The 115,343-nt window shown below is 44.7% G+C and carries 111 protein-coding genes, 2 tRNA genes and 1 pseudogene (2 of these 114 running past the window's edge); 53 read left to right on the top strand and 61 right to left on the bottom strand.

The window, feature by feature from the left end; translation table 11 throughout:
• Together HDC91_RS17290 and HDC91_RS17285 are read right to left on the bottom strand one after the other, a co-directional pair.
• On the bottom strand, positions 1-384 hold the start of the coding sequence (locus HDC91_RS17290; RefSeq protein ID WP_183554279.1) for a fumarate reductase/succinate dehydrogenase flavoprotein subunit. The gene continues 1,551 nt to the left of window position 1, outside the view; 384 of the gene's 1,935 nt are visible here — the first part of the coding sequence; it begins with the start codon at positions 382-384; its stop codon lies beyond the left edge, outside the window.
• Positions 385-460: 76 nt separating this feature from the next.
• Positions 461-1,243: a succinate dehydrogenase cytochrome b subunit gene (locus tag HDC91_RS17285; protein ID WP_183554277.1), complete on the bottom strand. Its 783-nt coding sequence runs from the start codon at positions 1,241-1,243 to the stop codon at positions 461-463.
• A gap of 206 nt (positions 1,244-1,449) precedes the next feature.
• On the opposite strand from HDC91_RS17285, the gene HDC91_RS17280 reads away from it, so the two are divergent.
• Positions 1,450-2,592: a peroxiredoxin gene (locus HDC91_RS17280; protein WP_183554275.1), complete on the top strand. Its 1,143-nt coding sequence runs from the start codon at positions 1,450-1,452 to the stop codon at positions 2,590-2,592.
• A gap of 17 nt (positions 2,593-2,609) precedes the next feature.
• Here the strand turns inward: HDC91_RS17280 and HDC91_RS17275 are convergent, their stop codons facing one another.
• On the bottom strand, positions 2,610-3,260 hold the full coding sequence (locus HDC91_RS17275; RefSeq protein ID WP_183554273.1) for a hypothetical protein: 651 nt from the start codon (positions 3,258-3,260) through the stop codon (positions 2,610-2,612).
• A 71-nt stretch (positions 3,261-3,331) separates the two neighbouring features.
• On the opposite strand from HDC91_RS17275, the gene HDC91_RS17270 reads away from it, so the two are divergent.
• Positions 3,332-5,908: a ligase-associated DNA damage response DEXH box helicase gene (locus tag HDC91_RS17270; RefSeq protein ID WP_183554271.1), complete on the top strand. Its 2,577-nt coding sequence runs from the start codon at positions 3,332-3,334 to the stop codon at positions 5,906-5,908.
• A 164-nt stretch (positions 5,909-6,072) separates the two neighbouring features.
• Here HDC91_RS17270 and HDC91_RS17265 read toward each other — a convergent pair whose 3' ends face one another.
• The 5 genes from HDC91_RS17265 to HDC91_RS17245 form a co-directional block, all read right to left on the bottom strand.
• Positions 6,073-6,594, bottom strand: coding sequence for a transposase (locus tag HDC91_RS17265; protein WP_183554269.1), 522 nt, complete (start codon positions 6,592-6,594; stop codon positions 6,073-6,075).
• 244 nt (positions 6,595-6,838) lie between these two features.
• Positions 6,839-9,793 carry a translation initiation factor IF-2 gene (infB, locus tag HDC91_RS17260; RefSeq protein ID WP_183554267.1) on the bottom strand — a complete coding sequence of 985 codons (2,955 nt, stop codon included), beginning with the start codon at positions 9,791-9,793 and terminating at the stop codon, positions 6,839-6,841.
• 59 nt (positions 9,794-9,852) lie between these two features.
• Positions 9,853-11,088, bottom strand: a complete 1,236-nt coding sequence (gene nusA / locus HDC91_RS17255; RefSeq protein ID WP_162430146.1) for a transcription termination factor NusA — start codon at positions 11,086-11,088, stop codon at positions 9,853-9,855.
• Between the two features lie 3 nt (positions 11,089-11,091).
• Complete coding sequence (rimP, locus tag HDC91_RS17250; protein WP_183554265.1) at positions 11,092-11,556, bottom strand: ribosome assembly cofactor RimP; 465 nt, start codon at positions 11,554-11,556, stop codon at positions 11,092-11,094.
• Positions 11,557-11,693: 137 nt separating this feature from the next.
• Positions 11,694-12,140 carry a hypothetical protein gene (locus tag HDC91_RS17245; RefSeq protein ID WP_183554263.1) on the bottom strand — a complete coding sequence of 149 codons (447 nt, stop codon included), beginning with the start codon at positions 12,138-12,140 and terminating at the stop codon, positions 11,694-11,696.
• A gap of 477 nt (positions 12,141-12,617) precedes the next feature.
• On the opposite strand from HDC91_RS17245, the gene HDC91_RS17240 reads away from it, so the two are divergent.
• A complete protein-coding gene (locus HDC91_RS17240) occupies positions 12,618-13,013 on the top strand; it encodes a hypothetical protein (RefSeq protein WP_183554261.1) in 396 nt (131 codons plus the stop codon).
• A gap of 138 nt (positions 13,014-13,151) precedes the next feature.
• On the opposite strand, the gene HDC91_RS17235 is transcribed toward HDC91_RS17240, so the two are convergent.
• Complete coding sequence (locus HDC91_RS17235; RefSeq protein WP_183554259.1) at positions 13,152-15,524, bottom strand: prolyl oligopeptidase family serine peptidase; 2,373 nt, start codon at positions 15,522-15,524, stop codon at positions 13,152-13,154.
• Between the two features lie 20 nt (positions 15,525-15,544).
• Between HDC91_RS17235 and HDC91_RS17230 the strand changes: the two genes are divergently transcribed.
• A complete protein-coding gene (locus HDC91_RS17230) occupies positions 15,545-15,694 on the top strand; it encodes a hypothetical protein (RefSeq protein WP_183554258.1) in 150 nt (49 codons plus the stop codon).
• A gap of 56 nt (positions 15,695-15,750) precedes the next feature.
• Here HDC91_RS17230 and HDC91_RS17225 read toward each other — a convergent pair whose 3' ends face one another.
• Positions 15,751-17,148 carry a Gfo/Idh/MocA family protein gene (locus HDC91_RS17225; RefSeq protein ID WP_183554256.1) on the bottom strand — a complete coding sequence of 466 codons (1,398 nt, stop codon included), beginning with the start codon at positions 17,146-17,148 and terminating at the stop codon, positions 15,751-15,753.
• A 224-nt stretch (positions 17,149-17,372) separates the two neighbouring features.
• On the opposite strand from HDC91_RS17225, the gene HDC91_RS17220 reads away from it, so the two are divergent.
• Positions 17,373-19,277 carry a beta-N-acetylhexosaminidase gene (locus HDC91_RS17220; protein WP_183554255.1) on the top strand — a complete coding sequence of 635 codons (1,905 nt, stop codon included), beginning with the start codon at positions 17,373-17,375 and terminating at the stop codon, positions 19,275-19,277.
• 205 nt (positions 19,278-19,482) lie between these two features.
• On the opposite strand, the gene HDC91_RS17215 is transcribed toward HDC91_RS17220, so the two are convergent.
• From HDC91_RS17215 to HDC91_RS17190, 6 genes are all read right to left on the bottom strand, one after another.
• The gene (locus HDC91_RS17215; protein WP_183554254.1) at positions 19,483-19,917 is read right to left on the bottom strand and encodes a hypothetical protein; all 435 of its coding nucleotides are present in this window, start codon (positions 19,915-19,917) and stop codon (positions 19,483-19,485) included.
• A 75-nt stretch (positions 19,918-19,992) separates the two neighbouring features.
• A complete protein-coding gene (locus HDC91_RS17210) occupies positions 19,993-20,376 on the bottom strand; it encodes a DoxX family protein (protein WP_183554253.1) in 384 nt (127 codons plus the stop codon).
• 27 nt (positions 20,377-20,403) lie between these two features.
• Positions 20,404-20,949 carry an SRPBCC family protein gene (locus tag HDC91_RS17205; protein ID WP_183554252.1) on the bottom strand — a complete coding sequence of 182 codons (546 nt, stop codon included), beginning with the start codon at positions 20,947-20,949 and terminating at the stop codon, positions 20,404-20,406.
• Complete coding sequence (locus HDC91_RS17200) at positions 20,946-21,332, bottom strand: DoxX family protein (RefSeq protein WP_183554251.1); 387 nt, start codon at positions 21,330-21,332, stop codon at positions 20,946-20,948. Before HDC91_RS17200 ends, HDC91_RS17205 begins: the two co-directional genes overlap by 4 nt.
• Before the next feature lie 14 nt (positions 21,333-21,346).
• On the bottom strand, positions 21,347-21,757 hold the full coding sequence (locus HDC91_RS17195) for a VOC family protein (protein ID WP_183554249.1): 411 nt from the start codon (positions 21,755-21,757) through the stop codon (positions 21,347-21,349).
• A gap of 33 nt (positions 21,758-21,790) precedes the next feature.
• Complete coding sequence (locus HDC91_RS17190; protein ID WP_255476773.1) at positions 21,791-22,003, bottom strand: hypothetical protein; 213 nt, start codon at positions 22,001-22,003, stop codon at positions 21,791-21,793.
• A 113-nt stretch (positions 22,004-22,116) separates the two neighbouring features.
• Here HDC91_RS17190 and HDC91_RS17185 point away from each other — a divergent pair, with 113 nt between their 5' ends.
• Complete coding sequence (locus HDC91_RS17185) at positions 22,117-23,097, top strand: GlxA family transcriptional regulator (RefSeq protein ID WP_183554248.1); 981 nt, start codon at positions 22,117-22,119, stop codon at positions 23,095-23,097.
• Positions 23,098-23,170: 73 nt separating this feature from the next.
• Entirely contained in the window at positions 23,171-24,007 is an 837-nt protein-coding gene (locus HDC91_RS17180; protein ID WP_183554247.1) for an alpha/beta fold hydrolase, read from the top strand.
• 28 nt (positions 24,008-24,035) lie between these two features.
• Here HDC91_RS17180 and HDC91_RS17175 read toward each other — a convergent pair whose 3' ends face one another.
• On the bottom strand, positions 24,036-24,194 hold the full coding sequence (locus HDC91_RS17175) for a hypothetical protein (protein WP_183554245.1): 159 nt from the start codon (positions 24,192-24,194) through the stop codon (positions 24,036-24,038).
• Between the two features lie 317 nt (positions 24,195-24,511).
• On the opposite strand from HDC91_RS17175, the gene HDC91_RS17170 reads away from it, so the two are divergent.
• Together HDC91_RS17170 and HDC91_RS17165 are read left to right on the top strand one after the other, a co-directional pair.
• Positions 24,512-25,189, top strand: coding sequence for an FISUMP domain-containing protein (locus HDC91_RS17170; protein ID WP_183554244.1), 678 nt, complete (start codon positions 24,512-24,514; stop codon positions 25,187-25,189).
• 67 nt (positions 25,190-25,256) lie between these two features.
• The gene (locus tag HDC91_RS17165) at positions 25,257-25,766 is read left to right on the top strand and encodes a DinB family protein (RefSeq protein WP_183554243.1); all 510 of its coding nucleotides are present in this window, start codon (positions 25,257-25,259) and stop codon (positions 25,764-25,766) included.
• 134 nt (positions 25,767-25,900) lie between these two features.
• Here HDC91_RS17165 and rlmF read toward each other — a convergent pair whose 3' ends face one another.
• On the bottom strand, positions 25,901-26,812 hold the full coding sequence (rlmF, locus tag HDC91_RS17160) for a 23S rRNA (adenine(1618)-N(6))-methyltransferase RlmF (RefSeq protein ID WP_183554242.1): 912 nt from the start codon (positions 26,810-26,812) through the stop codon (positions 25,901-25,903).
• A gap of 48 nt (positions 26,813-26,860) precedes the next feature.
• Between rlmF and HDC91_RS17155 the strand changes: the two genes are divergently transcribed.
• The gene (locus HDC91_RS17155) at positions 26,861-27,346 is read left to right on the top strand and encodes a GyrI-like domain-containing protein (protein WP_255476772.1); all 486 of its coding nucleotides are present in this window, start codon (positions 26,861-26,863) and stop codon (positions 27,344-27,346) included.
• 36 nt (positions 27,347-27,382) lie between these two features.
• On the opposite strand, the gene HDC91_RS17150 is transcribed toward HDC91_RS17155, so the two are convergent.
• Positions 27,383-27,454, bottom strand: a tRNA-Arg gene (locus HDC91_RS17150).
• Positions 27,455-27,533: 79 nt separating this feature from the next.
• Positions 27,534-29,600, bottom strand: a complete 2,067-nt coding sequence (metG, locus tag HDC91_RS17145) for a methionine--tRNA ligase (protein WP_183554241.1) — start codon at positions 29,598-29,600, stop codon at positions 27,534-27,536.
• Positions 29,601-29,731: 131 nt separating this feature from the next.
• Between metG and HDC91_RS17140 the strand changes: the two genes are divergently transcribed.
• The gene (locus HDC91_RS17140; protein WP_183554235.1) at positions 29,732-30,649 is read left to right on the top strand and encodes an LD-carboxypeptidase; all 918 of its coding nucleotides are present in this window, start codon (positions 29,732-29,734) and stop codon (positions 30,647-30,649) included.
• 17 nt (positions 30,650-30,666) lie between these two features.
• Positions 30,667-31,074, top strand: coding sequence for a DoxX family protein (locus HDC91_RS17135; protein WP_183554233.1), 408 nt, complete (start codon positions 30,667-30,669; stop codon positions 31,072-31,074).
• A 347-nt stretch (positions 31,075-31,421) separates the two neighbouring features.
• Here HDC91_RS17135 and HDC91_RS17130 read toward each other — a convergent pair whose 3' ends face one another.
• The 3 genes from HDC91_RS17130 to HDC91_RS17120 are packed head-to-tail and all read right to left on the bottom strand — an operon-like array spanning position 31,422 to position 37,167.
• On the bottom strand, positions 31,422-32,387 hold the full coding sequence (locus HDC91_RS17130; protein WP_183554231.1) for a DUF1735 domain-containing protein: 966 nt from the start codon (positions 32,385-32,387) through the stop codon (positions 31,422-31,424).
• Between the two features lie 18 nt (positions 32,388-32,405).
• Positions 32,406-34,040 (bottom strand): SusD/RagB family nutrient-binding outer membrane lipoprotein, encoded by a 1,635-nt coding sequence (locus tag HDC91_RS17125; RefSeq protein WP_183554229.1) that lies wholly within the window; start codon positions 34,038-34,040, stop codon positions 32,406-32,408.
• Positions 34,041-34,053: 13 nt separating this feature from the next.
• Positions 34,054-37,167 (bottom strand): SusC/RagA family TonB-linked outer membrane protein, encoded by a 3,114-nt coding sequence (locus tag HDC91_RS17120; protein ID WP_183554227.1) that lies wholly within the window; start codon positions 37,165-37,167, stop codon positions 34,054-34,056.
• Positions 37,168-37,353: 186 nt separating this feature from the next.
• Between HDC91_RS17120 and HDC91_RS17115 the strand changes: the two genes are divergently transcribed.
• From HDC91_RS17115 to HDC91_RS17105, 3 genes are all read left to right on the top strand, one after another.
• Positions 37,354-37,698: a PadR family transcriptional regulator gene (locus HDC91_RS17115; protein ID WP_162430119.1), complete on the top strand. Its 345-nt coding sequence runs from the start codon at positions 37,354-37,356 to the stop codon at positions 37,696-37,698.
• A gap of 11 nt (positions 37,699-37,709) precedes the next feature.
• A complete protein-coding gene (locus HDC91_RS17110; RefSeq protein WP_183554225.1) occupies positions 37,710-39,377 on the top strand; it encodes a PspC domain-containing protein in 1,668 nt (555 codons plus the stop codon).
• Between the two features lie 437 nt (positions 39,378-39,814).
• Positions 39,815-42,265: an outer membrane beta-barrel family protein gene (locus tag HDC91_RS17105; RefSeq protein ID WP_183554223.1), complete on the top strand. Its 2,451-nt coding sequence runs from the start codon at positions 39,815-39,817 to the stop codon at positions 42,263-42,265.
• Positions 42,266-42,381: 116 nt separating this feature from the next.
• Here the strand turns inward: HDC91_RS17105 and HDC91_RS17100 are convergent, their stop codons facing one another.
• The gene (locus HDC91_RS17100) at positions 42,382-44,883 is read right to left on the bottom strand and encodes a M14 family metallopeptidase (protein WP_183554221.1); all 2,502 of its coding nucleotides are present in this window, start codon (positions 44,881-44,883) and stop codon (positions 42,382-42,384) included.
• Positions 44,884-44,969: 86 nt separating this feature from the next.
• Between HDC91_RS17100 and recQ the strand changes: the two genes are divergently transcribed.
• Together recQ and murF are read left to right on the top strand one after the other, a co-directional pair.
• Positions 44,970-47,138 carry a DNA helicase RecQ gene (gene recQ, locus HDC91_RS17095; protein ID WP_255476771.1) on the top strand — a complete coding sequence of 723 codons (2,169 nt, stop codon included), beginning with the start codon at positions 44,970-44,972 and terminating at the stop codon, positions 47,136-47,138.
• A 26-nt stretch (positions 47,139-47,164) separates the two neighbouring features.
• A complete protein-coding gene (murF, locus tag HDC91_RS17090; protein ID WP_221262216.1) occupies positions 47,165-48,499 on the top strand; it encodes a UDP-N-acetylmuramoyl-tripeptide--D-alanyl-D-alanine ligase in 1,335 nt (444 codons plus the stop codon).
• Positions 48,500-48,512: 13 nt separating this feature from the next.
• Here the strand turns inward: murF and HDC91_RS17085 are convergent, their stop codons facing one another.
• Positions 48,513-49,652 carry an FAD-binding oxidoreductase gene (locus tag HDC91_RS17085; protein ID WP_255476770.1) on the bottom strand — a complete coding sequence of 380 codons (1,140 nt, stop codon included), beginning with the start codon at positions 49,650-49,652 and terminating at the stop codon, positions 48,513-48,515.
• A 106-nt stretch (positions 49,653-49,758) separates the two neighbouring features.
• On the opposite strand from HDC91_RS17085, the gene HDC91_RS17080 reads away from it, so the two are divergent.
• The 3 genes from HDC91_RS17080 (at position 49,759) to HDC91_RS17070 (ending at position 52,199) form a co-directional block, all read left to right on the top strand.
• Positions 49,759-50,475: a zinc metallopeptidase gene (locus HDC91_RS17080; RefSeq protein WP_183554215.1), complete on the top strand. Its 717-nt coding sequence runs from the start codon at positions 49,759-49,761 to the stop codon at positions 50,473-50,475.
• A gap of 122 nt (positions 50,476-50,597) precedes the next feature.
• Complete coding sequence (locus tag HDC91_RS17075) at positions 50,598-51,257, top strand: hypothetical protein (protein ID WP_183554213.1); 660 nt, start codon at positions 50,598-50,600, stop codon at positions 51,255-51,257.
• Positions 51,258-51,374: 117 nt separating this feature from the next.
• A complete protein-coding gene (locus HDC91_RS17070) occupies positions 51,375-52,199 on the top strand; it encodes an ion transporter (RefSeq protein WP_183554211.1) in 825 nt (274 codons plus the stop codon).
• A 264-nt stretch (positions 52,200-52,463) separates the two neighbouring features.
• Here the strand turns inward: HDC91_RS17070 and apaG are convergent, their stop codons facing one another.
• Both apaG and dusB read right to left on the bottom strand, forming a co-directional pair.
• Positions 52,464-52,850 (bottom strand): Co2+/Mg2+ efflux protein ApaG, encoded by a 387-nt coding sequence (gene apaG, locus HDC91_RS17065; RefSeq protein ID WP_162430110.1) that lies wholly within the window; start codon positions 52,848-52,850, stop codon positions 52,464-52,466.
• 44 nt (positions 52,851-52,894) lie between these two features.
• On the bottom strand, positions 52,895-53,887 hold the full coding sequence (gene dusB / locus HDC91_RS17060; RefSeq protein ID WP_183554209.1) for a tRNA dihydrouridine synthase DusB: 993 nt from the start codon (positions 53,885-53,887) through the stop codon (positions 52,895-52,897).
• Positions 53,888-53,938: 51 nt separating this feature from the next.
• Between dusB and HDC91_RS20210 the strand changes: the two genes are divergently transcribed.
• The 5 genes and pseudogenes from HDC91_RS20210 (at position 53,939) to HDC91_RS17035 (ending at position 57,012) form a co-directional block, all read left to right on the top strand.
• Complete coding sequence (locus HDC91_RS20210; RefSeq protein WP_221262212.1) at positions 53,939-54,868, top strand: type II CAAX endopeptidase family protein; 930 nt, start codon at positions 53,939-53,941, stop codon at positions 54,866-54,868.
• A complete protein-coding gene (locus HDC91_RS17050; protein WP_162430107.1) occupies positions 54,849-55,061 on the top strand; it encodes a DUF2007 domain-containing protein in 213 nt (70 codons plus the stop codon). Before HDC91_RS20210 ends, HDC91_RS17050 begins: the two co-directional genes overlap by 20 nt.
• Complete coding sequence (locus tag HDC91_RS17045; protein ID WP_183554205.1) at positions 55,058-55,897, top strand: phosphatidate cytidylyltransferase; 840 nt, start codon at positions 55,058-55,060, stop codon at positions 55,895-55,897. The genes HDC91_RS17050 and HDC91_RS17045 overlap by 4 nt, the downstream gene beginning before the upstream one ends.
• A 27-nt stretch (positions 55,898-55,924) precedes the next feature.
• Positions 55,925-56,578 (top strand): annotated as a pseudogene (locus tag HDC91_RS17040) (phosphatidylserine decarboxylase family protein); the annotation flags it as partial.
• 239 nt (positions 56,579-56,817) lie between these two features.
• Positions 56,818-57,012, top strand: a complete 195-nt coding sequence (locus HDC91_RS17035) for a hypothetical protein (RefSeq protein ID WP_183554201.1) — start codon at positions 56,818-56,820, stop codon at positions 57,010-57,012.
• Positions 57,013-57,184: 172 nt separating this feature from the next.
• On the opposite strand, the gene rplS is transcribed toward HDC91_RS17035, so the two are convergent.
• The 8 genes from rplS to HDC91_RS16995 all read right to left on the bottom strand — a co-directional run bounded on the left by rplS (position 57,185) and on the right by HDC91_RS16995 (position 61,756).
• Positions 57,185-57,532, bottom strand: coding sequence for a 50S ribosomal protein L19 (gene rplS / locus HDC91_RS17030; RefSeq protein ID WP_067056587.1), 348 nt, complete (start codon positions 57,530-57,532; stop codon positions 57,185-57,187).
• A gap of 209 nt (positions 57,533-57,741) precedes the next feature.
• Entirely contained in the window at positions 57,742-58,416 is a 675-nt protein-coding gene (gene trmD / locus HDC91_RS17025; protein WP_183554199.1) for a tRNA (guanosine(37)-N1)-methyltransferase TrmD, read from the bottom strand.
• Between the two features lie 86 nt (positions 58,417-58,502).
• Complete coding sequence (locus HDC91_RS17020) at positions 58,503-58,889, bottom strand: VOC family protein (RefSeq protein WP_183554197.1); 387 nt, start codon at positions 58,887-58,889, stop codon at positions 58,503-58,505.
• 21 nt (positions 58,890-58,910) lie between these two features.
• The gene (locus HDC91_RS17015) at positions 58,911-59,111 is read right to left on the bottom strand and encodes a helix-turn-helix transcriptional regulator (RefSeq protein WP_162430103.1); all 201 of its coding nucleotides are present in this window, start codon (positions 59,109-59,111) and stop codon (positions 58,911-58,913) included.
• Between the two features lie 12 nt (positions 59,112-59,123).
• Positions 59,124-60,035 (bottom strand): hypothetical protein, encoded by a 912-nt coding sequence (locus tag HDC91_RS17010; RefSeq protein ID WP_183554195.1) that lies wholly within the window; start codon positions 60,033-60,035, stop codon positions 59,124-59,126.
• A gap of 16 nt (positions 60,036-60,051) precedes the next feature.
• Positions 60,052-60,495, bottom strand: coding sequence for a hypothetical protein (locus tag HDC91_RS17005; protein WP_183554193.1), 444 nt, complete (start codon positions 60,493-60,495; stop codon positions 60,052-60,054).
• Between the two features lie 72 nt (positions 60,496-60,567).
• The gene (gene rimM / locus HDC91_RS17000) at positions 60,568-61,116 is read right to left on the bottom strand and encodes a ribosome maturation factor RimM (RefSeq protein WP_183554191.1); all 549 of its coding nucleotides are present in this window, start codon (positions 61,114-61,116) and stop codon (positions 60,568-60,570) included.
• Between the two features lie 76 nt (positions 61,117-61,192).
• A complete protein-coding gene (locus tag HDC91_RS16995) occupies positions 61,193-61,756 on the bottom strand; it encodes a 30S ribosomal protein S16 (RefSeq protein WP_162430099.1) in 564 nt (187 codons plus the stop codon).
• A 376-nt stretch (positions 61,757-62,132) separates the two neighbouring features.
• Between HDC91_RS16995 and HDC91_RS16990 the strand changes: the two genes are divergently transcribed.
• Entirely contained in the window at positions 62,133-64,016 is a 1,884-nt protein-coding gene (locus HDC91_RS16990) for an SPFH domain-containing protein (RefSeq protein WP_183554189.1), read from the top strand.
• A 75-nt stretch (positions 64,017-64,091) separates the two neighbouring features.
• On the opposite strand, the gene pfkA is transcribed toward HDC91_RS16990, so the two are convergent.
• The 4 genes from pfkA to HDC91_RS16970 all read right to left on the bottom strand — a co-directional run bounded on the left by pfkA (position 64,092) and on the right by HDC91_RS16970 (position 68,086).
• The gene (gene pfkA, locus HDC91_RS16985; RefSeq protein ID WP_183554187.1) at positions 64,092-65,069 is read right to left on the bottom strand and encodes a 6-phosphofructokinase; all 978 of its coding nucleotides are present in this window, start codon (positions 65,067-65,069) and stop codon (positions 64,092-64,094) included.
• A gap of 119 nt (positions 65,070-65,188) precedes the next feature.
• Positions 65,189-66,904, bottom strand: coding sequence for a protein-disulfide reductase DsbD (locus HDC91_RS16980; protein ID WP_183554185.1), 1,716 nt, complete (start codon positions 66,902-66,904; stop codon positions 65,189-65,191).
• A gap of 2 nt (positions 66,905-66,906) precedes the next feature.
• Entirely contained in the window at positions 66,907-67,359 is a 453-nt protein-coding gene (locus HDC91_RS16975; RefSeq protein WP_183554183.1) for a protein-disulfide reductase DsbD N-terminal domain-containing protein, read from the bottom strand.
• A 1-nt stretch (position 67,360) separates the two neighbouring features.
• On the bottom strand, positions 67,361-68,086 hold the full coding sequence (locus HDC91_RS16970; protein ID WP_370576851.1) for a biotin--[acetyl-CoA-carboxylase] ligase: 726 nt from the start codon (positions 68,084-68,086) through the stop codon (positions 67,361-67,363).
• Between the two features lie 92 nt (positions 68,087-68,178).
• Between HDC91_RS16970 and rsfS the strand changes: the two genes are divergently transcribed.
• The 4 genes from rsfS to HDC91_RS16950 all read left to right on the top strand — a co-directional run bounded on the left by rsfS (position 68,179) and on the right by HDC91_RS16950 (position 71,873).
• On the top strand, positions 68,179-68,553 hold the full coding sequence (gene rsfS, locus HDC91_RS16965; protein ID WP_162430093.1) for a ribosome silencing factor: 375 nt from the start codon (positions 68,179-68,181) through the stop codon (positions 68,551-68,553).
• Between the two features lie 75 nt (positions 68,554-68,628).
• Entirely contained in the window at positions 68,629-70,737 is a 2,109-nt protein-coding gene (ftsH, locus tag HDC91_RS16960) for an ATP-dependent zinc metalloprotease FtsH (RefSeq protein ID WP_370463826.1), read from the top strand.
• An 81-nt stretch (positions 70,738-70,818) separates the two neighbouring features.
• Entirely contained in the window at positions 70,819-71,457 is a 639-nt protein-coding gene (locus HDC91_RS16955; protein ID WP_183554179.1) for a lactate utilization protein, read from the top strand.
• A gap of 107 nt (positions 71,458-71,564) precedes the next feature.
• Entirely contained in the window at positions 71,565-71,873 is a 309-nt protein-coding gene (locus HDC91_RS16950) for a GIY-YIG nuclease family protein (RefSeq protein WP_255476769.1), read from the top strand.
• A gap of 446 nt (positions 71,874-72,319) precedes the next feature.
• Here the strand turns inward: HDC91_RS16950 and HDC91_RS16945 are convergent, their stop codons facing one another.
• Genes HDC91_RS16945 through HDC91_RS16935 form a run of 3 tightly spaced genes read right to left on the bottom strand, consistent with a single transcriptional unit; the run spans position 72,320 to position 74,615 of the window.
• Positions 72,320-73,411: a metallophosphoesterase gene (locus HDC91_RS16945; RefSeq protein WP_183554347.1), complete on the bottom strand. Its 1,092-nt coding sequence runs from the start codon at positions 73,409-73,411 to the stop codon at positions 72,320-72,322.
• A 47-nt stretch (positions 73,412-73,458) separates the two neighbouring features.
• Positions 73,459-73,929: a hypothetical protein gene (locus HDC91_RS16940; protein WP_183554177.1), complete on the bottom strand. Its 471-nt coding sequence runs from the start codon at positions 73,927-73,929 to the stop codon at positions 73,459-73,461.
• Between the two features lie 32 nt (positions 73,930-73,961).
• Positions 73,962-74,615: a hypothetical protein gene (locus HDC91_RS16935; protein WP_183554175.1), complete on the bottom strand. Its 654-nt coding sequence runs from the start codon at positions 74,613-74,615 to the stop codon at positions 73,962-73,964.
• Between the two features lie 233 nt (positions 74,616-74,848).
• Between HDC91_RS16935 and HDC91_RS16930 the strand changes: the two genes are divergently transcribed.
• The 6 genes from HDC91_RS16930 to HDC91_RS16905 all read left to right on the top strand — a co-directional run bounded on the left by HDC91_RS16930 (position 74,849) and on the right by HDC91_RS16905 (position 80,377).
• Positions 74,849-75,235 carry a lipocalin family protein gene (locus HDC91_RS16930; RefSeq protein WP_162430088.1) on the top strand — a complete coding sequence of 129 codons (387 nt, stop codon included), beginning with the start codon at positions 74,849-74,851 and terminating at the stop codon, positions 75,233-75,235.
• Between the two features lie 62 nt (positions 75,236-75,297).
• Complete coding sequence (locus HDC91_RS16925) at positions 75,298-76,275, top strand: hypothetical protein (RefSeq protein WP_183554173.1); 978 nt, start codon at positions 75,298-75,300, stop codon at positions 76,273-76,275.
• A 45-nt stretch (positions 76,276-76,320) separates the two neighbouring features.
• A complete protein-coding gene (locus HDC91_RS16920; RefSeq protein WP_183554171.1) occupies positions 76,321-77,196 on the top strand; it encodes a hypothetical protein in 876 nt (291 codons plus the stop codon).
• A gap of 654 nt (positions 77,197-77,850) precedes the next feature.
• On the top strand, positions 77,851-78,669 hold the full coding sequence (locus HDC91_RS16915) for a sensor histidine kinase (RefSeq protein WP_183554169.1): 819 nt from the start codon (positions 77,851-77,853) through the stop codon (positions 78,667-78,669).
• Positions 78,638-79,276, top strand: coding sequence for a response regulator transcription factor (locus HDC91_RS16910; RefSeq protein ID WP_183554168.1), 639 nt, complete (start codon positions 78,638-78,640; stop codon positions 79,274-79,276). The genes HDC91_RS16915 and HDC91_RS16910 overlap by 32 nt, the downstream gene beginning before the upstream one ends.
• A 30-nt stretch (positions 79,277-79,306) precedes the next feature.
• Positions 79,307-80,377, top strand: a complete 1,071-nt coding sequence (locus tag HDC91_RS16905; protein ID WP_162430083.1) for a PA0069 family radical SAM protein — start codon at positions 79,307-79,309, stop codon at positions 80,375-80,377.
• A gap of 209 nt (positions 80,378-80,586) precedes the next feature.
• On the opposite strand, the gene HDC91_RS16900 is transcribed toward HDC91_RS16905, so the two are convergent.
• The 6 genes from HDC91_RS16900 to HDC91_RS16875 all read right to left on the bottom strand — a co-directional run bounded on the left by HDC91_RS16900 (position 80,587) and on the right by HDC91_RS16875 (position 85,495).
• Positions 80,587-80,898 carry a GIY-YIG nuclease family protein gene (locus HDC91_RS16900; RefSeq protein ID WP_255476768.1) on the bottom strand — a complete coding sequence of 104 codons (312 nt, stop codon included), beginning with the start codon at positions 80,896-80,898 and terminating at the stop codon, positions 80,587-80,589.
• Between the two features lie 401 nt (positions 80,899-81,299).
• The gene (locus tag HDC91_RS16895; protein WP_183554166.1) at positions 81,300-81,530 is read right to left on the bottom strand and encodes a hypothetical protein; all 231 of its coding nucleotides are present in this window, start codon (positions 81,528-81,530) and stop codon (positions 81,300-81,302) included.
• Positions 81,531-81,613: 83 nt separating this feature from the next.
• On the bottom strand, positions 81,614-81,979 hold the full coding sequence (locus HDC91_RS16890) for a PleD family two-component system response regulator (RefSeq protein ID WP_183554164.1): 366 nt from the start codon (positions 81,977-81,979) through the stop codon (positions 81,614-81,616).
• 143 nt (positions 81,980-82,122) lie between these two features.
• On the bottom strand, positions 82,123-82,752 hold the full coding sequence (locus HDC91_RS16885) for an NAD(P)H-dependent oxidoreductase (RefSeq protein ID WP_183554162.1): 630 nt from the start codon (positions 82,750-82,752) through the stop codon (positions 82,123-82,125).
• Positions 82,753-82,851: 99 nt separating this feature from the next.
• Positions 82,852-83,241, bottom strand: coding sequence for a hypothetical protein (locus HDC91_RS16880; RefSeq protein WP_183554160.1), 390 nt, complete (start codon positions 83,239-83,241; stop codon positions 82,852-82,854).
• A 1-nt stretch (position 83,242) separates the two neighbouring features.
• The gene (locus tag HDC91_RS16875; RefSeq protein ID WP_183554158.1) at positions 83,243-85,495 is read right to left on the bottom strand and encodes a biosynthetic peptidoglycan transglycosylase; all 2,253 of its coding nucleotides are present in this window, start codon (positions 85,493-85,495) and stop codon (positions 83,243-83,245) included.
• A 121-nt stretch (positions 85,496-85,616) separates the two neighbouring features.
• Here HDC91_RS16875 and HDC91_RS16870 point away from each other — a divergent pair, with 121 nt between their 5' ends.
• The 3 genes from HDC91_RS16870 (at position 85,617) to HDC91_RS16860 (ending at position 87,737) form a co-directional block, all read left to right on the top strand.
• Entirely contained in the window at positions 85,617-86,705 is a 1,089-nt protein-coding gene (locus HDC91_RS16870) for an Mrp/NBP35 family ATP-binding protein (RefSeq protein WP_183554156.1), read from the top strand.
• A 25-nt stretch (positions 86,706-86,730) separates the two neighbouring features.
• The gene (locus HDC91_RS16865) at positions 86,731-87,009 is read left to right on the top strand and encodes a NifU family protein (RefSeq protein WP_162430078.1); all 279 of its coding nucleotides are present in this window, start codon (positions 86,731-86,733) and stop codon (positions 87,007-87,009) included.
• A 107-nt stretch (positions 87,010-87,116) separates the two neighbouring features.
• A complete protein-coding gene (locus HDC91_RS16860) occupies positions 87,117-87,737 on the top strand; it encodes a hypothetical protein (protein ID WP_183554154.1) in 621 nt (206 codons plus the stop codon).
• A gap of 135 nt (positions 87,738-87,872) precedes the next feature.
• Here HDC91_RS16860 and def read toward each other — a convergent pair whose 3' ends face one another.
• Together def and HDC91_RS16850 are read right to left on the bottom strand one after the other, a co-directional pair.
• Positions 87,873-88,445, bottom strand: a complete 573-nt coding sequence (gene def / locus HDC91_RS16855; protein WP_183554152.1) for a peptide deformylase — start codon at positions 88,443-88,445, stop codon at positions 87,873-87,875.
• 21 nt (positions 88,446-88,466) lie between these two features.
• Entirely contained in the window at positions 88,467-89,729 is a 1,263-nt protein-coding gene (locus tag HDC91_RS16850) for a pitrilysin family protein (RefSeq protein ID WP_255476767.1), read from the bottom strand.
• 27 nt (positions 89,730-89,756) lie between these two features.
• Here HDC91_RS16850 and hpt point away from each other — a divergent pair, with 27 nt between their 5' ends.
• From hpt to HDC91_RS16835, 3 genes are read left to right on the top strand one after another with little or no spacing between them, the layout of a single operon-like run.
• Positions 89,757-90,296 carry a hypoxanthine phosphoribosyltransferase gene (hpt, locus tag HDC91_RS16845; protein ID WP_183554148.1) on the top strand — a complete coding sequence of 180 codons (540 nt, stop codon included), beginning with the start codon at positions 89,757-89,759 and terminating at the stop codon, positions 90,294-90,296.
• Positions 90,297-90,355: 59 nt separating this feature from the next.
• The gene (locus tag HDC91_RS16840) at positions 90,356-90,568 is read left to right on the top strand and encodes a DUF2281 domain-containing protein (RefSeq protein ID WP_183554146.1); all 213 of its coding nucleotides are present in this window, start codon (positions 90,356-90,358) and stop codon (positions 90,566-90,568) included.
• The gene (locus HDC91_RS16835; RefSeq protein ID WP_183554144.1) at positions 90,568-90,975 is read left to right on the top strand and encodes a type II toxin-antitoxin system VapC family toxin; all 408 of its coding nucleotides are present in this window, start codon (positions 90,568-90,570) and stop codon (positions 90,973-90,975) included. Before HDC91_RS16840 ends, HDC91_RS16835 begins: the two co-directional genes overlap by 1 nt.
• 89 nt (positions 90,976-91,064) lie before the next feature.
• Here HDC91_RS16835 and mfd read toward each other — a convergent pair whose 3' ends face one another.
• Positions 91,065-94,415 (bottom strand): transcription-repair coupling factor, encoded by a 3,351-nt coding sequence (mfd, locus tag HDC91_RS16830; RefSeq protein WP_183554142.1) that lies wholly within the window; start codon positions 94,413-94,415, stop codon positions 91,065-91,067.
• Between the two features lie 139 nt (positions 94,416-94,554).
• On the opposite strand from mfd, the gene HDC91_RS16825 reads away from it, so the two are divergent.
• From HDC91_RS16825 to HDC91_RS16805, 6 genes are all read left to right on the top strand, one after another.
• Positions 94,555-94,971: a DUF4199 domain-containing protein gene (locus HDC91_RS16825; RefSeq protein ID WP_183554140.1), complete on the top strand. Its 417-nt coding sequence runs from the start codon at positions 94,555-94,557 to the stop codon at positions 94,969-94,971.
• Positions 94,961-95,266, top strand: a complete 306-nt coding sequence (locus HDC91_RS16820; RefSeq protein WP_370576850.1) for a DUF2752 domain-containing protein — start codon at positions 94,961-94,963, stop codon at positions 95,264-95,266. The genes HDC91_RS16825 and HDC91_RS16820 overlap by 11 nt, the downstream gene beginning before the upstream one ends.
• Before the next feature lie 136 nt (positions 95,267-95,402).
• Positions 95,403-95,762, top strand: coding sequence for a TM2 domain-containing protein (locus HDC91_RS16815; protein ID WP_183554138.1), 360 nt, complete (start codon positions 95,403-95,405; stop codon positions 95,760-95,762).
• Positions 95,763-95,792: 30 nt separating this feature from the next.
• Positions 95,793-95,918: a hypothetical protein gene (locus HDC91_RS20055; protein WP_255456705.1), complete on the top strand. Its 126-nt coding sequence runs from the start codon at positions 95,793-95,795 to the stop codon at positions 95,916-95,918.
• Positions 95,919-96,247: 329 nt separating this feature from the next.
• On the top strand, positions 96,248-97,345 hold the full coding sequence (locus HDC91_RS16810; protein ID WP_183554136.1) for a Nif3-like dinuclear metal center hexameric protein: 1,098 nt from the start codon (positions 96,248-96,250) through the stop codon (positions 97,343-97,345).
• Complete coding sequence (locus HDC91_RS16805; protein WP_162430068.1) at positions 97,345-98,088, top strand: zinc ribbon domain-containing protein; 744 nt, start codon at positions 97,345-97,347, stop codon at positions 98,086-98,088. The genes HDC91_RS16810 and HDC91_RS16805 overlap by 1 nt, the downstream gene beginning before the upstream one ends.
• 131 nt (positions 98,089-98,219) lie before the next feature.
• Here HDC91_RS16805 and HDC91_RS16800 read toward each other — a convergent pair whose 3' ends face one another.
• The 6 genes from HDC91_RS16800 to HDC91_RS16775 all read right to left on the bottom strand — a co-directional run bounded on the left by HDC91_RS16800 (position 98,220) and on the right by HDC91_RS16775 (position 105,795).
• Complete coding sequence (locus HDC91_RS16800; protein WP_183554129.1) at positions 98,220-100,337, bottom strand: M56 family metallopeptidase; 2,118 nt, start codon at positions 100,335-100,337, stop codon at positions 98,220-98,222.
• Positions 100,334-100,696: a BlaI/MecI/CopY family transcriptional regulator gene (locus tag HDC91_RS16795; protein ID WP_162430066.1), complete on the bottom strand. Its 363-nt coding sequence runs from the start codon at positions 100,694-100,696 to the stop codon at positions 100,334-100,336. Before HDC91_RS16795 ends, HDC91_RS16800 begins: the two co-directional genes overlap by 4 nt.
• Positions 100,697-101,063: 367 nt before the next feature.
• A complete protein-coding gene (gene ligD / locus HDC91_RS16790; protein WP_183554127.1) occupies positions 101,064-103,799 on the bottom strand; it encodes a DNA ligase D in 2,736 nt (911 codons plus the stop codon).
• Positions 103,800-103,810: 11 nt separating this feature from the next.
• Entirely contained in the window at positions 103,811-103,984 is a 174-nt protein-coding gene (locus HDC91_RS16785; RefSeq protein WP_183554125.1) for a DUF3606 domain-containing protein, read from the bottom strand.
• A gap of 84 nt (positions 103,985-104,068) precedes the next feature.
• Entirely contained in the window at positions 104,069-104,464 is a 396-nt protein-coding gene (locus tag HDC91_RS16780; RefSeq protein ID WP_183554123.1) for a VOC family protein, read from the bottom strand.
• Positions 104,465-104,601: 137 nt separating this feature from the next.
• Positions 104,602-105,795: a threonine synthase gene (locus tag HDC91_RS16775; protein ID WP_183554121.1), complete on the bottom strand. Its 1,194-nt coding sequence runs from the start codon at positions 105,793-105,795 to the stop codon at positions 104,602-104,604.
• A gap of 250 nt (positions 105,796-106,045) precedes the next feature.
• Between HDC91_RS16775 and HDC91_RS16770 the strand changes: the two genes are divergently transcribed.
• Positions 106,046-107,530, top strand: a complete 1,485-nt coding sequence (locus HDC91_RS16770) for a sialate O-acetylesterase (RefSeq protein WP_183554120.1) — start codon at positions 106,046-106,048, stop codon at positions 107,528-107,530.
• Here the strand turns inward: HDC91_RS16770 and HDC91_RS16765 are convergent.
• Complete coding sequence (locus HDC91_RS16765; RefSeq protein ID WP_183554118.1) at positions 107,527-108,003, bottom strand: hypothetical protein; 477 nt, start codon at positions 108,001-108,003, stop codon at positions 107,527-107,529. The genes HDC91_RS16770 and HDC91_RS16765 overlap by 4 nt on opposite strands.
• A 144-nt stretch (positions 108,004-108,147) precedes the next feature.
• Between HDC91_RS16765 and HDC91_RS16760 the strand changes: the two genes are divergently transcribed.
• From HDC91_RS16760 to HDC91_RS16750, 3 genes are all read left to right on the top strand, one after another.
• Complete coding sequence (locus tag HDC91_RS16760) at positions 108,148-109,017, top strand: flagellar motor protein MotB (RefSeq protein ID WP_183554116.1); 870 nt, start codon at positions 108,148-108,150, stop codon at positions 109,015-109,017.
• A 194-nt stretch (positions 109,018-109,211) separates the two neighbouring features.
• Positions 109,212-109,499, top strand: coding sequence for a hypothetical protein (locus HDC91_RS16755; RefSeq protein WP_162430059.1), 288 nt, complete (start codon positions 109,212-109,214; stop codon positions 109,497-109,499).
• Positions 109,500-109,542: 43 nt separating this feature from the next.
• A complete protein-coding gene (locus HDC91_RS16750; RefSeq protein ID WP_183554114.1) occupies positions 109,543-110,259 on the top strand; it encodes a DsbA family protein in 717 nt (238 codons plus the stop codon).
• 88 nt (positions 110,260-110,347) lie between these two features.
• Here HDC91_RS16750 and HDC91_RS16745 read toward each other — a convergent pair.
• From HDC91_RS16745 to HDC91_RS16735, 3 genes are all read right to left on the bottom strand, one after another.
• A tRNA-Pro gene (locus HDC91_RS16745) sits at positions 110,348-110,421 on the bottom strand.
• A 78-nt stretch (positions 110,422-110,499) separates the two neighbouring features.
• The gene (locus HDC91_RS20115; protein ID WP_304609462.1) at positions 110,500-111,180 is read right to left on the bottom strand and encodes a response regulator transcription factor; all 681 of its coding nucleotides are present in this window, start codon (positions 111,178-111,180) and stop codon (positions 110,500-110,502) included.
• Between the two features lie 60 nt (positions 111,181-111,240).
• Complete coding sequence (locus tag HDC91_RS16735; RefSeq protein WP_183554112.1) at positions 111,241-112,500, bottom strand: MFS transporter; 1,260 nt, start codon at positions 112,498-112,500, stop codon at positions 111,241-111,243.
• Between the two features lie 193 nt (positions 112,501-112,693).
• Here HDC91_RS16735 and HDC91_RS16730 point away from each other — a divergent pair, with 193 nt between their 5' ends.
• On the top strand, positions 112,694-115,343 hold the 5' portion of the coding sequence (locus HDC91_RS16730) for a DUF4175 family protein (protein ID WP_183554110.1). 665 nt of this gene lie beyond the right edge of the window; 2,650 of the gene's 3,315 nt are visible here — the first part of the coding sequence; it begins with the start codon at positions 112,694-112,696; its stop codon lies off the right edge, out of view.

Genomic DNA, 115,343 nt, shown 5'->3' with positions numbered 1-115,343 from the left:
AACGCACTGGTCAATAATATTTACCGATACTTCCGCAAGCCGGTAAACATTACCCTCGCGCGAGCGGTAATCACCCCCTTTAATGGTATCGTAAAACAGGCGGTAAACGCTATCGCCATCATTTTGATAATTTTTTGCAGCATTAATACCACCCTGCGCAGCAATGGAGTGCGCACGGCGCGGGCTATCCTGAAAGCAGAACGATTTAACGTTGTATCCAAGTTCGGCAAGCGACGCCGCTGCCGAAGCACCCGCTAAACCTGTCCCCACAACAATAATATCGTACTTACGCTTATTGGCAGGGTTTACCAGCTTTAAATTAAATTTATGCTTGCTCCATTTTTCGGCTAATGGGCCTTGCGGAATTTTAGCATCTAAACTCATTTGTTTCTATTTACGATTTTAGAATTACAATCTTAGATTTACGAATACCCGTTCAATCCAAATTGCAATTCGTAAATTATTTTAAACTCTGTATGTAATAAACTACCGGCATCAGCGCAAAACCCAGAGGTATGATCACCGCGAACAGCCAGGTGCCAAAGAAATAAACTATTGGCTTGTATTTTCGATGCACCCAACCCAGCGTATGAAATGCGCTTTGGAACCCATGCAGCAAGTGGAACGATACCGCGCCCATTGCTATTACGTAAAATATCACATAAAATATGTTGCTGAAACTGCTTTGTATACGCGCGTGCAGGTCTTTTACACGAACGATCTCTACGTTGTTCTCTGTAGATATCGACCGTTCAAAGTCAGGCGTTGCAGGGGTATAGTCAGATACCGTGGTTTCGTTAGTTGCCAGGTTGGTGCGGTATTCCTTAAAACCTAATACGTTGTTATACTTATACGTGAACCAGAAATCGCCCATGTGTATAACGATAAACAAAAACAGGATAGAACCCAGCAAGCCCATGTTTTTTGATGACCACGATGCCGGCGATTTGGTATGAACGGCATAGCCAACAGGGCGTGCCCGGCGGTTTTTAATAGTTAATACAAGTGCGTAAATACTGTGCACTATAATAGCCAGGTACAACAGCCAGGCGATAACTTCGATGGGTGGAAAATGCGTTAAGAAATTTGCGTAGCTGTTAAATGCAAAGCCCTGGTCGTGCTTAAAAAGTAAGAGGTTACCGCCCAGGTGCACAATTAAAAAAGTACACAAAAACAAGCCTGTTAAAGCCATTATCAGCTTTTTTCCCAGTGATGAGTTAAAGGTTTGTTTAAATTCGCTCATTATTGATCAGATTTATTTAGGCAAAAGTACCAAAAGATAGAAATGGTTTCGGTTTAATGGAACGATAATAACTATTTAGAAACAGTCTAAGCAGAATATTTCTTTGTAAGCCTTTAGGTTTCAATATTTTTACCTGATACGGTCGCGTTTTTACCCGTAAAGCCAGGATATTTCATATTTTAGGGCACCTTGTTACATTTAAAACTATGAAGTATAACCTATACCTTATTACCCTTTGTTTTCTGATAGTCGCCTGTAATAATACCCCGAAATTTGAAATTGCTATTAAGGCCCATGTTACAAACGGAAGCATTATATTATCAAAGGGTAAAGAGCAATTGCTTACCCAGCCCCTTACAAATGGCAGCGCTACTATCACTACGCCTGTCGAAAGCCCGGGATATTATACTTTATCGATAATTGATGGCGACAAGCCCCTGAGCGCTAAAAACAACTTCGAGATTTACCTCGAAAACGGCAGCTATACTATCGATGCTAATGCTAATACCAAAGGAGTATATCCGGATATAACATCTACATCCAAAACGCAGCAGCAGCTTTCTGATTATTATAAAACCGAAAACGAGTTGGCGGGTAACTTAAACCACAGCATCGATTCGCTGCTTACTTTTTTAGATTCGCGTGGTGGCAGAGGGAAGTCAAAAAAAGAGTTCTCCTCCCTGATCAAAAAAACCCGCGACCTTCAAACTCAAAGAAGAAAACTGGAGCCAAAAATTTTGGATGCTTATATATCCCGGCACCCGGATAACGTTGTTGCCGCCCACATCATGTCGTTACAGTATATGGACGAGTACCCTGTTGAATACAACAAGCTTTTATCAAAGCTTACTGATGAGGCCAAAAAAACGCCCGACGGGCAATCGGTAGCCGATAAGCTAAGCGTACTGGTAAAACTTTTACCAGGCTCAGAAGCCCCGGATATTGTTGGCGTAATGCCCGATGGCAAAGAATTTACCAGGCTACCATTAAAAGGAAAATTAACCCTGGTGGAATTTTGGATATCGGGCAATTGGCTTTGCCAGACTAACCATGCTAAAATTGCTAACGGCCTTATTATTACTGATAGCGATAAAAAGCATTTTGCCGTTGTAAGTGTTTCAATAGACGCTTACCCCCAGGTGTGGAAACGCGCAGTTAAGCAAAACAATCTGACCTGGCCGCAGGTGGCTGATTTTAAAGGCAACAATTCGCCAAATGTAGCCAACTGGAAGATCACCACCGTGCCCACTTACTTTTTAGTCGACGGCAACTGGCGCATCATCAAACCTAATATTGATATCCTTGATGTTGACCAGGAAGTACACGATTACCTGGCGGCGCACAAATAAGATCCCCTTTATCGGTTTTATTTAACTGGTTTTAGATCGGCGAAGAAGGGCAGGTAAGTAGTGGTTACATCTTTACCCGGTTCATGTACTGTAATACCTGTTATGATATCTTTACTATCCGCTTCAAAACCGATGCCTGCTTTGGCGTCGTCATAAAGGCTGCGGCTATTTCCTTTATCGGTAAATGTCGCTACTTTTTTTAGGTGATATAAGGCCATTGCATCTTTTAAAGGCGCGCCGGTATGCAGCTTATTGGTTACTTTAAATGCTGGTGAGGTAACCCTTACCTGTTTAACGCGGCTGGTTTCGTCGTTCCCCATATCGCGCGAAAAATACATTTGGGTAACATAGCCGGTGGTATCGTGGTTAGCATACCAGGTAGCTATGCTTTTACCCATAGCCGCATCTCCGGCATCGGGTTTGCCTAAACGTTTATAGATATTTTCGCTGCTTTCGTTTATGGTTGTTTGGCCAAGGCTTATTCCCGGTACAACTAACTGGGCAAGTGGTATGGGCTTATCGCCGGGAAGGTCAACAACGGCAGTATCAACCTTATTTACGGTAGTATCTTCGGCCTGGCTATTATCGGCCGTTGAACCTGGCTTTTGCTTGCATGATATTACAATAATGGCAAGTAAGGGTATAAATAAGTATCGCGACGATATCATGGTTGTAACAATTTAATTAATTTACAGTTGATAGCTATAACCAATATTAGCGTATTTTGTTATCATAAACAATGCTTACAAAAGGACAAACCGTAATACAGCAATGGTACAGGCAAAAGCAGTGGAAGCAGTTCCCGTTTCAAAAAGAGATGGAGGCCGCGTATCTTTCAGGTTATTCGGGCTTACTGAACGCGCCTACCGGCAGCGGTAAAACCTTTGCATTGTTCCTGCCCTTTTTGGCAGACTTTATAAACAACCATCCTGATACTTATACCACCCAAAAGAACAACGGCCTGCTGATGTTATGGATAACGCCGCTGCGCGCATTAACCAACGATATACGCAAAGCCATGCAGGAAGTATGCGACGATATCGGCTTGCCCTGGCGCATCATGACCCGCACGGGCGATACGTCCGCCGCCGAAAAAGCCGCCCTGAAAAAGAAACTACCCGAGGTATTGCTCACCACCCCCGAAAGCCTGCACCTGATGCTGGCCCAAAAGGAGTATGATAAGGTTTTTAAAGGCCTCCGGGTAATGGTTTGCGATGAGTGGCACGAGTTGCTCGGCACCAAGCGCGGTGTACAGGTGGAGTTGGGCTTGAGCAGATTGAAAGCCTTAAGCCTGAAGTCTGATGTTGAGAGTAAGGATGACCTAAGACTTAAGGCTTCCGACTCTCGACTTAAAATTTGGGGTATCAGCGCAACCATCGGCAACCTTGAACAGGCGGCCGAGGTTTTGCTTGGGAACGACTTCCCCCCGGAGCAGATAAAAATGGTGCGCGCCAATATTGATAAAAGGCTGGTGATAGAATCTGTCATCCCCGAAAATATTGAAAACTACAGCTGGGCAGGGCATATTGGTGTAAAGCTGTTGCCGCAGGTGATGGAGATAGTGGCTAAAAGTAAAACCACACTGATATTTACCAATACCCGGTCGCAAAGCGAGATATGGTACCACGCCATAATCGATAACTATCCCGAATATGCGGGCATTATGGCCATGCACCATGGCTCGCTTGACAATGAATTGCGTAACTGGGTAGAGCAAGCCCTGCATGCAGAAGCATTAAAGGTTGTGGTTTGCACATCAAGCCTTGATCTTGGGGTAGATTTCCGCCCTGTGGATACGGTCGTGCAGGTAGGCAGCCCCAAAGGGGTAGCCCGTTTTATGCAACGCGCGGGGCGCAGCGGCCATCATCCCGGGGCTATATCAAAGGCATATTTTGTACCTACCCATTCGCTTGAACTATTGGAAGGCGCTGCGCTTAAAGGGGCCATTAAAAAAGGTGTATTTGAAAGCCGCGACCCAATGCTGCTTACCTTTGATGTGCTGATACAGTTTATGGTGACGCTTGCCGTATCTGACGGCTTTAGGGCTGATCAGCTGTTCCGGGAGATAAAGACCACTTTTGCCTTTGCGGACCTGCGGCGGGATGAATTTAACCAGCTACTTGATTTTATTACCAACGGTGGCAAAACCCTTGCACAGTACGATGAGTTTTTAAAAGTTGAGGTAGATAACGGTCTTTTCAAGGTCAATAGCCGGCGGGTCGCCCTCCGCCACCGCCTTAGCATCGGTACCATTACCAGTGAACTCAGTATCCGTGTTAAATGGCTAAGCGGCGGCAGCCTGGGTACCTTAGAAGAAGGTTTTATAGCCAAGCTAAGACCCGGCGATACTTTTTGGTTTGCAGGCCGGAGCCTTGAGTTTGTTAAGGTAAAGGAAATGACTGCCTACGTTAAAAAATCCACCAAGACAAAAGGCCTGATACCAAGCTGGGCGGGCGGCAGGATGCCTTTGTCTTCACAACTATCGGCTGTATTCAGGGATAAACTGGATGAGGTAGCCAACGGCATTGAAACGGATATAGAAGTACGCGCCCTTAAACCTTTATTTGATCTGCAAGCCCAGTTATCCCATCTGCCACAACGGCACGAGTTTTTGATCGAGTCGTTCAGATCACGCGAGGGGCACCATTTGTTATTTTATCCTTTTGAGGGAAGACTGGTGCACGAAGGGATGGCAAGTTTGCTGGCCTATCGCATCTCCAAGATAAAGCCTGCCAGCTTTTCGATAGCCATGAATGATTATGGTTTTGAACTGCTCACAGATGAAGACATTCCAATAGAGGAAGCTTTGGAAGATGCCGATTTCTTTAGTATCAATAATCTTATCAGCGATATACAAAACAGCCTTAACTCTAATGAAATGGCGCGCCGCAAATTCAGGGACATAGCGCATATCGGCGGACTGGTATTTACCGGATATCCTGGTCAGCAGGTAAAGAACAAGCATTTGCAGGCATCCACATCATTGTTGTTTGAAGTGTTTAACGAATATGAGCCGGACAACCTTTTGGTGCGCCAGGCTTACAACGAGGCACTGGCGTTTCAACTGGAAGAGTTTAGGCTGCGGGCAGCTTTGCAGCGCATCCAAACGCAAAATATCATCCTTAAAAATATTGAACGCCCAACACCTTTTGCCTTCCCTATATTAGTTGACAGCCTGGGCCGTGAACGCCTGACCACCGAAACAATGGAGGAGCGGATAGCTAAAATGGCCCGACGTTACGGCGCGGATGAAGTGGCTGACAGGCCTTCGGGCAAAAGCAGGAAGCCAGGGGTGACAAGAAAGAAAGGATTTTAAGAAACAAACCTGTTATTGCTGGGAGTGAAAGAGACGTAGTAACCGGCTACACACAAGGCTCATAAGCCGCCACGTATTCCCGGTCCTTAAACCCTTATAAACACCCTGCGCCCGGTAAAGCGTCCACGCTTTACCGAATTCTGGCAGGAGCGTCCACGCTCCCGTTACCTGTCTACAATAAGTGGGCTTTCAGGATTTGCACTGCTATACCAATATTCGTGTGCTGAGCCAACAAAACCGGCCCGAACCGGATTATCATGTATATATTTCGTTTTCTGTTCTATCACCGCCGCAGAATATAGTAATACTGGATAATTTCCATTCTGCCAAAATTGATGATAAACATTAAGATGATTTGCCTTACCCGCCTTTTCAAAGGCGGTCAGCATCCAGTCGCGGCGGCTTTCCTGTAAATTTCCGGCAATTAACTTTATAAGTGCCTTTGATGTAAATGTTTTGAAATCACGCAGCACATCTCCTAATGACCCGTCTTCTACGCGGGCTATCATATGCAGGTGGTTAGTCATCAGCACATATTCACAAATGTGCAGTTTTTTATGCTTTTGGCAATAGGTAAGGTTATCAATGATCAGGTCATTATAAATGCGACGCGTGAAAACATCTATCCAGTCAACAACGGTTAACGTAACAAAGTAAAGTTCATTGGTTGGCGCGGTGCGAGGCATGTTATAACAAAGTATTTAAATGTACATTAAACTTATCAATTCGTGAGCGTGGACGCTCACAATGTGAAAACGGTAAAGCGTGGACGCTTTACCGGGCACTAGACCTGTTGCGAGAAGTGAAGCGACGTGGTAACCCGTCGACACACAAGGCTCCTAAGCCGCCACGTATTCCCGGTCCTTAAAACCTTATAAACAAAAAAGGGGCGGCTATTGGCCGTCCCTTTGAGTATAGTTAAAATTACTTTTACAATTTACGTTTTACTTCTACGTTTTCGTATGCTTCTACAATATCGCCAACCTCTATGTTGTTGTAATTGGCAATATTTAAACCGCATTCGTAACCGGTAGCCACCTCTTTCACATCATCTTTAAAACGTTTAAGTGAGGCCAGTTCGCCTGTATGTATTACCACACCATCCCTGATGATACGGATCTTGCTGTTACGGTTTATCTTACCATCAAGCACCATACAACCTGCAATAGTACCCACTTTGCTGATCTTAAAGGTTTCGCGTATCTCTACGTTAGCTACAATCTTCTCTTCAAAAGTTGGTGCAAGCATACCTTCCATCGCGGCCTTTATCTCGTTGATAGCGTCATAGATGATCGAGTAAAGCCTGATATCTATTTGCTCGGCCTCAGCCAGCTTCCGCGCACTTCCTGATGGACGTACCTGGAAACCGATGATGATAGCATCTGATGCTGAAGCCAGCAACACGTCAGATTCTGATATCTGGCCTACGGCTTTGGATATGATGTTAACCTGTATTTGTTCGGTAGAAAGCTTCAACAACGAATCGGATAACGCTTCGATAGAACCATCCACGTCACCCTTAACAATAATGTTAAGCTCCTTGAAGTTACCAACAGCTAAACGGCGGCCAATTTCATCAAGTGTAATGTGTTTTTGTGTACGTAACCCTTGTTCGCGCTGTAATTGTAAACGTTTGTTAGCAATTTCGCGTGCTTCAGGCTCGGTATCCAACACGTTGAACTTATCGCCAGCAGTAGGTGCGCCCTGCATACCCAATACCTGTACCGGTGTTGATGGCCCTGCAGATTCAACCCGCTGGCCCCGTTCGTTGGTCAACGCTTTTACGCGCCCGCTATAGCAACCGGCAAGTATCGGATCGCCTACTTTAAGGCGGCCCGCCTGCACTAATATTGTAGTAACAATACCACGCCCTTTATCTAAAGCGGCCTCAATAACCGTACCTACGGCACGTTTGTTAGGGTTGGCTTTTAACTCCAGTAACTCTGCTTCTAACAATACTTTTTCTAACAGCAGATCAACGTTTAATCCGGTCTTGGCCGATATTTCCTGGGTTTGATATTTACCGCCCCACTCTTCAACCAAAATGTTCATGGTTGATAACTGCTCGCGTATTTTATCAGCATTAGCACCCGGCCTGTCCATTTTGTTAAACGCGAATATAATTGGTGCGCCTGCAGCTTGTGCATGGTTAATGGCCTCTTTTGTTTGAGGCATCACGCTATCATCAGCGGCAATAACAATAATAACAATATCCGTTACCTGTGCACCCCTTGCACGCATAGCGGTAAACGCTTCGTGACCCGGCGTATCCAGGAAGGTGATCTTACCTTTATTATCCGGCAGGGTAACCTCATATGCACCGATGTGCTGGGTTATGCCACCCGCCTCGCCGCCAATTACATTTGTTTTGCGTATAAAATCCAGTAACGATGTTTTACCGTGATCAACGTGGCCCATGATGGTCACAATCGGCGCGCGCGGTACCAGATCTGCCGGATCGTCAGGCTGATCAAGGTTGGCTTCTTCGTCTTGTGGTTTCACAAACTCAACCTGGTATCCAAACTCCTCGGCAACAATGCTAAGGGTTTCGGCATCCAGACGCTGGTTTATCGATACAAACATACCGAGGCTCATACATGTCGAGATGATCTGCGTTACAGATACATCCATCATCAAGGCCAGTTCGTTTGCCGTAACAAACTCAGTAACCTTGATCACTTTAGACATTGCGTCCTGTTCCATTGCCAGTTCTTCAGCAGTTGCGGCAACGTCATCACGTTTTTGACGGCGGAACTTAGCGCGCTGCGCAAACTTACCCGACTTACCTGCCCCGCTTAAGCGTGCCAGTGTAGCCTTTATCTGGTCTTGTATATCTTTTTCTGTAGGTTCTTCTTTAGGGCCCCCTAAAGGCGCATTTCTGCCTCCCCTAAAATCAGGGCGGTTACCGCCACCCGGAGGGCCTGCCGGCCTGTTCCTGAAATCAGGGCGGTTAGGATTTATAGTACCGCTTGGCGGTGCCTGCTGGCCGGCGTTGCCGCCCTGCTGGTCTTTGCGCTTGCGTTTGCGTTTTTGATCTGCAGCGTTGCCTGCAGCATTTGATGACGAGGCTACCGGCCCGCCGCGTTTTGGCTGGTTTACCGGCAAAGTTATTTTGCCAATAATCTTTGGCCCGCTTAACCGCTCAGCGCTCGCGCGTATAACTTCGTCGTCGCTTTCGGAAGCTGTATCTCCTTCAACTGCGGATGCGTCTGATGCCGGGGTGGCATTTTCGGCAACCGGCGCGGCTTTGGGTGTTTCGGCAACTGGTGCAGGGCGCTCTGCTGCTGGCTCGGCTTTTGGCGCTTCGGCTACAGGAGCAGGTTTCTCTGCAACGGGTTCAGCTTTTGGCGCTTCAGCAACGGGTGCAGGTTTTTCTGCAACGGGTTCAGCCGCCTTCGGAGTTTCGGCAACTGGTGCGGCTTTCTCTTCAACCGGCGGTTTTGCATTAAGGTTATTAAGGTCTATTTTACCAATTACCTTTACACCAGGCAACGCATCGTTGCGCTCTTCAGCCTTAGCCTGTACAGGCTCGGCGGGTTTAGGCTTTTCAGCCTGAGGCGAAGTAAAATGGCCGGTGTTTTTTATCAATATCTCTTCGTTCTCAAAATCCCGGGAACGACGTGGCTGCTCTGCAGGGCGCTCTGGCGTTTGAACACCTTCTTCCTTGCGGATGTTGCCAATCTTGATCTGTTTGGCCTCCTCCTTAATAATTTTATCAACAGCAAACTCCTTCAACAAAGTAGTGTACATATCGTTATCCAGCTTAGCCATGGGTTGCTTTTCAACCTTGTAACCTTTGGAAGCTAAGAAATCGACAATGGTACCCATACCAATGTTCAGTTCTTTTACTGCTTTTATTAATTTTATGGATTTGTCTTCTGACATTTATTAAATTTTCTCTGCTAATTATCGCAAAAATACGATTTTAATTTTTGTTATTCTGTTTATTCAAATTCTGCCTGCAAAATTGATAAAACATCTTTTATTGTTTCTTCTTCCAGATCAGTGCGTTTAACCAGTTCGCCTACTGATAATGCCAGTACAGATTTAGCAGTATCAAGGCCAATACGTTTAAACTCGTCAATTATCCAGCTATCGATCTCATCCGAGAACTCTTCGATATCCACATCCTCGTCGTGCTCGTCGGCTTCGCGGTAAACATCAATTTCATATCCGGTTAATTTACCGGCCAGTTTAATGTTATGGCCGCCCCTGCCTATAGCTAACGATACCTGATCGGGCTTTAAGTAAACCGCTGCCGTTTTTTTCTCGTCATCTAATTTGATAGACGTGATCTTGGCCGGTGATAAGGCGCGCTGTATATATAACTGAATATTGTTCGTAAAGTTTATCACGTCGATGTTCTCGTTCTTCAATTCGCGAACGATACCATGGATACGCGACCCTTTCATACCTACGCAGGCGCCAACCGGATCGATACGGTCATCGTACGATTCTACAGCAACCTTTGCCCTTTCACCCGGTTCGCGAACTATTTTCTTGATAGTTATCAGCCCGTCAAATATCTCAGGAACTTCCATCTCGAACAAACGCTGTAAAAACTCGGGAGCCGTACGCGAAATAATAATTTTAGGGTTACTGTTCAGCATATCAACCTTGCTGATAATCGCCCTAACGCTATCCCCTTTTTTGAAGTAATCGGCAGGTATCTGTTCGGTTTTTGGCAATAAAAGCTCGTTTCCTTCATCATCAAGCACCAGGGTCTCTTTTTTCCAAACCTGGTAAACCTCGCCGGTAACAATTTCGCCAACGCGGTCTTTATATTTTTTAAAGATCTCGTCTTTCTCCAGTTCCAATATTTTAGATACCAAAGTTTGACGCGCAGCAAGTATTGCACGGCGGCCAAAGCTTTCCAGGGTTATCTGCTCAATTTGTTCATCTCCCACTTCAAGATCAGCATCAATTGTTTTGGCTTCGGCCAATTCTATCTCCAGGTCGTCATCCTCGCTAAAGCCATCCTCAACCACAACACGTGTGCGCCATATCTCTAAGTCGCCGTTATCTGTGTTTACAATTACGTCACAGTTTTCGTCCGTGCCGTACTTTTTCCTGATCATACTTCTGAAAACGTCTTCCAGAACGCTCATCATAGTTGGGCGGTCAATGTTCTTGAAATCTTTAAATTCCTGAAAAGAATCAATTAAATTAATATTGCTCATCTTCTACTTGAATGATATTAAAACTTTTGTTTCTGTTATTTTATCTGTCGGGATAGTGCTTTCAACAGTTACAGCCTTTTTCCCTTTTTCTTTTATTGTTTCTTCAATTACTATAAAGTCGTCGCCAACCTCCTTCAATACACCCTCGCGTTTAGCACCATCGTTCATTTTTATAGCTAACGTGCGGCCTGTGTTTTTAGCATATTGCCTTTTTAATGTTAGCGGCGCATCAATCCCCGGCGATGAAACCTCAAGATTGTAAGGCGTATCAATTACATTCTCTTCTTCCAGGTGAAAACCTACATGCCTGCTTATGGCAACACAGTCGGCAATCCCTATCCCGCTGTCCCCGTCAACCAGCACTATCAGCTTACCATTCGGATGCATTTTAACATCCACCAAAAACAGGTTTGGCATGTCGGCAATCTTCTCCTCCACCAGTTCAGTTACTCTTTTTTCAATATTCATTATCGTATGTTTTTCCCGGCATCCCGGAAGGTGATGGAGCGGTTGATAATTTGATTGATAAAATAAAAGAGGGGACAAACGCCCCCTCTTTTTTAATTCAGATGCAAATATAGCATGTTTTTTTCATTTTTCAAAGCTTATTCCTTAAAAATCAAATCAATAAAATGCGTTCGTCCAGGCTGCGAGCGGCCTTTAATGTAATCTATGAGCCTGGCGCCTTCGCCAAGACGATAATTTCTTATAAAGTAAGTCTGCCCTTTTACAAAAGGGGTATCGGGTGTAAAAACCACCACGCTATCCTTTAAAAGGTAACGGCCCGGCTGCACAGGCTGGTAATTTTTCAGATCTGTATCGGCCGGCATCCGGTAAACCGCCACCAGGCTTTGCCATACAGTATTGTCAGTATCGCGCGCTATATCCTGCATTACGGCGTAATCAAGCCCTTTTATTTGTAATGATTGCCGGTTGTTTACTAATGATAGCCGCACACCGGCAGGGTGTTTTGTTGGGGTGCAGGCAAAGATGAATAAGAAAATGATTAAAATGTCAAGGTACCAATACCTCACATGGATTATTTTAAGCATATATTCAATTCCATATTAAATTACTTACAATTCTTTGATTTGAAAAATAATTTGGTTAGGTTAGTCCTAACTTAACCAAATATCACAACTCTTGAGAGACAAACTGTCAAATTTAATAACTAGCATCATATGCTATGTATTTTTGCCTTTCATACCCTTTATGTTTGAGTATTATTATTCTAAGCCTCATCATATTACTGAAAGGTCGGCTATAGTTGCACTAAGTGCATACGCCTTTAGCTTAGCTTTCAGCACTAAATTTAGAATTATATCTCTTCTTAACATAATCATAGCATTCTTGGCAGGAATTATGTATGGTTCAATTGAAAACGAATTAGTCGTTGATTGGACGTCATTACCCACTGTTTTAATTTATATCTTAGTACTTTCTGCTATGGGGGAACGTTATCATAGGCATATAAACGAAAACGAAATATGTTGGTTTTATACAATTTTTGAAGCGAAAAAATAGTCATTATGGAAGATTTAATTGGCGTACTTGCTATAGGAATGGTTGGAATTAACTTTTTATACTTGGGATTTAATATCTACAGGCAAAGAATAGCAGAAAAAAAGCTTGAAAAGCTTATAAAAAAGCATGAGGCTGATTTACTAAAAATGATAAATGATAAAAATTACAAAGCGCAATTCTACTTATCCAATAAACGTTCTAAAGAGGATTTCGAGAATCTAATGATGATTACATTCGTAAACAACCAAATCAATCAACTTAGCAAATATGATAAGTTAATGATGAAAAAAATCATTGAAAGAAAAAGCTCTGAAAATCAACAACGTTATATTTCCAAGCTTTTTCAAGATATAGGGCTTTCTAGCCTATTGCATAATTCGAAAAAACCATCCGTAGCCTAACTTGGTTCAGACTTTGCGATTTAAATGTTGCCATGGCACTTGTGTTCGCGCAGCATCTTAGCGCTATTTGGCGGTAAGATGATTATAGTAATTTGATCACAAATAAACTGCTGTTGTACTAATCATTTACCGTATATTTTACTTTCCTTTCAGCGTTTCCTCAAACAATTTATATATTCTTTTATACTCATCCGTCCAGCTGCTGGGTTGCACAAAGCCGTGATCCTCTACCGGGTAAGGCGCAAGCCACCAGTTTTCTTTATGCAGCTCTATCAGCTTTTGGGTAAGGCGCACAATATCCTGGAAGTTTACATTCTGGTCCACCATGCCATGCAGCATCAGCAGGTTGCCCTTTAGGCCATCGGCGAAATAAATAGGCGAGCTTTGGCGATATGCTTTCTCGTCGGTAAAGGGCTCGTTTAAGATGTTTGAAGTGTAGCCGTGGTTGTAATGCGCCCAATCGGTAACCGAGCGTATAGCTGCGCCCGAGGCAAAAACATCAGGCTGGGTAAACAATGCCATCAGGGTCATAAAGCCCCCGTACGAACCGCCGTACATACCCACATGTTTGGGGTTAACACCATATTTTTCTACTAATAACTTTACCCCATCCACCTGGTCGGCAAGGTCGGCGCCGCCCATATGGCGGTATATTCCGGTGCGGATGTCGCGCCCATAGCCCGAGCTTGCGGTATAATCGATATCCATTACCGTGTATCCGTTATCGGCCAGCATATTATTGAACATATACTCGCGGAAATAGGTGCTCCACCAGTAATGCACGTTTTGCAGGTAGCCCGCACCGTGTACAAATATTACGGCAGGTTTTGCAGGATCGGCCTTTTTCGGCAGATACAACCGTGCGTAAATATCTTTCCCGTTACGGTTTTTAAAGCTGACCACCTCCGGCTCGCGCCATGGATACGATTTAAATTCCTCGGTAACAGAGTTGGTTACCTGTATGGCCTTTGCGCCCGGTTTGTTAGGCTGCACATACAATTCCCATGGTTTGTTTGAATAGGAGTAGTGGATAGCCAGCCATTTTTCATCGGGCGAAAGCGTTACTTCGTTGCCCCCTTTCATGCTTGTTATTTTAACCGGTACGCCGCCCGTTACAGGTATGCGGTAAAAATGCGTTATACCGGGATGCTCGATATTAGCGGTAAAATAAAAGGTTTTTTTATCATTGGATAAGTGCAGGGTTTGTACCTCCCACTTGCCCGAGGTAAGCTGCTTTTTCTGGCGGCTAACCATATCTGCCATATATACGTGCGAGTAACCACTGGCCTCGCTCTGGAAGTAGAAGTGAGTGTTATCCGCCCAGCCCATACTGCCATTTGCAAAAAACCCGCTTGTGCCGGGGCCACCTATCCAGGCATCGTCGTGCTGGCGGTCAAGCAGCGTTAATTTACCGGTTTCGGCGTCAAGCTGCATCAGCCAGCGGTCTTTATTGTCCTTCGCTTCTACGTCCACAACGGCGTATTTGCTGTCGGGGCTCCAGTATGGAGTGGCAACGTCAACCAGGCGATCGGCATCGCGCTTTTTATACGCCTCCAGTTCTTTAGGGTACTCTTTTATGTACTTGGGTATATCCTTTATACCTGGCAGATCACCGGTATTGATGCTGTAGACCGTATCGCGCTGCCTGTCAAAAATAAAGCTTTCAGAAGTTGATTGCGGACTACCTACCTTGGTACGGTTAGGAATATCCTCGGTGTAGCCAGAAGAGGTAACATAATCGGGCACAATAGTGTTCCTTTCACCCTCGGCCGGCTGAATGAGGCGGTAAGTAACATACCTGCCATCCGGACTTAACTGCACCCCGCTTAAGCGCTTTTCCCCCAATACTATCTCTTTTAATTTGGATACCTTAAACAAACTACGCTCCGCCGAATCAAGCTGGCGGTCTTTCTCGTTCGCCCTAATTATATCAAACAGTTCTAACTGCTGCGTTTTTAACCAGCGTGATTGCTCATTCTCTTTCGCGGGCTTTTTTCCGTCGCTTGCTTTTTTAACAAAGTTTGTAAGCTGCGTTAGCTCGCCGCGGTCAAGCTTTAAAGCATAGAGGTTGTAATCATCGGTAAAAATCACACTTGATTCGTTCCCGCTAAATGTAGGGTTCATTTCGTGCGCCGCGGTATGGGTTAGTTGTATGCTTTTACCGGCAGCAACGTTTAAGATGAATATATCGCCATTCTTTTCGTACACTTTAAGGGTGCGTGCTTTATTCCATTTGCCATCGCTGGGTATCATGCCGCGGCGTTCTTCCAAAGCTACCTTTTGCGGCTTTAAATTATTAGGGCTTATGCAAAACAATTCGTCCCGCTCTGCCTTATCGGGGTTCCAGGTAAAGTATATCTTTTTGCTGTCGTCGCTCCAGCGGATGTTATCGGGCGACACACCCATCCATTTTGGGTCGCGCATTATTTTCTCAACAGTAAGCACTTCAAGTTTTTGCGCCGAAGCGCCAAAACCAATGCACAGGAACAGTAAGGTAAGGCTCTTTTTCATAAACAATTGCTGTTAAAGCGATGCAATTTAACAGTTTAGGTAATATTACTATTTTTAATGCTTTAATTGTTACAAATATAAAACGCTGCGTTACCGGCATGCCTGTTGAAGCGGCAGGTCTTTGGCAAGCTAAAACTGATAAGGTTGATAACAAGGAAGCCGCTCAGTAAGCGGCCTCCTATTAGGTATAACTGTCTTGTATCTTGATTCTTCCGGTCTTTATGCCCTACCCTACTATTTTCATATTCTCGGCATCCCAATGGATCACTTTGTTTTGAAAATAGCTGTCGTTGCAAGCCAGGCATGGGGCAGCAGCCCTGAAACCAAATACGGCATCTTCAACAACCGGCTTACCGGTACGTACCGATTCCATAAAGTTGGCAAAGTGGTCGTTCGAGGCATTGTAATCGTCCGGCGCACGATAGGTTATATCCGGAATGGATGGTGTTTGCTGGTCGGCCTGCGAGTAGCGTTTATTGTAAGCATCCATCAGTGCCTTTTGCTCTGCTTCGGTATAGGTAAATAACGAATCCCACCCGCCAATACCGGGGGCTACGGGCATCTTGTTTTTGCGGATGGTAAAGCTTTCGCCTTCGCCGCCAAGGTCTATCACCCCTTCAGATCCTACTATTTTGGTAGTGCCGTGGTCACCCTCGCCACTGATGAAGTTTACACGTAAGGTAACCTGGAAAGCAGGGTGTTCCTTTGTTTCACCATAATGGATAACCGCGCTCATTACATCAGGCACATTGCGCCCATCTTTCCAGTATGCAAGGTCGCCGATAGAATAAATACGCTCGGGCCCCTTTGAGCCGGTAATAAAGTGAATGCCGCTCAACAGGTGAACAAACAGGTCGCCGGCAACACCGGTGCCATATTCGCGGTAGTTTCTCCAGCGGAAAAACCTGTTCGGGTCAAAATCGTGCTTAACGCTTGCGTTTGCCTGGTACCGCGCCCAATCTACATTTTGCACATTAGCATCGCTTGGTATGGTGTACTGCCATGCCCCTAAAGCGCTTTGGCGGTTAAACGATGCTTCGATAGAGTTGATCTTGCCTATGGCCCCTGCCTCGTACATCTCTTTTGCTTTGCGATAGGCAATGCTGCTTACCCTTTGGCTGCCCACCTGGAAAACCCTCCCGGTTTCTTTTTGCACCCTTATCTCCTCTAAACCCTGGCTTATTAAATGTACCATTGGCTTTTCGCTATAAACAGCTTTCCCTTTGTGCATAGCATCAATCGCTATCTGGCTGTGCCAGTTATCGCTGGTGGCAATAATTACCGCATCAACATCCTTACGGTCAAGTATCGCGCGGTGATCCATAGTAGTGAACAGGTCTTTGCCATAAACTTCTTTAGCACGTGCCAGGCGGCCTTTGTAAAGGTCGCATACACCAACCAGTTCAACTCCCGGTACGGTTAAAGCGGCTTTAGTATCATTAAAGCCCATAATACCCATGCCAATGGTGGCTATCCTTATCTTGTCGTTTGGCGATACCGGCTTTTGGGCGCGCAATATCCTTACTTCATTTTCTTCTTTAGCTGCTAAGCTGGTAAGCGAGGCCGAGGTCAGTAAAACTGACGTGCCAAGGTGCTTCAAAAACTTTCTGCGGTCGGTTGACATGGTTTTTAATTTAGTTAAGCTTAATAATTGGTTAAAGAAATTGCAGGCGCAATTTGCGGTTCATCAACGCAATTTAATAAAAAGCTACGGCAACAAAAGTTTTCTTATATTAATATGCACCCGTTAATAAACCGAATTCTAAACTACAAAAAACTTTTTAATATTATTTAAAAAGTTATAAATTGCATGTTGTTACCCCAATTATAAATCATCAGTTATTATCCATGAAAAAGTTATCCTTATTGGTATGCTCCTGCCTTATTGGCGCATTGGCGTTTGCCCAGCAAACCAACACAAGTATTGCCATTATCCCCGAACCGGTTAAAATTACACAACACACCGGGCGGTATGTGCTGCCAAAAGTGTTAGTGGTGCAATCAGGCACAGAGGCCGAAATGACCCCTGTGCTTAACCTTATTAAAAACAAGTTTTCTACGGCCACCGGCAAAATTATCAGGGTAAGACCTATAGCCCCGGCCGCTGCTATTAAACTTGTACTTAACAAAACCACTGATAATGTTATCGGCAAAGAGGGCTATTATCTGTCGGCCAGGGCAAAAGGCATAACTATACGTGCCAATACCGCGGCGGGCCTATATTATGGTGTGCAAACCTTGCTTCAGTTGCTGCCTAACCAGATAGAGGGTAAGGAAATTGCAAAAAACATAACCTGGGCGGTGCCTGTGGTTGATATAACTGATTACCCACGTTTTGAATGGAGGGGGTTAATGTTTGATGTATCACGCCACTTCTTTACCAAAAAAGAGGTAATGAGTTATATTGATAATATGGCCAAATACAAGCTGAACCTGTTTCACTGGCACTTAACTGATGATGAAGGTTGGCGCATCGAGATAAAAAGCTTCCCTAAACTTACCACCGTTGGGGCATTTAATGTAAAGCGCGAGGGCGAGTTTGGCAACTTTATTCCGCCAAAACCTGACGAGCCTCGTAATTACGGCGGCTTTTATACCCAAGATGATATCCGCGAAGTAGTGCAATATGCAAAAGACCGCTTTGTAAATATTATGCCCGAAGTAGATGTACCCGGCCACAGCCTTGCAGCCGTAGCATCCTACCCGGAACTATCGGCTACTGCCGGCGCTGATAAGTATGTAGTGCGCTCGGGCGAAAAGATAATGGACTGGTCTAAACCCGGCCACCCGGCTTTGGTAGACAATACCTTAAACCCTGCCGGCGAATTTACCTACCAATTTTTGGATAAAGTGATGGGCGAAATTGCCGAACTGTTCCCATTTGCTTACATCCACGTAGGAGGCGATGAGTGCGCTAAAAATTTCTGGGAGCAAAGCGACCAGGTTAAGGCCTTAATGGCAAAAGAAAACCTTAAAACGCAGGAAGAGGTACAAAGCTATTTTGAAAAACGCCTTGAAAAGATAGTAGAATCTAAAGGGAAAAAATTTATTGGATGGGATGAGATACTGGAAGGTGGTATTGGCCCTAACGCTGCGGTTATGAGCTGGCGTGGTATAAAAGGAGGTATTGAGGCCGCCAAGCTTGGCCACGAAGTAGTGATGAGCCCAACTACTTTTGTTTACCTGGATTACATGCAGAGCGACCGTGTGATGGAGCCGCATGTGTATGCTACATTGCGCCTGAGCAAAACTTACGAATTTGACCCGGTACCTGCGGGGGTAGACGCCAAATTGATAAAAGGCGGGCAAGCCAACCTGTGGACCGAACAGGTTTACAATATTCGCCAGGCAGAGTATATGACGTGGCCCCGTGCTTTTGCGCTGGCTGAGAGCGTATGGTCGCCGGCATCTAAGAAAAACTTTAATACGTTTTTTACCAAGGTAGAAAAGCATTTCGACAGGTTTAACCAGGCCGAGATAAAATATGCGCCAAGCGTTTACGACCCTGACTTTAAGGTAGGCCGCAACGCCGACAGTACCCTAAATGTAACCTTAATCACCGAGGTACCGGGGCTTGACATTTACTACAGCTTTGATAATTCGTACCCGGACAGGTTCTATCCAAAATATACCGGGGTACTTACCGTACCAATTGATGCTACACAATTAAAGGTAATTACCTACCGCGGCAAACAACCCGTTGGCCGTATGATATCAATGCCTATAAGCGAATTGAAAAGCAGGATAAGATAAGTTTGCAGTTTGCATATAGTAATAAAGCCGCACCAAATGGTGCGGCTTTATTTGTTTAATATCATTGCAAGGGCAAGCAATTAAATATGCCTTTTTGAACGATAGTGAGAACTCCTGTTCGAATAACAGGCGGCGAGCCTTGCATCACGAACAAGATTTCTCCTTGCTATCGCTCGTTCGAAAAGACATATTTATTATTTTTACCTTACTCCACCCGCTTCATTCTTGAAAACGGGAACCCGTTACAGCCCCTTTTTGGGTTTTGCCTGTCGGCTTTGGCGGTGGTTTCGGCTACGCGGTCGGTTTTGGCATTATATACGCTTAGGCAAAAGCCCCATTTCCAGGGCTCCATATTGCTGAACTGCATATAATCTATACGGGTATACAGGCTGCCTTCGCCGGGGTTTTGTTCGTCGTTGCGGGCTACTATGTACTGGTCTTTAATGTTCCATTTAATGATATGGTATTTGGTGTGCGGGTGTTGTATGAACAACGTATCGTTAATGGTGTAGCGGATACCGTAGTCGTCAACAAAATTGCCTTTGAATATGACGGGGACATCATTTGTATAATGTACCTGCTTTTTATCGCCGGTACCTATTATCGACAGAAACAGAATAAAGAAAGCCAATTTTTGCATGTGCTAATATAAATACTAAAACACAAAAGCCCTGCTAATACAATCAGCAGGGCCGGGGTAAAATTTTAAGCAGGCTTATTTCATCGCGAACAGCGTTACGTAGTTTTTGCGATAATAATAAGCCAGGAACAGGTCGCCAATTAAAAGCGCCACCGCAGTAGGGATACCTGAAGGCGCCACAAATATGTGCGTTAACAAGATATTTAAGATGATAGGGAATATTATAACCGTAGCCAGCGTAACAAAACGGCCTGTTAAAAACATAATAGCGCATGCCAGCTCGGTTACCTTTATAAAAGTAAGTAAATAGCCCGATGCCATTATCCCTGCCATAAAGGTTTTGTTGGCTTCGCTCATTTCGGGTGGTTTGCCCATATCAATTTTAAAAAGCACTACAACTGAGGCGAACAGAAACATTAGCCCCATCAGCGTACGTACAACGATCATTGCAATTTTCATAAGATTTCAGTTTAGTGTGAGTATTAGTTATTCCTTTTCAAGTATTTGTTTCAGGTTATTGAGGCTGATCTCCATATCGTTTCCCAGCATTTTTTCCATGTTTATAAATAACAGCATTGCATTCATCGGGAACTGCATCCTGCTGTTAAAAGCCCATTTCACCGTGGTTTTATCTTCGGTTACAGCCTGTGTAGCTATGTAAGTATCGGCCACTCCGGCAAAGGGCTTTATAAATACCACGCGGATATCTATCCGCTCGTCATCAACTATCTTTTCAATTGTTTGGTGGCCTTTGCCTGCTTGCTTTATATCACTGTCCCAGGCGGCGTTAAACCCTTCGGTGCCATCTGTACCGGTATAGGTCATGCGCTTGTTAGGGTCGGTCATTACCCATTTACTATAATGGTCCATATTGCGCAGGTATTTAATATAATCAAAAACCTGCCGGCGGGGCTTATTGATTATCACACTGCGCTGTACGGTATAAGCCTTTGGGGCAATAAGGGCTAACACCAGCACAACTACAATTATGCCCGCAAAAATGCCAAGTATAGTCATCAAGGTATCGTTCATTGTTGTTGGGTTTTAATGGTTAGGTATCGTTTCCAGAAGTAATACAAGATAAACATAACCATTAATATTATTAACGGGAAAATTAATAGGAAACCACTGTCGCCCACAAATGCCCTTGAAGCAAACGCCCCTATAAAATTAAAGGCAAAGCCTGCAAACGCCCACTCCTTAATGGTTTTAAACTTGTTTTGCAGCAGGGCCACGGCCCCTAATATTTTAGCGGCGCCCGTTATAACCATTATATAAACGGGGTAGCCCAAATGGCGCATTACATCCTGCCCGGTTTTTTCTTTGGCCACGCCCGCACCGCCATCCATCAGCATAAATAAGCCGAATATAATGGTGAGCGCCCAGTAAATTATCTTAATGGTTTTTGGTGTCATTAGTGTTAAGTTAATTATCGCTCTTCGGTAAATACACCCCAGCCAATGCCGTATTTATCAACAACGTTGCCCATGGTGCCGGCAAAAAAAGTCATTACTTCATGTACCACTTTACCGCCATCAGCCAACCTGGCAAACTTTTGGTGCACCTCAGCTTTGTTGGCGCAGGTTATGGTTAAAGATACGATGCCTACTGTAGCTTCGATATTGGGGTTAGGCATATCAGTACCCAATATGCTGAAATCGCTGCCTGTTAAGTCGGCATGCAGTATGCCGTTTTGTGCTTCGCCAGGGAAGCTATCCTGCATCGGCGACCCTTTTACAGGCATCAGGCTCAACTCGCCGCCTAATATGCTTTGGTAAAAGGTCATGGCTTCGCCGCATTGGTTGTTGCTAAAATTGATGTAAGCGCTTATTTTCGACATGGCTTTGTTTAATTTATATGGTTAATAATCTGGTTATCTAAGTATCTCGCAATAATGTCCGTTTAATTTAAGAAGTTCTATGATGTGGTGAGCGCAAAAGTCATTGCCCTCCACGCGCAATATTTTGTCGCAGTCTTCCAGGTCAAAATTTATTTTGCTTGCCGGGAAGTGTTCTGATAGCTTCTTGATCAGCATCCTTGACCTATCGCCTTCCTGAACGTTTGTTTTAAAAACCTCTATCATCATAAATAATTTGTTGATGCATTACAAAGGTGCATGGCTTTGCTATATTTAAAAGGGTGTAATTACGACAATCTAAGGGGTTGATTGCGACGGTGATACCTTATACCTTTGACATTATGAAACACATATCGATCCTAATTCCGCAGGGCGAAACCAGCCTGAGCAACATAGAGGCAACTTATAAGATGTTCTCGATGGTGAACCAATCGCTTGACAGGATGAAGAAAGCCCCGCTGTTTAAAATACAGCTGGTTGGTTTAAACAGCGAAACGGCCCTTACCAACGGCCTGTTTACTGTTAAGCCCGATATGACCTTTGATGAAGTTGCCAAAACCGACCTGATCATTATTCCCGCCGTGCATGGCGATGTGAATAAGGTGTTAAGCGATAACAGCGATTTTATCCCCTGGATAATAAAACAATATAAAACCGGCGCCGAGGTGGTTTCGCTTTGCATCGGGGCTTTTATACTGGCGTCTACCGGGCTGTTAAAGGGACGCAGCTGCACCACGCATTGGCTGATGGCCGATGAGTTCCGCAAAATGTTTCCTGATGTAAACCTGATGCCGTACAAGATCATTACCGACGAAGGGGGCATATACACCAGCGGCGGCGCTTACTCCTCATTAAACCTGTTACTGTACCTTGTAGAAAAATTTGCGGGCAGGGATATGGCTATTAATTCGTCAAAGATATTCGAGATCGATATCGAACGCAACAGCCAGTCGTTGTTCATCATTTTCAGAGGTCAAAAAGACCACGAAGACGAGGTAATAAAAAAAGCGCAGGAGTTTATTGAGCATAACTACCAGGACAAAATTACGGTGGATCATCTGGCTGATATGTTTGCCATTAGCCGCCGCCACTTGGAGCGCCGTTTTAAAAAGGCGACATCAAACACCGTGGTAGAATATATGCAGCGTGTACGCATCGAGGCCGCCAAAATGAGCCTGGAAACCATCCGCGAAAACGTGAACGAGGTGATGTATAATGTGGGCTATACCGATACCAAAGCCTTTAGGATGATCTTTAAAAAGATAACCGGGCTATCGCCGATAGAGTACCGTAACAAGTATAATAAAGATAAGGCCGCATAAAAAAAAGCCTTGCCCCCGCCGCTCGAACGAGGGTAAAAAGAAAAGCCCGTTCATCGAAACTTGATCACAAGATATGAAATACATTAAACTATTAATTTTCAGCATTACAATTATGGCAACTACCCTATCTGAAGCGCAAACCACAGGCAATTATGCCAATGTAAACGGCATAAAAATGTATTACGAGGTACAGGGAGCGGGCAGTCCGCTGGTTTTGATACACGGCGGCGGCTCTACTATCAAAACCAACTTTAGCCGTATAATGCCTCAACTGGCTAAAACTCATAAAGTAATAGCGGTTGAGCTGCAGGCACACGGCCACACCGGCGACCGTAACGCACCCGAAACTTTTACACAGGATGCCGACGATATAGCCGAACTATTAAAACAGCTTAACATACCCAAAGCCGACTTTTTAGGCTTTAGCAACGGCGGGCAAACGTGTTTAGAACTGGGGCTGCGCCATGCCGGTAAGGTTGGCAAACTTATTATAGCATCTGCATTTTATACCCGCGATGCCGCGCCCGAAGGTTTTTGGAAAGGCTTTGAAAACCCCAACTTTAGCCATATGCCGCAGATATATAAGGATGAATACCTGAAGATAGGCACACAGCATGGGCTGATGAATATGTTTAATAAAGATGTGCAGCGCATGCTAAACTTTAAAGGCTGGACAGATGAGCAGTTAAAAAGCATACAAGCCCCGGCATTTGTAATAATTGGCGACCGTGACCTGCCCGCGCCCGAACACGCCGCCAAAATGGCACGCACCCTGCCACATGGCCGTTTAGCCATACTGCCGGGCACACACGGTAGTTATATCGGCGAAGCGTTTGACCCCAAACCCGAAAGCAAAATTCCTGATCTGTTTGTAGCGATGGTGAATGAGTTTTTGGCGGGAGAGTTATAATTTGACAGAATAACCGGACCGGGACGTATCATTCCTTGTCCGGGTCGTGCCGTTCTACAAATTCTTTATCATCCAACGCATCCTTTTCGAAGGATTCTTCGTCTTTTCGGTTGCGCATTACAAGCCATATCAATATAGCCAGGGCCAATATTATTACTATTATTATTCCTAAAGTGTTAGTATGCATTTAGTTACACGAACAAGGAGCGTGCCCAAAACGGGTTATTAACAAAATGATAATATTGAATTACGCAGGGCTTACCGGCATATTGCTGTCATTCACCTATAGCTTCCTGGTACCATAACACTAAAACTTAACGCCATGACAAATACCATATCGCATTGGGTAGGCGTTTAACCCCAAAGCTGGAAGCAGGACATCCACCTTTTAGGCAATTGTGAACGATTTTTTGGCGCGGGAGTTGTAAATTTGGTGGGTATACCAATCAATGGGATTAAATGCGGCTGCGTACCAGTAATATTCCATCGAGTTACTTTAGAACCATGAATAAACTTCTCACATTCTTAATTTTTTTAGCGGTATTTACATCAGGCTGTAAAAAAGAAACAGGCGACAAAAGCAAAATCACTATTAGCGGTACCTCTTACCCTACAGTTGTAATCGGCCGACAGGAATGGACAACGGTAAATTATAATGGCCCGGGTGGTTTACAAGGAGAGTTTTTCGGCCCCGACGATAACTTTAATAAGTTTTATACTGTTGAGGAAGCCATTAAGATCCGGTTACCCTCCGGATGGCGTGTTCCAACAAAAGACGATTTTAATACACTCATCGGTCACTTTAGCAGCGCCAAAGATAAGGATGGAAATTTTGTGGGAGATATTAATGTCGCTAAAGCTTTAATGTCAACAGATGGCTGGGACAATACCGGGCAAGAGGAGAATCGTGGGACTAACTCATCTGGTTTTAATGCGTACCCTGCAGGTTTTTATATCGAAAATCCTCTATATAATGAATGGGTAACCACAAGTGCCTGGTTTTTAACTTCAACGCCTTTGCCAAAGAAAAAGGTTACTTCGCATTCTACTAACTATGCTTTTATCATCACGAATTTATGGCTTAACGTTTCTGTAGACAATGTTACTACTTGCTTTGCATGCCTTCCCGGCGTGTATAACACCAATAATGCTAAATCTTTGCGTTTTGTAAGAAACTTATAACCCTGCTGACATACTGCTGTCATTCATCTAAAGTTTCTTTGTGTTATAAACGTTAAAACTTAAAACCATGACAAACACAACAGCAACAACCGACACACCGGTTATAACCTCGCAGCAACTTTTAAGCAACTGGCAGGAGCACCGCAGGCTTAGCCGCAAGGTATTGGCCGCCTTCCCCGAAAAAGAGCTTTTTGAATTTTCTATAGGCGGTATGCGCACCTACAATTTACTGGCCGGCGAAATGATAGGCCTTGCCAGCGGAGGTATAAATGGCGTAGCTACCGGTAAATGGGAAACCACTCCCCAACTTGATTATTTTAACCGCGACACCCAATTAAAAACCAAAGCCGAACTGCTGGAGGCATGGGATGAGGTAACGGAACAAATTGATATTTTGTGGCCGCAGATACCCGCCGGTCGTTTTAGCGAAACAGATAAAGCTTTCGGAATGTACGAGAACACGATAACCGATAGCATTCGTTATTTTATAGATAACGAGATACACCACCGCGGCCAGGGGTATGTTTACCTGCGAGCCCTGGGCATTGAGCCGCCCGCGTTTTGGGATAGGTCTTAATTTCGTCGGAGTTGGTGTCACGATGGCGCCACCAATAATTTGAGATACCTGATTATTAGCTATTTACAAGTGTTCACGACGTTCACGTGCGCCGAACGTGAACACTTGTAATGATGCGTGGTTATGTTTGCGTGCTAAAAGCGCCAAACCAGTATCCTGCTGGTCTTTTGTCCCTGCGACATGCTGATGGTTCTTACATCCGCGGCTTTGTAATAATCAAGCGATTTGTAACAGCCATCCAGCGTGGTTTTTTTAGAAATTAGCGATGAGAACCATTTGCACTGCCGGCCATACTGCACACTTTCGCTGATCATCTTATTCAGGAAACGGGGCTCGCCGCCCTCGTACCAAAGCTCGTTATTGCGGCCGCCAAAGTTGAGGGCTGCGCCTTTATCCTGTCCCAGGTTCTTCCACTTGCGGCTCGATTTTTCTTTAACCTCTTTTGACGACGAATGGAACGGCGGGTTGCACATCGTCATGTCAAACTTTTCGCCGGGTTTTATCACATCCTGAAAAATATTTGAATATGATGTTTGTTTGCGGATATCTATTGCACCTGCCAACCCATTGTCTTCTACTATCTTTTTTGCAGCGGCAGCGGCTATGTAATCACCTTCGCTGCCAACAAAATCCCAGCCGTATATTTTGTGGCCTAAAAGCGGGTAAATACAATTGGCGCCAACCCCTATATCCAGCACTTTAACGGTTTTGCCGGTTGGTACTACCCTATTGTTACCTTCGGCCAATACATCGGCTATATAGTGTATGTAATCGGCCCTGCCCGGAATCGGCGGACAAAGGAAGCCTTCCGGAATATCCCAGTTATCTACACCATAATATTGTTTTAGCAAAGCTTTATTAAGGGCTTTAACAGCTTCTGGGTCGGTAAAATCAATAGCCAGGTAGGCAAATTCGTTCTGCAACACAAAGGGCTTTAGGTCAGGCAGCGTTTTTATAAGCGCCTTAAAATCATACCGGTTACGGTGAGCGTTGCGCGGGTGCAGGTTGGTTTTTTCTTCCTGCTGAGAATTTGCTTGGTCTGCCATAATATCCGGCAAAGTTAAAAAGTATATTTGTGATTCAGGATAAAAGCCATGATGCAGCCGCAGATCAAAACCATACCCGAAAAAAAACTGGTGGGCCACCATGTGTTGATGACCCTTACCCAAAACAAAACCGGTGAATTGTTCAGAGGGTTTATGCCGTGCCGCAGCGAGATACAAAACATGGTAGGCGCTGATATTATATGCATGCAGGTGTATGATCCTAACTTAAATTTTAACGATGTTTCGATAGATACCCCTCATCAAAAATGGGCCGCTGTTGAGGTTACCGATTATAGTGACATACCCAAGGGCATGGAGACCTTCACGATCCCCGGCGGCATGTATGCGGTTTTTTTGTATAAGGGTAATCCTGCTGCGTATGGGCCAACATTTAATTACATATTTAACACCTGGCTACCGGCATCGCCTTATGAAGTTGATAACCGTCCGCATTTCGAAATATTAGGCGAAAAGTATAAGAACAACGACCCGGCATCGGAAGAGGAAATATGGGTGCCGATAAGGGTAAAATAAAAAGCCTTTAGATTAATCTAAAGGCTTGCACTAATGTGGTCCTGACGAGAATCGAACTCATATCTAAAGTTTAGGAAACTTCTATTCTATCCGTTGAACTACAGGACCATGTATTTTAAGAAATGCAAAGGTGCAAATTATACTTGAAAATTCAATCTGCACATCCGCATATTTTCACATCTGCACCTTATCTTATTACCGATCCATTTGGCATTTCATCGGCAGGGGCTACAAAGCTTAGCTTACCTTCAGCATTTTCGGCCATCAATATCATCCCTTGCGACATGATACCTTTTATTTCGCGCGGTTCCAGGTTCACCAATATGCTTACCTGCTTTCCAATAATAGCTTCCGGCTCGTAATGTTCGGCAATGCCCGATACTACGGTGCGCTGATCTATCCCGGTATCAATAGTCAGCTTCAACAATTTCTTGGTTTTTGCCACCTTTTCGGCAGTTAAGATAGTGCCTGTGCGGATATCCATCCCCACAAAATCATCAAAGGAAATATTGGCTTTTGCCGGGGCAATAACAGGCTTTTGCGCCACTGCCGATGCCGCTTTTTTATCTGCCAGTTTTTGGATCTGCTTATCAATAACCTCGTCCTCTACCTTCTCAAACAATAGCGCAGCGGGGTTTAACTGATGGCCGTTCTCAAACGCCATTTCCTGGTCAAAGGTTATGGCATCCTTGTTCAGCATGCCAAATATTTTTGTGGCTGTGGCCGGTAAAAACGGCTGCAGGCAGGTAGCCAGGTGGCCTATTAGTATAAGGCTATTATGCAGGGCATTTTTAGCCGCTTCAGGGTCAGTTTTAATGGTTTTCCATGGCTCCTGCTCGGTAAGGTAGCGGTTGCCCAGGCGCGCCATATCCATAACGCTCTGCAAAGCAGCGCGGAAACGATAGCTCTCCAGGTTTTTGCCTAACTCATCGTAATATCCGCCTAACTCGGCGTCTACTTTAGCATCGGTAAGCTTTATAGCGCCGCTATCGCTTTCTACCTTGCCATCATAGTACTTATGCATTAATATCATTACACGGTTAACATAGTTACCTAAAATGGCAACCAGCTCGTTGTTTACACGTGCCTGGTAATCTTTCCAGGTAAATTCGCTGTCGCTGGTTTCGGGGAGTATGGATGTAAGCACATAACGCAATTCGTCCTGCTTACCGGGGAACTCTTCCAGGTATTCGTGCAGCCAAACCGCGTGGTTGCGCGATGTGGATAGCTTATCGCCTTCCAGGTTTAAAAACTCGTTAGCAGGCACGTTCTGCGGTAATATATAATCGCCGTGCGCTTTTAATATAGCAGGGAATATGATACAGTGAAACACAATATTATCCTTACCAATAAAGTGCATCAGGCAGGCATCGTCTTCGGTATTTACCTGCTTTTTCCAGTACTGCTGCCAGTCTTTCCCATTATCAATGGCCCATTGTTTGGTTGCCGATATATAGCCTATCGGCGCATCCATCCACACATACAGCTTTTTGCCTTTAGCTTCTTCCAACGGCACGTCGATACCCCAATCCAGGTCGCGTGTCATAGAGCGGGGCTGCAAACCCGATTTTAACCACGAGCGGCATTGGCCAAATACGTTAACCTTCCACTCGCCTTCTTTCTCATCTATCCATTGCTCCAACCAGGGCTGATACTTATCTAATGGTAAATACCAGTGCTTAGTAGGCTTTAAAACCGGTTTTTTATTGCTAAGGGTAGATATCGGGTCGATCAGATCGGTCGGATTTAAGGATGTGCCACAGTTTTCGCACTGATCGCCGTAAGCCTTATCATAGCTGCAAACCGGGCAGGTCCCGGTTATGTAGCGGTCGGCCAGGAACTGGTCAAATTCATCATCATAATATTGCTCAGAATATTTCTCAATAAATTCACCTTTTTCGTACAAATTCAGAAAAAATTCCTGCGAAAGATCGTGATGTATGGCCGACGATGTACGGTGGTAAATATCAAACGAGATCCCGAACTCCTCAAAGCTGCTTTTTATCTGGTTGTGATATTTATCAATAATGGCCTGGGGCGTTGTGCCCTCTTTTTTTGCCTTTATGGTGATGGCAGCCCCGTGCTCGTCTGAGCCGCAAATGTACACCACATCCTTTTTCATAAGCCGCAGGTAACGCACAAAAATATCTGCCGGCAGGTATGCTCCCGCCAAATGGCCAATATGCAGCGGCCCGTTTGCATAAGGCAGTGCTGATGTTATGGTGTATCTTTTATATTTATTAAGTTGCGACATTAAAGAGGGATGTTTATTAATTTGCAAAGATAATTTTTTTAAGCCAGAAAGTTGGGAAAGACGGAAAGTCCGCAAGACCGGATGACGGAAAGTTATCAGCGTAAAATCACATCATTAATCTTTCGGAACTTATGCCGGCTTTCGGACTTTCGGACACTCCAATCCCATACCTTAAAAAGGGTGACAAAGTTGCTATAACCTGTCCGGCCAAAAAGCTGCCCATCCCCATGACGGATGCCGTTAATTTGCTGACCGGGTGGGGGCTTGAGGTTGTACTGGGCAAAACCGTAAATGCATCGTACCACCAGTTTGCCGGCGACGACGCTTTCAGGGCGGCAGACCTGCAGCGTTTTATTGACGACGACAGCATCAAAGCTATTATTTGCGCACGGGGTGGGTATGGCACCATTCGCATGGTTGATATGGTCAATTTTAACCGCTTGCAAAGCAACCCAAAATGGCTGGTTGGTTTTAGTGATATTACCCTGTTGCACTCGCATATTATAACAAACTATAACTTGCCGTGCATTCACGGGCAAATGCCGCTGAACATACCTGATGCCTCTTCTTATTCGCTGGAAACACTAAGGAAAGCTTTATTTGGCGAAGCAATAAGTTACCGTATTGAACCGAACCCTTTGAACCGGCGCGGCGAATGCCAGGGCATATTGGTTGGGGGCAATCTTTCATTATTATTGGCCGTATCCGGTTCTGTAAGCGATCTTGACTATAACGGCAAGATATTGTTTATTGAGGACGTTGGCGAATACCTTTACGCCATCGACCGTATGCTGCGCGCGCTTAAACGTGCTGGAAAGCTCAAACACCTTGCTGGCCTTATTGCAGGCGGCTTTACCGACTTGAAAGATAACGACATCCCCTTTGGGCAAACGCTGCCCGAGATTGTTATGGATGTTGTTGCCGAATATGATTACCCGGTCTGCTTTGATTTTCCGGCGGGCCACATTTCAAATAACTGCAGCCTGATATTGGGCAAAACACTTTGGTTAGCGGTTGAAACAGATGTTGTTAATATCGATTATCCCTAATAAATTGTAATACGGTTATGGCATACTTAAACAGCTTAAATAATTACCGCAACACCGGCCTGCTCATTTTAAGGGTTGGATTGGGCGCAATGATGATTTTTCACGGATATCCAAAACTGACCGGAGGTACGGAAATGTGGGCGGGCCTTGGCAGCTCAACCCAATATGTAGGCATACACTTTTGGCCGGTAATGTGGGGTTTTTTGGCAGCAATTACCGAAACACTTGGCGGTTTCCTGATACTGATAGGCCTTGCATTCAGGCCGGCCGCACTTTTTTTAATGCTAAACCTGGTAGTAGCAGCAGCAACCCATTTAGGCAAAGGCGACGGGCTGGACGGTGCAGCACATGCCATTGAACTGGCCTTCGTATTTGCCGGGCTGATATTTGTAGGGCCCGGTAAGTATAGTGTAGATAAAAAATAGAGACCGCTTTGATAATTAATAATGCATGTCATGCTGTTAACAGAGCGCGAGACGATACATCCTAATCCAATTACACACTTGAATATACCACATTTACATTGAGTAAAGGAGGCTTTTATGCCTCCTTTACTGTTTTAGCACACTGCTTACAAACCCTAAGCAAATCTTATCCGGCTCAAGACTACAGCAACTATTTGAGCCAGAATCCGATTATATATGCTAAGCCATTCAATAAACACATGGGCGACATTATCAATGCTTTATAAACAATTTTGACACTTAAATATACTGCATAAAAAAGCCCCGCTATTGTTAGCGGGGCTTTCATTATTTAATTTGATATCAAATTATGGGCGAGGGCCTTGATAAGTATAGGTTTCATCAAACGTTAACCTTTTAGCACCAAGTTGATACATAAAATACTTTACTTTAAAGGTTTTGGTTGCAGGGTCATACTCATTTACGCCAGTAGGGTCTAGTTCAGCCGAGCGTTTGTTTGCGCCAGCTTGCTGTCCGTAAGCGTTCTCAACTTTAATGATCTTGTTGGTTGCTGGGTCAAATGTAAACTCTGGAGAAAACGAGCCATAGTAGCTTATATCGCCATTGGCATTATTTGTATAGAACAAGAAACCATAAGTACCTAAATCTTCGTTGAATACATCAACTGTTCCTGCGCTGATGGTTTCAAGATCCGCTGTGTAAGGGAAATAGCCTGTATAAGCAGGGAAACTTAAATCGTGATATTCACCAGTCACTTTATATACACCATCGTATTTGTTTTTGGCACCAACGGATACTAATATAGTACCATAATTGCCGCTTACAGTTCCAGATGATACGGAAGCAATATGAAAGGGCAATGCATAAGACTTAGCAAAATCAAACTGGTCCGGTTTTACCGTTACAGTAAACTTGGCAAAATTCTCTCCTTTTTTAATTACGACCGAGCTCGGCATGCCAGAGAAGAATTCGGCTGGCAGCATTTCGTAATGTGCGTCCTTGTACTCGTTGTATGCGGCGATTTTATCCGCTCCTTCGTTATCAAGATTAACAGTAATGTCTTCAGGAGCAGGAGCGCCTCCTGTATAACCAATTGTTAGTTCCAAAGTGGCACTCGGTACTACGTCATACGATTTAGTGTACAACGCCACAGGCGAGTTTACATCAGATGTAGGTGCTACAAACAAATTGGTTGAAAATTCAATCACTGGTGGTGAACCGCCCGGCGGAAGGTTAACCGGGCCATCTTTTAAACAAGATGTTAAGCTTGTTGTGCTAATGGCCAATAATAAAATGCCTAAATATTTTTTCATTTTCTTATATATTAAATATTAATTAAGATCCCAAAACAATTTCGAAGTGAAGTTATTTACCGCTGGAGGAACGTTTGCACTGTTCAATGCATATTCGCTGCTTGGATATTGTATTCTAACAGGTAATTTATCAGGAGCTGTTGAAACCGAAATTGTTGAAGCAGCATTATGTGCCGGATCGCCAGTCGGATTCGATTTTGGGTAACCTGTTCTACGGTACTCATTAAACGCTTCGTTGGCATCGATCTGGTTTAACGCGATATATTTTTGCGTTATAATAGCCTCTAATTTTTGTGCCTCAGTAGTAGGAGTAGTTGTATTGTTTACAATATCCGTAACAGTAGTATACCTTACCAAGTAATTTTTAGAATTAGCCGAAATATATGCATTTGCATCATCATTAGCTTTGCTTTCTGAGTAACTGCCTGAATAAGCATTACTTTTGTCTTTATACAAATATCTGAAAGACGCTCTGATGCCTTCATTAAAATTATCCTGAGCTGTGGCCGGAGATCCTACTAAACCAACAAGATTTGCTTCTGCTTGTAAAAAGTAGCTTTCTGCAGCAAGCATTATTGGCTGACCCATAGAAGGGCCTTTTAATATACCAACCGCATCACCCGATGTACCTGTTGCAGTACCGATATACCACGCAGAGCCATTAGGGGCGTTAGGATTTGTTGAGCTACCCAATTGGCCGGTATAGGTGGTTAAGCTTTTGTAGGTAACCGCACCGCGTGCAGGGTCAGATATTTTCTTGCCATCATAGAATCCTACCGCAAATGCTGTTGGCACTTGTTGAATACCTGCGGCCGAAGGGCTACCTGTCTCATTGTATGCCCACGTGTTCCACATTGGGTTTTGCTTGCCCGCGTTACCCGCTTGGTAGCCCGGCTGAACGATGGCATCTTTTGTGATAAAAGCGGCGCCAGCAAGTTTAGCTTTTTCCGCGCTTATTACAGAAGCCATAGAAGTAACATCCTGAATACGAATAAGCATACGCAATTTGATGGTATTTGCAAATCTTTTCCATAATTGCATGTCACCACCAAATAAAACGTCGACGCTACCGGCAGACGCTGTTTTAATAGGAGTAGGTACCTCTGCAGTTGACATATCGATACTTTCTATCGCGGTGTTCAGCTGAGCAAATAAGTCTGTATAGATATCTTCTGCTTTGTCATATTTAGGTGCAATATTAGCAGCACCTTTTACCGCTTCTGTGTAAGGCACATCGCCGTAGATATCAACTAAACGCTGGTAAGCAAACGCACGCATAATTCGGGCGGCTGCGTTAAAATACCTATCTTTTCCATCAGCACTTGTCTTATCAACGATGTATTGCAAATCGTTGATGTTATCGTAACTGTTACTGAATAAGTTGGTATAATCGGTAGTTGCATAGTTGTAGGTCGTTTGTGCACCAAACGCGCCGTAACCACCACCATTAGCTGTCATACCATTTGCGTATCCGGCAAAGCTGTTAAATTGAACGTGATATGCAGCAAACGAAACAATAGCTTGCGGTAAGATCAAATCGGGCGTAGCCGCCGTCGGATCATTTGGATTCGCATTGATATCCAAATATTTGTTACATGATGTGGCACTCACAACGAGTCCGCACACCATTAATATTTTAAATAATTTTTTCATGTTTTCTTAAGAATTAAAAGTTTACTGATACTGTAGCACCATAGTACCTTGTTGGAGGCGTTTGACCCAGGGTGTTAATACCAATAGCGTTTGAATCAGTAAAGCTATACTCAGGGTCTGTGTAGATGTTTGATTTCGGTAACCATAAGAATAGGTTACGGCCTTGCAAACCTACAGTAGCGCCTTTGATGTATTTACCGTTACCGAACAATGATTTTGGCAGATCGTATTGTAATGATACTTCGCGCAGTTTCCAGGAAGCAGCGCTTGTTACATAGTTCGAAGCGATATTCAAGTTACGGTTGTTATCTGCGAAGAAACCGTTAGCACCGTCAGCAACAGTAATGTTGGTGTTGGCAACGTATTGGTTTGTAGCAGGATCAAGGTAAGAAGAGTTAGGGAATACGAAACGCTCGCGATCGTAATAAACTGTTCTTAAACCGGCACCTGAGAAGTCAAAGCTACCCGAGCTGTTGAAGATAACAAAGCCACCACGATACTCGGCTAATGCTGCAAAACGGAACGATTTGTAACGAAGCTCCACATTTAAACCTAAGCGGTCTTTTGGCTGAGTGTTACCAAGCTGAACCTGTACAGGATTAGCTGAAGGATATCCGGTAGTAGCATCAACAATAACACGGCCTTGATCATCACGAAGGTAGTCAGATCCTAATAACATTGGGTAAGGCTGGCCTTTAATAGCGTAAACCTGTGCGTTACCGCCTGATGATAATGCAAGTTTTTCTATTTGATCAGAAATGTACGCTACTTTGTTTGTAACGTGGGTATAGTTAGCACCTAAGGTCAAAGTCCAGCCACTTGCTGTTCTTAATGGAGTGATAAATAAGGCAGTTTCAATACCGTTATTGTCAACACGACCGGTATTTACCAGGTAGCTTGAGAAACCAGATGCTGTTGACAAACCTGCAGGAACCGTTTGGTTAGTTGTTTGCGTTGAGTAGTACGTAGCACTTGCCGTTACACGGTTATCGATCAAATCGGCATCAAAACCAAACTCATAACCTTTCGTGATCTCGGGCCTTAATGAATTTGATACTACACGACCAGAGAAACCATAACCCGGGCCAGTGCTGTATGGGTAACCATTAGATTGTGAGAAAGTAGTGTTAAGCGCATACGGATCGATATTGGCCTGACCAACTTTAGATACACCAGCCCTTATTTTTAAGGCATTAAGTATATTGCTGCCTTTTAACGACTCGATCAAGTTAGTCGGCGTAAACGCAACGTCCGCTGCAGGGTAAAAGAACGAACGGTTTTCAGGAGCTAATACTGATAACCAGTCGTTACGGCCGGTAACGTGCAAAGTCAGGTAATCTTCATACGATAACTTTAAGTCACCGTATATTGACTGCTGACGACGACGTGCGTCAAATTGTGTACCTCCAGTATTAGCGGTGTAACGTTGATTAACGTTTAACAGGTCGCGCTGTATCAAACCAGACGCGTTGATTGTTTGAGTCTGCCCGTTGTTATCGCGGATACCTGCACCTGCAGTAAAGGTTACATTTAATTTATTGTAACGTTTATCAAATGTGGCAAGGAAATCAGATACTAACTGGGTGGCAAAATTACTGCCGTTCTCAACGCTACCGGGAATGTCATTCCTTTTCACAGAAGCAGTCGCAATAGATTTTGTGTAAGCATCTAACACAAATTTGTTAGTATAGCTTTTGTATGACTGATTAGAAGCAGTGATACCAACACGGCCGGTAAATGTTAACCAGCTGATCGGGTTCCACTTTAACTCAGTTTGACCAACAAAGTAATCGTTCCTTATGTTCTGACGGTTGTTGTCGATAGTGAAATAAGGGTTTGGATAGTACTCGTTGTAATAGTTGTTAGGGTTAGCCCAAATGTTATTCTGCCAATCCTTATAATCAGTTATATTGATGTGCGGTGGAGTTTGTAACAATTGATCATAAACGCTACCGGTTTGGGTGGTAGTGTTGTACCTGTTTTGTACGTAGTTAGCGCTGTAGGTAACGTTTATACGATCGTTGATCTTACGTGTACCGTTAGCACGGATAGAAGCGCGGTTGTATGCATCATGAGGAGTAGTACCTTTTTGAGTTACATACTGGCCAGACAGGTAAAAAGTTGAGCTTTCGCTACCCGAAGATAACGCAATGTCAGTTTGGTTTAACACACCAGTGTTCCAGAACTGATTTTTACCATCATTAGCTGAATAACGTACTTTTTGGATAGTACCGTCAGGCAGCGGGCGACCGATTTCAACAATTGACCCGTCAAACCTTGGGCCGTATTGCTGGTTTTCGAAAGGTATGTACAACTGAACATCAGTGTTTGAACCAGAACCAAACTCAGTTTGAGTTTTTGGATTGTAGCTCACGTGTTCAAAGCTGGTTGAGTTTGACACCCTAATGCTGGTTTCGCCTTTTCTACCTTTTTTGGTAGTGATCAGTAACGCACCGTTTGATGCATCCGAACCGTAAAGCGCGGCAGCACCGGCACCATTTAACACCTGGATATCTTCGATATCCTCAGGGTTAATGTTACCTAAAATACTGCTTGGAACAATAACGTTATCAATAACCACCAGGGCCTGGTTGTTACCAAGTAACGAACGGTTACCACGCAGTACCAAACGAACAGTTGGGTTAACACCCGAACCTACCGTGTTAACCTGCAAACCGGCTACTTTACCAGATAAGGCCGCACCAACGTTGGTGGCTTTACCCTGAGTAAGCTCTCTTGCTTTAACAGTAGTTGAGGCATAACCCTGCTCGCGGCGTTTTACAGCCAAACCACCCGCAGACTGTACGATAACCTCGCTCAGTTGGTTTGCGGTAGCAGAAAGCACTACGTTCATGTTACTGCCGGCACCAATGTTAACTTCCTGCCTTTGGAAACCAATGAAAGAGAAGCTTAATGATTTTGCCGTAGCAGGCACGCTTAATGAGAATTTACCGGAAGCATTGGTTTGAGTTCCAACTGAAGTTCCGGTTACTGTAACACTTACCCCTGGTAACGGAAGACCGTCATCCTTTGAAGTAACTGTACCAGTAATTGTACGATTTTGTGCATATACCTGTGTTATGCATAACATCAGGAAACACAAACTTACTAGTAGAAGTTTTTTCATGTTTGTTAATAATAAGATCAGTTAATAGTTAATTAATCATAAAAGTAGTGTTACGCTATCAATAAATCAAATTAAAAAATGAAAAAAGATACTTTTTATTGAAATAATTTGAAAAAAATGAAAAAAAGATAAAAAATACAGTACTATGTATTGCATAATACATTTTAAAACATATATCTTTGTATTATGATTGTTGAAAACACACAAACCCAAATGAGGAAAGGCATACTGGAGTACTGCATACTTTCCATTATAGCAAAGGGTGAGATCTATGCCTCGGATATCATATCCGAGTTAAAGAAGGCCCGGCTGCTTGTAGTTGAGGGTACGTTATACCCTCTGCTTACCCGTTTAAAAAATAATGGCCTGCTTGCATACAACTGGGTGGAATCCACCTCGGGGCCCCCGCGTAAGTATTATGTGCTTAGCGAAGAAGGGCGCAAAGTGCTTGAACAGCTTGACGGAACCTGGCACGAACTTGCTTTTGCCGTACAAACCGCCATAGGCGACAGACATAACAATAACCAATAATATCACCCATCATGAATAAAACTATCATCATAAATATAAACGGCATCGTTTTTCATATAGAAGAAGATGCTTACGAGATACTTAAAAACTACATGACCGATGTACAGCGGCACTTTTTGAACTCGGCCGACAGCCTCGAGATCACTACTGATATCGAGAACCGCATAGCAGAAATGTTTAACGAAATACTGCTGAGAGAAGGTAAACAGGTTATTGTTTTGCAGGATGTGAAAACTGTTGTACAACAAATGGGATCGGTTGAGGACTTTGAAATGGAAGAAGAAGGCGCAAAACCACATGCACAACCCGCGTTTGGTTACGGCACCGAACCTCGCCGCCTGTTCCGCGACCCGGATGACCACCTGGTGGCAGGCGTTTGCTCGGGCATTGCCAACTATTTTGATTTCAACCCAGTTTGGGTGCGCTTATTGTTCGTCCTTTCGCTCATATTCTTCGGAACTGGTTTTCTACTATATGTAATACTATGGATTGTTGTGCCTAAGGCCGTTACACGCGCTGATCGGATGGCCATGAAAGGTCAAAAGCTGGACCTGCAGGGCTTTAAAAACAATTTTGAAGAAGAGATAAGCGGATTACGCAACAATATAGCAAACATGCATCATGAGGCGCGCCCCCTTATATACAGAACCCGTGATTTTGCAGGCGATGTATTTGGCCATTTTGGCAACTTTTTGGGTGGCGCAGGTAAAGTTATAGGTAAGCTGGTAGCAATCGCATTGATAGCAAGCTGCTTTGCCGGGATAGTCGCGCTTATTATATTATTGATATCGGCGTTTGTTTATGGCAACCATAATATTGGTATTTACCATATATTCCCTTTTAACATTACCAGCGAGCATGTTAACAACATATTTATAGTGTGCGCTGTACTTATGGGCATTATCCCGTTGCTGGCCATAATATTAACACTTATAAATGTAGTGTTTAAAGGCAATGTGATAAACCGCACTGCAGGCTCTGCGTTGCTAATGACCTGGATAGTAGCATTAAGCATTGTTATTTACTACGTTGCCAAAACATCGTCAAACTTTAAAGAATATGCCAGCTTTAGCCAAACCATAAATATAAAGCCATCGGCCGACAGCACTTATTACCTGAAGCTGAACGATATTAAATACCTGACCAGGGAAGACAGCATTCGCCTTAAGGTTAAAGAAGATTTTAGCGGCCGGGTTATTTTAGACGATGATGAAGATAATGACATGGATATGCCCGACAAGAATATCGATATTTTTATCGAAAAAAGCGATGTGCCGCAGCCTGTATTGGTCGAATCGTTCAGTGCACGTGGCAGCGATTATGAAGAGGCGCTTTCAAATGCACGCGGCACAAGCTACCAGTTTAAACAAGAAGGCAACGTGCTAAAGTTTAACCGCCGCCTCGAAAAACAGGCCGACAAGCTGTGGAGGGCCCAGCGATTACATCTTACACTTAAAATACCACTTAATTCAAAAGTAGTTATAGACGAACAGATAGACCGCTTTGTTAGGGATGTGGATGTTTGGCAATGCAAACAGGTAAACAAAAAGGACAACGCCTCTGATGTTAAGTTTATCATGACAGATAATGGGCTGCAATGCAAAGTTGACACCCTGGTACTACCGCAAAACAAACAAAAAGCTGCCGCCGATAGTGCAGCTGTGGATACCGTACAATAATGAAACCCATTATAAAATATATAAGCCTGCTATTATTCAGCGGGCTTATATTACCCTTTTATAATTCAACGCGGCATCAAAATGCCATCGCACCGGGCAAAACTAAAGCTGCATTAAATAAGCATAGCTCGAGCCAGGCCGATAGTGTTACAACGCAATACTTTATATATAAGGATATTGCGGAGATGCTTTTCCCCAATATCACAAATTAAAAATTTTGTGTAACCTTTTACTGCAGTTTGCCATCTTAATATAAAACGAAAAATCACATGCCTGTTACACGGCCGGCATACCACATAAACCATATACCTATGCAAATACTTACACCAGCTACCATCTAATCTGCGCGGATAACCGCCACACAAACTAATTTTTATTCAACCCAAAAAACGAAGGCATATCCTTCGCGGGGCTTTTATTGCCTAAATTTTTTATTCATGAAACAACAAACTATTAAAATACTATATCTCCTGCTCCTGCTATTATCTGCCGCTACCGTAAATGCACAACAAGCCAGGCCAACCGCCAGCGTAGCGGGCTCGTTACAGAACGAGCAGGCAAAACCTGTTGATTACGCTACAATAACCTTGTTAAGGGCCAAAGATTCAGTGGTAGTTAAAGGCACGCTTACAAACGATGCCGGTAACTATGTAATAGACCATATCGTGCCGGGCAAGTATATTGTTAAGGCAACAAACGTTGGCTACCACCCGGCTTTTAGCCCGGCATTCGAGGTAACGGCCGACCAAACGCAGGTTAGTGCGCCTTTACTAAAAATGGAGCAAAACAGCCGTAGCCTGCAAGGTGTAACCGTAACTTCATCAAAACCCCTTATCGAGCGCAAGCTCGACCGCACGGTGATGAACGTAGAGAACAGTGTGCTTGCCGCGGGTAACTCTGCCTTAGAGATATTGGAACGCGCCCCTGGAGTTACTATCGATAAAGACGACAACATAACCCTTAAAGGCAAACAAGGCGTTACCGTGATGATAAACGATAAGCTTACTTACCTGTCGTCAACACAATTGGCGGCCTTACTGCGGTCTACCGATGGCACCACGATACAATCTATAGAGATCATCACCAACCCTTCTGCAAAATACGATGCTTCGGGTAATTCGGGTATCATCAACATCAAGTTAAAAAAGAACAAGCAAAGCGGCACAAACGGCAGTATAACGGCCGGCGCTGCATATGGCAAAAACTTTAGAGATAATACCAGTCTTAACCTGAACCATAAAGTTGGCAACCTGAATGTATTTAGTACGCTTAGCCGTGGTGATGTGACCCGGCAGAACGTAATTGACATTAACCGCACCGTGGTGAGCGGGCCAACCACAACTTATTTTATGCAAAACACACTTATGAAAAGAACGGTACACTATAATAATTACCGTGTGGGGGCCGATTACACCACTTCGGCTAAAAACACCTTAGGTTTTGTTGTAAGCGGCGATTACACTAATGAATATAATAACAACAAAAGCGTTACAAATATCGGGTCAACACCGGTTGTTTTAGATTCGGTACAACATACGCCCTCAACCATTAACCAAACCTACCGTAACATTGCTGTAAACCTGAATGACAAACTGGTTATAGATACTAACGGCCAGGAATTGAGTATAGACCTGGATTACTCAAAATTCAAAAACAACTCATTTGCCAATAACGATACATACTTTTTCCTGCCCGATGGCAGCGTACAGCACCCGGCTTTATTTTTACGTAATCAAACACCTTCAAACATCACCATATATACCGGCAAGGCCGATTATACCTATCCTATTAATAAAAACCTAAAACTGGAAGCCGGGGTGAAGGCAAGCTCGGTAAAAACCGATAACGACCTGCGTGCCGAAATTGAGAAGGGTGGTGCATTTATAAACGATGTTTCGCGCACTAACCGCTTTATTTATGACGAAAGGGTGAGCGCGGCCTATGTAAACCTGGGGCAAACGTTTAAGAACACATCTGTGCAGGTAGGTTTACGTGCAGAAAATACTGTATCAACAGGTAACCTGATAACCAATAGCCAGGTAGTGCATCGGTCATACCTCGATTTCTTCCCCAGCTTATTCGTTAATCAAACGCTGTCGGCCAAACACGAATTAGGGTTTAACTTCAGCAGGCGTATAGACAGACCGAACTATGACAACCTGAACCCGTTTGTGTACTACCTTGACCAGTACACCTATGAAAAAGGAAATCCATTCCTTAAGCCGCAATACACCAACTCTTTCGAGCTTAATTACACCTACAATAAAACTATTAACGTTACTTTGGGCTATAGCCACACTACTGACGCGAGCGTGGATGTATTATACACCGATACAGTAAAAAAGGCGACTTTCCAGACAAACGAAAACCTGCAGACACAAAACAACTATAACATCAATATCAACACCCCTTATACCATTGCAAAATGGTGGACAGGAAACGTAGATGTTACCGGATTTTATCAAAAGTTTAAGTCGGCAGGGTTGTTTGGCGGCACGCTTAACAATGGGCAGGCCGCTTTTCAGGGCCGTACCACCCAAACGTTCATTCTCCCCGGATACAAATTTGAGGTATCAGCCTTTTATCAATCAGCGTTAAGCTATAGTATATTTAAGATCAAACCGCAATACTCCGTTGATGCCGGGGTAAGCCATTCTTTCTATAAAAAGAAAATGAACATCAAATTAGCCGTATCAGATATATTTGATACACGCAAAAACAGGGTAGCCACTAATTATACCAGTACAAACCTTAACCTGTTACAAAAGAATGAAACCCGCCTGGCGCGAATAACCTTTACCTATAACTTTGGCAACAGCAAAATAAAAGCCCGCCAGCACAGAACCGGTGCCGAAGACGAAAAAGGCAGGGTGAAAAGCGGTAATTAAAGATTCACGAAATCAAGACATAAGAGTCAAGACCAAAAAAGCCACCTCATAATAAGGTGGCTTTTTTAACGCTTTATAGTCTTGATTCCTGATTCTAATGTTCTTGCCTCCCTTTCTTACTGCCCTACCATAAACACGGCATTACTGAACAATAATTTACCATTTTCCCAGAAACTGCGGAACAAGGGGTCGTCCACAAGATAAACAACCGAACCACGACCTAAAGATTGCACACCAAGCAACAGGCCGCTGTTTAGCTTTTGTTTAGATTGCACCCCGGCAAACCCGGCCACGTAACTGTTTTTTTCGATTGTGCCAACGTTCCAGTCGTCTTCGCCAAGCAGCTCGTAAATATCATCGCTAAGCTTCAATGAGTAGTAATAATTGGGGAAACCAAATGCAAGCGGGTGTGTATTATCCATATTTAGCTTAAATATAGCGCCCGGAATGCTCGAGCGGATGGCATCCCGGTTACGGTCAGCATATATTTTAATGACCGGTTTGGATTTCGCATCCGCCTTATCGTCTTTTTTGTTTTCTTTCTTCTTGATGTTAAATCCCTTTTTATCAACCAAGGCAGCAACGGCGTTTTCTATAGCTATTAGTTTGCCGCCATCCCGTATCCAGCTCTGCAAATTGTCTGAAGACAGGTCGTTATACCTTCCGTCGGGCATAATGATCACATCAAAATCGTTAAGTTTTGTGCGGTTGATGTCCTGGTACCTGATCAGGCTAACCGGATAACCTATTTGCTGCTCAAAAAAGTGCCATACCTCGCCCATCGCTTCAGAGTTGATGCCATCGCCGGTAACCAGCGCTACGCGCGGCTGGCGTATAAAGCGCACATCATCCGACCCAATATCCGACCCTTTATCAACAAAGCCCGACGATAACGGCGTAATTTCGTGGCCCATATCAGCGGCTGTCTGGGTAACCACCCGGTCAAAATCAATCTTCTCGTTGCCTGCACGGGTTATTAATAACGACCCGGCCGTAAATTTTTTGCCCTCGGCCTCAAAAGGCATTTCGGCGTAGCGAACCTTAATTTTTTTCTTTAGCAGTGCCGAAAGGAACCTTACGTCGGCAATTGATTGCCATGCCGAAACATAAGCATACGCCCTGGTGTTGGTAAGCGGTTGCGGTTTGGGTACACTCCAGCTGCTTGCCAACGGCTTATACGATTCTTTTATACCGTAGGCTTTCAACCCATAGGCATAAGGCAGCGCCCATGCGGTAATATCGTAAGTAGCCGAATCGGGGATAAAGGTTTTAGGCTCCAACAGCACATGCAGCAATACCGATTTTGGCTGATAGGCGTTCACCACCAAATCGTTGGGGTTTACCGTATACTGCTCAGTTGCGCCGGTAAAATAATTATACCCGGTTATTGACTTATTGGTTAAACCATAACCATACTGTATCCCATTGCGGGCAAACATTTTAGCCAGCTCGTTCACCTTCTCGTTATTGTCGTTTTTAATTACGTAGGTTTTATATACGCCCGGCGGGTTTTGGCGGCTGTTATCGTAAAACTTTTTGAACTCATCTACCACCTTTGTTGCGTTTTGCGACACTATTTCAACCGTACTTAACCCGGTAGTGCGGTGGTGTGCTATACGCTGCGCCAGGGTAAGTGTATCGCCATTACGGGTAACAACAGCCAGGCCGGCGCCTATACCCCCCTGTTCGTAAGTCATCCCTATCGAACCGCTGTATAACGGATAGGTATCCCCATACGATGGATAAAGCAGGTCAAACTCCTGTTTGGTGAAATACATCCACCCGTTTTCATCAAAATGCCTGGCATTGTTTTTTCCAATGGTCACCTGAAAATCTCGCTGCCACTGGGTTATATCCTTATGATAAGGCTCGGCTGCGGGTGCAAAGTAATACGGGTTATTATATCCCTGCTCATGAAAGTCAACATGCACCTGGGGCAGCCACTGGTTAAACAGGGCTACGCGCGCCTGTGTTTCCTTTTGTGCCTGCCATGCCCAGTCGCGGTTAAGGTCAAAATAATAATGGTTAACGCGCCCGCCGGGCCAGGGTTCCAGGTGCTCGCGCGAGGTGGGGCTGGCATCGGGCAACATACCGCGCACCGAGTTATAAAAGTTGGTGTAACGGTCGCGCCCGTCGGGATTAAGGCACGGATCAATAACCACCACGCTGTTTTTTAACCACTCTTTAGTTGCGGTGTTGGCGGGGTCAACAAGGTCAAACAAAGTCCACATGGCGGCTTCGCTTGATGCCGGCTCATTACCGTGCACATTATAGCTTAGCCAGGTTATCGCGGGTTGGTTGGGCATGATAGCCCCGTTTTCCATCCCGGCAAGGCGCAGGTTGTTCTGGCGTATCTCTTCCAGCCGCTTAATATTATCATCAGATGCGATGAACATGGCTATAAGGGGCCGGCCCTCGTTGGTTGTGCCAAATTGCTGTAGCTTCACATTACCGGCAACGCCCGCAACGTATTTAAAATATTCTACCACCCGGTAATGGGGTGTAAATTTTTCGCCGGCCCTGTAGCCCAAAAACTCGGCAGGGGATTGTATATGCTGTGCCGAAACGCTTTGCCAGCAAAGCGCGATAATTACTATAAAGAATAGCCTTTTTAACATGGATAAAATGCTTAGATCAGTAAAGGCTAATCTAAATATATTTTTTTGACGTTTCATCATCAGGCTATTAATTCAAATCTGCACTTTTGCAATACAGCGTAATGACACCCATACAGGCCCTTCAAAAATATTTCGGATACAACCAGTTCAGGCTTTCGCAGGAAGCTATTATAAACAATGTTTTAAGCAAGCAGGACACTTTAGTGCTGATGCCAACCGGTGGCGGTAAATCGCTTTGCTATCAGCTGCCCGCCGTATTGCTGGATGGCCTGACCATAGTGATATCGCCGCTCATCGCCTTGATGAAGGATCAGGTAGATAGCCTAAACCTTACAGGCATACCGGCGGCCTTTTTAAATTATAGCCAAAGCCCCGAGGAGCAAAAGGACGTTGCCAACCAGTTAAAAAACAGTCAGCTTAGGCTTCTGTATGTATCCCCCGAACGTTTATTTGGTTCCGATAACCGCATGATGGCTTTCCTGAAAACGCTTAATGTGGTACAGATAGCCATTGACGAGGCGCATTGTATTTCGCAATGGGGGCACGATTTCCGCCCCGAGTACCTGATGCTGGCCGGGTTAAAAACCGAATTCGCCGGCGTGCCGGTGATAGCCCTTACCGCTACCGCCGATAAACTTACCCAAAAGGATATACTGGAAAAACTTAACCTGCATCAACCCTCGGTCTTCATCTCATCGTTTAACCGCGAGAATATTACGTACCGTGTGAAACCTAAAAAGAGAAGCTTTAACCAACTGCTTGCTTTTTTGAATGAGCGGAAAGAAGATTCAGGTATTATTTATTGCCTGTCGCGAAAATCGACAGAATCGCTGGCCGATGACCTGAAAGAAGAAGGTTATGCTGCAGAAGCGTACCATGCGGGGTTAAGCAACGAGGTAAAGGCCCGCAATCAGGAAGCTTTTTTGAAGGATGAAATAAAGATAATTGTAGCAACTATCGCCTTTGGCATGGGCATTAATAAAAGCAATGTGCGCTACGTAGTGCATATGGACCTGCCCAAAAACATAGAAGGCTACTACCAGGAAACCGGCCGCGCAGGCAGGGATGGTTTACCGTCAGACGCGCTGCTGCTGTACTCGCCCGGCGATGCCATTAAACTTCGCGGGTTTGCCACCGTAGACAATAACCCTCAGCAAAGCGCAATCATGCTAAAAAAGCTGGACGATATGGTCAACTATTGCCAGTTGCATGCCTGCCGTCGGCAGTTTTTAATGCATTATTTTGATGAACCGTTCGCGGATAACTGCGGCGCATGCGATTTTTGTTTGAGTGAGTTTGTAAAGTTCGACGGCACGCTTATAGCTCAAAAGGCGCTATCGGCAGTGGCGCGGTTAAAGGAGCGGTTTGGGGCCAACTACCTGATAGATTTTCTGCGTGGCTCGAGGAGTGAAAAGATCTGGCCAGATCATAAGGCGCTAAAAACTTATGGCGCCGGCGCCGATATTAGCAAAGCCGACTGGCAGCGCTACCTGCGCGAACTGATAGCGCAAGGGTTTTTACGCATCAGCGAGGATGGGTATTCGGCCATACAGCTTACGCCAAAAAGTGAGGCCGTGCTAAAGGGGGATTTGACAGTTGAACTGATAGCGTCAGAAACTACTACCGAACAGGAACAGGAGGCAATAAGCTACGAAGCCGAACTGCTTGCCAACCTGCGTAAAAAGCGCCAGGAGATTGCCCTTGGTGAAAACCTGCCGGCATATATTATTTTATCAGATGCTACCCTGTTGGAAGTAGCCACCTACCTGCCGCAGAAAATGGATGAGCTACGGCTGATATCCGGTTTCGGGGATGTAAAGCTGGCGAAATACGGCCGCGATTTTTTGGCTATAGTCAATAGTTATAGCCGGGAGAAGGGTTTAAAATCGCGCATAGCTCAAAAAGCAGTTAAACGCGAGCGCAAGTCTAAAACGAAGCCTGGCAAACCGTCCGACACTTTTAAGGTAACCTTTGAATTGTACAAGTCAGGCAAAACCGTTGCAGAAATCGCCGGCGAACGGGGCTTATCGCCCACCACCATCGAAGGTCATTTAAGCCGTTTTGTACAAACCGGAGAACTGGATGTGCGCGAATTTGTTAATGAAACCAAGATCCCTGCCATAAAAGACGCGGTTGACAGTTACGGCAGCGAAATGCTTTCGCCCTTAAAAGAAATATTGGGCGAAGCTTATACCTACGGCGAAATAAAGGCCGTTATTGCCTGGATGGATTTTAAGCAGAAAGCCAAAGGCTAAAAGCATATATATTATATTTGTTTTATATGATCACCATCGAACACTTGTATCAACTATACCTGCAGCACCCGGTTATTAGTACCGATACCCGTAAAATAACGCCGGGCAGTTTATTTTTTGCATTAAAAGGTGATAAGTTTGATGCCAACACATTTGCCCAAAAAGCAATTGAGGCGGGTGCGGCATACGCGGTTATTGACAACCCGGACTATGCGGCAGGCGAAAGGTTTTTACTGGTTGAAGACGTGTTAACTGCCTTACAGGATCTTGCAAGGCACCACCGGCGCCAATTAAATATCCCCGTTATAGGACTTACCGGCACTAACGGCAAAACCACCACCAAGGAGTTGATCAATGCTGTGCTGGCGCAGCGTTTTAAAACGCTGGCAACACAGGGCAACCTTAATAACCATATCGGCGTACCGCTTACCATCCTTACTGTTGATAGCTCGCACGAAATGGCTGTGATAGAAATGGGCGCCAATCACCAAAAGGAAATCGCGCTGCTTTGCACTATAGCGCAGCCCACGCACGGCCTGATAACCAATGTTGGCAAGGCCCACCTGGAAGGCTTTGGCGGTGTTGAGGGGGTAAAAAAAGGCAAGGGAGAATTATATGATTATTTAGCTAAGTCCGAAAGTGAGAAAGTGGCTTTTATAAATAGCGACGATAGGGTTTTGCGGGAGATGCAGGAGGCACGAGGCTTAAACAACGTGGTTTACTATGGCAAAAACAGCGATCCGCATAATTTGATAAGCGGTAAGCTCCTGGATAACGCTCCTTTCCTGAGTTTAAAATGGCACAATAAGAACAGCTTATCATACAACGTAAAGTCGCAATTAACAGGCTCGTACAACCTTGATAATATATTGGCGGCCATTTGTATAGGGTCTTTTTTTGGTTTAAATTCTGATGAGATCAACCAGGGGATAGAAGGCTACCAGCCTAAAAACAACCGCTCGCAGATCATGCAAACAGCTACCAACACCCTTATTTGCGATTTTTACAACGCAAACCCAAGCAGTATGTTTGTGGCTATTGACAACCTGGATAAAGTGAAGGCTGAGCGTAAAGTGATGATACTGGGCGACATGTTTGAAATGGGCCTGGAATCGGCTGCGGAACATACCTCGGTTATCCGAAAAGCAATGGGCGCGCATGTTGATGAGCGGATATTTATTGGAAAGGATTTTTCGAGCCAGCAGTCGGAAGTGCAAAACAGCAATCTGCTAAACACCAGCTTCTATCTTACAGCCGAGGACGCTATCATTGGCATAAAACAAAATCCGATAACAAATGCCACTATCCTGATCAAAGGGTCGCGCGGAATGGCGCTTGAGCGATTGGTGGAGTTGTTTTAGCTTTGCCTGCAAATTATGCTTTCATCGCCAGCTGCGCCACTTCTTCTCCAACTAAACTACCCATCGCTACACCCATACCGTTACAGCGCACGGCGGAGAAAACACCAGGCTCAACCTGTTTTACTATGGGTGCTATCTCATCGCCGAAACCCATAATGCCGCTCCACCAATAGTCTATCTCCGTGTTTTGACCGGGCAGGATAACATGATGCAGGTAATCGATCAGTTTTTGTTTAACTACTTCGGTGTGTCCAAATTCCGGGGTTTCTTCCGCGGCAAAGTCAAGGTTACGGCCGCCGCCGAAAAGCACCCGGCCATCAATATTGCGGAAGTAATAATATCCCTGGTTAAAATGGTAAGTGCTCTTTAGTTTTAAACCTGCAACTGCTTTGGTCACCAACACTTGTCCGCGGCCGGGCGTTACCTGCAAATCGGGGTAAAGTTGCCTGGTAAAGGCATTGGTAGCCATAATAACCTTTTTGGCTGTAAAACACCCCTGCAGGGATGTTAACCTAATAAGCGAACCCTCGTTGCGAATGGCCGATATCTCGCACCCATTTAAAACCAATACATCTTTCTGGTAACATTTATTCAGCAGGGTACGCATCATTTTACCGGTATGTATCTGTCCCTCATAAGGATTGTAGATCATCCTATTTACGCCTTTAAACCCAAAGTCTGCAATTTTAGCATCCGCAACTGCATAAATGTCATGCTTATCTATCGCAGGTTTTAACATTATATTCAACCTACCTATGCTATCCATTGCTTCCTGTGCATTGGCTTCTTCACCAGGCATAAAAAGTTCATACCCACCATGCTGGTGATAATTTATATTTTCATCTCCAAGGTTTTGCCGCAGGCGTTGCAGGCCGCGCCATTTATAATTGGCCAGCCGCGCAACTTCCTCTTCTGAGGAATGCTTAAGCGCCTCCAATTGTTCTGAAACCGTGCCAAAGCAGGCAAAACCGGCATTTTTAGTACTGGCGCCGCTGGGTAAAAAGCCGCGTTCCAAAACAAGCACCTTTAAACCCGGGTGCTCCTCTTTTAAATGCAGCGCGGCGCTAAGGCCCACAATGCCGCTGCCGATGATGATCACATCGGCATTATCAATAAACGCGGTACGCTCCCAGTACGAGAAGTTGTTTGACATTAAATCAAAAGTAAAAATGCAAAACAGCGTTATTGCCCAACTCATTTTTTTGAATTATTAATATGGAATACTTTTTGAATTGCGTTATTTATAAAACTATTGAGAAATGATAAACCTACTATTTGTATCGTATAATTCTGCCTGGCTGCTTATGATAGTAATTGCTTTGGTAAGCTTTATTGTGCAGTGGCGTTTTAAAAACAAATTCAAGCAATATTCTGAAATGCCTTTATTATCCGGACTTTCGGGCAAGGACGTGGCCGAACGTATGCTGAAAGATAACGGCATTTACGATGTACAGGTAATTTCTGTTGAAGGCCAGTTAACAGACCATTACAACCCCGAAAATAAAACCGTTAACCTAAGCCCTGATGTATACCACAGCCGCAGCGTGGCGGCTGCGTCGGTTGCCGCGCACGAATGCGGCCACGCCGTACAGCATGCCAAAGCTTATAGCTGGCTTGGTTTCCGCTCGGCAATGGTACCGGTAGTTAACGTAGCATCGACCCTGATCCAATGGACACTGATGATTGGCATTATGCTGCTGTTCTTTACACATAGCCCCTATGTGCTGGCTATCGGGGTTGTTGCGTTAGCCTTAGTAACCCTGTTTAGCTTTATTACACTACCCGTAGAGTTTGACGCCAGCCGACGCGCATTGGCCTGGCTAAATAACAATTATACCGTAATGCAAACCCGCGATGAGCACGAGCAGGCCAAAGACGCTCTTTGGTGGGCCGCCATGACTTATGTTGTAGCTGCTCTTGGTTCGCTGACAACATTGGTTTACTATGCATCGTTCCTGTTTAACCGGAGGGATTAGGTAGAGACGCAAGATAATTGGATTTAAGAATCAAGATAAAAAAGTCGCCCTCAATTACCGGGGGCGACTTTTTTTATGGGTTATTGTAACGCTTTACTTTGCTGCGCCGTCATGCATATGTTATGAAACCGTATGTATGGGTAAGCCTTGTGATAGCGTTGGCGCTGTCGGGCTGCAAAAAAGACAAAAACGATGGGGGCATTATAATACCGCCAAACCCGGTAGAAACCGCGCCGGTAACCGGCGACACGAAGCCTTCATCAGCAGGTATTGTGTACCGCACGCTTGACATGAAGGTAGGTTATCATAAAAATATTTTTTTAGACGCCAATGCCGATGGCATAATAGATATCAGCTTTTCGGGCGTTCTCATTATGCACGATGGCAAGCAGCATTTGTACCTTTCGGCATATGGCAAAACCACCGGGGGAAATAAGCTTTTTGTAAAAAAAGGCGAAGAATTGGTCAATGGCGGCTTATGGGCATATCCTTTTAACAAAGATGAGGTTATTGAGCCAACAGCAGCCAATGAAGTTAAGTTTACCTCACCGCAGCAAAAGGCATCTATCCTGAGTATCATTTCAACCGGGGCTAAAACCCAGGCAGAGGGCCTGTGGGCAAACAAATCAGACAAATACCTGGGGTTTGCTTTAAAGATGAATGGCGAACCTCATTTTGGTTGGCTAAAGATCAGCCACGATATTGTAAGCAACGAAATAATAGTGAGTGAGTACGCATATAGCAAAATTCCGGGCGGGGATATCATCGCCGGCGAAAAATAGTTTTTTTTAGTTTAATTAGTTTAGTGTTAAGGCCGCCTTGTAGGGCGGCCTTTTTTTTACCCGTAGTGCAAGGGCACAGATAACACAAAATCCAAAACATTAATGTTATGTTTAATCATGGCATCAACCGAGGACCAAAAAGACTGGCGTTTTAAGTTGCACGAGGTTATTTACGAAAGTAACACGCGGGCAGGTAAAGCTTTTGATGTTGGCCTGTTGATAGCCATTTTTACCAGCATTATTGTGGTGATGCTGGATAGTGTGCAAAGCATTCATGGCCGGTATGGCCACATTTTTAAATACATTGAGTGGGTCTATACTATACTGTTTACAATAGAATATACGCTCAGGCTCATCAGCATTAAAAAACCCTGGAAATATGTATTTAGTCCGCTTGGTATTATTGACCTTATTGCGCTGATACCGTCTTATTTGAGTATATTTTTTATAGGGGCCCAATCACTCCTCGTATTCAGGGCGCTGCGGCTGCTGCGTGTTTTCAGGATATTTAAGTTGAGCCGCTTTTTAACGGAGATAAATTTTTTAACGGTTGCCTTAAAAGGAAGCCTGCGTAAGATCAGCATATTCCTGCTCACCGTATTATCGCTAACGGTAATATTAGGGTCGGTAATGTACCTGGTAGAAAGGCGCGAGAACGGCTTCTCTAACATCCCCGAAAGTATTTATTGGGCAATAGTTACTATTACCACTGTTGGCTACGGCGATATTTCGCCTGTTACACCTACAGGCAAGTTTGTGGCATCAATTGTAATGCTGATAGGTTATGCCATTATAGCGGTGCCAACGGGTATCCTAACCCACGACCTGGCGATTGCCGCGCGCCAGAAAAAAGAGCTACCGGAATCGTGCCCAACCTGCGGGCGGGAAGGGCATGACGGGGATGCGTCTTTCTGTAAATTTTGCGGTTCTGCTTTATTGTAAATTAATTATTGGCCTTAGTGTAGCGTTTACGCTATCGCCTGCGTAATGAATTTGATCGCCTATTGATCTTGCTTTACTACGTACCGCATATGCCTCTCTGAGATAGCCGGCCAGCTTCTTTAAAGGCAGAATGGTCTTTAGTTTGATCGTTGTTTAGGAAGGCTGCCTTAGGGCAGCCTTTTATTTTTTGGCATAAAAAAGCCCCGGCATCTCTGCCGGGGCGTATATATTTTTATCTTCTTCCAAAAATTGGCGAAGGCCCATTTAATTTAACCTGTACGGCGCTATCAAATAAAATTCCGGGATCTGGACATTAAAAACCGAATTGTCCAGCAAGCGCTCCATCTGGTATTCGCCCTTCATGCTGCCCATATCTGTTTTAAGGTTACAGCCGCTTACATACTCGTGCGAGTTGCCCGGTTCAATCACCGGCTGCAGGCCTACAACACCTTCTCCCTCTACTTCGCGCTTAGCGCCGTTAGAATCAAAAATGTACCAATGCCTGCTTACCAAACGCACGGCATAGTTACCCATGTTCTCGATATTCACCTTATAGGCAAACATAAAGTGGTCATTCATGGGGTTCGAATACTCGGGCTGGTAAATTGTTTCAACTGAAACCTTAACACCTTCAGTTATGGTAGTGGCCATTTTTTATTATCTCTTACTTCAAATATATAGCATAACAACAAATATTACGCCATTTCAAAAGCATATTTTTTTTCTACCTGTGCTAAAATATCCATTATTTCCTCAATGGTACCGGCGGTAACCAATTGCATACGATGCTCTTTAAAATCAGGAACGCCTTTAAAATAATTGCTGTAGTGGCGGCGCATTTCAAAAATGCCCGTCCTGAGGCCCTTCCATTCGATAGATTTCTGCAGGTGGGTTTTGCAAACTTCTATACGCTCGGCAATGGTTGGTTTATCCAAATGCCGGCCGGTTTTAAAGTAGTGTTTTACCTCTCGGAATATCCACGGGTAGCCAATAGCCGCCCGGCCAATCATCATACCATCCACACCGTATTCCATGCGCCAGTTTGCCGCTTTCTCGGGCGAATCGATATCGCCGTTCCCAAAAATCGGGATATGTATCCTGGGGTTCTTTTTTATCTTGCTTATCAGGGTCCAGTCGGCAACTCCCTTATACATCTGCGACCGGGTGCGGCCATGTATGGTTAAGGCCTTTATGCCAACATCCTGCAGGCGCTCGGCAACTTCATAAACATTTTTTGTGTTGTCATCCCAACCTAAGCGCGTTTTCACAGTAACAGGCAAATGCGTAGCGTTAACAACCGCTTTGGTCATGGCTACCATTTTATCAATGTCCTGTAAAAGGCTTGCACCCGCGCCACGGCACGCCACCTGTTTTACGGGGCAGCCGTAATTAATATCCATCAGGTCGGGGCCAGCCTGGGTGGCAATTTCGGTAGCCTCGCGCATGTGGTCGATATCGCTGCCGAAGATCTGGATGCCTATCGGGCGTTCATACTCAAAAATATCGAGCTTTTGCCGGCTTTTAGCGGCATCGCGTATCAACCCTTCCGATGAGATAAACTCGGTGTACATCATATCCGCGCCGTTTTGCTTGCATACGTAACGGAAAGGCGGATCGCTCACATCTTCCATCGGCGCCAGCAGCAGCGGGAATTCTCCTAAATCAATATTTCCTATTTGTACAGACATGGGTTATATTCGTGCAAATTTACGAAATTTAACTATATGGTAAAAAGCGCTGTGAATCAAATATCTCCGGCAAAGCAATTCCTGCTTTTCGTGGCAGTTTTTGGGGCGGTATTTATAGTTGGGAATTTACTGGGCATTGCCATTATTGCGGCAACTTACGGCTTAAGCCTGGTAATGGATATAGCCCGCTTAAACTTTAGCAACCCGCAAAGCATTACAGCGCTATACATTTTACAAATAGTTACTACTACTATCCCTATTTTTGCGGCGCCAATGCTTTTTGCATACTGGGTAATGAAAAACCCGCGCGAGTATATAAAACCAAGCTTCCGTCTCCCCTGGATGCTTTTTGTTATAACTTTTTTGGTGATGCTGATATCATCGCCTTTAATTGAATTTTTGGGCAACCTGAACCAGCAAATGGCGCTGCCCAGGTGGCTGCACGGCCTTGAGCAATGGATGAAGAGCAGCGAGGAAAGCGCCCGCCAGATCACCGTTGCCATACTAAAAATGAATACCGTTTGGGATTGCATCAAAAACATCATCCTTATTGGTTTTTTAACTGCCGTTGCCGAAGAATTTATGTTTAGGGGAGGCCTGCAAACCATTTTTACCAAATGGACAAAAAACACCCATGTAGCCATTTGGGTAACCGCCGCTATTTTCAGCGCCTTCCACATGGAGTTTTACGGCTTTTTGCCCCGCTTGTTGCTGGGCGCGCTGTTTGGTTATTTTACCGCTTACAGCGGCAGCATATGGCCGGCAGTTTGGGGTCATTTTTTAAACAATGGCACCGCGGTGCTTGCAACATACCTTTATCAAAAAAGGCATATTAACGTAAACCCCGACGATACGCATGTATTTAGTTATCCGGCTTATATATTTAGCGGGTTAATTATTATAATTTTGCTGTTAGTTTATAAAAAGATAGCATTGGAGAAAAAAGTTAACCCTGCACTACATGGAAAAGAACTGGGTTAAAATTTATACATCTCAAAACTTTTACCGGTCAGAGATCATCAAACAAGTGCTTACCGGATACCAGATAGATGCGGTGCTGCTTAACAAGCAGGCGTCATCGCACCAGGCTTTTGGCGATATCGAGGTGTATATACACCAGGAAGATTTTAGCCGCGCTATCGAGATCATGATATTGAACCAAATTAATTTATGAAAACACGCGCCATAACGGGCTTTTTTTTTATTATGGTTATGCTTGGGTCGTTTTTACTGGGAAACCATGTATTCGCGGCCTTTTATTTAGCGCTTAGCTGCTTTTGCCTGTACGAGTTTTATTCGCTTATTAAAAAGGATACGGCAACCCCAAACATTCCGGCAGGGATACTGAGCGGCGCTATTCTTTATTGCGCGTTTGCTTTGCTTAACCATGCAGGCATGTTTGGCCAGCCCGCCTTAAAAGGCCTTCATTTAGCCTACGGCTTGCTTTTTATATTTGTGTTGAGCATAGGCCTGGTTTTTATACGCGAGCTGTTTAAAATATCCGTAGCGCCGTTTGCCAACATCGCCTACACCTTAATGGGCATGGCCTTTGTTATTATGCCCTTTACCTTTTTTCATGCGCTGGCTTATATCAATCACGATTACAACTTTCATATACCAATGGCATTTTTACTTATGCTTTGGAGCAACGATACAGGGGCTTACCTGGTGGGCATGAGCATTGGCCGTACAAAGCTATTTGAGCGGCACTCACCAAAAAAAACGTGGGAAGGCTTTATCGGCGGCGTGGTTATAAGCGCCGGGGTTGGCAATATTATCAGCCTGTATTATCCGGAGCTTAGCTGGAAACACTGGGTATCTGTAGGGATACTGATCTCGTGTTTTGGCACACTGGGCGACCTGGTAGAATCTATGTTCAAGCGCAGCATCAACATCAAAGACTCGGGCACCATATTGCCGGGGCATGGTGGTTTGCTCGACAGGTTCGACGGGTTACTGCTGGCAGCCCCGGTTGTATATACTTACTTATACTTTGCTTTAAATTTTTAATTTTGTAAATACTTATTACATTATATAATGACTTTTCATAAAGAAGGATATACATCACTTGCCATTACGGTACTGTTTATATTTGTGCTGAATTTTCTGGTATCGTTTTATTTACCCGAGGCACACGTTGTAAAATGGATAGTTTATATCCTGTCGTTTTTACTGTTTGCAACCATCGTACAGTTTTTCCGCAGCCCTATATTACACATCAAGGCCGAAGAATCGCAAGTGCTTTGTCCTGCAGATGGCAAGGTGGTGGTGATTGAAGAAACCGAAGAAACTGAGTTTTTTAAGGACAGGCGCATCCAGCTATCAGTGTTTATGTCGCCGGTTAATGTGCATGTAAACCGCAACCCCATAAGCGGGGTGATTAAATATTTCAAATATCACCCGGGCAAATACCTGGTAGCCTGGCACCCCAAATCGTCAACCGAGAATGAACGCACTACCGTAGTGACCGAGAACAGCGAAGGCACGCAGATATTGTTTAGACAGATAGCCGGGGCGCTTGCCCGCCGTATTGTATGGTACGTTAAAGAAGGCGACGTAGTTGAGCAAGGCCAGCAATTCGGCTTTATAAAATTCGGGTCAAGGGTGGATATTTTCCTTCCGTTGGGTACCCGCATCAACGTGGAGCTTAACCAGGTAGTAAAAGGCGGGCGTACAGTATTGGCCGAACTAACAAATAATGTCGCCCTGCCCGATGAAACATCGGATGTGATGGAAACGGCGCACATCCCTGAAGTTGATAAACCCTTATCTGACGAGCATGGCGTAGAGACCCTGGTGATAGAACACGATCTGGAGAAAGAGCAGGCCGCCGCTGCAAAAAAGCCTGTAGCAGCCAAGCCCGTAGCGCCGGTAAAAAAACCCGCGACAAAAAAAGAAAGTACAATTAAACCAACAAAACCTAAAAAATAATGAAAAAATTAACTTTAATGCTCGCCTTCGTTTTTTCTGTAGCCACTGTAAATTCATTTGCAGCTGATAAAGACAAGGGCAAAAAAGAAAAATGCAAAGCCGGAAAAGAATGCTGCAAAGACATGAAAAACATGAGCGCTGCCGCCAAAGCCAAATGTGCAAAAAAATGCGCAGACGAGGCAAAAAAGAAATAAGCCGCCTTGCATAGAAAAGCCCCTGCACGTTTGTGCAGGGGCTTTTTTGTGCAGCGTATTGCCACCTCGTAATTGCAGGCGCAGCGAGCGGCACTCTTCAAAACAAAAAAACCCGCACTGAAATGTGCAGGTTTTAATATTGTATATGTATCCGCCTTGCGGCGAAAGATAATTAAACCCTTTTTGATTTGATACGGGCTGCCTTACCGGTAAGGGCACGCAGGTAGTAAAGTTTAGCGCGACGTACTTTACCAACGCTGTTAACTTCAACTTTATCGATATTTGGAGAGTTGTAAGGGAAGATACGCTCAACACCTATGCCGTTAGAAACTTTACGTACGGTGAAGGTTTCGCTGTTACCAACGCTGTTACGTTGTAACACAACACCCTGGTAAACCTGTATACGCTCTTTATTACCTTCTCTGATTTTATAATGCACGCTAACAGTATCACCGGCCTTAAACGACGGGAAGGTATTCTTAACTACTGATTGCTCTTCTACAAATTTTACTAAATCCATGATTTTTAGCTCTTAAAGCGATTTTTAACCCGTAAAAATCGGAGTGCAATAATAAGGATATTATTTGAATTTTGAAAACCTATTTTAAAAATTTCCACAATTTGTGTTTTGTCCACAAGATGCGTTGATTTTTGGGTAATTTAGTTGATTATAAGGGTAGTTTAAATCATGCTACTATTCACCATTTAACCAATCAACTCCTCCCTGATTTACTCCAACAGATCGGGCCGGCGTTGTTTAGTCCGCTCCAAAGCTTGTTCAAAACGCCATTTTTCTACCTCGGGGGTGTTGCCGCTTAATAATACTGCCGGTACCTTGTGCCCGTTCCAGTCGGCCGGCCGGGTGTAAACCGGGGCATCGAGCATGTCATCCTGGAAAGAATCTGACAGGGCCGAAGTTTCATCGCTCAGTACGCCCGGTATCAACCTAACTACGGCATCAACCAGTACCGCTGCAGGCAGCTCGCCGCCCGATAGTACATAATCGCCTATCGAGATCTCGCGGGTAACGTAAATGTCGCGGATACGCTGGTCTATCCCTTTATAGTGGCCGCACAAAATCATGATATTTTGTTTAATGGATAGTTGATTGGCTATCCCCTGGTTCAGCGTTTCGCCATCAGGGCTCATAAAAATAATCTCGTCGTACTCGCGTTCGCTTTTCAGCTTATCAATGCAGGCCGCAAATGGCTGTATGGTCATCACCATACCACTGCCGCCGCCGTAAGGGTAATCGTCAACACTTTTTTGCTTGCCTGTAGCATAGTCGCGCAGGTTATGCACCACAATTTCGGCAACGCCTTTTTTTTGGGCGCGCTGTAAAATGGAGTGGGCAAAAGGGCTTTCCAGCAAGCCCGGCAAAACAGTTATGATATCGAAACGCATGGGGCAAATTTAGTGATTAGTGATTGGAGAATAGAGATTAGTTTTGATCTGGATTCTTGAATCCTGACTCTTGCTTCTTGACTCTCTTAAATCTCCTTCTGTATTTGCCAGCAATGCCCAAACGGATCGATGATATCGCCCTGGCGTAACCCATAATCAAAGTCCTGCACTGGCGAGGTTATTTTGGCCCCGGCAGCTACCGCCTGTCCTACAACCGAATCCACATCATCTACAAAAATATTTACCGATACCGTGCTGGCACCGGCTTTTTGCGGACTTATCAGCCCGGTTTCCCATTGCTCGTGCAGATGAAAGATGACCCCGTTTATAGAAAACTCAACCACGTGGATACTGCCGTCATCATTGCTGAAGCGCCGCAGTTCTTCGGCGCCAAAGGCACGGGTGTAAAAGCTTACATCGGTTATGCCATTTGGGATGATCAGCATGGGTGCAAATGCTACTTGTGTTGCCATACGCTAATTTATACAATAGTTTTAATCGCCATCTTCCAGTTCAAAGATAGCCTCTACAGGTTTATCAAATACCCGGGCAATTTTCAAGGCCAATACTGTTGATGGCACGTATTTGTTGCTCTCGATGGTATTAATGGTTTGGCGCGATACCCCAATGGCATCGGCCAAATCGGCTTGTGTTATATTTTTTATGGCGCGTTCTACGCGCAGTGTATTTTTCATGATTTGCGCGGGTTATAAAATGCCAAGCGTTAAATTGTTTTTTTGCTCATGCCCATCCTCCTGCTTGATCTTATATAACCTGTAATTAAATACCAGTAAAAATATGGCGGGAATGGTTGATAGGTTTATCAGCATTACCAAAATAAAATCGGGGCCATAAACAAGCACACTGCTAACGATTAAAATAATGTAATTAGCATATACCGCGATTTGCATGGCACTTAACCGCACGCTGCTAATGTATTCGTCTTCCTGCTTTTCTTTTGAATACACCCATAACAGCATTGCAAATGGCAGCACGTACAGGATATCCCCACTCAGGTCATCGTTACTATTGGTTATTGCCGATATGGCCACTATCAAAATTAATACGACCGTTAAAATTTTACCCAGTAACCGGTAGGGCTTATTGGGTAAAAACCTTACAGCACTTACAGTATATTCATTTTTACTTTTAAAAAGCAAGTAATAAAAGCGGCCTATAAAAATTATAAGCGGTGTAAACAAGTTGTATATCATAAACGCAAACTTATCGCTAAATAGGTCAACCACGTCTTCTACTCCTTTTATATTGATGTACGCGTTTAATAAACTAAGTGCCATAAATAAGGCATAACAGGCATAGTTAACCAATATACCCCAATACAGGGCATTAAGCCGTATTTTGGCCGTTAGCTCGTCCTCATGTTTTTGCTTGCTAAAAGCAATAAATAGTAAACCGGTAATTACCAGGGCAAGCGCCAGTTCGTTGGTAAAGTTTTCGTAGGCCGGCAAAAAAAGCTCGCTGCTTTTTCTGAGCTGCATGCCAAAATCAGGTATCTTATAATCGTTGTATACTGTTAAGTAACCCAGCACCAGGCCCGGAATAGTTAAAAGCCATCCTATGGCCCTTAATCTATGTGGAAATAATAAGTTCGGTCTCATGGTATTAAGGTTTTAATTATGATAGGTCGTTTTCTTTCCCGGCGTCCTGGTTCAGGCGATAGATCATCCAGCGAAAACGGATTATGAAAAATGCAAGCGGCGCCCAAACCGACATTAAAATTATGTGCATCAGCTCCATGGTGTTGGTAAATATAACCGCAACAGCCAGTAAAAAATAATTTAAATAAACCGCCCATTGTAACGACTCCAGCCTGATAAGCGATATATGCTCGTCCTCTGTTCTTTCTTTTGAAAAGGCGATGAACAATAGCCCGAAAAGCAGGAGTAATGCGGTAATGTCATGAGAGAGCTTCATGCCGGGTTCTGGGTCGTGATGCAGTTCTTGCGCAAAACCGTGCGGGTGCAATATTTTAAAAAGGATAGCGAACAGGATAACCGCTATAAAACAGCCGTACCCTATTTTTCGGAAATAATGAGGGAATAAGAATCGAGGTTTCATGATTGTAAAGTTTGATTTACCAAATGTAAAACAAACTTTACAAATGTCAAATATATTTGACATTTTTATTTTTTAATAATCCGGAGAGGGCGCCGATCCTTCTAAATAAACATCCAACAGTCCTTCCGGCAGGTCGATGTATATTTCGCCGCCTTCCACATCGATGCCTTTAATGATCTCTACATTAAGCGGAAACAGTACTTCTTTATTTTTAAAGTTAACCGATGCGATGAGTTGCTGCGGGTATTCAACCACATCCAGTATCTCGCCCAGTTCGCCGTGGGTTTCGTCAACGGCAATAAAGCCCTTTACGTCTTTAAGGGTAAATTCTTCTTTTTTCTTCTTAGGCTTTACCTTATTGGGCAGGTAAATATCCTTTTTTACCAGCATCGCGGCTTTTTCAATGGTATCAACGTCCTCAAGGTTCAGGTAGGCCTGGTTTTTTTGCAAAAACTTTATCGAGCTTACAAAGTACGGCACCAGTTTGCCGGCAATATCCACAAACAACGATTTGATCTTGATATTATCGGCACCGTCAAAATCAATGTATACCTGCATTTCGCCCTTAAGGCCCTTGGTTTTTAAAATGCTGCCCAGCCTGAAACAATCCTCGGTTTTCATATAATAACTTTAAATAACAATGGCGAAGAACCGTTGGGTTGCTTCGCCATTTTCTTTAGAACTTACGTCCAAATAATTACTCTGCGCTTTCTGCTTCAGTTTCGGTATCGGCAGCAGCGGCTTCTCCTTCAGCAGGTGCTTCTGTTTCAGCTACAGCTTCTTCTTCTACTTCTTCAGCTACAGGAGCGTTCTTAGCAGCAATTGCTGCAGCTTTATCTTCTTTCTTTTTAGCTTCAGCAATCAAAGCCAGTTTGCGGGCTTCGTCTTTTGCAGCGTTAAGATTTGATTTTTTACCTGTTATTTTGCTGTCTTTTTGGTCTAACCACTCAGCAAATTTAGTTTCTGCCTGCTCTTCGGTTAAAGCACCTTTTTTTACACCGCCTTGTAAGTGTTTTTTGTATAATACGCCTTTATATGACAGTATTGCACGGCAGGTGTCTGTTGGCTGTGCGCCATTGTTAACCCACTCAAGCGTTTTTTCGAAATTGATGTCGATTGTAGCCGGGTTAGTGTTAGGGTTGTATGAGCCTACACGCTCAATAAAACGACCGTCTCTTGGAGCACGGGCATCTGCTACTACGATGTAATAAAAGGGTTTGCCTTTTTTACCGTGTCTTTGCAGTCTGATCTTAGTTGCCATTCTTTAGTTTTTATGTATTCAACATTATCCCCGGAGTTCTTTCTGCGGGGATGCAAAAGTATGAATTAATATTTATATATAAAAGGCTTATAATTAAATAGTAACGGCCGTCCTTTTCACTGCCGCGTGGTTTATTGATCAACGGTTACCAATCGCGGGATAATTTTGTGAGGTCTGATGCCTTTAAATCATATTATCTCCTACCCTAATCAAGTTCCATATATTCCCAAAAGCTCTAAAAACATTTCATTAGAAGCCGTAACAAGGGAAGAGTATGGCTATCATAATATCGCTATATAGCCAAGGTCTTATAAAGCTATAAGTTATTGTGAGGGGCCCGCACCTTAAGGGCCCCGTTAAATAAATCAAAAAACAAATGTCTGAAACAATTATTCAACTCTGGTGGGTGTTCCTGCTGGTTGGCGCTCTGGTGCTTTACAAATTTGTATTGCGCGTTTTATGTGGTATGATCATCGTTCCTGATGACCGTATCGGTTTGGTTGTTAAAAAATTTACCCTTTATGGGAACAAGCGGCTGCCCGATGGCCGTATCATCGCTATTAACGGCGAAGCGGGTATGCAGGCAAAACCGCTTGCCCCGGGATTGTACTGGCGCATGTGGCCGTGGCAATATGTAATTACCATGGAGCAATTCACCATTATCCCGCAGGATAAACTGGGCCTGGTAAAGGCTAAGGACGGCGCGCCAATGGATATTGGCCGTGTACTGGGCAAACCTGTAGATTGCGATAAGTTCCAGGACTCGCAAGCCTTCCTGGAAAACAACGGGCAAAAAGGCCCGCAGGCGGCGTTTTTAACGCCTGGTAGTTATCGTATCAACACTTTTTTGTTCGAAATAATTATGGTGCCTACCACCAGCATCCACGAAAATAAGGTGGGCATAGTAACCACGTTAGATGGCGAGCCGTTAGAAAAAGGCGAAATAGCCGGCGGTTCCGTCGCTGGCCACCGTAACTACCAGGATCCAATGGCCTTTATCAAGGCCGGCGGTAAAAAAGGTTTGCAGGAGGACGTTATACTGGCGGGTACCTATTATTTAAACCCCTGGTTCGCAATTGTAGAACAGGTAGAGATGGTGCATATCCACATCGGTTTTGTGGGTGTAGTAAACTCCTTTGTAGGCCCCGAAGGTAAGGACACCAGCGGCGTGGGCTTTACACACGGTAACATCGTAAAAAAATACCAAAAAGGTGTTTGGGACGAGCCGCTCGACCCAGGCAAGCACCCGGTAAATATCTACACACATACGGTAGAGATTGTACCTACTACCAACATTGTGCTTAACTGGGCAAATAGCCGTACCGAAAGCCATGAACTTGATAAGAACCTGTGTACAATCAGTGTACGTTCATCAGATGGGTTTACTTTTAACCTGGATGTTTCGCAGATCATTCACATTCCGCGAAACGAAGCGCCGAAAGTAATAGCCCGTTTTGGTAACACTAAAAACCTGGTATCGCAGGTGCTGGAGCCTACTATTGCCAACTACTTCCGTAACTCGGCTCAAAAAAGTGGCGTTATCGAGTTTTTGACCAACCGGTCACAGCGGCAGGAAGACGCACGCGCGCAGATCACGAAGGTGCTGAACGAATATAACGTAGAAGGTGTAGATACCCTGATAGGCGACATTGTGCCGCCCGAAGCCCTGATGAAAACCCTTACCGACCGTAAAATAGCCGAACAAGAGCGTGTTACTTACGAGATACAAAAAAGCGCGCAGATAGAGCGTAAGGAATTTGAAAGCGCCAAAGCCGGTGCCGATATGCAGCCCGAAGTGGTAAAATCAACCCGGCAGGTAGAAATAAACACCCAAATGGCGGCTTCCAAAGTGGCCGCAGCAAAGGGCGATGCGGAATCGAGGGTGATCAACGCTAAGGCGGATGCTGAAAATAAGACCATTATAGCCAGAGCCGATGCCGAAGCTAAAACCATTAACGCTAAGGCAGATGCCAATGCTACCGAGGTAAATGGCAGTGCAGATGCCGGTAAAATAAAGGCCATAGGTTTAGCCGAAGCCGAGGTTACCAAACAAAAAACCGAGGCCATGGGTACCGAGCAATATGCAATAGTGCGTGTAGCCGAGGCTTTAGCAAGCAATGGTATTAAACTGGTTCCCGAAATTTTGGTGAGCGGGCAAAACGGTGGCGGCAACGGCATGATAGACGCCCTGATTGGCTCAGAAATGCTCAAAAAATTACAGCGCGAAGGTGAGGCAAAAGCGCAGGAGCCGCAGGCGTAATCGCCGCCTTAAAAATTAAAAAAAGCCGGAAAAAACTCGAAAATTTTCAAGTTTTTTCCGGCTTTTTCTGGTGGATTATATCGAAAGTATCTCTACTATTTTTAAAAAGTCGGGGTTGATCTCAACATTGTGTTTGCAGGCGTGCTCAAACGGGGTGTACGATATTTCGTTGTGAATGATGCCGATCATTTCGTTACGGCGCCCACCAAGTAAAGCCTCAACCGCGGCCACGCCTACCCGGCTGGCAAGCACCCTGTCCTGGCATGAAGGGCGACCACCGCGCTGGATATGCCCCAGGATAGATACCCGGGTATCGTAATGCGGGAAACGCTCTTTTACATGGCGGCCAATTTCAAAAGCGCCGCCGGCATCGTCGCCTTCGGCCACTATTACTATTTTTGACAGTTTATCCTTACGTCCGTGCTCTAAACGATCGCAAAGGGCGTTGATGTTGGTTTTGCTTTCGGGTATCACAATAGCTTCGGCGCCCGATGCTATACCGGTGCGCAGGGCAATAAGCCCGCTATCGCGCCCCATAACTTCTACGATGAACACCCTGTCATGCGATTCCGCCGTGTCGCGGATCTTATCCACCGCGTCTATTACCGTATTGATGGCGGTATCGTAACCAATTGTAAAATCGGTGCCTAAAAGGTCGTTATCAATGGTACCCGGCAAACCAACAACGGGTATGTCAAATTCGTTCCCAAAAATACGCGCGCCGGTAAAGGTACCGTCGCCGCCAATGGCCACAAGCGCATCAACATTATGTGTTTTTAATTGCTGGTATGCCAGCTTACGGCCTTCGGGTGTTTTAAACTGTTCGCTGCGGGCGGTTTTTAAGATGGTGCCCCCGCGCTGAATAATATTAGCAACAGATTTTCGGTCCATGGCAAAAAGCTCCCCATTGATCATCCCCTCGTATCCCCTGCGGATACCGGTTACCTCTAAGCCGTAGTACGTTGCCGAACGAACAACCGCGCGGATTGCGGCGTTCATGCCGGGCGCATCGCCGCCCGAAGTAAAAAGTCCTATATTTTTGATCTGCGTCATTATTAAAAGGGCGCTGTCGCTTTGTATGGTGTAAACAGAAACGACTTACAAACATGCGGCTTGTAGCTACACCGTTTTCGTAAGTCGCCGCGAATTTACGTTAATTTTTTTTTACCTGCTTATTTTTTGTACGCTGCAATACCGCTATCCAAAAACTTAAGGTAATTTTCAACATTATAGTCGGCACCGGTAGGCGGTACCAGTTGGTTGCCATTGCTATCAAGGATAACATAAAATGGCTGCGAGTTGGAGTTAAAGGTAAACGCCTGCAGCTCGCTCCATTTCTGGCCTATTTGCGTAATTTTTTTGCCGGTATATTTTGAAGTGTACTGCTCGGCTGCCGGCAGTTTTGCTTTATCGTCAACAACCAGCTGCAGCATTACAAAATCGTTTTTAAGTTTGTTGAACACCCGCGGGTCCGACCATACATCGGCCTCCATTTTACGGCAATTAACGCAAACAAACCCTGTAAAATCTATAAAAACCGGTTTATGCAGTTCTTTTGATGCCTGCAATGCCTGCTCGTAATCGTACCAGGCATCCAGGCCCCTGGTTTTAATCCGATCGTAGTTTTCAGCATATTTCTTTGTTTTGATGGATGTTACAGGTGCAGCCGAAGTTGCCGTTGTGCTTTCCCCGCCAGGTATAGGCGACAGGTTAAAATCCTGGGTAGCCTCGGGCGGTAAAAACGCGCTTATAGATTTTAACGGTGCGCCCCACAGCCCCGGAACCATGTAAATGGTGAAAGCGAATACGATGATAGCAAAAAATATACGCGGGATGGACAGGTGCGGGAGGGCGCTGTCGTGCGAAAACCTAATCTTTCCGATGAGATACAGGCCAAGCAATAACCCGATCGCGATCCATAAGGAAAGAAAGATCTCCCGGTCAAATAAATTCCAGTGGTAGGCCAGGTCAACGTTCGAAAGGAACTTGAGGGCAAAGGCCAACTCCAGAAAACCCAGAACAACCTTTACACTGTTCAACCAACCACCTGATTTTGGCAGGCTCTTTAATGCCGAAGGGAATAAAGCGAACACCGTGAACGGGATTGCCAATGCCAGCGAAAACCCAAACATACCAATGGCAGGGGCTAACCTGTCGCCTTTGGCAGCAGCATCAACCAATAATGTGCCGATAATTGGCCCGGTGCATGAAAACGACACTACTACTAAGGTAGCCGCCATAAAAAATATGCCTGCCAAACCGCCCTTGTCGGCGTTTTGATCCAACTTATTCCCGAGGGAGCTTGGCAGCGTTATTTCGAACGCGCCTAAAAAGGAGATCCCGAATATAATGAGCAATAAAAAGAAGAAGATATTGAAGATGCCGTTTGAGGCCAGTTCGTTCAACGCGCTCGACCCGAAAATTATTGATATAAGCAATCCGAGCGATACGTATATCACAATTATTGACAGCCCGTAAATAACTGATTGGAATATCCCCTTACTTCTTGAGCCGCTCTTTTTTGTAAAAAAACTTACGGTTAGTGGCAGCAACGGGTAAATACACGGCATTAATACTGCTGTAAAACCCCCTATAAGCCCCGCAATAAAAATCCCCCATAAAGTTTTTGGTTCCTCTTTGGGTTTTATTACTGTTTTGCTTTGATCGGCCTGCGCTTTTTTTACCGAATCGGCTTTGGCAATGGAATCAGCCTTCTTTTTGTTGGCGATCAGCTGGTCTGTTGGCGTAGCAATGTCTGTAAACTCAACATCATTTGTCGAAACTGTGTCTTGCGCCCTAAGCTGCTGAGGCCCCGATACCACTAAAACCAAAACGGTTAGCAACAATAAACGCAGGATTGGGCCTGCGGCCAATTTAATTCCCTTCATGCTTACTTGGCTAACGGCACAGAAAATTCAACCTCATCAGGCGGAAGGCACTTAGAATCGTTACAGGTCATAAACTCCAGCTTGCCCTTAACAGTGGTGGCTTTTGCCGACTTAAGTTTTATTTTTTGCTGAAATATAACAGAGTTCTCAAAGAATCCTACATTCATGCCAAATACTTTTTCGTAACGGGTTATAGGTTTTGGCTCAACAGGTTTACCTACCAGGGCGTAGTCTTTTGAAGGAGCGAAAGTAAAGCTGGTTTTTACCGGCCCGCCTTCTTTAACGTTTTGCGAATAAATATGCCAGCCTTCGTCCATCGTGGCCTTTATTAAAACAACGGCTTCGGTAGCGCTGGTTTTTTTGGCCGCGTATGACCACCTTACGTGCGATTCGATCTGCGCCTTAGCGCCAAAAGTTATCATCAATGCAACTACTGCTAAAAATACTTTCTTCATTTTACCGGTTTAAAAATTCTATTTCCTTTAAATTATATGTTTGCTCGCCTGTTTCTTTTTCAATCACCAGCAAGCCATTATCCTTTACGTTTTTGATACTGCCTTCGAAAACGTGTCCGTTCGACTTAAACTTCCGCCGTTCGTTTAACCAATATAGTCGGCTTAAATATAAATTCCTTACAAATTCAAACCGCCCGGCCTTTAGTTGAAGGTAATAGGCCTCAATATTGCTGCAAATTTCTGCTAATATATTTTTTAATTCATAATCCTTCTGTAATATCTTCTTTATAGAAGTAGCATTACCTGTGCCTGCCGCAAAATTTTCCTGGTTTACATTAAGGCCAATGCCTATAATCGAGTGCTTTATCTGTGTGCCTTGTAATATGTTCTCTATCAGCATGCCGCCTATTTTTTTATCACCGTAATAAATATCATTTGGCCATTTTATCTTAAGGTTGTCACGCAGCAGGGGGTATAAAGCGTCATATACACCCATACTAACGGCGCGGGTAAGGTCAAATTGCTGTTGCGCCGATAAAAAGGTGGGGTTTAAAAGAATGCTGAAAGTTAAATTTTTGCCCGGCTCTGCATGCCAGGTGTTTTCGCGCTGGCCGCGCCCCGCATACTGGTGTTCTGCCATAATGACTGTTCCATCGGGTACTGGCTTGGAATTTGACAGTATATTCTTGAGGAATGTATTTGTTGAGTCAACTTCTTTTAGTGTCACTAAATTTTGTCCAACAAATAATCCTGAAAATATGTTATTTTGCAACGTATAATATTATTAAACCCAAAATCGTTCAAAACTAAATCTTTTTAATGGTAAAAAGTAAAGTGATAAATGAATCCGCCTATATTTCTGAGCTTGCTATACACGGCATGCAGGAAAAAAAGGGGAATGATCTTGTAAGGCTCGATCTTCGTAATGTAAACAGTTCGGTAGCAGATTACTTTGTAATTTGCCATGCCGATTCGGCCACACAGGTAAAAGCAATTGCAAATAGTGTTGAGGAAGAAATTTATAAGGCTTTACAGCAAGACCCCTGGCGCAAAGAGGGGCTTGAATATGGCGAATGGATACTGCTGGATTATATAGATGTTGTGATACACATCTTCAGGACCGACAAACGCGAATTTTACGGTGTTGAAGACCTATGGGGTGATGCTGAAATTAAAAGCTACAAAAGCGCTTAAACAAAGCTCAAAAAAGAAAAACCAGATCCCCTTTTTAAATTATTATTGATAAGCTGAGCTTGTAAAAACATGGAAATTAAAGATAAGAAGTCAGATTCCCAAAAACCTTTACGCAAGGTTCCGAATAAAAAAATCACCCCAAAGCCACCCAAGTTTAACCTGATGTGGCTTTACGCCATTGCCATTATTGGTATATTGGTTGTGCCTACGCTAATGAGCGGAAGCATTGGCAAGCAGATAGATTTTCAGCGCTTTAGCAACCAGATGCTGCGCGCCCACGACGTTGAAAAAATTGTTGCCTATAAAAACGGCGACCTGGTAACCGCCGAGGTTTATATAAAAAAAGACAGCCTTGTTAAACCTCAATACGCTGATGCCAATAAGGGTCAGCGCGGGTTTGGCACGGCGGCCAACGAACCGCAGTACAACTTTACCGATGCATCGTATGAGAGCCTGAAACAATCGGTTGCGGCTGTGCAGAAGGACTTTCCGGATGCGCAAAAGATACCGATCGAATATCAGCAGGGTAAAGAGAACCTGTTGAGCAACTGGCTGGTACAATGTGTAATAATGGCGATACTGCTTGTTGGCGTATGGTTATTTATTATGCGCCGTATGGGCGGTGGTGCAGGTGGTGGCGCGGGGGGCCAGATATTCAATATCGGCAAATCAAAAGCCACCTTGTTTGATAAAGAAGCACAGGTATCGGTAACATTTAACGATGTGGCCGGACTTGAAGAAGCCAAGCAAGAGGTTATGGAGATTGTAGATTTCCTTAAAAACCCTAAAAAATACACCAACCTTGGTGGTAAAATACCAAAAGGCGCTTTGCTGGTCGGCTCGCCGGGTACAGGTAAAACCTTATTGGCCAAAGCCGTTGCCGGCGAGGCCCAGGTACCTTTCTTCTCGCTGTCGGGTTCTGATTTTGTGGAGATGTTTGTGGGTGTGGGTGCATCGCGTGTTCGCGACCTGTTCCGCCAGGCAAAGGATAAAGCACCCTGTATCATATTCATTGATGAGATTGATGCTATAGGCCGTGCCCGTGGCAAAAACAACATAGTTGGCGGTAACGATGAGCGCGAGAACACGCTTAACCAGTTGCTGGTTGAGATGGATGGCTTTGGTACCGATAGCGGTATCATCATCCTGGCAGCTACTAACCGCCCTGATGTACTGGACAGCGCCTTGATGCGCCCGGGCCGTTTTGACAGACAGGTATCTATTGATAAACCCGACCTGATTGGCCGCGAGCAAATATTTAAAGTACACTTAAAACCTATTAAGGTTGCCGAGGGTGTTGACGCTAAAAAACTATCGGCACAAACACCGGGCTTTGCCGGTGCCGAAATTGCCAACGTTTGTAACGAGGCCGCTTTAATAGCCGCCCGTAAAAACAAAGAGGCTGTTGACATGCAGGATTTTCAGGATGCTATTGACCGTGTTATTGGCGGCCTGGAAAAGAAAAACAAGATCATATCGCCCGAAGAAAAACGCATTGTGGCTTACCACGAGGCAGGCCATGCCATTGCAGGCTGGTTCCTGGAGCATGCCGACCCGTTGGTGAAGGTATCCATAGTACCGCGTGGGGTTGCTGCACTTGGTTACGCGCAGTACCTGCCTAAAGAGCAGTTTCTGTACACTACCGAGCAGTTGCTTGATGGCATGAGCATGACCATGGGCGGCCGCGTTGCCGAGGACATCACCTTTGGTAAAATATCTACCGGCGCGCAAAACGACCTGGAACGGATCACCAAACTGGCCTACGCCATGGTTACCATTTACGGCATGAACGAGAAGGTGGGCAATGTATCGTTCAACGACACCCAGGGCGAGTACCAGTTTAACAAACCATATTCAGAAAAAACATCTGAACTGATAGATAACGAGGTGCGTACGCTAATAAACGATGTTTACCTGAGCACCAAACGTTTACTGACCGAAAAGCGCGACGGCCTTGAAAAACTGGCCAACAAGCTGATAGAAAAGGAAATACTGTTTCAGTCGGACCTGGAAGAGATATTGGGCAAACGGCCTTTTGATAACCGTACCACTTATGATGAATTTGTGAACGGGCCCGAATCAAACCAGGACCCGGTTGCGCAAAACCTGGTTCACGAAGGGGTTGGTGACCATTCAGGCACCTTTGACAGGAATCCCGAAGAAACGGACACAACTAAAGAATAATCATTTAAGTTCGAAGTAAAAGGTCGTAAGTCTGAAGAGGCTTGCGACTTTTTACTTTATACTTGTTACTTTTGACTTAACATGAGGGATATTACCACATCTAAAGAAAAGCTGCTGAAAAAAGTGCGCAAGGCGCTTTTAGAAAAACGTGATAACCCCTACCCAAACCTGGAAGAGCTACCCATGTATCCGGCCAACGAGGAGATGCTGGAAGTTCTTTTTGCTGAAGAATTTACCGCTATAAGCGGTCAGTTTGTGTATTGCGAGGACGAGGTACAATTCATTGAAAATTTATTAGAGCTTGCCGAAGAGCGCAAATGGCACAAAATATACTGCTGGGAACCCGCGCTTCAGCAGGTGCTTAGCACCTACGAATACCCTTTTTTTGAAACCGATAAGGATTTTGAACAGGCTGAAGTTGGCTTTACCCTTTGCGAGGCATTAATAGCCCGTAATGGCACCATATTGCTGTCAAACGCCAACGCCGCGGGCAGGCGTTTAAGTATTTACCCTCCGGTGCATATTGTACTCGCTTATACCTCTCAGCTGGTGCTCGATCTGAAGGACGGGTTTAAACTGCTTAAAGAAAAGTACGGCCCCCGTATACCATCCATGATTACCCACGTTACCGGCCCAAGCCGCACTGCCGACATCGAAAAAACATTGGTACTTGGCGCCCACGGCCCTAAAGAGTTGTTTGTTTTTTTGTTGGACGGGTAATAAATTCGTTAGCGGTTTGAACTTATTGAAGACCTGTACGAATTGTTAAGGGTTCGACAGGCTCACCATGGCATGCGGGGTTGAATCTCTACCTATTTCACATATAAATGATGAATCATTACCATGTTTATATTCTACTATGCAGAGATGGCTCTTATTATACCGGGGTAACCAATAACATTGAACGAAGGCTGATTGAGCATGATGCGGGAGAGAATCCAACCTGTTATACTTTTAAACGTCGACCCCTTAAATTGGTGTTTAACGAAGTCTTTCCCGATATTAATCAGGCGATCGCATTTGAAAAACAAGTTAAGGGATGGCGAAGAGCCAAAAAAGAGGCCATTATAAAAGGAAAATGGGAACTTCTTCCTGAATTAGCAAAGTCGGCTAATGGTTCGACAAGCTCACCATGACACGGGGCATGTCAGTCTGAGCCTGTCGAAGACTTGTGCGAATTGCTAATGGTTCGACAATTTCACTATGACACGCGGAGCTTGTCAGCCTGAGCCTGTCGAAGACTGTACGCCTTGATAATGGTTCGACAAGCTCACCATGACACGTACTGGGCATGTCAGTCTGAGCCTGTCGAAGACCTGTACGACCTGTTGATGGTTTTACAAGATCACGGTGATCCGTGTGGATTGTCAGTCTGAGCCTGTCGAAGACCTGTACGACTTGCTAATTGTTCGACAAGATCACTATGACACGCGGAGCTTGTCAGTCTGAGCCTGTCGAAGACCTGTACGCCTTGTTAATGGTTCGACAATTTCATTATGACACGTATGGGATTGTCAGTCTGAGCCTGTCGAAGACCTGTACGCCTTGATAATGGTTCGACAGGCTCACCATGACACGTGGTCTATCCTCCTGCCTTTAACTCATCTAACCGGCACTCTTCCAACACAACCCGTTGGCTTATCTTTTTGTGGCTTGTCCATTTAATAAGCCGGATGAAGCCATCGGCTATCTCTATCCCGGTGATATCGCCGTCGTTAAAGCAGCAGCAGCCGGTATTGAAATAGGTATCAAGGTAGCCGTTAAAATCGGGCGGGGTGTTGCCCTGCAGATGCAGGCCGGTGATCTTTCGTTCAAGTTCAATAATCTTAGCTGTGTCATTCGTCTGCTTAGCGCTATCAAGGCGAATGTAGAGATTTTCCAGCTCGGTTAATGACCTGAAAACCGGCTGATGGGTATGCCCTGTAATCAGCAGCATGTTATTGCGCTGGCTGCTCCATTCGTACATGATACGGTTATGGTCGGTTTTTAATTGGTTGTTAAAGGCGGGGGTATTGGGGTTTATCCGCATAAACCCTTGCAAAGGCCCCCAAACATCTGATACAAACCACTTGCTAAACCAGTTGCCATCGCTTTGCAGATCGCCCTGGTGCCCGTGGGTCATAAATATTTCTAATGGCTTATTGTTAACCGTGGTTTGCAGCAACGCGCCTTCATAAACACGTATAGCCCGGCCATATATCTGCATCAGGCTTACGGGTGCCAAAGGGTCGTTACCCCAGTACAGATCATGGTTTCCAAAGATCTTTACAAAGCGGTCGTCCTCAATAAATAGCTTTTCCTTTTCAAAGGTGGCTTTATTGTGGCGCTTAACGGTCACAAACAAATTCTCCCAAAGTTCTTCGCTATCGCCCAGGTTTATATAAATAAAATTTTCGGCAAAGTAATGGTCAAGCGCTGCCAGGTAATTCCCGGCAGATCTGGCGAACATGTCGGCGCCATCCCTTGCCCCTTTATGCTGGTCAGACAGGAGAATGAACTTATCCGTTGATACATCAAACGGTATTACCAACCCTTTTTTGCCGGGGTTATCAATGATGTTTTTATAAAGGGCGCTAAGCGCTTTGTTTACCCTCGTTTTATTGGGTCTTGACGAGAACCTGTTGGCCAGGTATGATACCGGTTTATAAAGTAAGCATTGAAAAAAACGGCGCATGTTATGGTAAACATGCGCCGTTGCAAATTGTGTGATAAGGTTAAATTTCAATACTTGCCCGAACCGGTAACGGTAACTGTTTCGTTGGTTGTAAGGTCTACCATGTTTACTGAAAACTTGTAGGAGTTTGAGCCGGTTTTGGTTACCGTACCGCCTGTTGATGAATATATGGTACTGCTGTTAACCGTGCATATAGCATACAATTGTGATGAAAACGGCACGTCCGAATCGATCTCGACAACATTGCTTGTGCCACTGCTGCCGGTTGGTATATTGTAAACAATGAACGATGCGCCGGTGCTTGAAGCGATAATGGCATCTAAATTTCCCGATACGCCGCTTGTTGCGGGGATAGCCTGGCATGGGCCGCTGTATTCGGTTCCTTTAACGCTGAACTTACCGCTGGCGCTGGCGATGTCGCCGGTGCCGCCATCGTCTTTTTTACAGCTGCCTAAAAACGCAACCACCAATACAAGCAGCAGGCTTTTAATAAAAATGTTTCTTTTGAAGAGTTTCATGGTTTGATTTATTTAGTTAATATGATTATTTATTAGAAAGTGAACAGGTAGCTGAGGTTTATAAAAGAAGTTGAGCCGCCGTCTGCCTTTATGTAGTTGTAACCAACCCCCAGGTGCGATTTTTCGCCAACGTTAAGGCCTACTTTGGCCGCTAACAGTAAATTGGTGTTGCTTGCAGAGTTGTCGTCATCGTCAGATACGCGCATGCTGTAAAGCCCCACCTGCGGCTCAACAAAAAACATATCGCCAAGCTTAGCCAGGTAGCCGATCTTTACAGGGATGCCCGAGTATTTAAAGTCTGCGTCTTCTTTAGGCAAAAAGTAATTGTAGCCAACGGTAGCGGTTACTGCGCCTGCGTCGCTTAAATGATAAAGGCCTTTTAAGTTGAGGCCGGCACCCGCTGACACAAAAGTTTTGAAATCGCCGATCGGTAGGATAGCCTCAGGCTCTAAACCAATTGAGAAGGTTGAGGCAGAGCCATCGGCAGCGGTAACGTTTTTAAATGCGGCTGCCGGTTCAAATAATTTTGAGGCAGCAAGCGGCCCCTTAGCGGCAGTTTGTGTAACCGGCGCATTTGCAGCCACTGCAACATCACCGGCACCTGTAAGGGTGTTTTGCGCGCTTGCGCTGATGCCCATACATACAAGGGGGATAAACAAGAGTTTTGAAAAGTTAAGGTTTTTCATGTTATTAATTAGTGTTGCCTACTCTGTTCCGTTTTCGGCTTTACCGGCCACAATCAATGCAATTGCTTGAATACAAATCTCCGTTCGCATCCATCGCGCATCAACGCGCATAACACCCAACCTGCACTGTGTTTATGCTGTGTAAATACCGTGAAAACACGGGGCGGCCGGTACCAGGGCCGAAATAACTTAGCACTCAACAAATCACCCTTAAATTATTAATCATGACAGCGATGAAAAAACTATTACTTATTGCACTATTGTTGGTTGGCAGCTCGGTAGCTTTTACCGGGTGCAGTAAAAAAACCGACGACGGCGGCGACCAGCCCTCTTCGGTATCAAAGAATAAGCTTGTTGGCAAATGGTTGTATGTAAAATTTGTTGAAGGTGGCGATACCGAAACCTTTAACGACGGAGAGTACTTCGAATTTAAAGCAGATGGTACCGCCTACGATAGTGTAGATGACGATTATGCGCAGTGGAGCGTATCCGGAAATAAGATAACATTTATTGTAGATGGCGAGCCCAATATAGCCACGGTTGAAAAATTGACCGGCAGCGAACTGGTGATGTCAAGTAATGATGACGGAGAAATCTCGACAGCCTATTTTAAAAAATAATCACTTCTGATGTAAAAACACCCTGATAGAACGTACCTTAGGGCAACCATAATCTTAAAACAATGAAAAAATTACTTGCTCTTTTGATCTTATCATGTGTGTTTTTCTCATGTAAAGACACTTTCGTAAAGACACCAGTTACCAGGAAAAATCCTAACTCACTTTCAAAAGCGGGTCCAGACCCTATCCCTTTAGATCTGGCAAAAAAAATGATTAGCAATTATTTAGGTCGTGCTGATGCATCAAACAATGGAAAGTTCGTATTAGACAACACAGGCTACACCGTTATCCGGGTTAGCTTGAATAAGCTTGAGGTTGTTATCTCTCGTTTAAAAAATGACCATGCGGATGGAATACGGCTGTACTTCGCCACATTTGGCGATAATTTAATTGATGAAGAAAGCTACAAAGTTGGGTTGGAAAAATCATATTCTCATCAAAATACCATTGTTCTTACCGGCACAAAGGATTCCTTGGTTAATGGGGCGAATGATTTAGAACTACACTACCACAGGGATTATTTCAATGGCGGCAACCCTCTTGCATTTTTCCCCTCCCTGTCAGGGATGTCTGGGCTGAGACCTATTCCTGTAAATTTAGCAGAAAAGTTAGTTAAAAATTATGAAGCGAATGAGCAACGGATGACAAATATTCCAAATACTGGCGCCATATGGCTTGACATAAATAAGTTAGATTTACTTATCAATAAGTTAAAGCGTGAAAGCGCCGATGGAGTCAGTATATATTTTGCTAAATATGGTGATAATGTCGCTGATGAAAAAACATTTAAGGCTGGTTTGGAAGACGACTATTCTTACCACAACACTATTATTCTTGTAGGCAGTAAAGAATCAGTGGTTACAAATTCAACTGGAGTAAAAACCAGTAATCATCTTGATTCATTTAGCACAAACGAATCAAATGGTAGCGCCTATACCTTTTTCACGGATCCTGTTAATAAAGGGGAATTATGTCCCCCTCCTTCACCATGCTGTAGTATTGGGGCTACATTATTATGCCCACCTTCAGCGGTCAATTAAATATCTCAAACCCTAATTGATATACTCATCTTAAGCAATTTAACAATGAAAAAACTATTATTATTAAGCTGTGTTCCTCTAATGCTGACAGCATGTAACAGCAACAGCAGTAAAACCCCGACAGACAGTACCTTACAAGCACAAACCGCCATGGATGCCGACTCGACACACATACGAAGCCGGGCCATTGCATTGCCGGAACTAATAACTTTAAACGGCTTATCATTAACAAAAGCCGATGTTTACGTAAGCGATTTTATCAATAATCCCAGTGTATATAAAAGCGCCACAAGCATTTGGTTTAGCAAAGCTTATGTTAATACCATTAAAAAGATGCTCGAGAAAGAAGGAGCTGATGGTATACGGATCTATTTTGCAAAACATTCAAATGGCCATAATATAGCGATTGTTTCCACACGGGAAATAGGGACTACCCACCAAGATTATTTTGAACACTCAGATCCGTTTTTAAAAACACCAGACGCGATCGGGGTTGTAAATTACACAACCGGGAATGGCGCTACTTTATACGACCGTAGCCCAAATTGCCCAATCAATGATAATTGCAATGCCAGCTATGACCATTACTTAAGCTGCAGCGAAGCGGCCGCCAGGGTTAAAAATTTTACTAATGATAAGTTTGTAACTACCAGCGAATGGTTTGATATTGGGCTGCTTGATAACTTATGTAAGGAACTGGATAGTACCGACGGCGCCGACGGCATACGTATTTATTATGCGCGTAATACAAACCCCAGAAAAAACACGCACGGTTTTGTAATAACAACAACCAAAACATCAGGCAGCAATAGCGGCATCCATGAGGATTACTATACTTGCAGTTCGCGCTTCAGAGACCTTGACAATGGCGAACAATGCCCAACAAATTGTAACGGTGTAACCTGGCCGAAACCAGAATAGCGTTATGTTTAAATACATTACCGTTAACATCACAGTAGAAGTGCTGTGCCTGATAATTGCGCTGTTTTCGTTAAACAAAAAGGCTGGCAGGCCCTGGTTAAGCATGATACCGTTTCTTTTTATTATTTGCCTTACAGAGATAGGTGGGAAATATTTAAAGATGATATATATGCAAGATAGGGAGCACAATTTGCCTAACTCTTGGTTATACAATTTGCTTTTGATTTTTCAGGCGCTATTTATCAGCCTTCATTTTAAATATCTGATAGGTAATTACATTAAAAGCAAGCCCCTCATTTACAGCGGGCTTGCTTTGACAACCCTGCTGTATTTTTACGAGTTGTTTAATCATGGGCTTTATGAATACAACACATTGACTAACATGGTTTTATCAATACAATTTATAACATTTAGCCTGTATTATTATTATAATTTATTAAGGGACGATACCTATGTCAATTTAAGATATTCGGCGGGTTTTTGGTGGGTTACCGGAATATTGTTCTTCAGTTTTGGCAGCATTATATGTAGCTTGTTTTATTATAAATTATCGGTTATTTTAATAACCTCCAAGGTTTATTTAACTACCTATATTTATTTCGCACTTAATATTATACTATATAGCTGCTGGAGTTATTCTTTTATCTGTAAAAAATGGCAAACGCCGATATCAAAGAGATAATACTTATTGCTACCATTATATTTTTACTGGCACCCACTTTTTTAGTGCTATATGTAAACTTGTATAACCAACGCAAAAAAAAGCATATTGAAGAAAAAGCGCTGCTCGAATCACGTTTTCAGCAGGAGTTATTAAAAACGCAGGTGGAAATGCAGGAGCAAACGCTTAATTACATCAGTCGCGAGATACATGATAACGTTACCCAGGTGCTATCGTTTGTAAAGCTTAACCTGGCCATGCCCGCAAAAGCTACACACGAGCAGGTAAGTGTAAAGATAGATGAAAGCCGTAACCTGATAGCCCAGGTAATAAACGACCTGCGCGACCTGTCAAAAAGCCTTAGCTATGACCATATTGTGCAGCTGGGCCTGGTAAAAACAATCGAGATAGAGGCCGGCCGCATCAATAAAAGCGGCATTATTAAAATTGACCTGGCTATTGGCGGTAACGCGCAAGGCCTTGGCGAACAGCGCGAGCTGGTGTTGTTCCGCATTTTTCAGGAAGCATTAAATAACGCCCTTAAACACTCGGGCGCGAAACAGTTAAAGATCAGTTTGGATTATTTTGACCATTTGTTTAACTTAACCATTCAGGACAACGGCGTGGGGTTTTTAGCCGCAGAACTGCCAAACGGCGGCTCGGGGCTTAAAAACATTGTGAACAGGGCTGCCTTAATTGGTGCCGCTGCTGTTATTGACAGCGCACCAGGCAAGGGTTGTTGTATTAAAATTAGCATTGACCCCCTTACACAACATACACATGCCAACGGAGACTACCATAGCGCTGGTTGATGATCACCGCCTTTTCAGGAGCGGGATTGTATCGTTAATTAACAGCTTTACCGGTTATAAAATACTTTTTGAAGCCGGTAACGGCGAAGAGCTGACGCGTAAAATATCACCAAAGTTTAAGCCCGATATTATTTTGCTGGATATTAATATGCCTGTTATGGATGGCATTAGTACCGCGCAATGGCTGCGGGATACTTTTCCGGATATATGCGTGATCATTTTATCGATGTTTGAGGATGCCGAAAAGGTGCTGGCCATGGTTAAAATGGGGGTTAAAGGATACCTGCTTAAAGATGCGGAACCCCACGAGTTTGAGCAGGCCCTTAAAAAAGTATCGCAGGGCGAAATTTATTACCCCGACTTTGTGACCCGCCACCTGGTGCAAACCTTTAATAAACAAACCGAACAGGTTAAGCTTAACAGCCGGGAAATTGAATTTTTAAAGCTTGCCAGCACCGAGCTCACCTACAAAGAAATTGCCGACCAGATGTGCATCAGCGCCCGTACGGTTGACGGTTACCGTGACCAGCTTTTTGAAAAACTACAAATAAAAAGCCGTGTTGGCCTGGTACTTTACGCTATTAAAAACAACATGATTGAATTGTAATTTGCTAAAATTATTAGCAAATTTGTTTCCATGTCGCATGAGGATAATCCTGAGTTTTTTAAGGGGCGCGGGGCGCAGGTAAACACCCACAACAAGTTTTTAAAAAACAAGTATGTGCTGGAGCATATTGAGGGGCTTGATGAACAATTGCTTGAGAACACCCATACCCAGCTTTTTGAAGAGAACCCCAAAAAGATAGTAAGCGCATCAAACAGCCCCGACCTAAGTAACATGTACTCCATTAACCCTTACCAGGGATGCGAGCATGGCTGCATATATTGCTACGCCCGCAACAGCCACGAATATTATGGCTTTAGCGCCGGGCTCGATTTTGAAAGGAAGATCATTGTAAAGCGAAACGCGCCCGAACTGCTGGAAAAATACCTGAACAAAAAGGGTTATGAACCGGTGTGCATTATGTTATCAGGAAACACGGATTGCTATCAGCCCATCGAGCGGAAACTTAAAATTACCCGCGCGATGTTGGAGATTTTTTTACGCTACCGCAACCCGGTAAGCATTATTACCAAAAACAATGTTATCCTGCGGGACATAGACCTGTTAAGCGAGTTGGCCCGCATGAACCTGGCCCATGTAAACGTATCTATCACAACGTTAAATGAATCGCTACGCCAAAAACTGGAGCCGCGCACTGTAACAGGGATGAGCAGGCTGGCGGTTATTCAAAAGCTGACCGAAAAGGGCATCCCCTGCAGGGTGATGGTGGCCCCGATTATCCCCGGTTTAAACAGTAACGAGATACCCGACATTATTAAAGCGGCTGCCGATAGGGGTGCGGTATCGGCCGGGTTTACCATTGTACGCCTTAACGGCTCAATTGCCGAGATATTTACTGACTGGGTATACAAAGCGTTCCCTGACCGGGCCGAGAAGGTATTGAATATGATCAAGGCCTGCCACGACGGCCGGCTGAACGACAGCGATTTTGGCCGCCGTATGAGCGGCGAGGGGCACGTTGCGCAATCGATACATCAACTGTACCGCATGGCCTGCGTCCGCTTTATGGCGGGCCGCGAAATGCCGCCTTACGACTATTCGTTGTTCACCCCAAAGGGCGGGAAGCAAACGAGTATGTTTTAGTGTGGGATTTAATTCTACCGTCATTGCGAGGTACGAAGCAATCTTCGATAAAAGGTAGCCGGCTTGCGTGTCGAGGATTGCCATGCTATCACTCGCAATGACGGTTGGAGAGTTGGCCGATCCGTCTTTGCGAGGCACGAAGCAATCTTCCATAGAACGGTAGCCGACTTGCATGTCGAAGATTGCGACGCTATCGCTCGCAATGACGGTTAATTTCCCTCTTTTAACAAATCATCGTGTAAATCACGCCATTGAGGGTTTAATGCATTTATCAAATTGATTTTAGCTTGTCTGCTTCCGCTTTTAATTTGTTTTTCTGCCGCTATTGCCTCCTCTATATGTAGGTAGGGTAAATAATAAACCAACTTATTACAATTGTATTTAGCTGAAAAGCTGTTTGGATATCTTTTGTTTTTATGTTCCCAGACACGGCAGATGAGATCCGAAGTCACTCCGGTATAAAACACAGAATGCTCTTTGTTTGTAATTATATATACACAGCCACCTCTTTGCATGATCATGTTGCAAAATAAAGAATTCAGGCGACTTGTATATAGATAGTAAACTTGGGGCTCGTCATTGCGAGGCACGAAGCATTCTGCGATAGAAAGGCCGGCGACTTGCATGTCGAGGATTGCCACGCTTCGCTCGCAATGACGGTTAAGTGTGGCCTACCCCGTCTTTGCGAGGTACGAAGCAATCTTCGATAAAACGGTAGCCGACTTGCATGTCGAAGATTGCCACGCTATCGCTCGCAATGACGGTTGGAGAGTTGGCCGATCCGTCTTTGCGAGGTGCGCAGCAATCTGCGATAGAAAAGGCTGGTGACTTGCGTGTCGAGGATTGTCGAGATTGCCACGCTATCGCTCGCAATGACGGGTTGGAATCTGCCGGGATCAGGGTTGGAGTGTAAATTGCATTATTACATCCGCAGCCGTAATGATACCGAGCGGCCAAGCGCCTGTATCAGCTGGGGATCGAGGGTTTGGTCGCCTTCCTTTTGTATCCAGATGGTTTTTTCTTTAATCAGCTGCAGTTTTTCGCCGTTGAGCAGCAGTTCAAGTTCCACAGTATTCTGATTGATCAGGTTACTGTTTACTATCTGGTAAATGTAGTCCTGGTCGTTAAAAGTTATTCGTAGCGGTAATCCCATATCTCTTATCTTTTTCCGGGTGGTAAAGATAATTCATAACGGGAATTATTAACTTTTATTTGAAAATTTAAAACTATTCAGGGTCATGCGGCCAGTTGGTACCCTACTTTATCTATCAACGCGGCCATATCAAACGGCTTATGTAAAATGTCATTTGGCGCGCCGTTTTGTTTAAGTACTTCCTCAATACCGTCTTCGGCCGAACAAATGATAACAGGCAGGCTTTTGGTTTCCAAATTATCCTTTAACATCTTACATATTTCGCGGCCATCCATCCCCGGCATAATAGCATCCAATATCAACAGGTCGGGATGAATACTTTTTACTTTTTCAATCAAATGATCGCCATCGTTCAACGACATTACATCATAACCATTATTGATCAATATGTAGCTCATCACCTCAACTATCAGTTCATTATCGTCAACTATCAATATTTTCTTAGGCATGGCCATTTGTTTCAGAGGTTTATACAAAGGCTATGCCGAAATTAACAATTGGTTAAAAATTTTAAATTAAGTTTTAAGCAAAATTAAAAAAGGCACAAGGAGTGCCCCTGTGCCTGTACCATCAACACGCCCGGCCCTTAAGCTCAGATGTGTATAAAAAACTCTTCTGCGGGCCTGCGTACCTTGGCTGCATTACTCATCTTATCATCCTGGGCACGGTAACCAATAGTTGCTATAACGGTGGCGGTAAGCCCTTTTTCTTTAAGCCCCAGCACCTCGTCAAAACCGGCCGGGTCAAAACCTTCCATTGGGCACACGTCAATATCCTGTTCGGCAGCAGCGGTAACCAATACGCCCAGGGCAATATAAGCTTGTTTTTGAGCCCAAACCAACAGCTCCGCCGGTGTGCGGGCGTTAATAGTATTTAATACCATACTTTCAAAACCGGCCAGCGTTTCGCGCGGCACCCCGCGCGTTGTGGCTACGTTATCAATATATTTTCTACCGAATGCTTCATCGATATTGGTTTCGGCAGCAAAAACAATTACCTGTGATGCATCTGTTATTTGCGATTGCCCATAGCCTGCTAATTTTAATTTTTCGCGGATGCTCGCGTCCTCAACTACCAATACACGGTAATGCTGCAGCCCTATTGATGACGGTGCTAATTGTACAGCATCTAATATATTTTGCAATTTATCGGCGGCTAGTTTTTTTGAGCTGTCGAATTTTTTTGTGGCATAACGCCAGTTTAATTTATCTACTAATGACATGGTCTTCTCATTTAAATATTACAAGTACAAACATACATGTTTAAACATTTAAATTGGTCACTGCCGTGTAAATACTACTGAACAAGTAGGGTTTCGTGGTCAAAACTCTTCTGCGGCAGAAGGGGCTTCCGGCACATCGCTTTCAAAATGAAGGCAGGATTTTGAGGGGTTAAATTTGAAATTATAGTAAGAATGTTGGTTAAGATGGTCTTTAACAGCGTCTTCGCAGCCAAAGGTTAGTTGCATATCGTAAACTACACGAATGCGCCCTGTTACCGTGGCCGGCTCATACATCACGGGGTAAAAGCGCAGGTTGCTTATTTGTGATGGCCCAAATTTGGTTTTATTTTCGTACTGCAAAGCCGATATAAAATCGGTTAGCGCACTTTGCGCAGGGGCAAAAAGATAACCAAGCATCTCCATCAGGTCTCCCTCAGTTTCCGGAAGGGAAAACCGGCCGGAGAGATCGATGGTAAACTGTTCGTGCATGCTAAGGCATCCGGTCTTTTAGTTCGCGTTCCTTTTCCTTGCCTTCGTCCTTCAGGCGCTTTTTCTCCGCTTTAATTTCCTTTTTGGTTTTGCCGGCCGTGTCTACGTTAGCTATACGGTTTTTATAATCGGCTTTTACCTTTTCAATCTCCAGCTTAAGGCGCGCTTTAATAGCGTCGTTTGTTTCTTCAATTTTCTTTTCCATTTTGGCAGCGGCGGTGTCCTTCTTACCAAAAAGACGCTGAAAAAAGTTCGGATGCTTAGGCTCTTCAAATACAGGGGCCACGCCTATGGTGGCATCATCGTCGCCGGTTTGCTGTATCAGGCTATCGGCCACCAGGGTATCTGCCGGCGCTTCCCTGCGCAAGCCTTCGCGCAACCGCACATTGTAAAAGCCATAAGCATTGGTATCGCGCTGTATATAGCCGCGCCCCGCCATCAGCCGGCCTATCAGGTTAAAATATCCATGCAGTCCCTGCCGTAAAGTACCATCTGGCTGAAACGCGTATAGCCCTGCTTTGGGGTTTGGCACTATGCTGGCCAGGTAAATACTTTCGCCAATAGTAAGCTCTGACGGCGATTTGCCAAAATAATACCTGGCAGCCTCGCGTATACCATAAATACCGCGCCCCCACTCAATAATATTGAAGTAAACCTCGAGCATGCGGTTCTTGCTCATAATGCGGTTGTTCTCTATCAACCACACGATCAGTATTTCCTCGATCTTGCGCGACAGTGTTTTATTGCGGCTTAAGAATGAATTTTTGATAAGCTGCATGGATATGGTGCTGCCTCCGCGCTTAAACTTCTTTTCTTTGATATCGGTAATAAACGACTTGCGGATAGACTCGTCGACAAAGCCCCGGTTAGTATAAAATGACGGGTCTTCGGCAGTCATTACGGCGTTGCGCAGGTTTGGCGATATCTGCTGCAAGGGAACAAAATCCGGGCTGCCCGGGCCAATGGTGTGCGGCGGCATTGGCTTGCCGTTTTCGTATGGGGTATAAACAAATGTTTTATTCAGCTTGCCCAGGTCGGCCTTGCCATATTTAAGTATCCTGAAATCCTTATCCTTTTGCAGGCCCGAATTAAAAACCATATCATCAATATGCGCCCAGTTCAAAAACAAGTTAAGGTTATAATTTAACTTCCCTGTTACCTTTATGCCTTCCAGCGACTCGAACATCCCGGTAGGGAACGAATCAAATACATCCTGCGCGTTTTGCCAGCCTGTTTTAACCTTTAGCTCGTATATCTTAACCGGGTTAAGCGTGTATTTGGCGTAGGGGTTAGCCGTAAGTTTTTTTAGGTGGATAACCGAGGAGCTATCAAGCGATATGTAATTTTTGCCCACAAATACATTGGCGTCAATTGATCCGTTTGGTACGATGATATCGCTTACCGATAAACCGGGATGGTTCAATAAAAGGTTGCGCACACTCCACGAACCATATATTTTTGTTTCGCCATCGCTGTGCTTAACGTTGCTTAGCCTGGTGCTAATGGTATCGAAATTTAGCTTCAGCTTATACTTTTTCTCGATAAAGGGCAGCTCCACCTTTTTACCTTCGGCGTACAGGTGCACATCTATCTGCTTGTCTGATGGTTGCATAATGCCGTCAACATGCCAGGTGGCCGCGCCATCATCAACTTTTATGGTGGATGCCAGCTTACCATCCTTAATAATGGCGGTTTGCGTAAGCATTTTTACGCGGGTGCTGTCATCAGTATAGCTTGTTAAAAAGTTATGCAACGACAGGTTGTCCGGTATTTTGTAAAGCACTTCGTTAATCAGGTTGTTTGATAATTCGGCCAGGTCTACCCGGTTGCCGGTGTTGGTAGTATCCTTTTTCTTTTTAAACAGGAAATCAAAGTTCTTAACCCCCTTGATGCTGGTTAAATTAAGACGGCCGTCCTGCAAAACCACATCAGCCAGTTTAATGTTGCCAAATATCAGCGGGAAGATCTTGACGCTCACCACAAATTTCTTGACTGCAAGCAGGCTGTCACGCTGATAAGGGACGACGCTGATGTCAGAAAAATCAACAGTGCTAAGCCCCGTAAAACGCGCCGACCCTATTTTTACATCTAAATTATAATCCCTTTTTGCTTTTGATTTAGCTTTGTAAATAGCTTTTTGAAGTAATACCTCGCGTTTAGAATAGGCAACATATCCGCCTATAAGCATAATAACTACTATAATTAGAACAGTTATACCTGCAATGCGGATATATTTGGGGTTGATGCGCGGCATATGGGAATTTTGCTTCAAAACTAAAACAATTACAATTTGGTGCAAACGGCTGCAAACTGCAAATTGTTTTTTATAACAACGCATGCTGCTACCTGTTTTCGTATTTTTATACCAAAATAAAATGGAATTTACTAAAGAACAAGTTTTACAAGCACTTGGAAATGTTGAGGAGCCCGATCTTAAAAAAGATCTGGTAACCTTAAACATGATACAGGACATACATATTGACGGCAATAAGCTAAGCTTTTCGGTGGTCTTAACTACACCCGCGTGCCCCTTAAAGGCCTTAATTGAAAATGCCTGCCGCAATGCCATCGGCCATTTCATCAGCAAGGATATCGAGGTAACCGTAAACATGACATCGCGGGTTACTTCGCAAAAAAATACGGGCGTGCCGGGTGTGAAAAACATTATAGCGGTGGCATCGGGCAAGGGCGGTGTAGGCAAATCAACCGTGTCGGTTAACCTGGCTTTGGCTTTGGCCAAAACGGGCGCCAAAGTGGGTTTGATAGATGCAGATATCTACGGGCCGTCCATCCCAATCATGTTTGGCCTGGAGGGCGAGCGGCCTAAAGCCAGCCAGGTTGATGGCAAAACACGCATAGAACCGATTGAAAAGTATGGCATAAAGTTGCTATCCATCGGCTTTTTTACCGATCCAAACCAACCTGTGCCGTGGCGCGGGCCAATGGTATCGAGCGCGGTAAAACAACTGTTTAACGATGCCGACTGGGGCGAGCTTGACTATTTGGTGATTGACCTGCCGCCTGGCACCGGCGATATACACATCACCGTTACCCAAAGCTTCCCGGTTACAGGGGCGGTAATTGTTACCACACCGCAAAATGTAGCCCTGGCCGACGCTAAGAAAGGTATCGGCATGTTTATGATGGAAGCTATAAATGTACCGGTAATGGGCATAGTGGAAAATATGGCCTATTTTACACCCGAAGAACTGCCCAACAACAAATACTACATTTTTGGACAAGGCGGCGGCCAGCGGCTTGCACAGCAACTGGATGTGCCCTTTTTAGGCGAGATACCGCTGATAAAAGGCATAAGCGATTCGGGCGATGCCGGCAGGCCAATAGTTTTAGATGATGATGGTGTAATGACGACCGCATTTATGGAAATGGCACGGCGCGTTGCCCAGCAGGTTTCTATATGCAACGCTCAAAAGGCTGATAACTTAAATGTGGTAAATAATTAATAACTTTACTTTATAATTTAATATAATGAGTTTAACAGATCAGGTGGAAGCGGCGTTGAATACCATACGGCCTTATTTAGAGGCCGATGGAGGTAACGTTTCTGTTGAAGAAATTACTCCTGAAAAAGTGGTGAGGTTAAAGCTGCTGGGTTCATGCGGGTCGTGCCCCATGAGCATCATGACGCTAAAGGCGGGGATCGAGCAGGCCATTTTAAAGGCAGTACCGGAAATAACCGGCATAGAAGCAGTAAACCTTACCGACATTGACGACCCCAATGCCGTGCTCCCGGAAAACTTAAGATAGTGTTAAGAAGTGTTAAATGCGTTTATTGCTGTTTTGCAAAAATGTATTTTTACCGGCCTGTTTAAAACAAACATACACGGGCAGGACTTTTTGTAGCAACAAGCTAAATGAAAAAACTAATTGGCATATTGTTCTTACTCACATCCTTATCGGCGTTCTCGCAGCAAAAAGAGAGCCCGCTGATACAGTTTACAGGTGTGGTATACAATGCCGATAGTACCAATATCATCGTCCCTTACGTAAGTGTTACCAATAAAAGCAATCATAACTCACTTGTGATCACCAATTATAAGGGCTACTTCTCGTTCGTGGTGCACGAGCAGGATTCGCTTCAGTTTACGGCCATCGGTTACGCGCCGGTCACCGTTGTGATACCGTCAAATTTAAAAAACAGGAGCTTTACCACCCAGGTGCTGATCAAACCGCAAATTACCAATTTGCCAATGGTGCGGGTATTTCCCTGGGCCACCACAGATGAGTTCAGGAAGGATTTCGTCAATGCTAAAATAGCCGACGACGACCTGGAGATCGCGCGTAAGAACATCAGCCGTACATCAATAGTGGCCTTAACCAATTCGCTGCCCCGGGATGGCCAGGAAATACAATCGGCCAACGCCCAAAGCATGCACCAGGATATTGTTAACCAGCACTCGCGCACCAACCCATTGCTTAACCCGCTTGCCTGGGGAAGCTTAATCAAATCGATAACAGACGGGGACGGGAAGTAAGAGAGGCAAGAATTTCAGAGTCAGGAATCAAGACAAAAACAAAGCATACAACAAAAAAGGGTTACGAATTACCGTAACCCTTTTTTGTTATATATATTTCTCCGGTCTTGATTCTTATATCTCGACCTCTTGACTCTATCTCCCCTTCTTGGCGGCCGGGAATTTCATGCGGTAGTCAACATCCACGGAGCCTTTTGAAATATCGTTAAGCTTTTTTTCTATCAGGCGCTTGCGCAACGGGCTCAGCTTATCGGTAAATAGTTTGCCTTCAATATGGTCGTACTCGTGCTGTATAACACGGGCGGCCATTCCGCTAAACGTTTCTTCGTGGTGTTTCCAGTTCTCGTCGTAGTATGATATTTTGATGGTCGATTTACGGATTACATCTTCCCTGATGTCCGGGATACTTAAACAGCCCTCGTTAAAGGCCCATTCCTCACCGCTTTCCTCAAGCATGCAGGCATTGATGAATACTTTTTTAAAATCCTTCAGCTCGGGTTCTTCGTCATCAAAAGGAGTAACATCAACTACAAACAATCGCATAGACATCCCCACCTGCGGAGCAGCCAGCCCAACGCCGCGGGCACCATACATCGTTTCGAACATGTTATCTACCAGTTCTTTGATATGCGGGTACTCTTCAGGTTCAATAGATGTGGCCTTTTTCCTTAAAACAGGGTCGCCGTACGCTATTATAGGATATTTCATGGTACAAAGGTAGAAGTTTTATTACTTAGGCTCAAATAATAAGGTTATCATACGGTCATTATCAAATATTTCGTTGCTTATCTCCAGTAGGTCTTCGGCCTTAACGGCATTTATCTTTGCAAAAATATCTTCCAGCGTATCAATATGGTTAAAATCAAGCAGGCTTTTTGCCATGGATATGATCAGGCTCATGCGGTTTTCTTCGGCCAGGGCTATCTGCCCTATAAATTTTTCTTTAGCCTGTTTTAGCTGTACCGCCCCCAGCTTGTTATCACGCAGTTTTTTTAACTCCTTATGTACCAGCTTAAGCGCTTTGTCTGCTTTACCGGCATCGGTACCAAAGTAAATAGAGAATATTCCTGTGTCGGTTAACGAGGTGTAGTTAGATTCGATAGTGTAAGCAATACCCTGCTTCTCGCGTATCTCCAGGTTAAGCCGGTTACTCATGCCCATTCCGCCCAAAACATTGTTAAGCAGCAGCAAACCATACTTATTTTTATGCGCCGATGGGTACGCCCTGCCCCCTATAATACAATGCGTTTGCGAGATAGGCTTTTGCAAAGCATAAATGCCATGGCTTATAGCATCCGGTGTCACCCTGTTCTTCTGACTCGTGTTTTCGGGCACAGCACCAAAATACTTTTCACTAAGCTTCACCAGTTTGTTAAAGTCGTAATCGCCGTAAACCGCGAAAACCATTTGGTGGGTATTATTATTAGCCGATATAAACTGCTTAATATCGTCGATATTAAGTGCAGCAACACTTTTTGGCGTACCTAAAATATTATTGCCAATGGGGTGCCCCTTAAAAAGATACTCTTCAAAATCATCCTGTATGGCTTCTTCAGGCTGGTCAAGGTACGATGATATCTCGTCCAGTATCACGCCGCGTTCTTTTTCCATCTCCTCCCCGGGGAAGGTAGAATGAAACAGGATATCTTCGAACAGGTCGATAGCACGCTCTAAATGCTGTTTTAGCAACGATGCATGTATGCAGGTATATTCTTTAGTGGTATAGGCGTTCAGGTCCGCACCTACAACTTCCAGCCGGTTCAATATCTGTGGTGTGCTGCGCCTTTCGGTTTCCTTAAACAGCAAATGCTCAATAAAATGGGCCAGGCCCTCTTTGCCGGGCAATTCATCGCGCGAGCCTGCGTTTAGTAAAAAGCAGCAATGGGTAATTGGTGAGGGCGAATGCTTAAAGAGTATTTTGATACCGTTTGATAAGGTATGTATCTGATGGTCTGTCATAAAAGGTTCAAAGATAGCGTTTAAACTCGCCATTCGTTTGGCAATGCTTATGTTTACATTATGAAATTACAAATAGACGACCTTGAATTTGAACCATTGTTCTCACCCGAAACCATCCAGCAGCGTGTGGCCGAGGTGGCGCAGCAGATAAATAACGACTTTGAAGGCCGCCAGCCCATATTTGTAGGGATACTGAATGGCAGCTTTATGTTTGCTGCCGACCTGGTTAAAGAAATTGTGGTACCCTGCGAGGTTACCTTTACCAAGCTGGCATCGTACCTCGGCGGCCTGTCGAGCACGCGCACTATCCGCGATGACTTTGACCTGCACGTAAAGATAACCGGCAAGGACGTAATTTTAGTGGAAGATATTATTGATACCGGCAACACAATAAAATACCTGATAGAAAAACTGCAGACCCGCAACCCGGCTTCTATTACCGTGTGCAGCCTGCTTTTTAAACCCGAAACCGTTGAGCACAGCATCGAAGAACTAAAGTACGTGGCCTTCCAGATACCCAATCAGTTTGTAGTAGGCTACGGCCTGGACTATAAAGAGTTTGGCAGAAACTTAAAGGGGATTTATAAGAAGATAGGGTAAAAATTACTGGCTTATTGTTTGTAATATAGAATTGACATTTTTGTATATTTGTTACAATCATGCTTACCACCATAAAAGGATATTACGAAGAAGGGCATATCATCCTGACAGAAGATGCACCGGTACATTCAAAAACGGATGTGATGGTCACCTTTTTGACCGACGATGTTCAGCAAAAACCAGCCAAAAGGGTGCCGGGTGGGTTAAAGGGCAAGGCGGAATTGCCTGATGATTTTAACGAGCCGTTAGATGATCTTAAAGATTATATGTAATGGCTCTGAATAAGTATCTGTTGGATACGCATTGTTTGATCTGGTTCCAGAAAAACAATCCTCAACTTTCAAAACACGCTTTATCGATTATTGAGGACCCTGACAATATTATATTGTTTAGTCAGGTAAGTTTATTTGAACTTGTTATCAAACAAACGTTGGGCAAGATTCCCGAATTTATAGTTTCAACAGAAGATGTTTATAGCCAGGGCAAAACCGACGGGTTTATTTTTGAACCCATTCAAAATAATCATATTCAAAGATATTCAGAAGTGCCGCTTTTTGATAATCATCGGGATCCATTCGATAGGTTATTAATTGCTACAGCTATGGAAGAAAATGCAGTCATTATATCCGGAGATGAAAAGTTCACTTTATATAAAGATATGATAAGACTGATTTGGTAATCTTAAAGGCCGCCACTATTTAATATTCAATACTTCATCATTCCTGGCCACACCATAAACATAAGATATTAGGTCTATCGCCGCTTCTCTTAAACCTCAACCACCGTCATCTCGCTCAAAATCTCAAGCGCTTCATCAATATTTGCTACGCGGTCAACGCTTAGGCGCAGGGTGTTCTTTACTTCTTTAAGGTTGGTGCGGCGGGGGTTGCGCTGCACAAAATCAAGCACTTCTTTAAAGGCTTCGGTTTCAAAATAGGCAGATTGCTGATTGGCTATAAAATATCCGCGCAGCACATTCTTTTTCAGCGATACTTTTTCGAACCCGATTGCCTTGCCCAGCCATTGCAGGCGCATGGAGTTCAGCAAGTCGTTCACCTGGTCCGGGATGGGCCCAAACCTGTCGTGCAGTTGCTGCTTGAAGGCCAGCAGCTCGGTTTCGTTCTCCAGTTTACTTAGCTCGGTGTACAGGTTATAGCGCTCGGCTATACTGGTGACATACTCGTCGGGTATCAGTATCTCCTGGTCGGTATCTATTTGTGTAAAGCTGATAAAGGGCTTTGGCTTTTCTTCGGGGAACACGCCTTTAAACTCATCTTCTTTTAGTTCCTGAATAGCCTCGTCCAGTATCTTATGGTACATGTCAAAACCTATTTCGGCGATAAAGCCGCTTTGCTCGGCACCTAACAGGTTACCGCTGCCGCGGATGTCAAGATCGCGCATAGCCACGTTAAAGCCGCTGCCCAGGTCGCTGAACTCTTCTATAGCGCTCAGGCGTTTGCGCGCCTCGTTGGTTAAGGTGCTTAAAGGCGGACTCAACAAATAGCAATAGGCTTTTTTATTGCTTCGCCCCACGCGGCCGCGCATCTGGTGCAGGTCGCTCAGGCCAAACATGTGCGCATGATTGATGATGATGGTATTGGCATTCGGGATATCCAGCCCGGCCTCGATAATGGTGGTGGCCACCAGTACATCATACTCATGGTTCACAAACTTCAGCATCACATCTTCCAGCGCGTCGCCCTCTAACTGGCCGTGGGCAATACCCACCCGGGCTTTTGGCACCAGCTTATGGATCATGCCGCCAAGCTGCGGCAAGTCGGCCACCCGGTTATGGATAAAAAACACCTGCCCGTCGCGCTCAATCTCGTGTTCTACCGCTTCTTTAATCAGTTTATCATTAAACACATGCAGCTCGGTAACCACCGGCTGGCGGTTTGGCGGCGGGGTGGATATGATGGAAAGATCGCGCGCGCCCATAAGCGAAAAATGCAAGGTGCGCGGGATAGGTGTTGCCGTGAGCGTGAGCGTATCTACATTGGCGCGCATTTGCTTTAACTTTTCTTTGGTAGATACGCCGAACTTTTGCTCCTCGTCAATGATCATCAGCCCCAAATCCTTAAACTTTACATCCTTGCTTACGAGGCGGTGTGTGCCAATGATGATATCCACCTTGCCTTCTTTAAGTCCGGCAAGGGTATCTTTGATCTGTTTGGTGGTTTTAAAGCGGTTGACGTAATCGATATTTACGGGGAACCCTTTTAACCTGTCGCTGAAAGTTTTGTAATGCTGGGCGGCTAAAATAGTTGTAGGCACCAATATGGCCACCTGCTTGCTATCGGCTACGGCTTTGAATGCTGCACGAACAGCGATCTCTGTTTTACCAAAACCCACATCCCCGCATATCAGCCTGTCCATAGGGTGCGGCGATTCCATATCTTTCTTAAAATCAACGGTAGCCTTTTCCTGGTCGGGGGTGTCCTCGTAAAGGAAGGAAGCCTCCAACTCCGTTTGAAGATAGCTATCCGGCGAAAAGGCGTTGCCGTCCTGCGCCTTACGCAGGGCGTAAAGTTTGATCAGGTCGCGGGCGATATCCTTAACTTTTTTTTTTGTGGTTTTTTTAAGGCGCTCCCAGGTATCGGTGCCCAGCTTGTTCATCCGAGGCTCTGTGCCCTCTTTGCCGCTGTATTTACTGATGCGGTTAAGCGAGTTGATGTTTACGTAAAGCAGGTCGTTATCGGCATATACCAAACGGATCATCTCCTGCACCTTGCCGTTTACCTCCACTTTTTCCAGTCCGGCGTATTTGCCAATACCGTGGTCAATGTGGGTTACAAAGTCGCCGGGCTTAAGATCGCGCAGTTCTTTGAGTGTAATCGCCTGCGAGCGCTGGTAACCCTTTTTTAGCTTGTATTTGTAATAACGGTCGAATATCTGGTGGTCTGTATAACAGGCCAGCTTTTGTTCGCGGTCAATAAAACCTTCGCGGATACTAACGCTGATAGGCGTAAACTTTACGGTTTTATCCAGGTCTTCCAGTATCGCGTAAAGACGCTCTACCTGCCGCGCCGAATCGGTAAGGATGTAGTTCTCTATCTTTTCGGCCTCGTTGTTTTTAAAATTATGTATCAGCAGGCTAAAATCTTTATTGAACGATGGCTGTGGCCGCATATCAAAGCTTATCTGCGCGGCATCGTTATAAAAGAATTGTTTGCCAAATTCCACAAGGGCAAAATCATGCAGCTGGTCGGCAATGAGTTTTTCGTCGGTAAAGCTGAATTTGGGGTCTATCCAATCCGGGTTCTGGTTCTTTTCGTCTGCCGACAGGGCTTTCCAAAGCTGTGTGGCTTTTTTATGCCCGGTTTGGATGATATCCAGGGTAAACTGTACATCTTTTACCCAAACCTGCGTATCAGGCTCTACATATTCCAGCAGGGAGATGTTATTCTCGGTCAGGAATTTTGACTGCACGTTAGGTACAATGGTGATGTTTTTCACCTGCTCAACCGATAACTGGCTCTCGATCTCAAACGTGCGGATAGATTCTATCAGGTCTCCAAAGAATTCCACGCGGTAAGGCAGATCGTGTGAGAACGAGAAGATATCCACAATACCCCCCCGTACCGAGAACTGCCCCGGCTCGTACACAAAGTCAACCCGGTCAAAATCATACTCTACCAAAAACTCGGTAATAAAATCGATGCTGAGTTTATTATTAACCGATATCTCAAGTGTGTTCTTCTCCAGCGACGAACGGTCTATCACCTTTTCGGCGAGGGCCTCGGGGTAGGTTACTATCAGCTGGCCGTATTCTGTGGAGTGGTTAAGCTCGTTCAATACCTCGGCGCGGGCCAGTACATTACTGCTGTCGGGCTGCGTAAATTCAAACGGTTTGCGGTACGATGATGGAAAAAGCAACACATCCTTGCCGGTCAGGTTTTCCAGGTCGGCTAAAAAGTAGGCGGCCTCTTCGCGCTCGGGCAACACAAATATCATGTGCCTGTGCTGCAAAAAATACAATGCTGCCGCCATGGCCGCATCACCCGACCCGACCAGACCCCTAAGCTGTACCCTTGGATTTTTACCGGCATTTAAAGCTTGCGCCAATGCCTTTATCCGTTCGTCGGCCTTGTATCGCTCTAATATATCACGGATGTTCAAAACGTTGCGAATATAGGTAAAAAGCCCCTTTTTTGAAGGCCTTTAATATTTAACATAAAATAATAGCAAACAATTTAAGCTTATGTTTACTTTTAAATGATATTTCAACTACACTATAGTTTACCAACCTTTATACGATATGAAGAACTCAGTAATATTCGGACTTGTGATAGGTGTTTTAAGCCTGATTTGGTTATTTATTATGCGCTCCAGCGGGTATAACTTAACTGACAGCCAGGCATCTCCTATTGAATATGTTTCGATAATCATCCCGCTGATCGGCCTTTATTTTGGCGTCAGGAACTTTCGGGATGGCGAACTTAAAGGCAATATGGGCTTTTTAGAGGCCCTGATACAAAGCTTTAAAATACTTTTGGTTGGCGGCGTCCTGGCCGTTTTTGCCGGCATTATATTCATAAACTGGGGCGGCGAACAAAGCACCGATACTACCTTCCAGAGTTTTAGCGGCCGCATATTCGGCGCATTGCTTGTTGGTGTAATAGAGGCTTTTGCAGTATCTTTATTGCTCACCACCAAATCAAACCGTGTCGATTAGGAAGATATTTAACCGGTACTTTGAATTAACCTTTTGGATTGTGGCTTTAGCCTGCCTGGCGTTTACCAACCCGGCCGGCCAAAGCCATTTTAGTTTGTGCCCTTTAAAGGCCCTGGGGCTAACCTGGTGCCCGGGCTGCGGCTTAGGCCATGCCATATCCTATCTTTTCCGGGGCGATATAATAAACTCTTTTCGTGCGCACTGGCTGGGTATACCGGTATTTGCTGTGCTGCTATACCGCATTTACACATTGCTATTCCCCAAAAAATACATTTTTACGGACCACAGTCGGTAAAACAAACACTCCCCTTTTTCGCCGAATAAATAACCACGCTTACCGATGGTTTATTACAGGCCGCCTATTAGTTGTAGGTGAATTTTTATCCCGATATTAGTTTTACATCATCAATCACAATATAAAACTAAAAAACATGAACACTTACAATCCTTATATGTCGCTGCCAGGCATTACAACAGAGGAATTGGCAGTATTGCACCAGGCAACAAGCAGCCTTACCGATACCCAAAAACAAAGCTTTTACATGATATATTCCAGTAAAAGGAAAAGCCCGCAGGATATCTTGCTATATACCCTGATAGGATTTGTTTTGGTTGCCGGCGTACAGCGCTTTATGGTTGGCCAAACTGTAATGGGCCTGCTTTATTTATTCACCGGCGGCTTTTGCCTTATCGGCACCATTGTCGACCTGATAAACCACCAGTCGATAGCTAATGAGTATAACCAAAAAATGGCCTACGAAAGCTTCAACATAGCTAAAATGGGCTTGTAATTAAGTATTAACAGCTTTATATATATCACAATGAAAACTCAGAAAAACTCAGTTGTAAATAAATTAGTATCGCGCTTTGATAAAGAGCTGATGAATATTTTATTAACCGACCTTAAGCTTGTTAAAGCACGTAAGCTACAGTACGTTAGGGCCTAAGGCCACTGTAACCACAAAGAATCAAAACGAGGTAAGAGTTGGAAGGTTAATAATAACCGGCGCCAAAGAAAATATTACCTGCACGTTTTGATTTTTTTTGTGTCCTGATAAAAGCACTTCCCATTGGCGATCAGCTTTACTCACCCGGCCATCGCTTCACCCGGACACCCCTCTTCGCTACGCGCAAAGAGGATAAGCTGCATCGTCTTCTCTACCCTCTTTGCGCAGCAGAGAGGGTAGACCAGCGTAGCATAGTCGGGGTGAGTAAATAACTAAGGCTTTAAAAATTCCTTCCAAACCTCAACCACCCTTACTACCTTAGTAAAATTATGAAATTAGCACAGCTAACCGCTTACCTGGAAACCCTTGCCCCGCTGGCTTACCAGGAGGACTATGATAACAGCGGCCTGATTGTTGGCCGCCCTGACGCAGAGGTAACCCAGGCCCTGATATCCCTGGATTGCACCGAAGCCGTGGTTGACGAGGCCATTGCCACGGGCTGCCAGGTAATTATATCGCATCATCCTATTGTTTTTAAAGGGTTGAAAAAATTCAACGGCAATACATACGTAGAGCGGGTGGTAGAAAAAGCCATTCGCAATAACATAGCCCTGTATGCCATCCACACCAACCTGGATAATGTGATGGCAGGGGTTAATGCGCGTATATGCGACACCCTTGGGCTAATCAACACCCGCATTTTAGCGCCTAAACATAACCTGCTTAAAAAGCTGGTTACCTATGTACCGGTTGCTCAGGCCGAGCAGGTACGTAAGGCTTTATTCCATGCCGGGGCAGGGCACATTGGCAATTACAGCGAGTGCAGCTTTAGCGCCGAAGGCACCGGCACCTTTAAAGGCGGTGAAAACAGCGACCCATACGTTGGCGAACCGGGCATACGCCACCACGAGGACGAGATGCGGATTGAGACCGTTTACCCCGCAAACCTGGAAAGCAAAATTATTATGGCGCTGGTACTGGCGCACCCTTACGAAGAAGTGGCCTACGACCTGTATAACCTTACCAACCAGCACCAGGAAATTGGCAGCGGTATGATAGGCGAACTGGATGCACCAATGGACGAGGCCGAATTTTTAGCCGAGGTAAAAGCGGCGATGGATTGCGCTGTGATACGGCATACGGCCTTTACCGGCAAACAAGTTAAAAAAGTGGCGGTTTGTGGTGGTTCGGGCGGCTTTTTATTGAAGCATGCCACAGCGGCCGGGGCCGATGTTTTTGTAACGGCCGATTATAAATACCACGAGTTTTTTGATGCCGAGGGAAAAATACTCATTGCCGACATCGGACATTTTGAAAGTGAGCAATTTACGCAGCAATTATTGTGCGAAATTATTCAGAAAAAATTTGTTAACTTTGCCATCCGTTTAACAAAAGTGAATACAAACCCCGTCAAATATTTTATTTAATGGAACAAACCATAGAACAGAAGCTTAAAGCTTTATACGACCTGCAAACCATCCACACCAAAATTGACAAGATACGCCAGGTAAGAGGTGAATTGCCTATGGAAGTTGCAGATCTGGAGGATGATGTTGCCGGCCTTGAAACCCGTATACAAAAGATAAAAAATGAGCTTGACGATCTTGAGGATGAAATTGTAACCCGCAAGAACCTGATAAAAGACGCTCAATCGAACATAAAAAAATACGAAACACAGCTTAACGAGGTTAAAAATAACCGCGAATACGACGCCATCTCGAAAGAGATTGAGATACAAGGCCTGGATATACAAGTAAGCGAGAAAAAGATTCGGGAGTACGGTTTCGAGATCACCTCAAAAACCGCTATTTACGAAAAGGCACTTGCTGATCTGGAAGCACGCCGCGCAGACCTTGACGCCAAAAAAGATGAGTTAGGCACCATTACCGCCGAAACCGAAAAAGACGAAACGGAATTAACCGCCCAGGCAGAAAAGGCCACCGGAAACATTGACGAGCGCCTGCTTATTGCTTACAACCGTTTGCGTAAAAACGCCAAGAATGGCCTTGCCGTGGTAACCATTCAGCGCGATTCGTGCTCTGGCTGCTTTAACCAGATCCCGCCTCAGCGCCAGTCTGATATCCGCCAGCGTAAAAAGATCATCGTTTGCGAGCATTGCGGACGTATCCTGGTTGATGAATTAATGGCTTTAGAAGAAGAAAAAGCTTAACAACAAGCGTTCAAAACTTATATTTAAAGGCTCCGTTCGGGGCCTTTTTTATGATGTAACGCGCAATATAATATTTCAGTAAAAAGCCGGACCGCTTAACGCGACCCGGCTTCCTTATAAATTGCCTTCAGTTAAAATGCGCTCTTTAAAGTAATATATTTATTGATATCGTCAGATTTAAAGCCCTTTTCGCGCATTTCGTTTATATACTCGGGGGTAATACCCAGTGCTTTAAGCGCGGTAGCGTTATCTAACGAAACATTATCAAAACCCGCGCTTTTGAAACTCTTAATAAACTCGGGCGTAACACCAAGCGATTTTAACCCGGCTGCCTTATCGGGGTTTATGTTTGTAAAGCCGGCGTTTTTAAAGCCGTTAAGGTATTCGGGGGTTATGCCGAGCGATTTCATGGCTATTGCATCACTTTGCGATATGTTAGAATAACCCGCATCTTTAAAGCTCTTGATAAACTCCGGCGTAACGCCAAGAGATTTCATGGCTATCAGGTCGCCTGTGCTTATATTGGTATAGCCGGCCTTTTTAAACCCGTTTACAAATGCTTCATCAACATTTAAGGCCTTGTAGGCTATCATATCATCGGCACTTACACTGTTTTTGGCTTTGGCGGCTGTTTTTCCTTTACCGGCTGCCGCTTTTAAGTTTTTGAATTTAGTAATATATTGCCCGTTTATGCCCTGCGCTTTAAAGCTTACCAGTTTATCAAAACTTACATTAGGGTAACCGGCCTTACGTATCTCGCTGATGAACGCGCCGTTGACCCCCATAGCTTTACCGGTTATCAGGTCGTTAGCCGATGCATGCGGAAAGCCATTCTTCTTTAACGACGCAATATATGCTTCATCTACACCTAATGCCGCCAGGGCGATAAGGTCATTTTTAGAGACATTCTTATAGCCATTGCGGTGCAGCATGGTAACATAGTCCTTTTTTATGTTTATCATAAAAAAAGCCAGTTCGTCGTTTTTGTCTATTCCTGTTATCCCTTCGCTTGCCATATATGTATAATATTCGGGGTTGCCGGTAAACTTGTACTTGCCGCTGCCGGTATTGCCCTCAAATTTGCCGCTCAGGCTCATGGTACCGGCCTGCCGTATCAGCTTAAAATCCCCAGGGGCGCCTTTTGGCAGGGTGGTGAACTCGTCTACGGTGTAGTCGTTGCTGTTCATGCTATTGTGATTCTCGTCTTCGCTCCTGAACTCCATTCTTATCTTGTTACCGGTGATAGTTCCTTTCCAAACGCCCTCACGTTGGTCAAAAGATGTATCATTTGCCGTTTCTGTACGCAGCGTTACCGGGCGGCGACTGGCAGCTGGTTCGTTAAAGGCACACATCAAAAACGCCATCAGCGGCAGCAGGAATAGGTATTTCCAGGTGGTGTGGATATTTGATCGTTTTGCGTTCATCATAACAATTCGTTTTTTTAAAAGTGATTGATTATAGTTGGTTGTTATTCGCATAGACAGGTTGGGTACCGATACTTTTAGTAAGCTCATCTGGTATATTTCCCGCTCTGCCCCGTTGTTGTTTAGTACATCGTTATCGGTTAAAAATTCCAGGTTGTTTTCCAGTTCTTTGCGGTAAAGCCACGCAAACGGGTTAAACCATTGAAAAACCAGCATCAGTTCGGCCAGCAGTAAGTCTAAACTGTGTCCCTGCTTTACGTGGATCTTTTCGTGCAGCAGTATCTGGCTATATGTTTCCCAATCGTATTTTGCCGGGTTTATAAAAATGTAATTGCCGAAAGAACATGGCGCCTTATCAGTATCCAGTTCTACTATCCTGAACTGCCCATCCTGTATAAACTGGTTTTTATATGCCTGGCGCACCAATACAATTACCTGTAGCAAAAAGTTAAGGCCGAAGGCGGCAACGCCGCACCAGTAAAGCCAAAGCGCCCAACTTAACAGTTTTGGAAGCAATGGCGTTGTATCGGTAACAACTGCAGTAGTTATGTTTTGCGGCGTTTGCACCGGTGTAGCTACCTGCTTTGCCTGCACAACCGGATTGGTTGCGGCCGCCGGTACGGCTACTGTTACCGCAGGCGCTGTACTGCCCCTTAACGCCCAATGTTGCGGTACACGTACCAGTGGCAATAAAAAGGTTACCGCCAGGCATGCCAGCAGTACCCAGCGGTTTAAATGATAAAAGGTTTCTTTTTGCAGCAATGCTTTGTAAAACAAAAGACAAACGCCTATCAGCAATGCTACATGCAATACGTATGGTATCATTTTTTATTGGTTTTAATCAGGTTTAATATCTCTTCCAGCTCCTGTTCAGATATTTTTTGCTCTTTAGCAAAAAAGGCCAGCATACTGGGGTACGAATCGTCAAAATACTGGCTCACGATGTCCTTCATGGCATGTTTCTGGTACTCCTCGCGGGTAACTTTAGGATAGTAGTTGTATATGTTACCGATGGTTTCATGATCCAGGAAACCTTTCTCTTCCAATATCTTCACCATGGTTGCTACCGAGTTATAATGCGGCTTGGGGTCGGGCATTTCGGGGATGATCTCTTTGATAAAAGCTTTTCCCAGTTTCCAAAACACCTGCATTATTTGTTCTTCGCGCTTAGCCAGTTTTTGCATAAAATTCTAATTATAAAACAAGTTTAATACTAATCAATTAGTATTGCAACTAATTGATTAGTATTTACGCTTAATAATTTACAACTATTTGATTATGAGATAGATAATTTAACTAGGAATGAACGATGAATGGTGGAGAGGCTCTCTCCGACACCGGGCGAATCGAGACGAAGGTTCGCCGAATTTCTTTATTTCAGGATGTTTAGGGTAATATTGCTGCCACGAGTTAAGTTGGGTAACCCGGGGCAGCATAATAATATATTTTACGAAATGGTGGCGCTGTTGTGTCAGGAGCCAAATTTGAATACGCCTGATAATCAGGCGTTCATGCGTGTTCACGGTGTTCACGTGCGCCGAACGTGAACACTTATTGAAATATGCTCTGCGCTTTTTTGATGGTTTTTTCCAGGTCTATCCCTTTATCCAAAACGCCTTTAAACAGGTCGCCTTCTTTTTTCAGGCGGGCTATGGAGTTGTGGATGGTAAAATGTTTCATGGTCAATCCGGGTTTTACCTCGTCCCAATGCAGTGGCATAGATACGGTGGCGCCGGGCTTTGGCCGCAGCGAATACGGGCCGGCAATTGTTGCGCCGGGCCGGTTCTGCAAAAAGTCGAGGTACATTTTGCCGTTACGGTTTTTTACCATACGCTCAAGCGAAGTATAATCGGGTATCTGCTGGTGTACGATATTTACTATCAGGCGGGCAAACATCTGCGATTGATCATAATCGTACTTTGCCCCCAGCGGAATGTAAATGTGCATACCGGTTGAGCCCGATGTTTTACAGTAGCTGGGCACATCAATAGCATCCATCACCTTTTTTACTTCCTGCGCGGCTTCTATTACCTGGTCAAAGGTGTTTTTATCCGGGTCAAGGTCAATCACGCAATAATCCGGGTTATCCGGCGATTGTATACGGCTAAACCAGGGGTTCATCTCTATACATCCTAACGATGCCATCCAAAGCAGGGTGGCTTCGTCATGGCCAACCAAATAATCTTTGTCCTCGCCCTCGCTGGTAGTATAGGGGAATTTCTTCACCCAATCGGGCGATTTGCCGCGTACATCTTTCTGGTAAAAGCTCGGCCCGTGTATCCCGTTAGGAAAACGGTTCAATGATTGCGGCCTGTCTTTAAGATAGGGCAAAATATATTCGGCAACCTGATAGTAATAATTGAACATATCCCGCTTGGTGATACCGTCCTCTGGCCAGTAAACTTTACTAAGATGGGTAAACTTAAGGTCGTGCCCGCATATCTTTTTTACCTGTGTTTCTTCTTTGGGGTTTAACAGGGTGCGCTTGACCGACTCTTTAGGCGCGCTTACGAGCTTGTGTTTTTCCTGCTTTTTTTCAGTTTGGTGTTCCTCTTCTACAATTTCTGTTGTTTCTGCTTCAACTTCGCGTACTACATCTCTGGCCTTTTTATCCACGCGCATCCCTTCGAAAGACGGGTGACGGAACACGCCGTCGCTTGTTACCTCGGCAAAGCTTACTTCGCATACCAGTTCGGGTTTAAGCCAGGTGGCTTTCGCTTTTGGTGGGTTTGGGCGAAAACGCGACGGTTTGTTTACGTCCGGCTCGCTGGTGAAGGGCACCTTATCGGTGATCAACGGCTTAAACATAGCCATCATCTCTTTCTGCAGCTTATCTGAAAAGCCCGTACCCACCTTCCCTACATACTGAAATCGCCCGCCCTCGTACACGCCCAGCAATAGCGAACTGAACTGCTTGGCTGTGCCTTCGTTTTTGGTGAAGCCTCCTATAACAACTTCCTGCCTTTTATTTATTTTAACCTTAAGCCAATCTTTAGAACGGTTGTCGGGTATATAAGTGCTGCTGGCTTTTTTTGCCATAATACCTTCCAGGCCAATTTTACTTGCCGCCTCAAAAAATTCTATCCCGCTTCCCTTAAAAGTTTGGCTGATCCGCACGCGGTCGTCATCGGTCGGGATAACGTCTTTCAGGATAGCCTGCCTATCTGTAAGCGGTAAATCCATCAGGTTTTTACCCTCGTACCAAAGTATATCGAAAATGTAAAGCACCAACTCGCCATCCGCCTCGCTGCGCCAATTTTGCAGGGCGCCAAAGTTTGATACCCCCTTATCGTTCAGCACCAGTATTTCGCCATCAATCACGGCATTAAGGGTCCAGCCTTCCAGCACTTTCTTAAGCGGGTAGTACTTCTCATTAAAATCCTTGTTATTGCGCGACAGCAGCTGCACTTCGCCTTTATTGATAAAGCCCAGGGTGCGGTACCCATCCCATTTTACTTCATACACCCAATCAGGGTCGTCAAATGGTGCGTTTACCAGCGTGGCCAGCATCGGTTTTATGCCGGTAGGAATCTTGCTTTTAGGCGCCTTTTTCAGGATAGCAGCAGTATCAAGCTTTTCTTCGGGACCGGTTTCTTTTGCCTCGTCAGCTAATTCGTCAGCCGGTTCAGGAAGTTTTTTTTTTGACGCCTTTTTGGGCTTTTCTTTTTCTACATCCTGCTCGACGCCATCCTTCCATACCTTTTCGCTCGTCTTTTCCATTTTTTCAATGGTTTTGCCCGATAAAACCGATTTATCCTTTTTAGTGATATCCGCAGATGATGCAAAATCGTCCTTGTGCTTTATCAGCAGCCACCCATTCTCGCCCATGCCATGGGTTTTCACCAGGGCGTACTCCCCTTTAAGCTTTTCGCCGTGTAACTTTATCTTCAGCGAACCGGCTTCAAGCTGTTTAAGCAGGTGCTTTTCCTGCGCTTTTTTTCCGCCCTTTATTTCTTCTATAGGCTCATAGGTGCCCTCATCCCAAACAATAACGGTACCGCCCCCATACTCGCCCTTCGGGATAATGCCTTCAAAGTTGCGGTAATCAAAGGGGTGGTCTTCTACCATCATAGCCAGGCGCTTGTTCTTTGGGTCGGTTGAGGGCCCCTTTGGCACTGCCCAGCTTTTTAATACGCCGTCCATCTCCAGCCTGAAGTCGTAGTGCAGGCGCGACGCATCGTGTTTTTGTATCACGAACATCAGCTTATCCTTATCCTTGCTTCTGCCGGCTTTAGGCTCCGAGGTTTTAGTAAAATCCCTCTTTTCGACGTATTTTTCCAGGCTCATGGCTGTACAGGTTATTTGTTCAAATATGCTTGCACTGCCTTAACAGATGTCCCTGCTGCCTTCACCGCCTCTTTAAGTTCATCGCGGCTGATATTAAATTTTTCGCTCCAGTATTGCAGTTCGTAATCTTCGTTTACGTTTATCCTGTCCCTGTCAGGGCTGCCTACATTTTGTTTACTGTCCATAACGTTTTATAATTAGTTTACATGTAAACAGGCATTCACAACAAATGGTTTTGAAAAAAATTTACCTAGCAATTAAAGGGCTCGCTACCGGTCGGTCTCGATCACTGACAAAAAATTGCCCGCCGGATCTTTAAACCATGCAATGGTTGGGCCGCCGTTGCCCTTTGATACGCCGCGCTCGTCGGTTTTTAAATACTCACTATCATATATCTCGAACTTTACGCCCCGGGCAGTTAGTTCGGTCACCGTCGCTTCCACATCCTTTACCGGAAAATTAAGAATGGTGTAGGTAGCCGGCTGGTGGTTTGACTTTGGATATACCAGTATGCTGTTGCTGTTGCCATTGATATGAATGTTGAGCATACCACCCATATCTTCGGTCTTATCAACCCGAAGGCCTAATACTTCGCCATAAAACTCTTTCGCTTTATCGATATCGTTTACCGAAAAGCCGCTGAACGCTTTTGAATCTTTTAACATGATAATTGGATTAAATGTACTGTTGATATTACAAATACAAATTTGCGGCCAATAAACTGATAAAGAAGGGCGTAAACGCGACAAGATAGGCGTCGATTCACGACACCTACCTGTTATTTACCAAAAAGCGAAGAAACTTAAAGTTTGATGTTTTCCAAATATTTGTATCCGGTACCGGTATTAACCATTACCACGGTTTCGCCGGGCTGTATCCATCCCGAAGCCTTAAGGTTTTTATAGGCCTGCCATAAAGCAGCGCCTTCCGGGGCTATCAGCATGCCTTCGTTACGGGCTATTTCTTTCACAGCCTCATTCATGTCCGTGTCGCTTACTGCAAGAGCGGCTCCGTTGCTATCGCGCAGCACTTTTAGTATAACTTTATCCGCATACGATTTTGGTACGCGCAAACCGTTGGCCATGGTAAACCCGCCGTCCACAAACTCGGCGGTATGGCTCCCGGCGTTAAATGCAGTTACTATCCCATTGCAACTTTCAGCTTGTACGGCAACCATACGGGGGCGTTTGCTGTCTATCCAGCCCAGCTGTTCCAGTTCGTCAAAAGCTTTCCATATACCAATGAGGCCGGTGCCGCCACCGGTTGGGTATAATATCACGTCGGGGACCTGCCAGTTAAACTGTTCGGCAATCTCATAACCCATCGTCTTTTTGCCTTCCAACCGATAAGGCTCCTTCAAGGTTGATATCTGAAACCACCCGTTTGGCCCTGCATGTTCGTTCACAAGCTTGCCGCAATCACTAATGTTACCATCCACTTCTACCAGTTCGGCGCCATAAAGCCTGCACTCGTCCTTAAACATCCGGGGTGTTTGCATAGGCATATAAACAACTGCTTTAATACCCGCGCGCGCTGCATAAGCCGCCAATGCACCGCCGGCATTGCCCGCAGTTGGTGTTGCAATCGTTTTTATCCCCAGTTCTTTCGCTTTTGATACCGCCATCCCAATACCCCGCGCCTTAAAAGAACCGGTAGGGTTGCCTGCTTCATTTTTCCAAAACACATTATTGCCTTCGGTAAAAGGCTTTAGGCTTACTATCGGCAGTATAGGGCTAAAGCCTTCGCCCATGGTAACAATGTTTTCAGGGTCAATAACCGGCAGCAGTTCGCGATACCGCCACATATTCGCGGGGCGATCTTTCAGTATAGACCTATCGAGAGGACGTCTCAGATCGTACTGCGCAAACAAGGTGCTTGCACAACCCGGAGCTTTACAGAAATTTTGAATTGCTGATGCATTGTATTCCGCTCCGCATTGGGGGCATTTTAAGTTTACTAATAGCGACCCTTGGTCTGAGGCGGTTATATCAGGCATAGTTGGGTAATAAAACGCTAAAGTATTAACAAGGCCTGTTTAAACACAAATTATTAGCGATAATGTTACCCCCCGGGGCGGTTCATGGTGGACCTAACTCCTGTTGGGTTTTGATCAGGAAATTAATGTCGATGCGCTTAGTTTAACATTGTTTGGGGTATGTATCGCTTGTTAATGCAATTACGGGTATATATGCGCATAGCCCTTATGGTGTCGGCTCCGGGTTAATATTTTATGTTATTTTTAAACCGTGAAAACACGTTTACTGTTGTGCCTTTTGTGCGCCGTAATAATTACCGGGTGTAAAAAAGACAAGCCTTTCCTTCCCGATGTTGACCCACCGGTTGAAACGCCGGTGAACAAACCTTTTGCTGTAGCCAATGTGCTGCAAAGTAATATGGTTATACAGCGCGATAAGCCCGCCAGAATTTGGGGGTACGGAAAAGCGTCGGGCGTTGTTACGGTAATTGCAAGCTGGTCTAATGGCCCGCTTACAGCAACCATAAACAGCCACGGCGAATGGGAAGTTAATCTTGCCGCGGCACCGGCCAACGCCATTGCCCAAACTGTTTCGGTTAGCACGCCCGGCGAAACCACTATAACACTGACTGATATTTTAATTGGCGATGTGTGGGTTTGCGCCGGGCAGTCAAATATGGTTATGCCGGTAGGCCCTTTACCACCCTCGTTTGGTGGCGTGGAAAATTATGAGGTCGAGATAGCTGACGCCAATTACCCGCAAATACGATCCTTAACTGTAAAAGAAGATTACCAGAGCGCACCCATAGACCAATTTACAAATCCATCGGGATGGACAATTTGCGCACCTGCAACCGTAGGCGGGTTAAGCGCTACGGCTTATTTTTTTGCAAGGAAATTACATACTGAATTAAATGTACCTATCGGCATCATTGTTTCGGCCGTTAACGGCAGCTGGTGCGAAACCTGGGCAAATAACGCCGCCCTGCAAGGCCCTTTAAGCAGCTATACCGGACAGCATCAAAGTTCGATGCTTTTTAATGGCATGATAGCCCCGTTAAGCAAATTATCCGTTAAGGGATTTACATGGTACCAGGGCGAAAACAATCAAAAAATGATCCCTGTTACTGATTATACAAAGTTGAATATCGCATTGATAAACGGCTGGCGATCGGTTTTTGCGCAAGGTGAACTCCCCTTTTATTATGTGCAGATAACTCCTTTTGATGATGATGCAAGAGGGGATGAGACAGAAAATTACCTGGCCAAATTCCGCGAAACGCAAATGAAAGTGCGCGAAGGGATAGGCGGTACCGGCATGGCAATTACAATAGATGCAGGCGAAAAAGATAACCATCACCCCCGATATAAAAAACAGGTTGGCGACCGCCTTGCGCTGCTTGCACTAAACCGAACCTATTTAAAAAATGTGCAATGTATAGGCCCTCAGTACGCTTCGTTTTCGCAAAGCGGAAATACAATAACGATAAACTTTGTGAATAGTACGGCAACTGGCTTAACCACCATGGGCAATAAACCCTTAAAACAATACTTTTTTGTAGCCGGTGCCGACCGGGTTTTCCGGCTTGCGTTAGCAAGCATCAGCGGCGATAAAATTATGCTTATCGTACCCAATGGTACACCGTCGCCCGTAGTTGCGGTGCGGTATGCTTTTACCAATTATCCATTAACAAACCTGCAAAATAATGCAGGTTTGCCAATGGAGCCCTTTAGAACGGATAACTGGACGAATTAATTTCGAAGTTCGTATAGCGCCGCTTTAAATTTATAAGTAGTTCCTTGCACTTCCGTGGCTACATTTATCGTAGGTATCTTGAAAAGCAGCTTGTTATTTTGCAGCAATATTACTTCAACAGGTGTAGGCTCGCCTTTAAATGAAAGCTGCTTTCCATTATCGTCTATAATACTTAAATGGCATTGGTTATCGGTAAGTACACCTCCGTCTGAAGCTACAAGCTGATAGGTGCCGCCAGCCGTAGGTAATACTTTAAACCCAACAGCTACCGCTACTTTGTTTGTACTGTCCTTATATGATATTGCAGCTTCGGCGTTGGCGCCGTTTGTTGTACGATTACTGCTTTTAACAAGGTGCTCGGTCCCGTTTAATGTCCAACTGTTGTTGGGTATAGACGGGGTACTGCCCTCTTTTGTGCATGCGCCTAACATAAGCATTGCCGAGGCCAGAATAACAGATAGTGTTTTTTTCATATTAGTAGTTTTATGGTAAATGGCAAATATGCACTTTTTATTTAACGGGGGAAACAACTCAGAGGTATAACGGCCGGGCAAAAACTTTTTTGCATTAAATTGGTTTAAAGATTGTTAATTAAATTTTTAACTAATTTTTATATTATGAAACTCAGAATATTTATGCCGATGCTGTTTATCGTAGCTATCGGGGCCTCGAGTTGTGTAAGCAATAAAAAATACAAAGAATTGCAAGCCAGCTACGACAAACTGGACAGTAACACGAGGGAAGTAAAAGGCAGATACCTGCTTACCCAACGCAACCTTGATCTGGCCAACCAAAAATTGACAAGCCTTGATGAGCAAATAGCTTCTGAACGGGCAAATAATAAACAATTACAGTCGGCGCTCGATAAGTGTTTAACCTCAAGCGGCCAGGGAAATGTAAACATCTCTAAACTGGTTGACGAGATAAACAGCTCAAACAGATACATACAGCAACTGGTAAACGCCAAGAACAAGAGCGACTCGCTTAACATGGTGTTAACCAACAACCTTACACGCTCGTTAAGTCAATCAGAGATGAAGGATGTGGATGTTAAAGTATTAAAAGGCGTGGTTTACGTTTCGCTGGCTGACAATATGCTTTATAAGTCGGGCAGTTACGAAATATCTGACCGTGCAGGCGAAACCCTTAGTAAGATCGCCAAGATCATTAAAGACTACAGCAATTACGATGTGCTGATTGAAGGTAATACCGATAATGTGCCTATCTCGCAAAAGAATATACGTAACAACTGGGATTTGAGTGCCTTAAGGGCATCATCTGTAGTGCAGGCGCTGCAAAACAATTACCAGGTTGACCCTAAACGTTTAACAGCAGGGGGCCGTGGCGAATATAACCCTATTGCCGATAACAGCACACCTTCGGGCAAGGCTCAAAACAGGCGTACCCAAATTATCATTACGCCAAAACTCGATCAGTTTATGGACCTGATAGGCAAAGCGCCCGAAACAGCGCCGGCCAAACAATAAATTAGTTTATTATGTAGCAGCCCGCTCAATTGAGCGGGCTGTTTTTGTTTTAGCCCCGGCGATGCTGAGATTTGTAGCGGCAGTTCCCTTTCTGAATACTTCTTTCACTATTTAAAAACTTACCTACTTTTGGGTATTGTGTAGCCTGCTTTGTTAAGATACTTTTGAGAAATAACTAACTTAATACAAACACTATGCGATTAAAATTACTATTTCTGACAGCCTTGCTGGCCGCTACAACCACCTTTGTTGCCTGCGTAAAAGAAGACGACGAAGAGGACTTAACCGAAGAACTTGACGGGGTTTGCGCCGATGGCTACACTCACTTAAGTGATGCGCAACTGGATGCTTTTTGCGGCGCGGCATACGCTTACAGGTGTCTTGACGGCAAGCCGCTGTCAAATAACCAGGTACAGGCAGTTTGCGCCCAGTACGACGATTTGAAAGAGCCGGGAGTGCCTGCCTGCGGCTTTTGTAAATAATTTATAATAGCCGGGCGTATGCCCGGCTTAATTCCCTTATCGCTTGAAGTTAAGTAAACTATCCGAAACCGGCCTTAGCCAGCTCATCGGAACCATACAACTTGTCCTTATTATTTTCCTGATCGGTTATGTGCTTAATTTAAATACGCAGCTTAGCCGCATTAATAAAAAGCTGGCGGGCATTACAACTGCCGGTAAAAAAACACCTGATAGGGTCGTTATCAACCCGGACAAGCAATCGCCCGTACTTGGCCCCGACGATGCCGCCGTAACCATGACTATCTTCTCGGATTTCGAGTGCAGCTTTTGCAAGGTGTTCGCTACCGAAATTTTTCCGGAGCTTAAAAGCAAGTATGTAGACAAAGGCTTGATAAAAGTAAACTTCAGGCACCTGCCCCTGGCGTTTCATAAAAACGCGCTGATGGCGGCCGAAGCTTCAGCATGCGCAAATGAACAGGGGAAGTTTTGGGCCCTGCACGATTACCTGTTTAAAAATCAAAGCATGCTTAGCACCCCGCTTATTGACCAATGGGCCAGTACCAATAAGCTGGATACCGCCAGATTTAAGGGCTGTATCATTGATCATAAATACACAAGCAAAATCGAGAAAGATATTGCAGAAGCAAAGCTTGCCGGCCTGGAGGGCACTCCCGCCATCGTGATAAACGGCCAGCTAACTATGGGAGCCCGCACCTACGAACATTTTGCAGACCTGATAGAGAAGGAGCTTTCAAAAGCCTGTGCTGATTGTAAAATCTGACCATCTTTCAATTCTATCTGGACCGTAAATACAGAAGAAGAGCATATCCGCAGGCCTGATAACCTTTTGAATATGCTCTTTGAAACAGTCGGGATGGCGGGATTCGAACCCACGACCTCCAGCACCCCATGCTGGCGCGATACCGGGCTACGCTACATCCCGAAAATTGAGCTTCAAATATAATAATTTGTTAAAACTTTCCTGTTTTTTAGCGAATTGTTGTAATAAAAGTTATTCGCCTTACACCAGATCGAAGGCGCGGGCATACTGCATCAAATCGTAAGTGCTCGCATTAAGCTTTTGCTTTATATTTTTGCGGTGGGTTTCGGCCGTGGCAACAGATATGAATAGTTCTGCGGCAATTTCGCCGGCGCTTTTACCTAAAGCCACATGCGTAAGCACTTCTTTTTCCCGACGGGTCAATGCGGAGAACTTCTCGTAATTTTTTCTTAAAAAATTGTTTTCCTGCAACAAGCGCTCTGCCTTGGCTGTCATATGGTGCATGGCATCAAGCGGTACCGAAATAGTTATAGTTGTTGCGGGGTTACCATTGTCATCCCGCATAAATATTTTAGTGCTCGACATATGCCAGTTCCAATCTTCCTTACCGGGGAAACGCACTTGCTGAAAATAAGTAACCATCTCTTCGTCATTGTTTCTTTCAAGCAACGACAATATTTTAGGTACGTAGTCTTCGGCGTCCTCTTGGTTAAAGTATAATTTGTAGTATTCGCCCGACGAAAGTTCTGTGATCTCTTCTTTAGTAGACTGCAATAGTGCTAAGCCCCTGTGAGACATATAAATAACCGACCAGTCGCGAAGGTCATGTATAATAACCGTACATGGAAGGGAATCAAATGCGTCGGCATATTCTTCAATTTGTGGTAATAGTTGCTTAGGTACGCGTGTTTTATTTAGCATGCTCTAAAATAAGCGTTTGCCAACTTAATGCAACCCGTTATTTCACGGTTTTGCACCGGGTTAAACCGCCTGCAAGTGTTGCTCGGTAACCGCCATTACATTTTGTTGCTGTTTAAGTTTCTCTTTACGCAAAAAGCGGAAGTGAAGTAAGCCAATAACTAACGCTGCTATCCCCTCCAGCAAAATGGTATTTGGGGCTCCTATCCACTTTGATACGGCCCCAACTAACAGCCCGCCTATGGGCTGCAACCCAAAAAAAGCCATGGCGTAAAAGCTGATAACCCGGCCGCGCATGCCCGGTTCAACAGTTGTTTGTATAAGGGTATTGCTAATGGTAATTTGCGACATCATCCCAAAACCCGCTATAGTGGCAAATATAAGCGCAAGCGGATAAGACCCCTCGTGCGAGAACAGCACCAACCCAACCCCAAATATGAGCGTGTTGATGCTCAATATCTTTTTAAGGTTACTGCCTGCTTTTAACGATGCCAAAAATATAGCCCCGCTAAAGGCGCCAAGGCCAATTACGCTATCTACCACCCCGAAGGTAGTGGCGTTGCCCTTAAATACCTCGCGGGCATAATATGGAATCAGGGTGCTAAACGGAAGCACTAATAAACTGATCAGTCCAAGCATTATTATTACAAAGGAAATGGATGGTGTAGCCTTAAGGTAACTAAAGCCCTCCTTCAATTCGCCAAATACATTTTTTGCATGAATGGTTCTGACATATTTCGGCAAGCGCATCATTAACAACGACCCTATTACAGCTATAAAGCTCGCGGCGTTTAGCGCAAAGCAAACGCCATCGCCCCAGTACTCCAATATAAAGCCCGCAATTCCCGGCCCTATCAGTCGCGAAAGATTAACCATTGATGAATTCAGCGCAAGCGCATTGGGCAGGTCCTTTTTATCGGATATCATTTCATAAACAAGCGATTGCCTTGCAGGCACATCAAAGGCGTTGATAACGCCAAGTAAAACGCTTAGTGCCAAAATTTCCCAAACGGCGTAGTGCTTCATTAATATAATTACCGCTAAAAGCGTTGCCTGTATCATTGATGCAACCTGCGTGGTTAGCAGCACCCGGTAGCGATTGTACCTGTCTGACACTACACCGCCAAAAAGCGATAATAGAAAAGAGGGAAACTGGCTGGCAAAAAGGGTAAGCCCAAGCATAAAGGTTGAATGCGTAAGCGTATAAATCACCCAGCTTACTGCGGTTTTTTGCATCCAGGTGCCAATGAGGGAAACTGATTGTCCGGCGAAGTATAAACGGTAATTACGGCTCTGGAAAGCTTTAAAAGTACTGATGTTCATGCGTATATAAAACCAACGACAAGAATCAGCCCTTAATTGTTTCTTTGGGCTGTTGTAATAATTTAATTACGGTAGCGTGGCATTAGTTACTGATGCATCAGAATTTTGCTCATATTATCCTAAAATAGACCGCCTTGCATATTAATTAATGTTTTAATTTCGTTTATTGCTATGTTGTTAGCTTAACGTTAATATGAGCTCCTCCGAAAACTATGATCTGCTGATTCAGAAGATCGACTTTTTTATTCGCAAGTACCATTATAACAACCTGCTGCGCGGGCTGATATTTTTGGGCGCGGGTTTGTTTTCGGCCTATGTATTGATAACCCTTAGCGAGTACTTTGGCAATTTCGACACTACACTGCGCACCATACTGTTCTATTTTTTTATACTTTTAAATTTGGGGTTGCTGGTATGGCTGGTATTACCCCCGCTTTTGGCCCGGTTAAAATTAGGCAGCACCTTAACACATGACCAGGCAGCAGAAATTATTGGCCGCCACTTTAACGATATTAACGATAAACTGCTAAACACCCTTCAGCTAAAAAAGCAGGCTGACGAAAACGCGGCCCACCGCGACCTGATAGAGGCCAGTATCAATCAAAAAATAAAAACGTTAAATCCGGTTAGCTTTCCTTCGGCGGTTAATATCCGCGAGAATAGCAAATACTTGAAGTGGGTTATTCCGCCTGCGGCCGTTATCTGTATCATCGCATTTGCTGCCCCATCGGTATTAACAGAAAGTACCCGGCGGCTTATACGCCACAATGAGTACTTTGCTCCGGTTGCCCCTTTTCAGTTTTTGGTGCTTAACAAAGATCTTTCGGCGGTACAGGGCGAGGATTATAAACTTGAACTTAAATTAACCGGCGATAAGCTGCCTGCGGATATTTATGTAGAAACGGCCAATGCTACGTTTAAACTCGATAAAGACAATATCAGCAAGTTCCATTACCTGTTCACCAACCTTCAAAAAAACACCGCTTTCCGGTTGCTTGGTAACGGTTTTAGATCGGCGCCGTACGAAATAAAGGTCAACCCAAAACCTGTATTGCTGAGCTTTGATGCCGAATTAATTTACCCCGCATATCTTCATAAAAAGAACGAGATTTTAGCCAATGCCGGCGACCTTACCCTGCCCGCCGGCACAACCGTTAACTGGAAATTTCATACTCAAAACACATCGTCGCTGTTATTCAAAATAAATGGTGCAAGCGAAACCCTCCTGCCATCGGACGACAATGTTTTTGAGCACCGCGAGCGGATTTTAAAGAACGCTATTTACAATGTTAGTCCGTTAAACAACGCCGTTACGCGCCCCGATTCGGCAGGCTACCGCATCAATGTTATAGCAGATGAGGCGCCGGCCATTGAAGTACAGGAAAAACCCGATTCGGTAAGTATGAAAGCTATTTATTTTACCGGCAGGGTACAGGACGACCATGGTTTTTCATCCTTAACCTTTCATTACAAAACAGCCGGCACGGGTGTTGGGCGTTCCGTCAGCAAGCCGGTTAAAGTTGACTTATCCGCTACCGAATCAGGGTTCTTTTACCTCTGGAACTTGAAAGATCTGGGCATAAAAGCTGGTGACGCCATTACTTATTATTTCGAGGTAGCCGATAACGACGGTGTTGCCGGCCCCAAAACCGTACGCACGCCCGAGCGTACATTAAATATCCCTGACGCCGCCCAACTGGCAGAACAGTTAAATGCGGGCACCCTGGCGGTTAAACAAAAAATGCAATCGGCCGTAAAGCTGGCCGGGCAACTCGAGAAAAGCGCGCAGAAGCTAAACCAGGCTTTGCTTGATAAAAACAGCCTGTCGTTCGACGAGAAAAAACAAGTTGAAGAATTGCTGCAAAAGCGCAAGGACCTGAATGACCTGGTAAAAGATATACAGGCCGAAAATAAAAAGAACCTCTACAACCGTCAGGAAAATCAGCAGCAAACGCAGGAACTGATAGAGATGCAAAAACAGATAGAAAACCTGTTTAATAACGTGCTCGACGAAAAAACCAAGGAATTGCTTCAAAAACTGCAACAATTACTTCAGGAAAACCAGAAGGACGGCACCCGCGATGAACTGTCAAAAATGCAGATGGACAATAAATCGCTAAAAAAAGAACTTGACCGCATCCTGGAGCTTTACAAAAAACTTGGCTTTGAACAAAAGCTTAATCAAAACATAAACCAACTGAATCAATTAGCCGAAGATCAAAAAAAACTGGCCGATGAGAACCAACGGTCCGGTAATAATAACAATGCCCTGCAGCAGCAACAAAAGCTCAATCAGGATTTTGAGAACGTTAAAAAATCGCTGGACGAACTGCAAAAAGAGAATGAGCAAAACGGAAACAAGCAGGACTTTAAAAACCCAGAGGCTGAAAAGCAGGCAATTGACGAGCAGATGAAGCAAAGCGAAAACGCGTTAAAAAACAACAACCGCCAGCAGGCATCAAAAGCGCAACAGCAAGCCGCAAAACAAATGAAACAGCTTGCCGCTAAATTGCAAAACGATGAAGCCGAAGGCCGGGAAAGCGATAACGCGGTTGATGCACGCCAGTTGCGTGAGTTACTGAAGTCGCTTGTTAACAGCTCGTTTACACAGGAAAAGATCATGCAAATGCTACGGCAAATCAACCCTGCCGACCCTGGATATACAGCCTTGGCACAAAAGCAAAAGGATATCAAAGATAACTTAAAAACAGCCGAGGACAGCCTATACGCATTAAGCCGGCGTATACCCCAGATACAATCGACAGTTAACAAAGAAATTAGCGGCGTTAACGAGCAGATAGACCAGGCGCTGGAGAATTTAGGCGAACGGAAAACACCCGAGG

The sequence above is a fragment of the Mucilaginibacter sp. AK015 genome (assembly GCF_014200785.1).
In the GTDB taxonomy this organism is placed as follows: Bacteria; Bacteroidota; Bacteroidia; order Sphingobacteriales; family Sphingobacteriaceae; genus Mucilaginibacter.
This window is presented reverse-complemented; position numbering and strand designations above follow the sequence as displayed.

Excerpts from the sequence above, each read along its gene's own strand:
- HDC91_RS17010 (WP_183554195.1), bottom strand. The coding sequence starts at position 60,035 with ATGAGACCGAACTTATTATTTCCACATAGATTAAGGGCCATAGGATGG.
- HDC91_RS17270 (WP_183554271.1), top strand. The coding sequence starts at position 3,332 with ATGCTTACAAAAGGACAAACCGTAATACAGCAATGGTACAGGCAAAAG.
- HDC91_RS16945 (WP_183554347.1), bottom strand. The coding sequence starts at position 73,411 with ATGCGCCGTTTTTTTCAATGCTTACTTTATAAACCGGTATCATACCTG.
- HDC91_RS17015 (WP_162430103.1), bottom strand. The coding sequence starts at position 59,111 with ATGAAAAATACACTGCGCGTAGAACGCGCCATAAAAAATATAACACAA.
- HDC91_RS16860 (WP_183554154.1), top strand. The coding sequence starts at position 87,117 with ATGAAAAAACTAATTGGCATATTGTTCTTACTCACATCCTTATCGGCG.
- HDC91_RS17035 (WP_183554201.1), top strand. The coding sequence starts at position 56,818 with ATGAAAAAATTAACTTTAATGCTCGCCTTCGTTTTTTCTGTAGCCACT.
- HDC91_RS17115 (WP_162430119.1), top strand. The coding sequence starts at position 37,354 with ATGATTGTTGAAAACACACAAACCCAAATGAGGAAAGGCATACTGGAG.
- HDC91_RS20055 (WP_255456705.1), top strand. The coding sequence starts at position 95,793 with ATGAAAACTCAGAAAAACTCAGTTGTAAATAAATTAGTATCGCGCTTT.
- HDC91_RS16925 (WP_183554173.1), top strand. The coding sequence starts at position 75,298 with ATGAAAAAATTACTTGCTCTTTTGATCTTATCATGTGTGTTTTTCTCA.
- HDC91_RS16975 (WP_183554183.1), bottom strand. The coding sequence starts at position 67,359 with ATGAAGAAAGTATTTTTAGCAGTAGTTGCATTGATGATAACTTTTGGC.
- HDC91_RS16995 (WP_162430099.1), bottom strand. The coding sequence starts at position 61,756 with ATGGCAACTAAGATCAGACTGCAAAGACACGGTAAAAAAGGCAAACCC.
- HDC91_RS17075 (WP_183554213.1), top strand. The coding sequence starts at position 50,598 with ATGAAACCGTATGTATGGGTAAGCCTTGTGATAGCGTTGGCGCTGTCG.
- HDC91_RS17110 (WP_183554225.1), top strand. The coding sequence starts at position 37,710 with ATGAATAAAACTATCATCATAAATATAAACGGCATCGTTTTTCATATA.
- HDC91_RS17265 (WP_183554269.1), bottom strand. The coding sequence starts at position 6,594 with ATGCCTCGCACCGCGCCAACCAATGAACTTTACTTTGTTACGTTAACC.
- HDC91_RS17120 (WP_183554227.1), bottom strand. The coding sequence starts at position 37,167 with ATGAAAAAACTTCTACTAGTAAGTTTGTGTTTCCTGATGTTATGCATA.
- murF (WP_221262216.1), top strand. The coding sequence starts at position 47,165 with ATGATCACCATCGAACACTTGTATCAACTATACCTGCAGCACCCGGTT.
- HDC91_RS16775 (WP_183554121.1), bottom strand. The coding sequence starts at position 105,795 with ATGCCTGATATAACCGCCTCAGACCAAGGGTCGCTATTAGTAAACTTA.
- HDC91_RS16890 (WP_183554164.1), bottom strand. The coding sequence starts at position 81,979 with ATGCCTAAGAAAATATTGATAGTTGACGATAATGAACTGATAGTTGAG.
- HDC91_RS17235 (WP_183554259.1), bottom strand. The coding sequence starts at position 15,524 with ATGAAAAAGAGCCTTACCTTACTGTTCCTGTGCATTGGTTTTGGCGCT.
- HDC91_RS17275 (WP_183554273.1), bottom strand. The coding sequence starts at position 3,260 with ATGATATCGTCGCGATACTTATTTATACCCTTACTTGCCATTATTGTA.
- HDC91_RS16935 (WP_183554175.1), bottom strand. The coding sequence starts at position 74,615 with ATGAAAAACCTTAACTTTTCAAAACTCTTGTTTATCCCCCTTGTATGT.
- HDC91_RS16800 (WP_183554129.1), bottom strand. The coding sequence starts at position 100,337 with ATGATACCATACGTATTGCATGTAGCATTGCTGATAGGCGTTTGTCTT.
- HDC91_RS17130 (WP_183554231.1), bottom strand. The coding sequence starts at position 32,387 with ATGAAAAAATATTTAGGCATTTTATTATTGGCCATTAGCACAACAAGC.
- HDC91_RS16905 (WP_162430083.1), top strand. The coding sequence starts at position 79,307 with ATGTCGCATGAGGATAATCCTGAGTTTTTTAAGGGGCGCGGGGCGCAG.
- HDC91_RS17185 (WP_183554248.1), top strand. The coding sequence starts at position 22,117 with ATGAAACACATATCGATCCTAATTCCGCAGGGCGAAACCAGCCTGAGC.
- HDC91_RS16900 (WP_255476768.1), bottom strand. The coding sequence starts at position 80,898 with ATGATCATGCAAAGAGGTGGCTGTGTATATATAATTACAAACAAAGAG.
- HDC91_RS17215 (WP_183554254.1), bottom strand. The coding sequence starts at position 19,917 with ATGCAAAAATTGGCTTTCTTTATTCTGTTTCTGTCGATAATAGGTACC.
- ligD (WP_183554127.1), bottom strand. The coding sequence starts at position 103,799 with ATGAGCCTGGAAAAATACGTCGAAAAGAGGGATTTTACTAAAACCTCG.
- trmD (WP_183554199.1), bottom strand. The coding sequence starts at position 58,416 with ATGCGTTTCGATATCATAACTGTTTTGCCGGGCTTGCTGGAAAGCCCT.
- HDC91_RS16805 (WP_162430068.1), top strand. The coding sequence starts at position 97,345 with ATGGAACAAACCATAGAACAGAAGCTTAAAGCTTTATACGACCTGCAA.
- HDC91_RS17085 (WP_255476770.1), bottom strand. The coding sequence starts at position 49,652 with ATGTCAAACAACTTCTCGTACTGGGAGCGTACCGCGTTTATTGATAAT.
- rlmF (WP_183554242.1), bottom strand. The coding sequence starts at position 26,812 with ATGGCAGACCAAGCAAATTCTCAGCAGGAAGAAAAAACCAACCTGCAC.
- HDC91_RS16795 (WP_162430066.1), bottom strand. The coding sequence starts at position 100,696 with ATGCAAAAACTGGCTAAGCGCGAAGAACAAATAATGCAGGTGTTTTGG.
- HDC91_RS16840 (WP_183554146.1), top strand. The coding sequence starts at position 90,356 with ATGCTTACCACCATAAAAGGATATTACGAAGAAGGGCATATCATCCTG.
- HDC91_RS16885 (WP_183554162.1), bottom strand. The coding sequence starts at position 82,752 with ATGTCATTAGTAGATAAATTAAACTGGCGTTATGCCACAAAAAAATTC.
- HDC91_RS17170 (WP_183554244.1), top strand. The coding sequence starts at position 24,512 with ATGAATAAACTTCTCACATTCTTAATTTTTTTAGCGGTATTTACATCA.
- HDC91_RS17205 (WP_183554252.1), bottom strand. The coding sequence starts at position 20,949 with ATGAACGATACCTTGATGACTATACTTGGCATTTTTGCGGGCATAATT.
- HDC91_RS16780 (WP_183554123.1), bottom strand. The coding sequence starts at position 104,464 with ATGTTAAAAGATTCAAAAGCGTTCAGCGGCTTTTCGGTAAACGATATC.
- rimM (WP_183554191.1), bottom strand. The coding sequence starts at position 61,116 with ATGAAAACCGAGGATTGTTTCAGGCTGGGCAGCATTTTAAAAACCAAG.
- HDC91_RS16910 (WP_183554168.1), top strand. The coding sequence starts at position 78,638 with ATGCCAACGGAGACTACCATAGCGCTGGTTGATGATCACCGCCTTTTC.
- HDC91_RS16915 (WP_183554169.1), top strand. The coding sequence starts at position 77,851 with ATGGCAAACGCCGATATCAAAGAGATAATACTTATTGCTACCATTATA.
- HDC91_RS16940 (WP_183554177.1), bottom strand. The coding sequence starts at position 73,929 with ATGAAACTCTTCAAAAGAAACATTTTTATTAAAAGCCTGCTGCTTGTA.
- pfkA (WP_183554187.1), bottom strand. The coding sequence starts at position 65,069 with ATGACGCAGATCAAAAATATAGGACTTTTTACTTCGGGCGGCGATGCG.
- HDC91_RS17125 (WP_183554229.1), bottom strand. The coding sequence starts at position 34,040 with ATGAAAAAATTATTTAAAATATTAATGGTGTGCGGACTCGTTGTGAGT.
- HDC91_RS16980 (WP_183554185.1), bottom strand. The coding sequence starts at position 66,904 with ATGAAGGGAATTAAATTGGCCGCAGGCCCAATCCTGCGTTTATTGTTG.
- HDC91_RS17180 (WP_183554247.1), top strand. The coding sequence starts at position 23,171 with ATGAAATACATTAAACTATTAATTTTCAGCATTACAATTATGGCAACT.
- HDC91_RS16920 (WP_183554171.1), top strand. The coding sequence starts at position 76,321 with ATGAAAAAACTATTATTATTAAGCTGTGTTCCTCTAATGCTGACAGCA.
- HDC91_RS17165 (WP_183554243.1), top strand. The coding sequence starts at position 25,257 with ATGACAAACACAACAGCAACAACCGACACACCGGTTATAACCTCGCAG.
- HDC91_RS17050 (WP_162430107.1), top strand. The coding sequence starts at position 54,849 with ATGGAAAAGAACTGGGTTAAAATTTATACATCTCAAAACTTTTACCGG.
- metG (WP_183554241.1), bottom strand. The coding sequence starts at position 29,600 with ATGTCGCAACTTAATAAATATAAAAGATACACCATAACATCAGCACTG.
- rimP (WP_183554265.1), bottom strand. The coding sequence starts at position 11,556 with ATGAATATTGAAAAAAGAGTAACTGAACTGGTGGAGGAGAAGATTGCC.
- apaG (WP_162430110.1), bottom strand. The coding sequence starts at position 52,850 with ATGGCCACTACCATAACTGAAGGTGTTAAGGTTTCAGTTGAAACAATT.
- HDC91_RS17230 (WP_183554258.1), top strand. The coding sequence starts at position 15,545 with ATGCAATTTAACAGTTTAGGTAATATTACTATTTTTAATGCTTTAATT.
- HDC91_RS17155 (WP_255476772.1), top strand. The coding sequence starts at position 26,861 with ATGATGCAGCCGCAGATCAAAACCATACCCGAAAAAAAACTGGTGGGC.
- HDC91_RS16755 (WP_162430059.1), top strand. The coding sequence starts at position 109,212 with ATGCGATTAAAATTACTATTTCTGACAGCCTTGCTGGCCGCTACAACC.
- HDC91_RS17080 (WP_183554215.1), top strand. The coding sequence starts at position 49,759 with ATGATAAACCTACTATTTGTATCGTATAATTCTGCCTGGCTGCTTATG.
- HDC91_RS16825 (WP_183554140.1), top strand. The coding sequence starts at position 94,555 with ATGAAGAACTCAGTAATATTCGGACTTGTGATAGGTGTTTTAAGCCTG.
- HDC91_RS17210 (WP_183554253.1), bottom strand. The coding sequence starts at position 20,376 with ATGAAAATTGCAATGATCGTTGTACGTACGCTGATGGGGCTAATGTTT.
- HDC91_RS17100 (WP_183554221.1), bottom strand. The coding sequence starts at position 44,883 with ATGTTAAAAAGGCTATTCTTTATAGTAATTATCGCGCTTTGCTGGCAA.
- HDC91_RS17285 (WP_183554277.1), bottom strand. The coding sequence starts at position 1,243 with ATGAGCGAATTTAAACAAACCTTTAACTCATCACTGGGAAAAAAGCTG.
- rplS (WP_067056587.1), bottom strand. The coding sequence starts at position 57,532 with ATGGATTTAGTAAAATTTGTAGAAGAGCAATCAGTAGTTAAGAATACC.
- HDC91_RS16765 (WP_183554118.1), bottom strand. The coding sequence starts at position 108,003 with ATGAAAAAAACACTATCTGTTATTCTGGCCTCGGCAATGCTTATGTTA.
- HDC91_RS16870 (WP_183554156.1), top strand. The coding sequence starts at position 85,617 with ATGGAATTTACTAAAGAACAAGTTTTACAAGCACTTGGAAATGTTGAG.
- HDC91_RS16850 (WP_255476767.1), bottom strand. The coding sequence starts at position 89,729 with ATGGCGAGTTTAAACGCTATCTTTGAACCTTTTATGACAGACCATCAG.
- HDC91_RS16835 (WP_183554144.1), top strand. The coding sequence starts at position 90,568 with ATGGCTCTGAATAAGTATCTGTTGGATACGCATTGTTTGATCTGGTTC.
- HDC91_RS16895 (WP_183554166.1), bottom strand. The coding sequence starts at position 81,530 with ATGGGATTACCGCTACGAATAACTTTTAACGACCAGGACTACATTTAC.
- HDC91_RS16955 (WP_183554179.1), top strand. The coding sequence starts at position 70,819 with ATGAGGGATATTACCACATCTAAAGAAAAGCTGCTGAAAAAAGTGCGC.
- HDC91_RS17005 (WP_183554193.1), bottom strand. The coding sequence starts at position 60,495 with ATGAAACCTCGATTCTTATTCCCTCATTATTTCCGAAAAATAGGGTAC.
- HDC91_RS16815 (WP_183554138.1), top strand. The coding sequence starts at position 95,403 with ATGAACACTTACAATCCTTATATGTCGCTGCCAGGCATTACAACAGAG.
- HDC91_RS16990 (WP_183554189.1), top strand. The coding sequence starts at position 62,133 with ATGTCTGAAACAATTATTCAACTCTGGTGGGTGTTCCTGCTGGTTGGC.
- HDC91_RS16880 (WP_183554160.1), bottom strand. The coding sequence starts at position 83,241 with ATGCACGAACAGTTTACCATCGATCTCTCCGGCCGGTTTTCCCTTCCG.
- HDC91_RS16760 (WP_183554116.1), top strand. The coding sequence starts at position 108,148 with ATGAAACTCAGAATATTTATGCCGATGCTGTTTATCGTAGCTATCGGG.
- HDC91_RS17020 (WP_183554197.1), bottom strand. The coding sequence starts at position 58,889 with ATGGCAACACAAGTAGCATTTGCACCCATGCTGATCATCCCAAATGGC.
- HDC91_RS16950 (WP_255476769.1), top strand. The coding sequence starts at position 71,565 with ATGATGAATCATTACCATGTTTATATTCTACTATGCAGAGATGGCTCT.
- rsfS (WP_162430093.1), top strand. The coding sequence starts at position 68,179 with ATGGTAAAAAGTAAAGTGATAAATGAATCCGCCTATATTTCTGAGCTT.
- HDC91_RS17045 (WP_183554205.1), top strand. The coding sequence starts at position 55,058 with ATGAAAACACGCGCCATAACGGGCTTTTTTTTTATTATGGTTATGCTT.
- hpt (WP_183554148.1), top strand. The coding sequence starts at position 89,757 with ATGAAATTACAAATAGACGACCTTGAATTTGAACCATTGTTCTCACCC.
- HDC91_RS17135 (WP_183554233.1), top strand. The coding sequence starts at position 30,667 with ATGGCATACTTAAACAGCTTAAATAATTACCGCAACACCGGCCTGCTC.
- HDC91_RS16930 (WP_162430088.1), top strand. The coding sequence starts at position 74,849 with ATGAAAAAACTATTACTTATTGCACTATTGTTGGTTGGCAGCTCGGTA.
- HDC91_RS17200 (WP_183554251.1), bottom strand. The coding sequence starts at position 21,332 with ATGACACCAAAAACCATTAAGATAATTTACTGGGCGCTCACCATTATA.
- HDC91_RS20115 (WP_304609462.1), bottom strand. The coding sequence starts at position 111,180 with ATGCTAAATAAAACACGCGTACCTAAGCAACTATTACCACAAATTGAA.
- HDC91_RS17140 (WP_183554235.1), top strand. The coding sequence starts at position 29,732 with ATGCCGGCTTTCGGACTTTCGGACACTCCAATCCCATACCTTAAAAAG.
- HDC91_RS16785 (WP_183554125.1), bottom strand. The coding sequence starts at position 103,984 with ATGGACAGTAAACAAAATGTAGGCAGCCCTGACAGGGACAGGATAAAC.
- HDC91_RS17105 (WP_183554223.1), top strand. The coding sequence starts at position 39,815 with ATGAAACAACAAACTATTAAAATACTATATCTCCTGCTCCTGCTATTA.
- def (WP_183554152.1), bottom strand. The coding sequence starts at position 88,445 with ATGAAATATCCTATAATAGCGTACGGCGACCCTGTTTTAAGGAAAAAG.
- HDC91_RS17280 (WP_183554275.1), top strand. The coding sequence starts at position 1,450 with ATGAAGTATAACCTATACCTTATTACCCTTTGTTTTCTGATAGTCGCC.
- dusB (WP_183554209.1), bottom strand. The coding sequence starts at position 53,887 with ATGTCTGTACAAATAGGAAATATTGATTTAGGAGAATTCCCGCTGCTG.
- HDC91_RS17190 (WP_255476773.1), bottom strand. The coding sequence starts at position 22,003 with ATGATGATAGAGGTTTTTAAAACAAACGTTCAGGAAGGCGATAGGTCA.
- HDC91_RS17070 (WP_183554211.1), top strand. The coding sequence starts at position 51,375 with ATGGCATCAACCGAGGACCAAAAAGACTGGCGTTTTAAGTTGCACGAG.
- nusA (WP_162430146.1), bottom strand. The coding sequence starts at position 11,088 with ATGAGCAATATTAATTTAATTGATTCTTTTCAGGAATTTAAAGATTTC.
- HDC91_RS16875 (WP_183554158.1), bottom strand. The coding sequence starts at position 85,495 with ATGCCGCGCATCAACCCCAAATATATCCGCATTGCAGGTATAACTGTT.
- HDC91_RS17245 (WP_183554263.1), bottom strand. The coding sequence starts at position 12,140 with ATGCTTAAAATAATCCATGTGAGGTATTGGTACCTTGACATTTTAATC.
- HDC91_RS16865 (WP_162430078.1), top strand. The coding sequence starts at position 86,731 with ATGAGTTTAACAGATCAGGTGGAAGCGGCGTTGAATACCATACGGCCT.
- HDC91_RS17175 (WP_183554245.1), bottom strand. The coding sequence starts at position 24,194 with ATGCATACTAACACTTTAGGAATAATAATAGTAATAATATTGGCCCTG.
- HDC91_RS16810 (WP_183554136.1), top strand. The coding sequence starts at position 96,248 with ATGAAATTAGCACAGCTAACCGCTTACCTGGAAACCCTTGCCCCGCTG.
- HDC91_RS16735 (WP_183554112.1), bottom strand. The coding sequence starts at position 112,500 with ATGAACATCAGTACTTTTAAAGCTTTCCAGAGCCGTAATTACCGTTTA.
- HDC91_RS17195 (WP_183554249.1), bottom strand. The coding sequence starts at position 21,757 with ATGTCGAAAATAAGCGCTTACATCAATTTTAGCAACAACCAATGCGGC.
- infB (WP_183554267.1), bottom strand. The coding sequence starts at position 9,793 with ATGTCAGAAGACAAATCCATAAAATTAATAAAAGCAGTAAAAGAACTG.
- HDC91_RS17220 (WP_183554255.1), top strand. The coding sequence starts at position 17,373 with ATGAAAAAGTTATCCTTATTGGTATGCTCCTGCCTTATTGGCGCATTG.
- HDC91_RS17240 (WP_183554261.1), top strand. The coding sequence starts at position 12,618 with ATGGAAGATTTAATTGGCGTACTTGCTATAGGAATGGTTGGAATTAAC.
- HDC91_RS17225 (WP_183554256.1), bottom strand. The coding sequence starts at position 17,148 with ATGTCAACCGACCGCAGAAAGTTTTTGAAGCACCTTGGCACGTCAGTT.